General features: G+C 34.4%; 102 protein-coding genes and 2 tRNA genes (1 of these 104 only partly in view). 52 read left to right on the top strand and 52 right to left on the bottom strand.

Annotated elements, in window-relative coordinates; translation table 11 throughout:
* Nucleotides 1-734, top strand: the end of a protein-coding gene (locus GIY83_RS18655; RefSeq protein ID WP_208682838.1) for an alpha,alpha-trehalase. The gene continues 1,132 nt to the left of window position 1, outside the view; only the last 734 of its 1,866 coding nucleotides appear in the window; the start codon falls outside the window, past its left edge; its stop codon occupies nt 732-734.
* A 168-nt stretch (nt 735-902) separates the two neighbouring features.
* Here GIY83_RS18655 and GIY83_RS18650 read toward each other — a convergent pair whose 3' ends face one another.
* Entirely contained in the window at nt 903-1,877 is a 975-nt protein-coding gene (locus GIY83_RS18650; RefSeq protein WP_194615197.1) for a polyprenyl synthetase family protein, read from the bottom strand.
* 268 nt (nt 1,878-2,145) lie between these two features.
* Between GIY83_RS18650 and GIY83_RS18645 the strand changes: the two genes are divergently transcribed.
* The 5 genes from GIY83_RS18645 to GIY83_RS18625 all read left to right on the top strand — a co-directional run bounded on the left by GIY83_RS18645 (nt 2,146) and on the right by GIY83_RS18625 (nt 9,064).
* The gene (locus GIY83_RS18645) at nt 2,146-2,667 is read left to right on the top strand and encodes a YceI family protein (RefSeq protein WP_194615198.1); all 522 of its coding nucleotides are present in this window, start codon (nt 2,146-2,148) and stop codon (nt 2,665-2,667) included.
* A gap of 107 nt (nt 2,668-2,774) precedes the next feature.
* A complete protein-coding gene (locus GIY83_RS18640; RefSeq protein WP_194615199.1) occupies nt 2,775-3,374 on the top strand; it encodes a TetR/AcrR family transcriptional regulator in 600 nt (199 codons plus the stop codon).
* A gap of 10 nt (nt 3,375-3,384) precedes the next feature.
* A complete protein-coding gene (locus GIY83_RS18635) occupies nt 3,385-4,719 on the top strand; it encodes a TolC family protein (protein ID WP_194615200.1) in 1,335 nt (444 codons plus the stop codon).
* A gap of 9 nt (nt 4,720-4,728) precedes the next feature.
* Nucleotides 4,729-5,796 carry an efflux RND transporter periplasmic adaptor subunit gene (locus tag GIY83_RS18630; RefSeq protein WP_194615201.1) on the top strand — a complete coding sequence of 356 codons (1,068 nt, stop codon included), beginning with the start codon at nt 4,729-4,731 and terminating at the stop codon, nt 5,794-5,796.
* Nucleotides 5,797-5,887: 91 nt separating this feature from the next.
* Nucleotides 5,888-9,064: an efflux RND transporter permease subunit gene (locus GIY83_RS18625; RefSeq protein ID WP_194615202.1), complete on the top strand. Its 3,177-nt coding sequence runs from the start codon at nt 5,888-5,890 to the stop codon at nt 9,062-9,064.
* 119 nt (nt 9,065-9,183) lie between these two features.
* Here GIY83_RS18625 and GIY83_RS18620 read toward each other — a convergent pair whose 3' ends face one another.
* From GIY83_RS18620 to GIY83_RS18600, 5 genes are all read right to left on the bottom strand, one after another.
* Nucleotides 9,184-9,621: a retropepsin-like aspartic protease gene (locus tag GIY83_RS18620; protein WP_194615203.1), complete on the bottom strand. Its 438-nt coding sequence runs from the start codon at nt 9,619-9,621 to the stop codon at nt 9,184-9,186.
* Complete coding sequence (locus tag GIY83_RS18615; RefSeq protein ID WP_194615204.1) at nt 9,573-12,224, bottom strand: CHAT domain-containing protein; 2,652 nt, start codon at nt 12,222-12,224, stop codon at nt 9,573-9,575. Before GIY83_RS18615 ends, GIY83_RS18620 begins: the two co-directional genes overlap by 49 nt.
* 215 nt (nt 12,225-12,439) lie before the next feature.
* Nucleotides 12,440-14,392 carry a PKD domain-containing protein gene (locus GIY83_RS18610; protein ID WP_208682836.1) on the bottom strand — a complete coding sequence of 651 codons (1,953 nt, stop codon included), beginning with the start codon at nt 14,390-14,392 and terminating at the stop codon, nt 12,440-12,442.
* A 186-nt stretch (nt 14,393-14,578) separates the two neighbouring features.
* Complete coding sequence (locus GIY83_RS18605) at nt 14,579-15,568, bottom strand: hypothetical protein (RefSeq protein ID WP_208682833.1); 990 nt, start codon at nt 15,566-15,568, stop codon at nt 14,579-14,581.
* A gap of 186 nt (nt 15,569-15,754) precedes the next feature.
* Entirely contained in the window at nt 15,755-16,060 is a 306-nt protein-coding gene (locus GIY83_RS18600; RefSeq protein ID WP_194615207.1) for a hypothetical protein, read from the bottom strand.
* Nucleotides 16,061-16,230: 170 nt separating this feature from the next.
* Here GIY83_RS18600 and GIY83_RS18595 point away from each other — a divergent pair, with 170 nt between their 5' ends.
* The 5 genes from GIY83_RS18595 (at nt 16,231) to GIY83_RS18575 (ending at nt 20,750) form a co-directional block, all read left to right on the top strand.
* Complete coding sequence (locus tag GIY83_RS18595) at nt 16,231-16,815, top strand: RNA polymerase sigma factor (protein WP_194615208.1); 585 nt, start codon at nt 16,231-16,233, stop codon at nt 16,813-16,815.
* 2 nt (nt 16,816-16,817) lie between these two features.
* The gene (locus GIY83_RS18590) at nt 16,818-17,540 is read left to right on the top strand and encodes a CDC27 family protein (RefSeq protein ID WP_194615209.1); all 723 of its coding nucleotides are present in this window, start codon (nt 16,818-16,820) and stop codon (nt 17,538-17,540) included.
* Between the two features lie 208 nt (nt 17,541-17,748).
* Nucleotides 17,749-18,528, top strand: coding sequence for a TatD family hydrolase (locus GIY83_RS18585; protein WP_208682831.1), 780 nt, complete (start codon nt 17,749-17,751; stop codon nt 18,526-18,528).
* Between the two features lie 64 nt (nt 18,529-18,592).
* Entirely contained in the window at nt 18,593-19,729 is a 1,137-nt protein-coding gene (locus tag GIY83_RS18580; RefSeq protein ID WP_194615211.1) for a 1-acyl-sn-glycerol-3-phosphate acyltransferase, read from the top strand.
* Nucleotides 19,719-20,750, top strand: coding sequence for an asparaginase (locus GIY83_RS18575; RefSeq protein ID WP_194615212.1), 1,032 nt, complete (start codon nt 19,719-19,721; stop codon nt 20,748-20,750). Before GIY83_RS18580 ends, GIY83_RS18575 begins: the two co-directional genes overlap by 11 nt.
* 589 nt (nt 20,751-21,339) lie before the next feature.
* On the opposite strand, the gene GIY83_RS18570 is transcribed toward GIY83_RS18575, so the two are convergent.
* Nucleotides 21,340-22,575 (bottom strand): MFS transporter, encoded by a 1,236-nt coding sequence (locus GIY83_RS18570; protein ID WP_194615213.1) that lies wholly within the window; start codon nt 22,573-22,575, stop codon nt 21,340-21,342.
* Between the two features lie 91 nt (nt 22,576-22,666).
* Between GIY83_RS18570 and GIY83_RS18565 the strand changes: the two genes are divergently transcribed.
* Both GIY83_RS18565 and GIY83_RS18560 read left to right on the top strand, forming a co-directional pair.
* Nucleotides 22,667-23,539 carry a LysR substrate-binding domain-containing protein gene (locus GIY83_RS18565; RefSeq protein ID WP_194615214.1) on the top strand — a complete coding sequence of 291 codons (873 nt, stop codon included), beginning with the start codon at nt 22,667-22,669 and terminating at the stop codon, nt 23,537-23,539.
* Between the two features lie 197 nt (nt 23,540-23,736).
* A tRNA-Ser gene (locus tag GIY83_RS18560) sits at nt 23,737-23,823 on the top strand.
* A 40-nt stretch (nt 23,824-23,863) separates the two neighbouring features.
* Here GIY83_RS18560 and GIY83_RS18555 read toward each other — a convergent pair.
* The gene (locus tag GIY83_RS18555; protein ID WP_229029133.1) at nt 23,864-25,408 is read right to left on the bottom strand and encodes an ATP-binding protein; all 1,545 of its coding nucleotides are present in this window, start codon (nt 25,406-25,408) and stop codon (nt 23,864-23,866) included.
* Between the two features lie 356 nt (nt 25,409-25,764).
* Between GIY83_RS18555 and GIY83_RS18550 the strand changes: the two genes are divergently transcribed.
* Complete coding sequence (locus GIY83_RS18550) at nt 25,765-27,255, top strand: serine hydrolase (protein WP_208682830.1); 1,491 nt, start codon at nt 25,765-25,767, stop codon at nt 27,253-27,255.
* A 128-nt stretch (nt 27,256-27,383) separates the two neighbouring features.
* Nucleotides 27,384-27,530: a MarR family transcriptional regulator gene (locus GIY83_RS18545; RefSeq protein ID WP_194615216.1), complete on the top strand. Its 147-nt coding sequence runs from the start codon at nt 27,384-27,386 to the stop codon at nt 27,528-27,530.
* A 70-nt stretch (nt 27,531-27,600) separates the two neighbouring features.
* On the opposite strand, the gene GIY83_RS18540 is transcribed toward GIY83_RS18545, so the two are convergent.
* From GIY83_RS18540 to GIY83_RS18530, 3 genes are all read right to left on the bottom strand, one after another.
* Entirely contained in the window at nt 27,601-28,107 is a 507-nt protein-coding gene (locus tag GIY83_RS18540; protein ID WP_208682828.1) for an N-acetyltransferase, read from the bottom strand.
* Between the two features lie 80 nt (nt 28,108-28,187).
* Nucleotides 28,188-29,147, bottom strand: a complete 960-nt coding sequence (locus tag GIY83_RS18535; RefSeq protein ID WP_208682826.1) for a nitrilase family protein — start codon at nt 29,145-29,147, stop codon at nt 28,188-28,190.
* 69 nt (nt 29,148-29,216) lie between these two features.
* A complete protein-coding gene (locus tag GIY83_RS18530) occupies nt 29,217-30,041 on the bottom strand; it encodes a helix-turn-helix domain-containing protein (RefSeq protein WP_208682823.1) in 825 nt (274 codons plus the stop codon).
* A 164-nt stretch (nt 30,042-30,205) separates the two neighbouring features.
* On the opposite strand from GIY83_RS18530, the gene GIY83_RS18525 reads away from it, so the two are divergent.
* From GIY83_RS18525 to GIY83_RS18500, 6 genes are all read left to right on the top strand, one after another.
* Complete coding sequence (locus tag GIY83_RS18525; RefSeq protein ID WP_194615220.1) at nt 30,206-30,568, top strand: S-adenosylmethionine decarboxylase family protein; 363 nt, start codon at nt 30,206-30,208, stop codon at nt 30,566-30,568.
* Nucleotides 30,569-30,571: 3 nt separating this feature from the next.
* Nucleotides 30,572-31,801 (top strand): DUF4178 domain-containing protein, encoded by a 1,230-nt coding sequence (locus GIY83_RS18520; protein ID WP_208682821.1) that lies wholly within the window; start codon nt 30,572-30,574, stop codon nt 31,799-31,801.
* A 196-nt stretch (nt 31,802-31,997) separates the two neighbouring features.
* On the top strand, nt 31,998-32,213 hold the full coding sequence (locus GIY83_RS18515; protein ID WP_065451555.1) for a DUF350 domain-containing protein: 216 nt from the start codon (nt 31,998-32,000) through the stop codon (nt 32,211-32,213).
* Nucleotides 32,206-33,726: a polyamine aminopropyltransferase gene (locus GIY83_RS18510; RefSeq protein ID WP_208682819.1), complete on the top strand. Its 1,521-nt coding sequence runs from the start codon at nt 32,206-32,208 to the stop codon at nt 33,724-33,726. Before GIY83_RS18515 ends, GIY83_RS18510 begins: the two co-directional genes overlap by 8 nt.
* Entirely contained in the window at nt 33,701-35,329 is a 1,629-nt protein-coding gene (locus tag GIY83_RS18505) for an NAD(P)/FAD-dependent oxidoreductase (protein WP_194615223.1), read from the top strand. Before GIY83_RS18510 ends, GIY83_RS18505 begins: the two co-directional genes overlap by 26 nt.
* Nucleotides 35,307-36,344 (top strand): hypothetical protein, encoded by a 1,038-nt coding sequence (locus tag GIY83_RS18500; RefSeq protein ID WP_208682817.1) that lies wholly within the window; start codon nt 35,307-35,309, stop codon nt 36,342-36,344. Before GIY83_RS18505 ends, GIY83_RS18500 begins: the two co-directional genes overlap by 23 nt.
* 246 nt (nt 36,345-36,590) lie before the next feature.
* Here GIY83_RS18500 and GIY83_RS18495 read toward each other — a convergent pair whose 3' ends face one another.
* The 3 genes from GIY83_RS18495 to GIY83_RS18485 form a co-directional block, all read right to left on the bottom strand.
* The gene (locus tag GIY83_RS18495) at nt 36,591-37,352 is read right to left on the bottom strand and encodes an SGNH/GDSL hydrolase family protein (RefSeq protein WP_208682815.1); all 762 of its coding nucleotides are present in this window, start codon (nt 37,350-37,352) and stop codon (nt 36,591-36,593) included.
* Nucleotides 37,353-37,418: 66 nt separating this feature from the next.
* Nucleotides 37,419-38,201: a DUF3050 domain-containing protein gene (locus GIY83_RS18490; RefSeq protein WP_208682814.1), complete on the bottom strand. Its 783-nt coding sequence runs from the start codon at nt 38,199-38,201 to the stop codon at nt 37,419-37,421.
* Between the two features lie 87 nt (nt 38,202-38,288).
* On the bottom strand, nt 38,289-39,467 hold the full coding sequence (locus tag GIY83_RS18485) for an acyl-CoA dehydrogenase family protein (RefSeq protein ID WP_208682811.1): 1,179 nt from the start codon (nt 39,465-39,467) through the stop codon (nt 38,289-38,291).
* A 168-nt stretch (nt 39,468-39,635) separates the two neighbouring features.
* Here GIY83_RS18485 and GIY83_RS18480 point away from each other — a divergent pair, with 168 nt between their 5' ends.
* Nucleotides 39,636-41,387, top strand: coding sequence for a helix-turn-helix domain-containing protein (locus GIY83_RS18480; RefSeq protein WP_194615228.1), 1,752 nt, complete (start codon nt 39,636-39,638; stop codon nt 41,385-41,387).
* A 167-nt stretch (nt 41,388-41,554) separates the two neighbouring features.
* Here the strand turns inward: GIY83_RS18480 and GIY83_RS18475 are convergent, their stop codons facing one another.
* The 5 genes from GIY83_RS18475 to GIY83_RS18455 all read right to left on the bottom strand — a co-directional run bounded on the left by GIY83_RS18475 (nt 41,555) and on the right by GIY83_RS18455 (nt 42,778).
* On the bottom strand, nt 41,555-41,737 hold the full coding sequence (locus tag GIY83_RS18475) for an rSAM-modified peptide (protein WP_194615229.1): 183 nt from the start codon (nt 41,735-41,737) through the stop codon (nt 41,555-41,557).
* Between the two features lie 124 nt (nt 41,738-41,861).
* The gene (locus tag GIY83_RS18470) at nt 41,862-41,990 is read right to left on the bottom strand and encodes an rSAM-modified peptide (protein ID WP_194615230.1); all 129 of its coding nucleotides are present in this window, start codon (nt 41,988-41,990) and stop codon (nt 41,862-41,864) included.
* A gap of 91 nt (nt 41,991-42,081) precedes the next feature.
* Nucleotides 42,082-42,219, bottom strand: a complete 138-nt coding sequence (locus GIY83_RS18465; protein ID WP_229029132.1) for an rSAM-modified peptide — start codon at nt 42,217-42,219, stop codon at nt 42,082-42,084.
* A gap of 110 nt (nt 42,220-42,329) precedes the next feature.
* Nucleotides 42,330-42,473 (bottom strand): rSAM-modified peptide, encoded by a 144-nt coding sequence (locus GIY83_RS18460; RefSeq protein WP_208682807.1) that lies wholly within the window; start codon nt 42,471-42,473, stop codon nt 42,330-42,332.
* 170 nt (nt 42,474-42,643) lie between these two features.
* Complete coding sequence (locus GIY83_RS18455; RefSeq protein WP_194615234.1) at nt 42,644-42,778, bottom strand: rSAM-modified peptide; 135 nt, start codon at nt 42,776-42,778, stop codon at nt 42,644-42,646.
* A 260-nt stretch (nt 42,779-43,038) separates the two neighbouring features.
* On the opposite strand from GIY83_RS18455, the gene GIY83_RS18450 reads away from it, so the two are divergent.
* The 8 genes from GIY83_RS18450 to GIY83_RS18415 all read left to right on the top strand — a co-directional run bounded on the left by GIY83_RS18450 (nt 43,039) and on the right by GIY83_RS18415 (nt 50,019).
* The gene (locus GIY83_RS18450; protein ID WP_208682804.1) at nt 43,039-44,601 is read left to right on the top strand and encodes a vitamin K epoxide reductase family protein; all 1,563 of its coding nucleotides are present in this window, start codon (nt 43,039-43,041) and stop codon (nt 44,599-44,601) included.
* A 92-nt stretch (nt 44,602-44,693) separates the two neighbouring features.
* Entirely contained in the window at nt 44,694-44,873 is a 180-nt protein-coding gene (locus tag GIY83_RS18445; protein ID WP_208682802.1) for a hypothetical protein, read from the top strand.
* A gap of 44 nt (nt 44,874-44,917) precedes the next feature.
* Nucleotides 44,918-45,160 (top strand): hypothetical protein, encoded by a 243-nt coding sequence (locus tag GIY83_RS18440; protein WP_208682800.1) that lies wholly within the window; start codon nt 44,918-44,920, stop codon nt 45,158-45,160.
* 72 nt (nt 45,161-45,232) lie between these two features.
* Nucleotides 45,233-45,445, top strand: coding sequence for a hypothetical protein (locus GIY83_RS18435; RefSeq protein ID WP_208682798.1), 213 nt, complete (start codon nt 45,233-45,235; stop codon nt 45,443-45,445).
* Between the two features lie 58 nt (nt 45,446-45,503).
* Entirely contained in the window at nt 45,504-45,695 is a 192-nt protein-coding gene (locus GIY83_RS18430; RefSeq protein WP_208682796.1) for a hypothetical protein, read from the top strand.
* Nucleotides 45,696-46,066: 371 nt separating this feature from the next.
* Nucleotides 46,067-46,255 carry a hypothetical protein gene (locus GIY83_RS18425; protein WP_208682794.1) on the top strand — a complete coding sequence of 63 codons (189 nt, stop codon included), beginning with the start codon at nt 46,067-46,069 and terminating at the stop codon, nt 46,253-46,255.
* Between the two features lie 276 nt (nt 46,256-46,531).
* The gene (locus GIY83_RS18420) at nt 46,532-48,724 is read left to right on the top strand and encodes a peptidase domain-containing ABC transporter (RefSeq protein ID WP_208682792.1); all 2,193 of its coding nucleotides are present in this window, start codon (nt 46,532-46,534) and stop codon (nt 48,722-48,724) included.
* A gap of 2 nt (nt 48,725-48,726) precedes the next feature.
* Nucleotides 48,727-50,019: an HlyD family secretion protein gene (locus GIY83_RS18415; RefSeq protein WP_194615240.1), complete on the top strand. Its 1,293-nt coding sequence runs from the start codon at nt 48,727-48,729 to the stop codon at nt 50,017-50,019.
* Here GIY83_RS18415 and GIY83_RS18410 read toward each other — a convergent pair.
* From GIY83_RS18410 to GIY83_RS18400, 3 genes are all read right to left on the bottom strand, one after another.
* Nucleotides 50,016-50,729, bottom strand: coding sequence for a tRNA1(Val) (adenine(37)-N6)-methyltransferase (locus tag GIY83_RS18410; protein WP_208682790.1), 714 nt, complete (start codon nt 50,727-50,729; stop codon nt 50,016-50,018). The two genes, GIY83_RS18415 and GIY83_RS18410, sit on opposite strands and share 4 nt — an antisense overlap.
* Before the next feature lie 61 nt (nt 50,730-50,790).
* Entirely contained in the window at nt 50,791-51,315 is a 525-nt protein-coding gene (gene rimM, locus GIY83_RS18405) for a ribosome maturation factor RimM (RefSeq protein WP_065451539.1), read from the bottom strand.
* Between the two features lie 15 nt (nt 51,316-51,330).
* Nucleotides 51,331-51,897: a 30S ribosomal protein S16 gene (locus GIY83_RS18400; protein ID WP_194615243.1), complete on the bottom strand. Its 567-nt coding sequence runs from the start codon at nt 51,895-51,897 to the stop codon at nt 51,331-51,333.
* A 198-nt stretch (nt 51,898-52,095) separates the two neighbouring features.
* On the opposite strand from GIY83_RS18400, the gene GIY83_RS18395 reads away from it, so the two are divergent.
* Together GIY83_RS18395 and GIY83_RS18390 are read left to right on the top strand one after the other, a co-directional pair.
* Nucleotides 52,096-52,578, top strand: a complete 483-nt coding sequence (locus tag GIY83_RS18395) for a DUF6252 family protein (RefSeq protein ID WP_208682788.1) — start codon at nt 52,096-52,098, stop codon at nt 52,576-52,578.
* 141 nt (nt 52,579-52,719) lie between these two features.
* Nucleotides 52,720-53,079, top strand: coding sequence for an RNA-binding protein (locus GIY83_RS18390; protein ID WP_026982652.1), 360 nt, complete (start codon nt 52,720-52,722; stop codon nt 53,077-53,079).
* A 113-nt stretch (nt 53,080-53,192) separates the two neighbouring features.
* On the opposite strand, the gene leuB is transcribed toward GIY83_RS18390, so the two are convergent.
* From leuB to GIY83_RS18355, 7 genes are all read right to left on the bottom strand, one after another.
* Nucleotides 53,193-54,254, bottom strand: a complete 1,062-nt coding sequence (gene leuB, locus GIY83_RS18385) for a 3-isopropylmalate dehydrogenase (protein WP_194615245.1) — start codon at nt 54,252-54,254, stop codon at nt 53,193-53,195.
* A 116-nt stretch (nt 54,255-54,370) separates the two neighbouring features.
* A complete protein-coding gene (locus GIY83_RS18380; protein WP_194615246.1) occupies nt 54,371-55,894 on the bottom strand; it encodes an alpha-isopropylmalate synthase regulatory domain-containing protein in 1,524 nt (507 codons plus the stop codon).
* Nucleotides 55,895-55,936: 42 nt separating this feature from the next.
* Nucleotides 55,937-56,728, bottom strand: a complete 792-nt coding sequence (locus GIY83_RS18375) for a methyltransferase domain-containing protein (RefSeq protein ID WP_194615247.1) — start codon at nt 56,726-56,728, stop codon at nt 55,937-55,939.
* Between the two features lie 135 nt (nt 56,729-56,863).
* On the bottom strand, nt 56,864-57,460 hold the full coding sequence (leuD, locus tag GIY83_RS18370; RefSeq protein WP_194615248.1) for a 3-isopropylmalate dehydratase small subunit: 597 nt from the start codon (nt 57,458-57,460) through the stop codon (nt 56,864-56,866).
* 110 nt (nt 57,461-57,570) lie between these two features.
* Complete coding sequence (gene leuC / locus GIY83_RS18365; RefSeq protein WP_194615249.1) at nt 57,571-58,965, bottom strand: 3-isopropylmalate dehydratase large subunit; 1,395 nt, start codon at nt 58,963-58,965, stop codon at nt 57,571-57,573.
* 594 nt (nt 58,966-59,559) lie between these two features.
* Nucleotides 59,560-60,933, bottom strand: coding sequence for a PKD domain-containing protein (locus GIY83_RS18360; RefSeq protein ID WP_208682786.1), 1,374 nt, complete (start codon nt 60,931-60,933; stop codon nt 59,560-59,562).
* Between the two features lie 4 nt (nt 60,934-60,937).
* Entirely contained in the window at nt 60,938-61,099 is a 162-nt protein-coding gene (locus GIY83_RS18355) for a hypothetical protein (RefSeq protein WP_208682784.1), read from the bottom strand.
* A gap of 69 nt (nt 61,100-61,168) precedes the next feature.
* On the opposite strand from GIY83_RS18355, the gene dnaE reads away from it, so the two are divergent.
* Both dnaE and GIY83_RS18345 read left to right on the top strand, forming a co-directional pair.
* The gene (dnaE, locus tag GIY83_RS18350) at nt 61,169-65,710 is read left to right on the top strand and encodes a DNA polymerase III subunit alpha (protein ID WP_208682782.1); all 4,542 of its coding nucleotides are present in this window, start codon (nt 61,169-61,171) and stop codon (nt 65,708-65,710) included.
* Between the two features lie 178 nt (nt 65,711-65,888).
* Nucleotides 65,889-66,818 (top strand): outer membrane beta-barrel protein, encoded by a 930-nt coding sequence (locus tag GIY83_RS18345; protein ID WP_208682780.1) that lies wholly within the window; start codon nt 65,889-65,891, stop codon nt 66,816-66,818.
* Between the two features lie 375 nt (nt 66,819-67,193).
* Here GIY83_RS18345 and GIY83_RS18340 read toward each other — a convergent pair whose 3' ends face one another.
* The 4 genes from GIY83_RS18340 to GIY83_RS18325 form a co-directional block, all read right to left on the bottom strand.
* The gene (locus GIY83_RS18340) at nt 67,194-68,189 is read right to left on the bottom strand and encodes a Gfo/Idh/MocA family protein (protein WP_208682778.1); all 996 of its coding nucleotides are present in this window, start codon (nt 68,187-68,189) and stop codon (nt 67,194-67,196) included.
* Between the two features lie 348 nt (nt 68,190-68,537).
* Nucleotides 68,538-70,646 carry a prolyl oligopeptidase family protein gene (locus GIY83_RS18335; RefSeq protein WP_208682776.1) on the bottom strand — a complete coding sequence of 703 codons (2,109 nt, stop codon included), beginning with the start codon at nt 70,644-70,646 and terminating at the stop codon, nt 68,538-68,540.
* A 417-nt stretch (nt 70,647-71,063) separates the two neighbouring features.
* Nucleotides 71,064-73,271: a TonB-dependent receptor gene (locus GIY83_RS18330; protein WP_208682767.1), complete on the bottom strand. Its 2,208-nt coding sequence runs from the start codon at nt 73,269-73,271 to the stop codon at nt 71,064-71,066.
* A gap of 163 nt (nt 73,272-73,434) precedes the next feature.
* Nucleotides 73,435-73,788, bottom strand: a complete 354-nt coding sequence (locus tag GIY83_RS18325) for a hypothetical protein (protein ID WP_194615255.1) — start codon at nt 73,786-73,788, stop codon at nt 73,435-73,437.
* 191 nt (nt 73,789-73,979) lie between these two features.
* On the opposite strand from GIY83_RS18325, the gene GIY83_RS18320 reads away from it, so the two are divergent.
* The gene (locus GIY83_RS18320; protein WP_370514213.1) at nt 73,980-74,717 is read left to right on the top strand and encodes a porin family protein; all 738 of its coding nucleotides are present in this window, start codon (nt 73,980-73,982) and stop codon (nt 74,715-74,717) included.
* Here GIY83_RS18320 and GIY83_RS18315 read toward each other — a convergent pair.
* Nucleotides 74,712-75,317: a hypothetical protein gene (locus tag GIY83_RS18315; protein WP_228520354.1), complete on the bottom strand. Its 606-nt coding sequence runs from the start codon at nt 75,315-75,317 to the stop codon at nt 74,712-74,714. The two genes, GIY83_RS18320 and GIY83_RS18315, sit on opposite strands and share 6 nt — an antisense overlap.
* A 363-nt stretch (nt 75,318-75,680) precedes the next feature.
* On the opposite strand from GIY83_RS18315, the gene GIY83_RS18310 reads away from it, so the two are divergent.
* The 5 genes from GIY83_RS18310 to GIY83_RS18290 all read left to right on the top strand — a co-directional run bounded on the left by GIY83_RS18310 (nt 75,681) and on the right by GIY83_RS18290 (nt 80,955).
* The gene (locus GIY83_RS18310) at nt 75,681-78,152 is read left to right on the top strand and encodes a bifunctional UDP-N-acetylmuramoyl-tripeptide:D-alanyl-D-alanine ligase/alanine racemase (RefSeq protein ID WP_208682765.1); all 2,472 of its coding nucleotides are present in this window, start codon (nt 75,681-75,683) and stop codon (nt 78,150-78,152) included.
* A gap of 67 nt (nt 78,153-78,219) precedes the next feature.
* Nucleotides 78,220-78,603 (top strand): large conductance mechanosensitive channel protein MscL, encoded by a 384-nt coding sequence (mscL, locus tag GIY83_RS18305; RefSeq protein WP_208682763.1) that lies wholly within the window; start codon nt 78,220-78,222, stop codon nt 78,601-78,603.
* 172 nt (nt 78,604-78,775) lie between these two features.
* Complete coding sequence (locus GIY83_RS18300; protein WP_055097402.1) at nt 78,776-79,765, top strand: aspartate-semialdehyde dehydrogenase; 990 nt, start codon at nt 78,776-78,778, stop codon at nt 79,763-79,765.
* 137 nt (nt 79,766-79,902) lie between these two features.
* Nucleotides 79,903-80,304 (top strand): immunity 22 family protein, encoded by a 402-nt coding sequence (locus GIY83_RS18295; protein WP_194615257.1) that lies wholly within the window; start codon nt 79,903-79,905, stop codon nt 80,302-80,304.
* A 150-nt stretch (nt 80,305-80,454) separates the two neighbouring features.
* Nucleotides 80,455-80,955, top strand: a complete 501-nt coding sequence (locus GIY83_RS18290; protein WP_194615258.1) for an SMI1/KNR4 family protein — start codon at nt 80,455-80,457, stop codon at nt 80,953-80,955.
* An 81-nt stretch (nt 80,956-81,036) separates the two neighbouring features.
* On the opposite strand, the gene GIY83_RS18285 is transcribed toward GIY83_RS18290, so the two are convergent.
* The 4 genes from GIY83_RS18285 to GIY83_RS18270 all read right to left on the bottom strand — a co-directional run bounded on the left by GIY83_RS18285 (nt 81,037) and on the right by GIY83_RS18270 (nt 83,592).
* Complete coding sequence (locus GIY83_RS18285; RefSeq protein ID WP_026982672.1) at nt 81,037-81,354, bottom strand: 2Fe-2S iron-sulfur cluster-binding protein; 318 nt, start codon at nt 81,352-81,354, stop codon at nt 81,037-81,039.
* Nucleotides 81,355-81,414: 60 nt separating this feature from the next.
* Nucleotides 81,415-81,897 carry a hypothetical protein gene (locus GIY83_RS18280; protein ID WP_194615259.1) on the bottom strand — a complete coding sequence of 161 codons (483 nt, stop codon included), beginning with the start codon at nt 81,895-81,897 and terminating at the stop codon, nt 81,415-81,417.
* A gap of 217 nt (nt 81,898-82,114) precedes the next feature.
* Nucleotides 82,115-82,354 (bottom strand): NifU family protein, encoded by a 240-nt coding sequence (locus GIY83_RS18275; RefSeq protein ID WP_055097397.1) that lies wholly within the window; start codon nt 82,352-82,354, stop codon nt 82,115-82,117.
* 107 nt (nt 82,355-82,461) lie between these two features.
* Entirely contained in the window at nt 82,462-83,592 is a 1,131-nt protein-coding gene (locus tag GIY83_RS18270; protein WP_194615260.1) for an Mrp/NBP35 family ATP-binding protein, read from the bottom strand.
* Nucleotides 83,593-84,002: 410 nt separating this feature from the next.
* Here GIY83_RS18270 and GIY83_RS18265 point away from each other — a divergent pair, with 410 nt between their 5' ends.
* Nucleotides 84,003-85,622, top strand: coding sequence for a murein L,D-transpeptidase (locus tag GIY83_RS18265; protein ID WP_194615261.1), 1,620 nt, complete (start codon nt 84,003-84,005; stop codon nt 85,620-85,622).
* 98 nt (nt 85,623-85,720) lie between these two features.
* Here GIY83_RS18265 and GIY83_RS18260 read toward each other — a convergent pair whose 3' ends face one another.
* The 3 genes from GIY83_RS18260 to GIY83_RS18250 all read right to left on the bottom strand — a co-directional run bounded on the left by GIY83_RS18260 (nt 85,721) and on the right by GIY83_RS18250 (nt 90,381).
* Entirely contained in the window at nt 85,721-88,150 is a 2,430-nt protein-coding gene (locus GIY83_RS18260; RefSeq protein ID WP_208682760.1) for an ABC transporter permease, read from the bottom strand.
* Nucleotides 88,151-88,299: 149 nt separating this feature from the next.
* Nucleotides 88,300-89,007: an ABC transporter ATP-binding protein gene (locus GIY83_RS18255; RefSeq protein WP_194615263.1), complete on the bottom strand. Its 708-nt coding sequence runs from the start codon at nt 89,005-89,007 to the stop codon at nt 88,300-88,302.
* A gap of 129 nt (nt 89,008-89,136) precedes the next feature.
* Nucleotides 89,137-90,381 carry an efflux RND transporter periplasmic adaptor subunit gene (locus GIY83_RS18250; protein ID WP_208687224.1) on the bottom strand — a complete coding sequence of 415 codons (1,245 nt, stop codon included), beginning with the start codon at nt 90,379-90,381 and terminating at the stop codon, nt 89,137-89,139.
* Between the two features lie 157 nt (nt 90,382-90,538).
* Here GIY83_RS18250 and GIY83_RS18245 point away from each other — a divergent pair, with 157 nt between their 5' ends.
* Nucleotides 90,539-91,882, top strand: coding sequence for a sigma-54 dependent transcriptional regulator (locus GIY83_RS18245; RefSeq protein ID WP_194615264.1), 1,344 nt, complete (start codon nt 90,539-90,541; stop codon nt 91,880-91,882).
* Nucleotides 91,883-92,032: 150 nt separating this feature from the next.
* On the top strand, nt 92,033-93,358 hold the full coding sequence (locus GIY83_RS18240; RefSeq protein WP_194615265.1) for a PAS domain-containing sensor histidine kinase: 1,326 nt from the start codon (nt 92,033-92,035) through the stop codon (nt 93,356-93,358).
* A 209-nt stretch (nt 93,359-93,567) separates the two neighbouring features.
* Here GIY83_RS18240 and GIY83_RS18235 read toward each other — a convergent pair whose 3' ends face one another.
* The 5 genes from GIY83_RS18235 to GIY83_RS18215 form a co-directional block, all read right to left on the bottom strand.
* Nucleotides 93,568-93,897: an MGMT family protein gene (locus tag GIY83_RS18235; RefSeq protein WP_194615266.1), complete on the bottom strand. Its 330-nt coding sequence runs from the start codon at nt 93,895-93,897 to the stop codon at nt 93,568-93,570.
* A 167-nt stretch (nt 93,898-94,064) separates the two neighbouring features.
* Nucleotides 94,065-94,700 carry a LysE family transporter gene (locus GIY83_RS18230; protein ID WP_194615267.1) on the bottom strand — a complete coding sequence of 212 codons (636 nt, stop codon included), beginning with the start codon at nt 94,698-94,700 and terminating at the stop codon, nt 94,065-94,067.
* A 42-nt stretch (nt 94,701-94,742) separates the two neighbouring features.
* Nucleotides 94,743-95,420, bottom strand: a complete 678-nt coding sequence (gene trmB / locus GIY83_RS18225; RefSeq protein ID WP_026982683.1) for a tRNA (guanosine(46)-N7)-methyltransferase TrmB — start codon at nt 95,418-95,420, stop codon at nt 94,743-94,745.
* A gap of 144 nt (nt 95,421-95,564) precedes the next feature.
* Nucleotides 95,565-96,947 carry an ammonium transporter gene (locus GIY83_RS18220; protein WP_194615268.1) on the bottom strand — a complete coding sequence of 461 codons (1,383 nt, stop codon included), beginning with the start codon at nt 96,945-96,947 and terminating at the stop codon, nt 95,565-95,567.
* Nucleotides 96,948-97,209: 262 nt separating this feature from the next.
* The gene (locus GIY83_RS18215; RefSeq protein WP_194615269.1) at nt 97,210-97,701 is read right to left on the bottom strand and encodes a nuclear transport factor 2 family protein; all 492 of its coding nucleotides are present in this window, start codon (nt 97,699-97,701) and stop codon (nt 97,210-97,212) included.
* A 454-nt stretch (nt 97,702-98,155) separates the two neighbouring features.
* Between GIY83_RS18215 and GIY83_RS18210 the strand changes: the two genes are divergently transcribed.
* Complete coding sequence (locus GIY83_RS18210) at nt 98,156-98,815, top strand: hypothetical protein (RefSeq protein WP_208682758.1); 660 nt, start codon at nt 98,156-98,158, stop codon at nt 98,813-98,815.
* 347 nt (nt 98,816-99,162) lie between these two features.
* Here GIY83_RS18210 and wrbA read toward each other — a convergent pair whose 3' ends face one another.
* The gene (wrbA, locus tag GIY83_RS18205; protein WP_208682756.1) at nt 99,163-100,323 is read right to left on the bottom strand and encodes an NAD(P)H:quinone oxidoreductase; all 1,161 of its coding nucleotides are present in this window, start codon (nt 100,321-100,323) and stop codon (nt 99,163-99,165) included.
* A 1,133-nt stretch (nt 100,324-101,456) separates the two neighbouring features.
* Here wrbA and GIY83_RS18200 point away from each other — a divergent pair.
* Nucleotides 101,457-102,116, top strand: coding sequence for an oxidoreductase (locus GIY83_RS18200; protein WP_229029131.1), 660 nt, complete (start codon nt 101,457-101,459; stop codon nt 102,114-102,116).
* A 54-nt stretch (nt 102,117-102,170) separates the two neighbouring features.
* On the opposite strand, the gene GIY83_RS18195 is transcribed toward GIY83_RS18200, so the two are convergent.
* Nucleotides 102,171-102,485, bottom strand: a complete 315-nt coding sequence (locus GIY83_RS18195) for an HPF/RaiA family ribosome-associated protein (protein ID WP_194615273.1) — start codon at nt 102,483-102,485, stop codon at nt 102,171-102,173.
* A gap of 307 nt (nt 102,486-102,792) precedes the next feature.
* Nucleotides 102,793-105,255: an AsmA-like C-terminal region-containing protein gene (locus GIY83_RS18190; RefSeq protein WP_208682754.1), complete on the bottom strand. Its 2,463-nt coding sequence runs from the start codon at nt 105,253-105,255 to the stop codon at nt 102,793-102,795.
* A gap of 243 nt (nt 105,256-105,498) precedes the next feature.
* Between GIY83_RS18190 and trxA the strand changes: the two genes are divergently transcribed.
* Complete coding sequence (gene trxA / locus GIY83_RS18185) at nt 105,499-105,816, top strand: thioredoxin (RefSeq protein ID WP_041516662.1); 318 nt, start codon at nt 105,499-105,501, stop codon at nt 105,814-105,816.
* A gap of 345 nt (nt 105,817-106,161) precedes the next feature.
* Here the strand turns inward: trxA and GIY83_RS18180 are convergent, their stop codons facing one another.
* Both GIY83_RS18180 and GIY83_RS18175 read right to left on the bottom strand, forming a co-directional pair.
* Nucleotides 106,162-108,243 (bottom strand): ATP-binding protein, encoded by a 2,082-nt coding sequence (locus GIY83_RS18180; RefSeq protein ID WP_208682752.1) that lies wholly within the window; start codon nt 108,241-108,243, stop codon nt 106,162-106,164.
* The gene (locus GIY83_RS18175) at nt 108,243-108,947 is read right to left on the bottom strand and encodes a LytTR family DNA-binding domain-containing protein (protein WP_208682750.1); all 705 of its coding nucleotides are present in this window, start codon (nt 108,945-108,947) and stop codon (nt 108,243-108,245) included. The genes GIY83_RS18180 and GIY83_RS18175 overlap by 1 nt, the downstream gene beginning before the upstream one ends.
* Before the next feature lie 204 nt (nt 108,948-109,151).
* Between GIY83_RS18175 and GIY83_RS18170 the strand changes: the two genes are divergently transcribed.
* The 6 genes from GIY83_RS18170 to GIY83_RS18145 all read left to right on the top strand — a co-directional run bounded on the left by GIY83_RS18170 (nt 109,152) and on the right by GIY83_RS18145 (nt 114,786).
* Nucleotides 109,152-109,697, top strand: a complete 546-nt coding sequence (locus GIY83_RS18170; RefSeq protein ID WP_208682748.1) for a hypothetical protein — start codon at nt 109,152-109,154, stop codon at nt 109,695-109,697.
* Between the two features lie 59 nt (nt 109,698-109,756).
* Entirely contained in the window at nt 109,757-110,350 is a 594-nt protein-coding gene (locus GIY83_RS18165; RefSeq protein ID WP_208682746.1) for a DUF4082 domain-containing protein, read from the top strand.
* A gap of 127 nt (nt 110,351-110,477) precedes the next feature.
* On the top strand, nt 110,478-110,951 hold the full coding sequence (locus GIY83_RS18160) for an SgcJ/EcaC family oxidoreductase (RefSeq protein WP_194615279.1): 474 nt from the start codon (nt 110,478-110,480) through the stop codon (nt 110,949-110,951).
* 175 nt (nt 110,952-111,126) lie between these two features.
* Nucleotides 111,127-113,703 carry a M1 family aminopeptidase gene (locus GIY83_RS18155; protein WP_208682744.1) on the top strand — a complete coding sequence of 859 codons (2,577 nt, stop codon included), beginning with the start codon at nt 111,127-111,129 and terminating at the stop codon, nt 113,701-113,703.
* On the top strand, nt 113,700-114,626 hold the full coding sequence (locus tag GIY83_RS18150; protein ID WP_194615281.1) for a DUF58 domain-containing protein: 927 nt from the start codon (nt 113,700-113,702) through the stop codon (nt 114,624-114,626). The genes GIY83_RS18155 and GIY83_RS18150 overlap by 4 nt, the downstream gene beginning before the upstream one ends.
* An 86-nt stretch (nt 114,627-114,712) precedes the next feature.
* Nucleotides 114,713-114,786: transfer RNA gene (locus tag GIY83_RS18145), tRNA-Asp, on the top strand.
* Nucleotides 114,787-115,040: 254 nt separating this feature from the next.
* On the opposite strand, the gene GIY83_RS18140 is transcribed toward GIY83_RS18145, so the two are convergent.
* The coding region (locus GIY83_RS18140) for a transposase (RefSeq protein WP_229029130.1) at nt 115,041-115,343 on the bottom strand (303 nt) is incomplete at its 5' end.

Here is a 115,343-nt window from a genome sequence, read left to right as displayed (position 1 = left end):
CAGTAGCGATCAATAGTTTGTTGTATAAGTATGAAACTGATATTGCTTTTTTGATTAAAAAGTACTTTAAAAATGAGTTTCAGTATTTTGAAGACAAATCTTTTTCAAGTGAATATTGGCTCTCAAAAGCTGCTTCGAGAAAACAAAAAATCAATCAATTGTGCTGGAATCCCGAAAACGGAGTTTATCTGGATTACAATTTTGTAAACGAAGAACAGCATTTTTTTGAGGCCGCTCCAACATTTTACCCGCTTTGGGCAAAAATTAGTACTCCGGAACAAGCTGAGATTTTGGTAAAAAAGACATTGCCAAGGTTTAAAATGAAAGGCGGAATTGCCGGAAGCACCAAAGAATCTATTGCCGGCGTAGACGAAAATGCACCAATTCGCCAATGGGATTATCCGTTTGGCTGGGCGCCGCATCAAATGCTTTTATGGGAAGGTTTACTTAATTATAATTTCAACGAAGAAGCACAGGAAATGGTCTATCGCTGGCTTTGGCTGATTACCAGAAACGCGGTGGATTATAACGGAACTATTCCTGAGAAATTTGATTTATCGATAAGCTCGCACAAAATCTTTGCAGAATATGGAAACGTAGGAACCGAATTTGATTTTATAACCGAAGAAGGTTTCGGTTGGATGAACGCCTCATACCAATACGGATTGACTATTTTAGAAGGTAATCTAAAACAAAAATTATCCAATTTGGTAGATCCGGATGAACTTTTTTAATGTCTAAAAATGAGAAACCCTACAGATTTTTAAAACCTCTCGGGTTTACTTTGCGCAAAAAAAGCCACAGATTAAAAGATTTTCACAGATTAATCCTTGAAATCCTTTTAATCGGTGGCTTAAATTTTAGCTTACAGACTTTACTGAAAACTGAGACTGAGACTAAAATTAAACCTTTCTTCCCATTAAATTCTCGCCAAAAGTTCTAAGAATATTTTTCTTCTCGGCGTTAATATCCATTTTTTCTAAAGTTTCAAAAGCTTTAAAAGTATACATTTCTATGGCGTCCTGAGTAGCTTTTGAAGCACCCGATTCATTAAAAATGATTTTTGCAGTGGCTATTTTCTCCGTATTATCATCTAATTGTAAACTGAATAATTTTTCTAATTCTAATGCTTTTTCAGCTGATGAAAATTCTCGTGCTTTTAGATATAAATAAGTTTTTTTATTCACCATAATATCACCACCTACTTGTTTCCCGAAAGTTTCCGGATCTCCAAAAGCATCCAGATAATCATCCTGAAGCTGGAAAGCCAAGCCTAAATTCAATCCGAAATCATAAATAAAATCAGCTTCTTTTTCAGTAGTTTTGGCTACAATAGCACCCATTTTCATGGCTGCGGCAACTAAAACAGCTGTTTTATATTCGATCATTTTCAGGTATTGCGGAATCGTAACATCGTTTCTTTTTTCGAAATCAACATCCCATTGTTGTCCTTCGCAAACTTCAAGTGCTGTTTTGCTAAATAATTTTGCTAAGTCTCTAAAAACAGTTGGTTCGTATTGTTCGAAATACTGATAAGCAAGAATCAGCATCGCATCTCCGGAAAGAATTCCGGTATTCAGATCCCATTTTTCATGTACCGTTTCCTGTCCTCTTCGCAAAGGCGCATCATCCATAATATCATCATGAACCAGTGAGAAATTATGAAAAACTTCAACCGCCATTGCTGCCGGAAGTGCTACTTTATAATCAGTATCAAAAACTTCCGAAGCCATTAAGGTAAGTACAGGGCGCATGCGTTTTCCGCCAAGACCTAAAATATATTCGATGGGTTCATAAAGGTTTTTGGGCTCTTTATTAATACTTTGTTTTTGGAGATAATTGATAAAAAAATCCTGGTATTGGCTAATATCGTGCATAAAATATAATCTGAATTGCGAGCTCCAAAGATACGATTCATAATGAATTATTTCTTTCTTAAAGTTTTAAATGACAGTTTCCATTGCGAAATGACCCCAAAGCCGTTAATTCTTAAGGAGTTAAAATTATTTTTGAAAAAACTTGGAAACTTTTTTGGTGTTTAGAGTTTCCTGTCTATATTTGCACTTTCAATTGGAAACTCTAAACACTGTAAAAGTTTCCGTTGGGAATTTTAATGATTTATAAATTCACTAAAATCAAATATTTATGAAAACAACATGGACCTTAGATTCTAGCCAATCAGATGTTTTAATCAAAATGAGACATTCGATAATTGCTTACATGGGAGGAACGACTAATAAATTTGATGGTTATGTGAACATCGAAGACAATGAAATTGAAGATGCATCGGTTGAGTTTTCTTTAGATATCAATAACAAAAAGGATAGCTTTCAACAAATCGATACCTATTTACAACTTCAGGATTTTTTTGATGTAAATGAGCATCCTATCATTAGTTTTAAATCGACTTCTTTTCAAAAAGTAAATAATAACATCAATTTCTTTAAAGGAGATTTAACCATAAAAGATGTAACCAGAGTAGTGGAGCTTGATGCTGAGTTTATTGGCGTTAACACTTACAATGGCGAGAAAAAAGTTGCTTTTGAAATTAAAGGAGATATCAAACGTCAGGATTTTGGTTTAGATTATAATTCGTTCAATCATAATGGAGGTTTAGCTTTAGGTAAAGACATTAAACTGATTGCAAATTTAGAATTCAGTATATAAATCTTACAGAATGAATAAATTAATGTAAAATTATTACAAATATTACGGAAACTATTTTTCTGATTTTAGTTTCCTAATTATATTTGTGATACAATTTGAAAATTAAGATGAAAGAGAAAATTATATCAAAAGCAAGTGAATTATTTTTAAAACTTGGTTTTAAGAGTGTTACGATGGACGATATTGCAGGCGAAATGTGTATTTCGAAAAAAACGATTTACAAATATTTTTGTAACAAAGAAGTTCTGATCGAAGAAAGCACCTCGACAGTTCATCAACAAGTACATGAAGTTATTGATACTATCGTTGCGAAAAATTATAACGCCATTCATGAGAATTTTGAAATTAGAGAGATGTTTCGTGACATGTTTAAAAATGCGACCGATACTTCTCCTCTTTATCAGTTAAAAAAGCATTATCCTGAAATCTATCAAAATATAATGACACATGAAATCGATCAGTGTAATCATTATTTCAGGGATAATATCTTAAAAGGAATAAGCGAAGGTTTATACAGACCGGATTTGAATATCGATTTGTATGTAAAATTTTATTACACCTTAATTTTTCATATAAATGCCACTACAGTTTCAGAAAGAGAAGCACAAAAAATAGAATTAGAAGCATTAGAATACCATACAAGAGCTATGGCAACTGAAAAAGGAATACTGGAATTAGAAAAACAACTTAAAAAAATTACTATTTAATCATCAATCTATGAAACGAATAATTCTTATATTTTTGTGTTCAATTGGCTTGTCTGCCAACGCACAAGTCAAAACACTAACCCTGAAAGAGGCTGTTGTATACGCGCTTGAAAACAAAGCCGATGCAAAAAAAGCAAAATTACAGGTTGAAAATAGTGAGTACAAAATTCAGGAAGTACGATCAAGAGCGTTACCGCAAATTTCTGCCAACGGAAATTTAACATACAATCCGGTAATTCAGACTACAGTAATTGATGGTGCGGGATTTGGTGCACCGGGAACCACAATTCAGGCAGCATTTGGTCAAAAATGGACTTCAACTGCAGGACTTTCTTTAACTCAGACAATATTTGATCAATCTGTTTTTACAGGATTAAGAGCTGCAAGATCTACCCGTGAGTTTTATCAAATAAACGATCAGTTAACAGAAGAGCAGGTAATAGAAAGAGTAGCTAATAACTATTATTCTGTTTACGTACAACGCGAAAGATTGGTTTTATTAGATAGCAGTTATGTTAATACTACTAAGGTTCGTGACATTGTAAAAGGACAATTTGATAACGGTTTGGCTAAAAAAATTGACTTAGATCGTATCGTAGTAAAAATGTCGAACATTGATACAGAACGTCAGCAAGTAAAAAATCAAATTACATTACAGGAAAATGCTTTGAAGTTTTATATGGGAATGCCTATTGAAGCTCAAATCGAGATTCCAAAAGAAGAATTTGAAGTTGTTCCTGCTGCATTAACAGAAGTGCCAAATGTTGAAAACAGAACAGAATATTTGCTTTTGAAAAAACAAGAAGAGCTTTTGGTGTACAATAAAAAAGCTGTTGAAGCAGGATATTACCCAACACTTTCTTTAACTGCCGGTTACAATTATATTGGACAGGGACCTGAAATGCCTTGGTTTGCAAAACCTAAGGACGGCGTTTACTGGTCAGATTTCTCTGCAATTGGATTGAATTTACATGTACCAATTTTTACAGGATTCGGAACTCGTGCAAAAGTAAGACAAGCTGATGTGGAAATCAGATCGCTTCAGGAAGATATGAAAGATACCAAACTTTCGCTTGATTTAGATTACAGAAACGCAATGGCTCAAATTGATAATAATCTTGTGACTATCAATAATCAAAAAGAAAATATGCGTTTGGCACTTGAGATCTTAAGCAACACAAAAAACAATTACCTTCAGGGATTGGCATCATTAACAGATTTGCTAGATGCTGAAAATGCATCACTTGAAGCTCAAAATAATTATACCAGAGCAGTATTGAATTACAAAATTGCCGAAGTAGCACTAATCAAATCAAAAGGCGAACTTAAAACTCTTATTAAATAACTAAACAAAATGAAGAAAACTATTTTAACAATCGTAATCATAATCGCAGCGCTGGGTGTGATTGGATATGTCTTAAATAATAATAAGAAAGAGAATAAAGAAAAAACAGATATCGTAGCAGAAAAAAATGCTGCAGTTTCAGTAAAAGTAGCTCCTGTAAAAACAGAAGAAGTTTCATTAGACTTTGTGGCTAACGGAAATTTTCAACCCATTCAGCAATTGACTTTCTCTGCGGAAAAATCAGGAAAAGTAATTAGCGTTTTGGCTAAAGAAGGAGATTATGTAAGAGTAGGTCAAACTTTATTGACAATGAGAGGTGATGTAATTAATGTAAGTGCGCAACAAGCTCAGGCTGTTTACCAAAATGCAAAATCCGATTACAGCCGTTACGAAAATGCTTTTAAAACAGGTGGTGTTACAAAACAACAATTAGATCAGGCAAAATTAGCTTTAACAAATGCTGAGTCTAACTTAAAACAAGCTAACATTAATGTTGGAGATACTAAAGTAAAAGCTCCAATAAACGGATTCATCAACAAAAAATACATTGAGCCGGGATCTATCTTAACAGGAATGCCTGCAACTGCTTTGTTTGATATTGTAAATGTTTCTAAATTAAAATTAGTAGTTACAGTAAACGAAAATCAGGTTGCAAGCTTAAAAGTTGGAAACCAAATTAATGTAACAGCAAGTGTTTATCCTGACAAAACTTTCTCTGGAAAAATCACTTTTATTGCTGCAAAAGCAGATGAGTCTTTAAATTTTCCGGTTGAAATCGAAATTACAAATAACATAAACAACGACCTTAAAGCAGGTATGTACGGAACTGCAAACTTTGCATCAAACCAGCAAAAACAACACCTTATGGTTGTACCAAGAAATGCTTTCGTAGGAAGTGTGAGCAGCAACGAGATTTTTGTAGTTGAAAAAGGTATTGCAAGATTAAGAAAAGTAACTGCAGGAAGAATTTTAGGAGATCAGGTGGAAATTATCAAAGGATTATCTGACGGAGAAACTGTAATTGTTACAGGTCAAATTAACTTACAAGACGGTAATACTGTAGAAATTATTAAATAATTATTTGGCTATAAGCCTTAAGCTATAGGCTATAAGCTGTTTCAAAGCTTAAAGCCTACGGCCTACAGCCTAAAGCGTAAAGAAAAAATATATGAAATTAGCCGAAATATCCATAAAACGTCCGTCGTTGGTAATTGTACTGTTTACAATTCTGACTCTTGGTGGATTGTTCAGCTACAGCCAATTAGGCTACGAGCTGATCCCGAAATTTGAACAAAACGTTATTACAATTTCTACTATTTATCCTGGAGCTTCTCCAAGTGAGGTAGAAAATACCGTGACCAAGAAAATTGAGGATGCGATTGCCTCCTTAGAGAATGTTAAGAAAATTGACTCAAAGTCATACGAGAGTTTGTCTATTGTTTCGATTACACTGACATCAAACGCAAAAGTCGATTTTTCTTTGAATGATGCGCAGCGTAAAATTAACGCCATTATTAGTGATTTACCGGATGATGTAAAAACGCCGGCACTAACCAAGTTCTCGCTGAGTGATTTACCAATTATGACATTGGGTGCCAACGGAAAAATGGATGAAGCAGCATTTTATGACTTAATTGACAAAAAAATTGCTCCTATTTTATCTCGTGTACAAGGTGTTGCCCAGGTAAATATCATTGGTGGTTCAGAGCGTGAAATTCAGGTAAATCTTGATGCTGTAAAAATGCAGGGTTACGGATTGTCTGTTCCGCAGGTACAACAAACTATTTTGACTTCGAACTTAGATTTCCCAACAGGAAACATCCAGACTCGTGATCAAAAAATATTAATTCGTTTAGCGGGTAAATATAAAAGTGTTGGAGAATTAAGAAACTTAGTGGTTTCTTCTCAAAACGGAATTCAGGTTCGTTTAAGTGATATTGCCGATGTTCAGGATACTCAAAAAATTGCTGAAAAAATATCACGTGTAGATCAAAAAAGTGCGATCGTTTTACAAATCGTAAAACAATCTGATGCGAATGCGGTGGCGGTAAGTGAGCAATTATTAAAAACGATTGCCATTCTTGAAAAAGATTATAAAGTAAACCAGCTAAAATTAGAAGTTGCAAAAGACAGTACTGTTTTTACTCTAGAAGCTGCAGACTCTGTAGTACACGATTTATTAATTGCGGTAGTTCTGGTAGCTTTCGTAATGTTGTTCTTCCTGCACAGTATTAGAAACTCGCTGATCGTAATGGTTTCTATTCCGGCATCGTTGATTGCAACCTTTATTGGTATTTATTTAATGGGATACACCCTAAACTTAATGAGTTTATTAGGATTATCTCTTGTGGTTGGTATTCTGGTCGATGATGCGATTGTGGTATTAGAAAATATCTACAGGCACATGGAAATGGGTAAAAGCCGAATTCGTGCTTCGTACGATGGTACTGCCGAAATTGGTGGAACTGTAACTTCAATTACATTAGTAATTGTGGTAGTATTTTTACCAATCGCGATGAGTTCAGGATTGGTATCTAATATCATTACACAATTTTGTGTTACCGTAATTATATCAACTTTACTATCACTTTTAGCTTCGTTTACAATTATCCCTTGGTTATCATCTCGTTATGGTAAATTAGAGCATATTGAAGGAAAGAATTTATTTGGAAGAATTATTCTTGGTTTCGAAAGTTATTTAACACGTTTCACTAACTGGGTTTCTGAATTATTGACCTGGTGTTTAGATCATTATTATAAAACTCTTGCTGTTGTATTGATCTTGTTCTTTGGATCTACAATAGGATTAATGGGAGGTGGATTCATTGGAGGAGAGTTTTTCGCATCATCTGATAGTGGGGAGTTCTTAGTTCAGATCGAAATGCCAAAAGATGCTTCGTTAGAACAAACGAACTTCATGACTCAAAAAGCTGAGGCTTACTTAAAAGCACAAGAATACGTTCATAGCCAAATTACAACTGTAGGACAAACTTCAGAAGGTTTTGGAGCATCGCAAGCTACGGCATACAAAGCAGAGATCGACGTAAAAATGATCGAACAAAAAGATCGTACGGATGATGCGAATGTTTACGCTGCAAAAATCAAACGTAAGCTTGAAAAAGTATTGGTTGGAGCAAAAGTAAAAACAGTTCCTGTAGGTATCTTAGGTACTGCCGAAGATGCAACATTAGGATTAATTGTAACAGGTCCGTCTACAGAAAGTGCTATGGCATTTGCAAAATTAGCCGAAGCTGAATTACGTACTATTCCTGGAACAACAGAGATTAAATTAACTGTTGAGGACGGAAACCCTGAGATCAACGTAAAAGTAGACCGTGATAAAATGGCTGCTTTAGGATTAACACTTCAAACAGTTGGTTTAACCATGCAAACTGCATTTAGCGGTAATACAGATGGTAAATACAGAGCTGGAGAATACGAATACGATATCAACATTCGATACAATGCATTCGACAGAAAAAGTATTACTGATGTAAGTAATTTGATATTTATTAATGCAGCAGGACAACAAATTAAATTGTCTCAATTTGCAGATATTACAGAAGGTTCAGGACCTAGCCAGTTAGAGCGTAGAGATAAATCAGCTTCTGTAACCGTAAAAGGACAAAACGTTGGGGTACCATCGGGAACAATTGTTACACAATGGCAGGCAAAATTAGATAAGCTTAAAAAACCAGCCGGAGTAAACTATATCTGGGGAGGTGACCAGGAGAACCAATCTGAAGGATTTGGTACTTTAGGAATCGCTTTATTAGCCGCAATTATTTTGGTTTACTTAGTAATGGTGAGTTTGTACGACAGTTTCGTTCACCCGTTTGTGGTATTGTTTGCTATCCCGCTTTCCTTTATCGGAGCGATGTTAGCCCTGGCATTAACAAACAACTCATTAAATATCTTTACGATTTTAGGTATCATCATGTTGATTGGTCTGGTGTGTAAGAATGCGATCATGCTTGTCGATTACACCAACCAAAGAAGAGCAGCAGGAGAATCAATCAGAACGGCATTAATTCAGGCGAATCACGCTCGTTTACGTCCGATCCTGATGACAACAATTGCGATGGTATTTGGTATGTTCCCAATTGCATTAGCATCTGGAGCAGGAGCTGAATGGAAAAACGGATTGGCCTGGGTAATTATCGGAGGATTAATTTCTTCTTTATTCTTAACCCTGATTGTAGTTCCTGTTATTTATAACATCATGGAGAAAATTATTCATAAATTCTCTAAAGGAGAAAAAATCGATTATGAAGCTGAAATGGTTGCTGATTATGAGCACACAGAATTAAGTGAAGACGGTTTTAATCCTAAACATACCCATTAATTGATTTAATTTTAGACTGAAAAATCCCAAATTCCGAAAGGAGTTTGGGATTTTTTTTATGGATTATATTATAACGTCAGATTGAAATTGGGAATTTGGATTTTCTCTATTGGAATTTCTTATTTCAAATACAAATAATGATTATAATAATCTATAATTGCCTTTCCTTCCAATAAGACATCAGCGCCAATAATGCCGTGAACCGGTTTTGCTTTGTAGGCTTCTAAAGCTTCGTTTACATGCGATAGGTCAAAAATGACAAGGTTGAAATCCTGATTTTTCCAGCTTCCCAATTGTAAATTATTGTTTGATGAAATCTGTGTTTTCATACCAGTTCCTCCAGCTCCTGAAGCTTTGGTTTTCGATTTTTTTGCATTCAGTTCAAAACGTTCGATACTTTCAAATCCTACGCAGGAATTCGAAGCTCCGGTATCTAAAATGAAATTTCCTGAAACCCCATTGATTTTGGCTTTTATTAAAAGATGTTGCGTTTTGGTAACTTTGAATTTTATTTTTTTGTATTTCTCTTTTTTGAGAACCTCGTGAAGATTTTCCATTTTCGATAATGATTGAAAACCAAAAATAAACCAATTACTGTCAATAAACTAATGATGTAAAAGATATAATTTGTCGATTTTTCTTCTTCTGAAATAGAACCATAATACACAAAAGAACTCCAGTAATAAGGCGATTTCTTTGCATTTGGCATTGACTTATCCTGTAAAAAAGCAAGTTTTGCATTCGTATTGGCCTCAAAATACAGAACATCTTTTTTAATGTTTTTATAAAAATCAGCCATAAAAACCGATGTGGTATAATCGTTCACCTTCCATAAAGAGAACAGTAGATTTTTTGCCCCTGCAAACTGAAAACCTCTTGCCACGCTCATTGCGCCTTCGGCTTTGTAGAGTTTACCAATTCCGGTTTCGCAGGCACTTAAAACAACCAGATCCGGATCGATGTTGAGGCTATACAATTCAGAATATAAGATTTCCTGATCATAGAATTTGATGCTTGCCGGAGTTTCAACATCGCCCGAAGAAGCATGTGTGCTTAAATGCAAAATCGAATATTGATTGGCATTATTTTTAAAATTAGAAAAACTCGCTTCTGTATTTTCCAGATATTTTCCTTTAAAATTACTTTGTATAGATTCCAGTTCTTTTTTCGAATAGCTCAATTCAAAAGCCGTTTTTTCGAAAATGGGAAAGATTCCTAAAACTGTTTTAGATTTTGAAACCGGTTTTGAATTCAGATAATTACTAGCCGAATTATTATAAGCAATCCTAAAATCATTCAGTAAATAATGCATTTTAGCAAAATTCGTTGTTGATGATTCTTGCGTAATTAAAGCTTCGAAAGGAAGGAAATTTAAAACTCCGTCAGGAACAATAATTAGGTTTTTATAGATTGTATTCTGAGGTATTTTCAACATATCATAAGCTATTTTTCCGTAATGATTATATCCGGAAATATCATTTGTGATAGCACTTGCATTGCTAAAATAATCGATAAATTGTACAATTTTCGGAATTGCAGTATCGGTAATATTAATATGATTGAGATTAATTCGGTTGTTTTGTAAAATAAAAAAATACAATCTGTCATATCCCATTAAGTAATAAACCATTATGGCTTTGTCATTTTCTAATTTTGAAAACAATGTTTTTAAATCGGATTTTTTGGCAAGATATTCAGGATTTTGAGATTGTAATTTTTTCAGCCAGATCATCAATTCGCTTTGCTTTTTAATGAATTGATTGATCTTCGAAATATTTGCTGAATTTCCTTTTTGTTGTTCTTTTAAAATGGCATTATTAAGATTTTGGAATTCTTGTAAAAGCTGTTTTTCTTCTGTCGAAGCATTTTTAATATTCGATCTGTAGCTTTTTAATATTCCAGATTTCGTTTTTTCGGCCAATTGAAAAGCTTCTTCCAGATATTGAATTTTATTTTCTTTTTTAAATAATTGATCATAAATCGAAATACATTTTTCAGCGCGATTTCGGGATCGTAATTGCATCAGAATCTTTGAGTTTTCGTAAACCAAACTATTCATTAATAAATCTTCGATATAAAAAGAAAGTTCAAAAGCTCTTAATGCTTTTTTAGGCTCATTTATTTTTAAAATTTCTGCCTGCAAATCGAGTGCATCAACTAAAACCGTTTCCGAATACAATTGATCTTGATTTGGGAGAGTATTCTTTGAATTATAACTAGGAATTAAAACTTTAAAAACGGTCGTAATTTCCTTTGTGCTTTCAGTATATTTTTGTTCATCAAAAAGCAGTAAGGCTTTTTCATAATACAATTTTGCCAATTTTCTGGGTTGTGGATTTGTAGTTTGTAAAAATAGTTTCTCAGCCTTTTCGATGTAAGAATTAGCAATTTCAAATCGTTGCCATTGGCGATTCATTGAAGCTAAATTTCGATAAGAATTGGATAAAGTTTCCAATTGATCTTTTTCGTTTTTGAGACATTGTATGGAAGATTCAAATGCTTTTTCGGCATTGTGAGGTGCGTTTTTAATCCATATGATTTGCTTTGAACCTAGCCAATAACTATTCCCTAAATTATTCAATAAAATCCCTTTCTGAGAATTCGATAATTTTTCTGTTTTTAAAATATTTTCTAATAATTCGATTGCCAAAGAAATTTTACCGGAACTCTGATACACATTCGATAAATTCAGAATTGCTGCAAACTTTTGCTTTTGAGCGTCAGGATAGTTTTTAGAAGTATTTACAATAAAAAAGTATTGTTTGATTATATTTTCGGCGCTATCGTAATCGCCCAAAACAGTATATAAATTGCCCAGAGGTTTCAGACAAAATTCGATGATGTCGTAATCGGTAAGTTTGTTTTTTTGATAAATCTGCCACGCTTTCTCATAACTCGCAATCGCTTTTTCGGTTTCCCCGAATTGGTTTTCATAGTAGGCTTTATTGCAATTTAAAACTACAATGGCAAGAAGTTCATCTTTGGTTTTTGGTTTAGTGTTTTTCCAAAAATTAGTTTCAAGAGTAGATAAATTTTGTAACGCTTTCGCGGAAGGATTCGCCACAAAAACATCAATTGCATTGTATATTTTATCTTCCTGATTCTGTCCAAATAGAATCAGCGTTGCAAAAAATAAGATATAGCAATATAGTTTTTTCATAGATGTTTTTATTTCGCAAAGACTCGCAAAGATTTTGTGCAGAGATTCACTAAGATTTTTTTACCACAAATTCCGCAAATTTTCACAAATTATAAAGATTAGAAATTAAAAGCATCAAGTAAACACAATCCTAATTTGCGGAATTTGTGGTGAACTTTTTTTAATAACTTCGCGTACCTCTGCGCAAAATCTCTGTGCATCTCTGCGTAATGACTCTAAAACTTCCAGATTCCGTAAAATTGAAAGTAGTTGAAATTCTGTTCAAAATTCATCACGTATCGCGCGCCTAAACTCGGTCCGATTCTCGCGAAACCTAATGTTAAATCAAATAAAAGCCCGGTTTTTAAATTGACAAAGGAGTTTTTGACCGAACTTGATTCGGTTCTTGTGTCCATTAAAAACTGATCGGTTCCACCTTCAAAACTTTCAATTTTTTTGTTTATAGTTTGTTCAGACGAAACATCAAAATTAGCCTGAACTCCGGCGCCAACGCCAATATAATTATTAATATTATATCTGATCAAAACCGGTATTTCCCAGTTTACACTTTTATTTTCTGTAGTTGTGGTGGTGCGTTGAAATTGCTTTACGCCATTTGGGTTTACCACATTTTGATCGACAACTGTTGCACCACTTTCGTATTTATTGATGGCATTGAGCCATTCGGCCTGCCAGTAAAAGCGATACGATTTAAAAGGCGAAATGGTGGCACCCACAAAATAACTGGTCGATTTTTCGAGATCAGGATATACATTATAACCCGCTTTTGCACCAATCGAAATTCCGGGTAGGAATCGGGTAGTGGCATAATTGGTAATTATAGGCTCATTTTTATCGAAGATAATTGCGGTACGGCTTCGGGTTTTTACTTTATGAAAATCCTCGGCAAATTTCATCGAGTATTTTACAAAACCTTTTGTACTGTCTTTTTCGTGTACATTTTTTTGTTCGCTGCCGGGTAAATAAATGTTTTTGAAAGTAAAAAAGATTTGATTTTTCTTGATAATAGTATCCAGACAACTTACGGTAGGAACTTCATCTTTTGGGCAAATCGGGCATTTAGGATACATATCTTCGACCTTAAATGTTTTCTTGTCGAACATATCCGGAACATCGGTTTCAAGACGGATCATTCTTGCGGGACCTTCGCCATTATTCTGGAAACGGGTTTTAAAATTTACTCGTTTAAAACGCACCAGCCTGTAATTCATAAAACTTCCGTTAGATCCCATTTTGTTAGGATCGTGAGAAGTTACAATTTCCATTTCTAGGTTTTTTATCTTGTGGTTTTTATAACTTCTGTTGGGTACAAAAATACCACGCATAGTAACCGTTGCGCTGGTGTCTTTGATCATTTCGGGAGTGGTTTTAAACGTATAAAACACATTTCGGGTTTCTCCCGGATTGGCATCATCAAATTCTAAAACCGAAACGTTATGATAGGTTTTATTGGCGTCTAATAACGATGCGTCAAGATCTTCTTCGGTAGTGGTGTTTCTATATTTTTTGGTTTTGAAACTATTTTCGGCGGAAGCCAGATAATTATTAGAATCATCAAGATCATTGACAGCAGCAATCGTTTTTTCTTTTATTTCACGCTCGTTGGCATAGGTTCGAAAGTCTGTTAATTCGAAATTATTGCTTTTAAATTGTTTCTCGTTATAGAACAAATAAAGCTTTCCGCTCGATACATAATTCTCCAGATTTTGATAACCTACTACGACTACCATTTCCTGCTTCGGAATGGGGTCGCAATTTTTTAAGATTGTAAATCCGTTTTGGTCTGCGATTGAAACAATGTCTTTATAATTAGTGTCGGTAATATCGTTTATGGCGACTTTTTTAGGTCGTGTTGCCGGAGGTTTTCCGTTGTCGTAATTGTTGGTTACGGCAAGCCTTGTAGTATAGGTTCCTTTGTTTTTATAGACATGTTTGGGTTCGGCTTCTTTGCTGTAGTGTCCGTCGCCCAATTCCCATAAATAGGAGTAACTTGGTTTTGGTGCGCCGGCAATAGGTATTAGTGGCGGCGTTTCGGGTTTGTAGGTAACGGCATTTCCATTTTGGATAAAAACAATATTCGCTCTACGGGTTATGGTGTCTTTTACTTTGGTTTGTCCTATTGAGAGAATAGAAAATAGAATAAAGAAAATAGACGATAGTGGTTTCATAACTTGAGGTTTTTTAGCCCTGATAGGAGTGGAAATCCTTTTGTTTTTTTCTTTAGAAAAACAAAAGATTGCAACGGATAGCAGGATTAGCTTCTAAAAATGATCAGAATTGAATTTGAAAACTGGATTAAATGTAAAAAAAAGTGATGAGCAAATCACCACTTTTTCTTAAAAGTATTTTGTAAGTTACTGAATAGCATTGATTGCAGCTACAAGTTGCGCTTCGGTACCAACATTTGTTTCGGCCAAAGTAAAGGTGTAAACATCGTTTGCAGCAACGGTTACCGCTTTGATCGCATAACGCCATTGGCCATTATCTTCGGTTACAAAAATCACATGACATTTTAAACCAATCGGAATTTGTCCGTAATGTTCGCTAAACAATCCTGCGGTGGTGTAAGTATCCAATTTGGCCAATGCATTGTTTCCTTCGCCATCGTATGACAGGTAAACGGCGCTATTGTTGTTGTCATAACCAGTAGGAGCAGCCACAAGAAGGGTAGTTTTAGGTCTTGGGTCGCTGTAAAAACGGTCAACGTTTGTCCATCCAAAGTTGCCAAAAGTTACATAATAATTAGCTCCTTCGCCTTGTACACCGCCTTTTCCTCCAGTTCCGTCAGCATTTGGTTTTGGTTGTTCCCAGGCTAATTCTCCTTTTTCATCGATTTTACCGGCCCATAATGTCATTGCATTGTCAATTCCATCTGTTAAAGCTGCTGGTACGATTAAATTCATGTAGCAGGAAGTTTTAAGCTCAACTCCGCCCTGAGTAGCTTTGATAAAGAATTCTCCGCCTGAAATCAGTAAGTTTTTCTTTCCGTCAGGCATAACTCCCATTGTAGGTTTATTGGTCACGAGCATAGTTCCTTTGTCAAAAAGTTCGATGTATTCGATGTCTACAGCTCCGGTTACGGCAACTCCGTTTTTAGTGAGGCAATCTCCGTTGATGTTTAATTTTACCCCTTTTGCAGATGTTATGGTTACTACACCAGTTCCTGCTGTAATGGTAAATTTTTGTTTATTTGCTGAAACTCCTTTTTCGCTAATGCTTTTAAAAGCTGCTGCTGTTGGAGGCAAAATAAGAAAGTCTGTGTTATTGTCATCGCCATTGTCGCAACTCACGAAAGTGATTAACAATAAAAATAAAACTCCTAATTTTTTAAAGTTTGTGTTCATGATTTCTAGTTTTTATAAATCTGTCCTGATTGTTTCAGGTGGTTCCCAGATTTTGGTTGTTAATTATATTCTTATATCAATTTGGGTTTGATATTATTACCCTTGGTTTTAAAAAATATCTTCAATTTATATTCTGATATTATATCAACTGGCTAATAAAATTGTTACCCCTGTTTTTATTTTGTTTTAATTTTCTTTTGAAAGGCATTTATCTTCAAATAAATTTCCGTCTTCATCTACGGCAACCAGTATGTTTTTTTTCCGCGAAAGCGTAATACTTAAATAAATCCAGACAATTGACCAAAGCCCAAAGGTGATACAGGTAAGAAACAAATGAAGAGAATGTCTGACTGCTTTTTTTTCTTTGGATAAAACCACGTAAGGCAGTTTCTCGTTATGTTCTGTGATTACAAAACCATTTCGGGTTTTGGCCGAAATCATTTGGTTAAACTGGTCTATGTTTTTTTCGGTTACAAATTGATAGGTTTCCATTTCTCTTAGTTTTAAATTGATTTTAGAAAAGATTTTGGCTACTAATTGCGCAAATGAGTAAGTGCTAGACTCTTTTGCTACGATATATCAGTTAGATATGTTAATTGTTACCCTATATTGTGAAATTTATTTACAATTGTTTTTTAAATTAGCTACAAAAAGTTTTTTTTATGGGAAAAAGTAAAATTCATCCTGATCAAATGTATATTGAGGGACTTGCCGCAAATGACTCGGCAATCATTCAGACGATTTACAAAAAGTTTGTTCCAAAAGTGGTGATGTTCATTATGAACAATTCCGGAGATAAGGAACATGCTCAGGATGTAGTTCAGGAAATTATGATTTTGCTTTTTAATCAGGCCAAAGCCAATACACTACAGCTCACTTGCCCGTTTGATGCTTACTTTTTCTTACTGTGTAAAAGAAAATGGCTTAACGAACTCAAAAAAACATCGAACAAAGGGGTAACAATTAATGAAGATGCGGTATCTATGAATGAATCTGCAATAGAATTAATTACTCACACAGAAGAATTTGATGAAAAACAGCAGCTTTTTGATGCCATGTTTCTAAAACTGGGAGATAAATGCCAGGAGTTATTAAAACTGAGCTTTACCACTAAAACAATGGAAGAAGTTGCCGAGAAGCTTAACGTTACTTACGGTTACGTTCGTAAAAAGAAATCGTTATGTGTGGGCCTGTTAACGCAGTGGATTCAGGAAGCCAAAAATTTTAAATCGTTAAAAAATAATTAGTCATGAACGAAGAACGCTATATATTATTTGATCAATATCTTCAGGGAGAAATGACGGTTGAGGAAAAAGATAATTTTGAAAAACAATTATCTGAGGATCATGAATTGTCTTCGGAATTTGAAACATTCAAGGAAGTACAATTACGCCTTAAAAACAAATTTGAGTTTGAAGAAGAAAGAGAAGCGTTTAAAGCAAATCTGACCACAATTTCGGATAAACATTTTAATACCAGTAAACCAAAAGTGGTGGTAATGCGACCTTGGTATTTAGCCGCCGCGGCATCTGTTATTATTTTGTTCGGACTCTTCTTTTTTGATTATAACAATCCGTCTTTTGCCGATTATGATAATCCCGAAACGGCTTCGTTTGTAGAAAGAGGAGATACAAACGCAGCATTAATAGGAGCGCAAACCGCTTTTAACGATGGGAAATATGCAACAGCAATTCCCCTTTTTGAAGAAATTTTAAAGGAAAATAAAACACCCGAAATTCAATATTTTTATGGTGTTGCTTTACTGGAAGAAAGTAAATACCCAAAAGCCGAAAGTGTTTTTAATGAATTGAGATCAGGAACATCTGCCTATAAAGATAAAGCAACATGGAGTTTTGCCTTGTCTAAATTGAAACAAAAAAAATATACAGAGTGTAAAGAAATCCTTGAAACCATTTCGCAGGATTACGAAAATTATGACGATGTAGAGAAACTTCTCGACGAGTTGAATTAGGAAAAGGAATTCACAAAATACACAAAGAATACACGAATATTCGCAAAGAGATAAAATACTTTGCGGATTTTTTTGTGACACAACAAGAAAAAAATCCGCACCCATCCGCGCTTTCACAAAGTGAATCCGTGTCATCCGTGTGCCATCACATTCCAATTGGGAAAGTTTTTAATATTGTCGTAATTTTGAACCTTTAAAAACTAAACACTTGAATTCAATACCCATAATTACCGATACGCACACCCACTTATATTCTGAAGAATTTGATCAGGATCGCGACGAAATGATGCAAAGAGCGATAAATGCCGGAGTAACACGCTTTTTTATTCCTGCTATCGATGCCGCTGCAACACAATCTATGTATGATCTGGAACAAAATTATCCCGATCATGTATTCCTGATGATGGGTTTGCATCCCACTTACGTGAAAGATAATTACGAAGATGAGTTAAAGCACGTAGAAACCGAACTGGCAAAACGAAAATTTTATGCCGTTGGAGAGATCGGAATCGATTTGTATTGGGATAAAACACATTTGAAAGAACAACAAATTGCTTTTAAGAGACAAATTCAGTTAGCCAAACAATATAAATTACCGATAGTAATTCATTGCCGTGAAGCTTTTGATGAAATTTTTGAAGTATTGGAACAAGAGAAATCAGATGATTTATTTGGGATTTTTCATTGTTTTTCAGGAACACACGAACAGGCACTTCAGGCGATATCTTACAATATGAAGTTGGGAATTGGAGGAGTAGTGACATTTAAAAACGGAAAAATCGATCAGTTTTTAAACCAAATCGATTTGAAACATATCGTTTTAGAAACAGATTCCCCTTATTTAGCACCAATTCCCTATCGCGGAAAACGCAATGAAAGCAGTTATTTAGTAAATGTTATTTCTAAATTGGCAGATCTGTATGATGTTTCTGAAGAGGAAATTGCACAACGAACAACACAAAATTCTGTAAACGTTTTTGGGATTTAATTTATACCTTACAATAGTTTAATTTTTTTTTTGTTCTTTTGCCCACTTAAAACCAATATAAATAATGCAGAGATTTGATGCCATTCGACCGTTTTATGATTCTGAAATAAATGAAGCCCTTCATGGTGTTGCCAATCATCCGATGATGAAAGCCATGATGAACTTTACTTTTCCGGAAGTAGAAGATCAGGTTTGGAAAGAGCAATTGAAGAAAACACATTCGATACGTGATTTCCAATGCAACTTTATTTATAATACTGTACAAAAAGTTCTGGAGAAAAGCTCTGAAGGACTTACAACTTCAGGTTTTGAGAAACTGGAAAAAAATACTTCTTATTTATTTGTTTCTAATCATAGAGACATTCTTTTAGATACAACTTTATTAAACGTTTGCCTTTTCGAACATGGCTTGGTCATGACAGCATCGGCAATTGGAGATAATCTAGTTAAAAAAGCATTCCTGAGCACTTTGGCAAAACTTAACAGAAACTTTCTGGTTTTAAGAGGTTTAACGCCTAGAGAAATGCTACAAAGCTCAAAATTGCTGTCTGAATATATTGGTCAGTTATTGCTTCGCGAAAATCGTTCAGTATGGATTGCTCAAAGAGAAGGCCGTACGAAAGACGGAAATGACGAAACCAATCCGGGAGTTCTTAAAATGATCGGAATGGGTTCTGATGAAGCCAATTTGATGGATTATTTTAAGAAATTAAAGATTGTTCCGGTTTCAATTTCATATGAATACGATCCTACAGATGTTCTGAAAATGCCACAATTAATGGCAGAAGCAAACAACGAAGTTTATATTAAAGAAAAAAATGAGGACTTCATGACCATTTTAAGTGGAATCATGGGAACCAAAAAAAGAATACACATTTCTGTTGGAGATGTTCTTGATACTGAAATTGACCAAATTGTGGCTGAAAACGACAACGCTAACAAACAAATTCAGGCTTTGGCACAAGTTATTGATGATTCGGTTTTAAAGAATTACCAATTATGGCCAACAAATTTTATTGCTTACGACATTTTAAACGGAACGAATAAATTCTCACATTTATACAAAGACAGCGAAAAATCACTTTTTGAGCGTCGTTTAGAAATGCGTATCGGAAGCGATAATCCAGTTACAAGACAAGGATTTTTATCTATGTATGCCAATCCAGTAGTCAATAAATTAAAATACCAGGATGTCATTTAAAGCTAAAATATTGCTAATTTATACCGGTGGGACGATCGGTATGAGCAAAGATTTTGAGACAGGCGCGCTCAAAGCGTTCAATTTTGGAAAATTATTGCAAAAAATCCCTGAAATCAAACAATTAGATTGTGAGATTGAAACCGTTTCATTCGAAGATCCTATAGATTCATCGAACATGAATCCGGGGGAATGGACAAAAATTGCTGAAATTATAGAAGAAAACTACATTGTTTATGATGGTTTTGTAGTGCTTCATGGTTCAGATACAATGTCATATTCGGCTTCAGCATTGAGTTTTATGCTTGAAAACTTAGCAAAACCAGTGGTGTTTACAGGATCTCAATTGCCAATAGGAGATTTGCGTACCGATGCTAAAGAAAACCTGATTACAGCGATTCAGATTGCTTCGTTACAGGAAAACGGAAAACCGGTAATCACCGAAGTTTGTTTGTATTTTGAATATAAATTGTACCGAGGTAACCGAACTTCAAAAGTAAATGCCGAACATTTTAAAGCGTTTACAGCGCCAAATTATCCTGAATTGGTAGAATCTGGCGTACATCTTAAACTCAACAGACATTTATTTCTTCCTATAAAAGAAGACGCAAATTTAATTGTCCATAAGAATTTAGACAATCATGTTGCCATTATAAAAATGTTTCCCGGAATGAGCGAAGTCGTTTTGTCTTCGATTCTGGCCATTAAAGATTTAAAAGGAATCGTTCTTGAAACTTACGGATCAGGAAATGCTCCAACCGAAGATTGGTTTTTAAATTTAATTCAGAAAGCCATTCAATCCGGTTTGCACATCGTCAACGTAACACAATGTTCCGGCGGAAGCGTCAATATGGGACAATACGAAACCAGTACAGCATTAAAATCTCTTGGCGTTATCTCCGGAAAAGACATTACTACAGAAGCCGCAATTACAAAACTAATGTATTTGTTAGGTCACAATATCCCTCAGGCTGAATTTAAAACCATTTTCGAAACAGCTTTGAGAGGGGAAATTTCGTTATAAATAGAAAAATTCCAATATTTTAAAATTCCAAATTCCAAAACGCGAGAATTAAATCTCAAGATTGGAATTTGGATTTTTTTTTAGTAATTGGAGTTTCCTTTTTTCGTTATAAAATTTTCACCATATAAGTGATATAAGTTTATTTAAATTAATTGAAACTGATGAGGTTTGTCATTGCAAATTTCAGAATAAAACCGAACTTTTTTTCAGGAGCTAATCCCGCTATCCGTTTCAATCTTTTGTGTCCACCGCGGCGGACACAAAAGGATTTCCACTTCTATCGTGGCTAGGGCAATCGTTTTTATAACAATATTTTAGTCAATTTTGTCATTTCGAGGCACGAGAAATCACACTAGAAACTCGACAAAGCTTACACAACGAAACCCGACAGGTTTAAAAAACCTGCCGGGTCTACTATTCGTAACCACCTTTGTCAAAGTTTCTAAGAATTGGAATTTGGAATTTTTTCCTCTAGAATTTCCCTTTCCAAGTTTGTATACAATTGGAATTTAACCCAGACTTATAATTTCTTAGATGATTCAGTCAATACTTTCCCTTGGAATTTGGAATTTAAAAAATTTGGAATTTATTAATTTTTATAAGGAACTTGACAAGTCTCTAAATCATCTTCATCAGAAGTATGTCTTTTATAATACACATAAACAATTACCGAAAGGACACAAATAATTCCCTGAATCGCAACCGTATTTCGGGTTCCTATAATGTGTGAGACGTATCCAATAATCAAACTTCCCACAGGAATCATTCCCTGATAGGCCATCAAATAATAACTAATACTTCTGGAACGCATGTTTACAGCGCTTTGTGTCTGAATGTAAATGTTTATAGATGAGGTTTGTGCCATCATGCCTACACCGCTCAGTGCCATGCAAATAAGTGCAACAGTTAAACTATTCGAATAAGCAAGTATAATGATGCTAAAGCCTAATAGCAAGCTCGCAGCGATCATTATTTTGCCCATATTATCTGCTTTTTTAAGATTGGCCAGATAAATGGCGGATAGAATAGATCCAATTCCGGCCGCACTTTCGAACCAACTGAAGGTTTGAGCATTTCCGCTAAAAATATCTTTGGCAAAAACCGGCATTAAAGTATTAAAAGAAATCACAAACAAACTACTGCACATTAACATCAAAAGCATTCTGGCCATTTCAGTTTCTTTTCTAACGTAATCCAATCCTTCAATAAAATCGTCATACATTTTCATTTTATCGGTTGCTTTAATATGCGGTGTGATTTTCATCATCAGTAACGAAATCAAAACAGGTATATAGCTCAGGAAGTTTCCAATAAAACAAATATCTTCTCCGTAATTGTGCAGAATAATTCCGGCTAATGCAGGTCCGGCAATTCGGGCAAAATTATTTAATGTAGAGTTTAGGGCAACGGCGTTTGGCAAATCTTCTTTATTATCTACAATATCAATCATCATGGTTTGTCTGCAAGTCATGTCGAAGGAATTGATGATTCCCTGAATTAGACTTAGGGCCAGAATAAAGTTGATGTTGTATATTTTTAAGTAAATCATTAATGCCAAAACTCCTGCCTGAAGCATTGCCAAAGATTGTAATAAGATCATGGCACGATGTTTATCGTAACGCCCGATAATACTTCCGGCCAAAGGTGCCAGAAATAAAGACGGAATCATGCTCAAAAAAGTCGCTAATCCTAATAAGAAAACAGAACCTGTAACGCTGTAAACCATCCAACTTACGGCTGTTTTTTGAAGCCAGGTGCCAATTACCGAAACTGATTGTCCATAAAAGAATAACTTGAAGTTTTTTGATTTTAACGCTTTAAACATGATGCCTGATATTTTTTTACAAAGTTCGGAATTAGTATTTCATTAGAAAAATTAATAATTTTACTGATAATGAGTATTAAAACTTATCGATATGGAAATTTATCAATTAGAATATTTTATTAAAACTGCTGAAGTATTGCATTTTACAAAAGCGGCTGAGTTGTGTTTTGTGACACAATCAGGATTATCTCAACAAATAAAAAAGTTAGAAGAAGAACTCGGGATGCCTTTATTTGTAAGGATTGGAAAAAAAGTACAGCTTACAGAGGCTGGTTCTGTTTTCCTGATTCATGCCAAGCAAGTCATCGAAAATGTACAAAGTGGCAAACAGGCGATCGATGATTTGAACCAAATGATTGGCGGAGAATTACGAATTGGCGTTACCTATATCTTTGGACTTTTGGTTTTGCCAATCGTTAACTTATTTGCAAAAACATATCCTAATTTAAAAATCGTGGTAGAATATGGTTCAACTGAACCTTTAGAAACTAAATTACTAAATAACGAGTTAGATTTGGTTTTGGTCATTTCGTCCAAAGAAATAAAAGAGACCATTCAGAAAATCCCATTATTTACTTCGAATCTGGTAATGGCGGTAGCAAAAACACATCCTTTAGCATCTTTAGATAAAATTTCCTTCAAAAAAATAGGGGAATATCCGCTTGTTTTACCCGTAAGAGGATTTAGTTCAAGAGAATTTCTCGATGAATTGTTTTTTAAAAATAATATGAAACCCAAAGTTTCGATCGAATTAAATGCAGTTCATGCCCTTTTGCAATTGGTAGAAGAGAGCGACTGGGTTACAATTGTGACTGAGAAAGCCCTAAAAGGCTGGGATAATCTAAAAGCAATAGCGATTACAGGAGTTCCCACACAAAGAGAATCGTTTATGTTAACGATCGAAGGAGCATACCAAAAAAAGGCTGTAAAATTGTTTATGGAAGAATTTAGAAAAAGTATGTAGAAGGATGAGATCTACAATAAGAGAAAAGTTTGCCATAAATTCATTCCAATTTTAAACGGTCCTTTAGGTCAAACAACATAAAAATTAGTGCTAATTCGTGAAATTCGTGGCGAAAAATAAAATTGATAGTTCTTATAAACTAATGTTGATTTTGTTTTTCTAAGTCAGATTTTTTTGTGTTCTTTGCAGACCAATTTAGAGAGGTGTCCGAGTGGTTGAAGGAGCTAGCCTGGAAAGCTAGTATATGGGTAACTGTATCGAGGGTTCGAATCCCTTCCTCTCTGCAAAAAGCCTTTTGTGAATCTCACAAAAGGCTTTTTTTATTTACACCACCGGAATATAAATATCAAATTTAGCTCCGTGATGCAATTTACCGGTTGCCGTAATGATTCCGTTATGGTTTTCCACAATCTTTTTTACTATGGCGAGACCAATTCCTGTTCCTTTATAATCGGTTTTGTTGTTTAGCTGCTGAAACATCTCGAAAACCCTGCTTTCGAACTGAGGTTCAAATCCAATACCATTGTCGCTTACAATAATGTGGCAATAATCAGCTGATGATTTATTTTTCTTCGTTTTTGGTTTCGTGTAAACACTTTCTATCGTAATGTGAGGTGCTTTTTCCTTGGTCGAAAATTTCAGCGAATTGCTAACTAAATTGCATATTAACTGGTGAAACTGAGAAGGAATTATATGAGCCTTACAGTTTCCGGAGATTTCGATAACGGCTTTTTTTGTTATAATTTCTTTTTGTAAATCTTCAAGAACGCTATTGATAATCTCATTCAAATTGACATTTTCAAATTTCTTTTCGGTTACACTTGTTCGCGAATATGTTAGCAGATCGTTTATAAGCGCTCGCATATGAAGCGCAGAAACTTCGATACGATCGAAATAAAATTTTCCTTTCTCTGTCAAATTTTGATGTTCATCTGTCATAATTCGGTTCGAAAAAACCTGTATTTTACGCAAAGGTTCCTGCAAATGATGGCTTGAAATATAAGTGAAAGCTTCAAGTTCGTTGTTTGCCAGGATTAATTCGGCAGCACTTTTTTCTTTTGCATTGTTCTGGAAAGTAAGTTCTGTATTGGCAATAAGAAGTTCTGCAGCGCGCTTTTCTTTCTCTTTATTCCGATATGCCAGTTCTTGATTGGCAATAACCAGTTCTGCAGCACGCTTTTCTTTTTCTTTATTCTGAAAGGTTAATTCTTTATTAGCAATAACAAGTTCAGCAGCACGATCTTCTTTTTCCTGGTTTTGATAGGCAAGTTCTGTATTTGCAATAACCAATTCGGAAGCACGCTTTTCTTTTTCTTTATTTTGAAATAAAAGCTCAGAATTGGCAATACTTAATTCATCTGCCCGTTTTTGTTTCTCTTTGTTTTGAAAAGCCAGTTCAGTATTGGCAATAACAAGTTCGGCAGCGCGATCTTCCTTTTCCTGATTTTGATATGCCAGTTCTGCATTCGCAATAAGAAGTTCTGCAGCGCGTTTTTCTTTTTCCCTGTTCTGATATGCCAGTTCAGTATTGGCAATAACCAATTCTGCGGCACGTTTTTCTTTTTCTTTATTCTGGAAGGTTAATTCTTTGTTGGCAATAACAAGTTCAGCAGCACGATCCTCTTTTTCCTGGTTTTGATAGGCAAGTTCTGAGTTTGCGATAACCAGTTCGGCCGCACGTTTTTCTTTTTCTTTGTTTTGAAAAGCAAGCTCTTTATTGGCAATAATCAACTCTGCAGCACGTTCTTTTCGTTCCTCTATTTGTTGGGCGAGTCTTTTATTAACAAGCACTAATTCTTCGTGATGATTGGTTTTATTCCGTTCTGGAAAAGCAATCATGTCAGACGGAATATTTTTTTTTTCACTCATATTTTCTCGTGCATTTATCCAAATGTAATCGAACTGAATTTAATGTTCTTGTTTTTAAATGTGATAACTGAATATATAAGAGATAATTAACGTTATCAATCAAAACATATACTTTTTATTTTAGGTTTTTTCTTATTTTTTTAATCCTGAACTGAAAAAAGAGATTTTATTAATAAAGAAAAATGCCTTTGTATTCGCTCAGGTTTAAAAATAATTCAAAAATGATGTAGCATTTTCATTCTACGTTCGTCTTGATTTAAAATGCTTCCATTATCTGCTTTACACAATTGGCCTAAAAAGTAAAGAAGATTTAAGAAGCAGTCAATCATCAATCAAATATTAAATCAATCACAATCATGAAAATCAAATTTTCTAAATCTCTGGGAATATTTTTTTTAACGAGTTTAATTGCGCTTAGTGCTAATTCTCAAAACCAGCAACATACGGATAGTATCGATCTTTTTCTAAAAGACAAAATGGAAAAACTTCATATACCAGGTCTTCAAATTGCTGTTGTTCAACACGGAAAAATAGTAAAGCGTAAAAGTTATGGAGTTGCCAATATTGAAAATTCGGTTAACGTAACAGATCAAAGTATGTTCTCTATAAATTCCTGCACAAAAGCATTTGTAGGAGTTGCTGTTATGCAGCTTCAGGAAGAGGGAAAACTAAACATCAATGATCCTATTTCTAAATATTTAAAGGATTTGCCTGTTGCATGGAAAGATTTGACAATTAAACAACTGTTTGCTAACCTGTCAGGACTTCCGAACATTATCGATGAGAGAGAGAATTTATTAGCAGATACTGAAAATGGATCTTGGGAAAAGGTTAAAACATTACCAATGGAATTTAAAACTGGAGACCATTTTAGTTATAATCAGACCGGATATGTGATCATTGGCAAGATTATCAATAAACTAAGCGGTATGCATTTTACTAAATTTATTGAAGATCGCCAGTTTAAAGTAGCTGGAATGAAACAAACACGTTTTGGAGATTCAAATGATATTATTCCACATTCAGCTGGCGCTTATACCACTCAGGATGTTGTAAACGGACGTTGGGTTACTTCTAATGAAATAAGAAGCAGTTATGCTAAGTTTCCGGAGTTTTTTAGAACTTGCACTGGAATAATTGCTACATCTGGCGAAATAGCACAATGGATTATAGCGTTGCAAAATCAGGAATTATTAAGACAAAAATCAAGTTTAGATGTGCTTTGGCAGCCAGCGCTTCGAAACAATGGTCGTGTAGGCGGATTTAACAAACTGGTAAACGGATATGCAGTAGGCTGGCCAACAGTTACGAGAGAAGAACATCCAGCCCTTGGACCTATTGGAGGAATGAGATCAGCATTTTTTGTTTATCCAAAAGACGATCTTTCTATAGTTGTCCTGACGAATCTTCAGGGTGCAAATCCTGAATGGTTTATAGATGAAATAGCAGGTTATTATATTCCTGAAATGAAGGAATCAAATGGTTTTGGATTATCACCTTCAGTAAAAAAAATAAGAAAGGAATTAATAACCCAGAACCAAAGAAATTTATTAAAAATCGTAGAAAATTTAAAAATGAATAATGCTGGTTTTGCACTAAGCGAAAATGAATTAAATGATTTTGGGTACAGATTATTAGGAGAAAACAAGCCAAATGAGGCTTTGAAAATTTTCAAACTCAATACAGATCTTTACCCGAAAAGCGAAAACACTTACGATAGTTATGCAGAAACACTGGCGGGTTTAGGAAATAAAAAAGAAGCGATAAAAAATTATAAAAAAGCATTCGAATTAAATCCAAAAAATACAAATGCCCAGGAGCAAGCAAAGAAACTGGCAAGTTTGTAAAATTATTTTTTGCAAAGGGATTTTGCTTTTGAGAAAGATTTTTTTTTGAAGGAAAATGCCTGTTATTTTTGTATTTTAAATGAAAAAGATAAGGAGTTAGGGAAATCAAAAATCAGGTGTTAGACGCTATGAAAAAAGCGCAACAGCCTTTAAATGCAGGCAAAGTAGTTGAGTTAACTAAACTGGATCGTAAAGAAGTAGATAAAGCAATGAAAATATTGAAGGACGAAGGCTTGATAGTCTCTCCTAAACGTTGCTTTTGGGAAGCAAAATAATTTTAAAAAAAAATATTAGTAAGAGACAGACCTAACCGGTTTTTAAAACCTGTTAGGTCTAAATCTAAATTTAAAGTTTAATCTCGAACAAACTAAAAGAACCTTCTTTATAATGTTCCGGTAATTCGCTTGTCCATTCGATTGTGCTGATTCCTTTGTATTCGAAACCGCAGCTTGTGTAATATTTGTTTATTCTGTCATTGCCGCTATGCGTGTCAAGTCTAATATAATCTTTACCGTTTTCTTTGGCATATGTTTTCACCCATTCGATGATTTTTTTCACATACGATTGCCCTCTGAATTTTGGGTTTGTGGCAATACGATGTAGATAAACTGCCGGATCTTGTGCAGCTTCTTTCCAGATAATTAAATCATTAAAAGTAAGCACAAACGTACAGGCAACTTCATTTCCTTCTTTGATTATAAAATGACGATTTTCCGCAATTTCTTTTTCGATTAATGCCCTTTCAAAACCTCTCCAGCTTTTGTTATTAACTTTTTTTTGATAAGATGTAGCGGCATTGTAAATATCGAAAACAGCATCGATATCTGCATTTGTAGTTTTAAAAAATTCCATTATTAGGACTGTATTCTGTAGATTAATGAATCCTGCAAAGGTAGATTTTCATGGGCATAATGCCAGTAAAATTCTTAGTTTTAACTTTTTTCATCAGCTTTTAACCAAACCACATTTTGTTCAGATTCATGATTTTGCCCAATAATATTGCGGTATAATTCTGGTCTTCTCGCTTTTATATAACGGTTTCCTCCCGCCTTAATGTTTTTTTCTGGAGTTATTATAGCCGTTGCAAAAGAGTCATCAAAAGAACGACATTCAGCAATTATATCTCCAAACGGATCAATAATCATCGAGCATCCATTTTTAAGCTGATCATCATCCATACCAATTGGGTTCGAAAAAACGGCATAAATGGCATTGTCGTAAGCTCTTGCCGGCAACCATTTCATGAGCCAGTCTCTTCCTTTGATTCCGTCGAATTCTAATCGTAAAGAGGTTGGGTCAGATTCGCGGTTTTCCCAAAGCTGAGGTGCGACGAAACCGGCACCAGGTCGGGTAGAAGGCGTACACATTGTTACGTGCGGCATGAAGATAATGTCGGCACCCAAAAGTTTTGTGGCACGCACGTTTTCGATAATATTATTGTCGTAACAAATAAGGATTCCGCATTTCCAGCCCTTAATTTCAAAAATACAATAACGATCTCCAGGCGTTAAATACGGATTTATAAACGGATGCAGTTTTCTGTATTTGGCAACCAGACCATTTTTGTCGACACAAACATAAGCTTTGAAAAGATTGTCATTCTCATTTTTTTCAAAAAGTCCTGCCAGAATTACAATGTTATTCTTTTTAGCAATTTCAGTAAGTTTTAAGATGCTTTCTCCAGTTGGGATAATTTCGGCTAAATTCAGCATTTGTTCTCTTGATAAATGTCTCGCAAAGGTATATCCGGTGATCGAACATTCGTGAAACGAAATGACATCGCAACCTTCATTTGCCGCTTTTGCAGAAAGTTTTTCGATTACCGATAAATTATAGTTTTTGTCGCCGCTTTTATTTTCGAACTGAGCCGTGGCTATTTTTAGATTTTTCATATTGTACGCTATTAATGAGGGTCAAAAGTAGCGTTAAGAGAACTCTATAAATTGTATAAAACCGACATTTTAAAGTAGGAATGCAGGCGAAGTTTTGATGAGGTTATTGGTTAATTTTCCTGTACTAACTAAATATTCCTTAGGAGTTATTCCGGTATGTTTTCTGAATTCTTTTATCAAATGAGATTGATCTGCAAATCCGGCATCGTAACAAATTGTGGTTAGATTGGTTTCATCAGATTTGTATTTTAGTAGCTTTAAGAAATAATGTAGCCGTATAACGCTTCCAAATTTTTTCGGGTTTAACCCAATGCATTCTTTGAACTTTCTTTCCAAATGTCTTTCAGTATAACCCGTATAATCCACCAATTGTTTTAGAGTGAAATCGCCTTTATGGGCCACAATAAAATTCAACGAATTATTGATGATAAACTGATTTGAAACTGGTTTTGTCGCAATTAAACTGCTAAAAAATTCATTTAAAAGTCCAACTCTTTCCTGATTATTTTGTTCTGATAATTTTTCCTGAAGTAGAGCAATTTTTTGACCAAACACATCTTCAACAGGAATAATAGCATCCTGAAATTCATTGGCCGGAATGCCTAATAATTGATGTATTCCGTTGGGTTGAAAAACTACAATTATTAAAGAGATTTCATTATCAGAATAAATATCTTTAAAGCCATCGAGTTGTCCGTATATAAAAGATGCGGGCAAATAATTCTTTACTTCATAATTATCAAGACCCGAAATAAGTTTGCTTTTTAAAGAGAATACAAGACCAGTATTGCCATCAGAAAACAAACGAAGTTTCTGTATAGCGGTTACTTCGTTATCTAAAAAAAGATAATGCTTTATATATGGCGCTAATTCTTTTGGCGGTGAAACTTGCATTGTTTAAATCTTAAAAAGCCGACTTTTACAAAATTAAGGATAATTTCCGGACTATGATTTTTCTACACTTTTTTTGGATTAGAAAATGGATTGAATTAGAAAAAGGCTTCTTGTTAAAATTATCTAAAAATATTATATATTTGATGCTGTATATAAATATTTTAATGGATTTACCCCCTTATTCACCGGGCTTACATAAACTGGTTACTTTACATGTCGCTGAAACTCATAAACTAACAGATAGTCAGGGGTTTGTTGCGATTACCAATTCAATTTTAGAGCAATATAATCTTGAGAAAGTAGGCGTTATTGTTCATGATTTTGATAATGATAGCTTCACAATTTCGTTTTGCCTGAAAGAATCCCATATTTGTATACACACCTGGCCAGAATACAATCAGCTTACTTTAGATGTTTATTTGTGCAATTACCAACAGGATAATTCGCAAAAAGTAAGGGACGTTATGACCCACTATATTGCTTATTTTGAAGGAACAATTATAAAAGATTTTGAAATTAACCGTTAATTTATGAGAGTTCCTTGTTACAATTGTGATACTGTTACCGAATTAGAAGTTGGTTTTGAAGTAGTAAATTTTGTCTGCCCCAATTGTCATAGCTTGTATTGGGCAGATAGTGAGGGCCAGCTTCGTTTAAGATCTAAATTTAAGCCTGAGGTAAACTATTTTAATTTTAAAATTGGTGATAAAGGTTTTCTAAAAGGGTCTGAATATAGGGTTACCGGTGCGATAACCAAAAAGATCAACGGTGGTTATCATTGGAGAGAATATATCTTAAAAAATGATGCCGGCGATTTCGTTTACCTTTCTGAATCAGACGGGCATTGGATATTTTTGACCGAAATGGAAGAAAAATTTGATGTACGAACACACCCAAAATCGATAACGTATAATAGCAGTTCATTTCATCTTTATGAATATTCTGATACTGAAATAGACAACGCACAAGGATATTTTGATTTTGAATTACCCACTAAAAGAGTTCATTTGACAGAATATATTCAGCCGCCTCTGATGATTTCTATCGAAAAAAGGAATGGTGTCGAAACCGCTTTTCTTGGAGAATATATTAGTAAAAAAGAAATTAAAAAAGGATTCCCAAATGTTGATTTACCATACCAATCTGGTGTAAATATTGTCCAGCCTTATTATTTTGATGTAAATAATACGGCTATCATTTTTTGCATTTTTCTTTTAATGATCATTACAACAAACTGGTACATTTATAAAGATCAGGCAGAACAGGTTGTTTTTGACAAAGCGATTGCGTTTACTGATTTTAACGATCGGGAACTGACAAGTGGATCATTTGTTTTAAAAGGAGGTTCGGCTCCGGTGACTGTTCAGGTGTCTACAGATGTTGATAATTCATGGGCCAATGTAGATGTTGCCTTGGTAAATGAAACCACAAATGATGAAATTCATGCCAATAAAGATATTGAGTATTATCACGGCTACGAAGATGGCGAAAGCTGGACAGAAGGAAACTGGTCTGAAAAATTTAATATTTGCGGAGTAAAAGCAGGTAAATACCACCTTTTGATCAAACCGCTAAAAGCACCTGAAGATAGTAAAAACACGGCGATGAAAGTGAAAGTGGTATGGAATCAGCCTTCGAGTCGAAATGTATGGATCATTGCCATATTTATGATTGTGGTATATATCGTGATACGATATTTTAAAATTAATTTTGAAAAAACCAGGTGGGAAGATAGCTCTTACTCTCCCTACAGCGAATAACCATTATGAAAAGTATTTTTGATTTTATAAAGAATAATTTAGCCGCACTCGCAATAGGCTTTTTTTGTTTTGCGGCTTATTTGTATTTTGCTTATTCGGGAAACCGAATTTGCGATTGCGAAACAACAGAAAAATATAGCACATCAGGAAGTCGAAGTTCAGTTAACCATTTTTATCATAAATAAATTTCTAAAGTATGGATTTAATACATTATCAGCCCATCGTTAATTCGATCATTTATTCAGTTTTAGGGTTTGTTATTTTAATAGCAGCTTATTTCATCATCGAAAAAATGACTCCCGAAAACACTTGGAAAGAGGTTGTCGAGAAAAATAATATTGCTGTTGCTATTGTTTTGGCAGCATTTATCATTGGTATTTCAATGATTATTAGTGCCGCAATTCATGGGTAAAAAGTTTCTTAGGTTTGAGTTTTTATTGCTGTTTGCTGTATTTGTTATTGCGACCTGCGGGCTTATTTACGAGCTTGTTGCGGGTACTTTGGCCAGTTATTTATTAGGCGATTCGGTCAAACAATTTTCGTTTATTATTGGCGTATACCTGTTTTCAATGGGTATTGGCTCATTTTTTTCTAAGTTTTTCCATAAAAATCTACTCAATACTTTTGTCGAAATCGAGATATTGGTAGGCTTAATTGGCGGCCTGAGTTCGGTAGTTTTATTTTTATTGTTCGAAAGTGTCGAGTACTTTCAGTTCATTTTGTATTTACTGGTCTTTATAACAGGATTTCTGGTTGGGTTAGAAATTCCGCTTTTAATGAATATCCTGAAAGACAAAGTCGAGTTCAGAGATTTGGTTTCTAATGTTTTTACCTTCGATTATATTGGCGCTTTATTGGCATCGATATTGTTCCCGTTGATTCTGGTTCCTAAATTAGGGATCATGGGAACCTCATTATTCTTTGGGATGATCAATGTAAGTATTGCTATTGCTTTGTGTTTTCTTTTGAAGAAAGAATTAAAGAACAGTTACTTCTTAAAAGCAAAAGCCATTTTCTCATTTATAATTTTATTAGGCGTTTTTCTTTTCTCTGATGTTATCTTATCTTATTCAGAAGGAAAGCTTTACGGAGAAAATATCATTTATACGAACTCAACTCCTTATCAGAGAATCGTTTTAACGCATAATAAGAGCGATTACAGGCTTTATTTAAACAACAACCTACAATTCAGCTCTGCAGATGAATATCGATACCACGAAGCTCTGGTTCATCCTGCAATGTCAATTGCCAAAAACGTGAAGCATGTTTTAGTTTTGGGCGGAGGTGATGGTCTCGCAGTGCGTGAAATTTTAAAATACAAAGACGTTGAAAAAGTCACCTTGGTTGATCTTGATCATGGAATGACAAAATTGTTTCAAACCAATAAAGTGCTAACGGATTTCAATAAAGGTTCGCTTAACAACCCGAAAGTTACCGTTATCAATACCGATGCTTATATTTGGGCAAAAAACTGTAAAGAAAAATTCGATGTTGCGATTATCGATTTTCCGGATCCGTCCAATTATAGTTTAGGAAAGTTATATTCTTTGAATTTTTACCAAACGATAAAAACGATTCTGCAACCTGATGCAGCAGTGGTTATACAAACTACTTCACCTTATTTTGCGCCAAAATCATTTTGGTGTATCAACAAAACCGTCATGCAGGTTTTTCCTCAGGTCGAAGCGTATCACGCCTATGTTCCTTCGTTTGGAGAATGGGGATATACCATTGCCATTAATGGTTTTGGAACTACTTTTAACAATGTAAACAGAAAGGCTGACGGATTAAAATTCTACAATTATCAATTTGACAGATTCAATTATTTTACCAATGATATGATCTCAAATGAAATTGAAATCAATCGATTAGACAACCAAATTTTAGTACGCTATTTTGATGAAGAATGGGGAAAATTACAGTAAATCAAGGCGCAGTTTTGTAAAAGGAATTGGAGCTTCTTTATTGTTAATTCCGTTTCTGCAATTTTGTTCCGATAAAATTATTCAACTGTTGCTTCGTTTGTCCGGAACCAATCATCTTTTGGGGCACAGGCTTTGGATAAAAGATTTCCCGGAACCAACATCTCAAATTCATATTCCGTATTTAATTGTTGGAGGAGGAATTTCAGGATTAAGTGCTGCCAGACAATTTCATAAAAAGGGAATTTCTGATTTTCTATTGGTTGAATTAGAGGGACATTTGGGTGGAAATTCATCAAATGGGGAAAACCGATATTCTAAGTTTCCACTGGGCGCGCATTATCTGCCGTTGCCTAATTTTAAGGACAAAGAATTATTACAATTTCTTGAAGAAGAAAAAATCATACAGGGTTACGATTCAAAAGGACTTCCTGTTTTTGATGAACTACAATTGTCTTTTGCTCCCGATGAACGATTATTTTATAAAAATAACTGGCAGGAAGGAGTTGTCCCGAAAGAAGGAAATTCTAAAAATCAGGATCTGGAGTTTCAGCGCTTTTTTAAATTAATGGATGCTTTTCGGGAAGGAAAGGGAAACGACGGAAAGTATTTATTTGATATTCCGCTTGGTCTTTCTTCAGAAGATGCTGCAACCAGAAGTCTGGATAAAATCACGATGAAAGAATGGTTTGAAACCAACAATTTCACAGCCGAACCTTTATTCAATTATATCGATTATTGCTGCAAAGACGATTTCGGATTGGGTATACATTATGTTTCGGCCTGGGCTGGTATTCAATATTTTGCGGGAAGAAAGCAAGATGCCACTTCAGATAAAAAAGACAGCGTTTTAACCTGGCCGGAAGGAAACGCCAGATTAGCTTCTCATCTCAAAAAATATACCGATCAAAAAACGCTGAAAAACCATTTGGTTTATGAGGTAAAAGTCAAAAATAATAAAGTGGTTGCCAAAGCCTTTGATGATGTCAAAAAGGTTTCGGTAGAAATTATTGCTGATAAAGTAATCATGGCAACACCTCAATTTGTAAATCAGTATTTGATAAAGGACCGAAAAGAATTCACAAAAGAATTTCATTATACACCCTGGCTTTTGGCAAGCTTAACCGTGACTGATTTAGCCGATAATTTTAGTTTTCCGCTTTCGTGGGATAATGTTATTTATGATGCAAAAGGTTTAGGATATGTCTATGATCAGCATCAGTCTTTAAATCAGGTTCAGCCCAAAAAGGTGATTACGTATTATTATAGTTTCTCTTCTGCTGATTTAAAAAAATCACGAAAAGAACTCTACAAAAAGAATAAGGAATATTGGAAACAATTCGTTTTTGATGACCTGAAAATTGCGCATCCCGATATTGAAGAATGTACAGAACAAATGGAAGTTTTTTTATTAGGTCACGGAATGGTAAGTCCTGCGCCTGGATTTATTTTTGGCAAAGCCAAAAAAGAAGCTTCAGGAAATATTGAGAATAAAATCTATTTTGCCCACACGGATTTATCGGGAATATCCATTTTTGAAGAAGCTTTTCATCACGGAATTAATGTAGTAAACCAAATTTTAGATGAAACAGCCCTGGATTCATAAAGCCAAAACCGATTTGACATTCATCATTGGTCCATCATTTTTTGTATTGGCCATTATATTTTTGTTGCAGGATTATATTACTGAAATAGAGAATAAATACTCGTTTTATACCTGGCTTTTCCTTATTGTTTTTATTGATGTGGCGCACGTTTATGCCACTTTGTTCAAAACCTATTTTGTAGCCGATGAATTCAAAAAGAACAAAAAGAGATTGTTGCTTTTGCCCACCATTTGTTTCGCTATTGGGATTATTCTTTTTTCTTTTGGAAGTTTGGTCTTTTGGTCATTTCTGGCGTATGTGGCTGTTTTTCATTTCATCAGGCAGCAATATGGCTTTATGCGATTGTATGCGAGAAACGAAGAAAAAACCAGACTGTCGGTTTGCATCGATAATTTGGCAATTTATGCTTCAACTGGATATCCCATGTTGTATTGGTTTTTTTCGTCTGAAAGAAAATTCAACTGGTTTGTTGAAAATGAGTTTTTTCGTTTTGAGAATACCTTTTTGCTAGAGATCTTGTTTTGGATTTATATTTCAATTTTACTGATTTATGTAAGTTATAGCATTTACAAAAGCATAAATAATAAGTTTTTTAATATTCCTAAAAATGCCATTATCCTGGGAACGGCGTTATCATGGTTTTTTGGGATTGTGTATTTTAATGATGATCTTATTTTTACGTTACTAAATGTAGTCTCTCACGGAATCCCGTACATGGCATTGGTTTATTTTAGGGAAATCGAAAATAAATCAACTAAGAGTTTGGGCGTTTTTAGTTATTTAAAAAGCTATAATGCAATCTTTATTTATATTCTGATTTTAATGGGAATTGCTTTTACCGAAGAATTTTTATGGGAAATTTTAGTCTGGAATGGAAACTTCTCCCTAACAACTTTTGATTTTTCTGGCTGGCAATTTTTGATTGTTCCGTTATTGAGTGTACCACAATTTACACATTATTTGCTCGATGGATTTATCTGGAAATCTAATAAAAGTCAAACTAAAATTTCTTGAGAAAGAATAAAAAAATGAACACGAATTTCACAAATTGACACTAATTTTAATAGTTAACGTAGTTTGTGAAATTCGTGTTTACTTTTTCATACGCTACTGAAATCCAGCTAAAATTTCTTAAAAAACTAAAATATCTCGTTTAGCCCCGATAGCAGCGATATCCTTTTATGGCGGGGTTCGCCATAAAAGATATAGCTAATAGCCGGACAATTGGTGTTTTGGAAATTGATTTTATGCTTCTAAAAACTAATCCTGCAAAATCATTTTTGCTTGAGGAATCATACGATCTACAAACAATTTATAGGTCGTTTCTGAAGGATGTAAGCCATCTGAAGCTATTAAGTTGCTGTTGCTTTGGCGTGTAATGTTGGTTATAGAAATAAAACTCACTCCTTTGCTTATACAGGTATTTTCTGCAAAAGTATTGTATTGGTCAATTTCATTCGAAATTTGTGCTCGTTTTGAGCTACTGTAACCCGAGGCAAATGGCGTATAAGCATAATCAGGAATCGAAACTACAATTACGTTTTTCTTAGCACCTTTTGCCAGTTGTATGGCTTTGCTTAGTAAATGTGGAAATTCTTTTTGATAGACAGAAAAGTCCATTTGCTGATATTGATTGTTGACACCAATTAAGAGTGTAACCAAATCATAATCTGCATCGAGATTTTCGTTATTTACTGCCGAGATTAGGTTTGCAGTGGTCCAGCCTGTTCTGGCAATTACTTTTAATGAAAAATCGGTTTGAGGATAAATTGTTTTCAAACTTGATTTTAACTGTTCAGGAAAACGACAAGTTTGGCAAACACTTTGGCCAATGGTATAACTATCGCCTAAAGCCAGGTATTTTACAGTACCTGAAATAGGTGTAGTTGGGATTTCTGTTTTGGGTGGAGTAACAGGCACGGGGGGAATAACTGCCGTTTTTGAAGCGGAATCGTCAGAACTACAGCTTAAAAGGAATATAGAAAGGATAACAATAACTATTTGTTTGAAATGTGATTTCATAATTTGTTTAATTAGATTCAGGATCATTTTAAACAAATAGTTACGTTATATAACTTGTTTTGGTTTTTAAACCATTTCGGTTTTCATCACGATTTCTTCTTCGATGGCATTCCAAAGTCCAATTCGTTTTTCTAATGCCAGGATCGAAATTTCTTCCACTTCTTTCCATTTTTGGGCATCATCTTCGCATAAATCAGAGATCATTTGCATCGCCATTGGGCCATGTTCATCGGCATCCAGTTCTATATGTCTTTCGAAATAATAAAGTAATTTACTTAAATCAATATCCGGAAGGTTTTGTTGAAAGTTTTTCAGGATTGCGGTAAACATACTTGGGATTAAATCTTCTCTTCCAAAAGTAAATGCTGCGGCAATTTCATGCGGTTTTCCTTCTTCGATCACTCTAAAAGTAAAGTCCAAAAAGGCTTTTGTGTCCGGATGTAAAGCGCTTTGTTTGATGGCAACAAAAATGTTATGCAATGAATTTACTTCGGATAAAAAGGTGTTGATTCCGGTTGTATCTGCTCCACAATCTTCCATTGCTTCAATATACATTTCATAATGACTTTGTCTTCTTCCGTCGATGCTTAAATCAGTTTCTTCGGCAAGAACAATTTCGTTGATTAAGTATCTTGTTTCAGGATTTTTTGTAGCAAACCAAGGTGTTGTAGTGCAGGTAAGTTTGGCTTGTAATGCTTTTAATAATGACATAAAATCCCAAACAGCAAAAACGTGGCTTTCTAAAAAACTATGCAAGTCATCGATGCTTTGAATTTTATTGTATAAAGAATGTTGTAAAAGTTGATCTTTTTGAGGTTGAATGCTATTGTGGATAGTTTCAATATTCATTTTCGTAAATTTTTTGCAAAGATAAAAAGCTTCCCGGTTAGAAGAAGCTTTTTATATTGTTTTTGTATATATTTTAATAGTTGTTTACTATTTAAAAGCTGGAATTCCAGTTACATCCATTCCGGTAATCAACAAATGTATGTCATGAGTTCCTTCATAAGTAATCACACTTTCGAGGTTCATCATGTGGCGCATAATCGAATATTCGCCCGTAATTCCCATCCCGCCCAGCATTTGTCTGGCTTCGCGGGCAATGTGAATTGCCATGTCGACATTGTTACGTTTTGCCATCGAGATTTGAGCCGTTGTTGCTTTTCCTTCGTTTCTTAAAACACCTAAACGCCAGGTTAGTAATTGTGCTTTTGTGATTTCGGTAATCATTTCTGCCAGTTTTTTCTGTTGTAATTGTGTTCCTCCAATTGGTTTTCCAAACTGAATTCTTTCTTTGGCATATCTTAAAGCTGTATCGTAACAATCCATTGCGGCACCAATTGCACCCCAGGCAATTCCGTATCGTGCTGAATCTAAACAGCCAAGCGGAGCGCCCAGACCGGATTTATTAGGTAAAAGATTTTCTTTAGGAACTTTTACATTATCAAAAATCAATTCTCCGGTTGATGATGCACGAAGCGACCATTTATTATGTGTTTCAGGAGTTGTAAAACCTTCCATGCCGCGTTCTACAATCAATCCATGAATTCTTCCAGATTCGTCTTTTGCCCAAACAACAGCAATATCTGCAAAAGGCGCATTCGAAATCCACATTTTGGCACCATTTAAAAGGTAATGGTCTCCCTTGTCTTTAAAATTGGTAATCATACTTCCGGGATCAGAACCGTGATCTGGCTCTGTTAGTCCAAAACAACCCATGAATTCTCCTGTAGCCAGTTTTGGTAAATATTTCATACGTTGTTCTTCGTTTCCGTATTTCCAGATAGGATACATTACTAAGGAAGACTGAACAGATGAGGTTGATCTTACGCCAGAATCGCCACGTTCGATTTCCTGCATAATTAGACCGTATGAAATTTGGTCTAATCCTGCGCCGCCGTATTCAACTGGAATATAAGGCCCAAAACCACCAATTTCTCCAAGTCCTTTAATAATCTGTTTAGGAAATTCTGCTTTTTGAGCATATTCTTCTATAATAGGAGAAACTTCTCTTTTGACCCATGAACGAGCTGATTCGCGAACTAATTTATGTTCGTCTGTTAGTAAATCGTCTAGGTTATAGTAATCGGGAGCTTGAAATAAATCTGGTTTCATTTGTGATAGTTTTTACAAAAACAAATTTACGTAATAAAAATATAACAAAAGCATGTTAAATTGTTATATTTTTACAAGACTTAAAGAAGAAAATTAGTATAAACCTTAATTAATTTTAGTTTATTGAAAATTTATAAGCTATTTTTGAGATTCCAAAAAACAAATTTAATGAGGCTGATCATCTCTTTTTTACTTTTTTTTGTTCTGAATACGGCAGTTTCTCAACAGAAAAAGGCTTTGACAGAACAAGAGTACTTAGTATTGCAAAATAAAATTAGGCTAACTGCAAATGCCAATGTAGATAGTGCTATTGTATTTGCTAATCAAATGGTGAAATCCAACAACAATAAACATTTGGCTTTTGCAAATGGAGCGTTGTCTTATTTAATTCAGTTAAAAGGAAATTCAGCAAAATCTAAAGAAAAATATCAGCTTGCATTAAAGTTCTTAAACAAAATGCCTGATGACCGGGATAAAAAACAACTGCGATCCATTTTATACAATTATAATGGTTTATCAGAATGGAAAAGAGGAAATTTTAGTGGAGCAATAGAGAGTTATCAGCAAGGTATTAAGCTTTCTATAGAAATTGGAGATATTATTCAAATTGTAAAATTTAAAAATAATATTGCCTCCATAAATGTAGCTGTGGGTAATTATCGTTTGGCTATCAAAGACTTAAGAGAACTTAATGATTTTGTCGATAAAAATGAAAGAGTTTACACCAAAGAGCAATTTTTAAATAATAAAAGCAATATCAATCTTATTTTGGCCGGTTCATATGAAGTTTATTATATGAAAGATGCCAAGAAAAAGATCTTGCTGGATTCTGCCGAATATTTTTACAAAAAAACAGTTAGTTATTCTCAGAATTTTCCTGATAATAAAATTGTGGCCAAATTAAGTTTAGGTAATATATATAGTTGGCAAAAAGATTATGCCAATGCTGAAAAAACCTACTACGATATTGTTTTTTTAGCGCATCAAAATAATATGCCAGAAATATTATGTACAGCAAATTATAATTTAGGAGATCTTTATTACACAACAAAAAAATACGATAAGGCTTTAGTCTTTTTTAAAAAATCAGATTCTATAGCGAATCATACTAAAACGAATCAGGTAGATTATCTGAAGTCAAATTATTATCAGGCCAAAATTTATAACATTCTTAAAGAACCTGAGCTTGCTTACAAACATTCGAAAATTTATTTGGATAATTACGAAAAGTCAGAGTCAAAATTAAATGACGAAATCCTGGAAGTAAATTATAAACTTGGTGTTGGAGATTTGACCAATGAAATGGTTACCATTCAGGAAAAATATAAATATGATGTTTTTCTCAATAAAGCATTGAAAGTTTTTTATGTTATTTTATTTGTCACTATCGTTTTTTTATTAATTAAAAACATAAGAGATAAAAATAAGGCCCATAAAAAGATGAATGACTTAATCGAGGAGTTTAAAGCTAATTTGGAAAAGAAAGCAAATACTCCTGAACAACAAGAAGTAGAAGAAGTTTTCGAGCAGGAAGAGATTTTACTCAAGAAAGAAAATGCCAATTTGAGTATCGATGAAGCGAAAGAAAATAAAATTGTCGAAAAATTACTCGCTCTCGAAAGCAAACATGAATACCTCAATGCCGATTTTACTTTGCCATATGTAGCAAAGAAAATAAAAACAAATACAACCTATTTATCTTATGTAGTAAATAAACGTTTTGGTAAATCTTTTGGAGAATATTCGAACGAACTTAAGATTAATTATGTAATCAACGAAATGATTACCAATCATATGTATCGTAAATATTCGACCCAGGCCATTGCAGAAAGTGTTGGATTTAAAAATGCAGTTTCATTTGCCAAATCATTTCGCAAAAGAACTGGAGTATCTCCAGCTCAATTTGCGAATAATATTTAATAAGTCATAGATAATATTTTGACTAATTCTATGATAGTTGCTTTTACATCCTTATTTGATGTATTGGCAGAATTGTATGCTTAGTAAAGCTATTTATTGATTTTTGAGAATTATTATTTTTTAAAATCTTTAAATTAAGAGTTTCAATTTAATTTTCTAAAGTTTTACTAAAGTGTATTTCCTTTTCCGTCTCCTTTTGAAGGGTCGATATATTGAGTTTGGGTTGTGTTTCCCTTTCCATCTCCTTTTGAAGGATCAATAGACTCGTCGCCTCCGTGAACAGTTTTTTGTTGTTTTTTAGATAATTTTTCTGTTTGAAAATCACTGATGTTTAATTTTTGAGTTTTCATAATTAGTTTCTTTATTAATTAAATTATTGATCTGAAAAATTGCAGTTGGTACAATTTTTTTGAACTATTTTGTTATAATGATCTTAGATTGAGATCTTGGATTTTGATATTTATTTAGTTACTACTACATTGCGCCCTTTCCATCTCCTTTTGATGGATCAATGTAACCGTCGCCTCCTGAAACAGTTTTTTGTTGATTTTTAGATAATTTTTCTGTTTGGAAATCGCTGATATTTAATTTTGTATTTTTCATTTTTAAGTTTTTTGAGTTAATTTTTTTATGGATAGTTATAGTTGATATAAAGTTTTTTGGATTGTTTTATATCCAAAATCTTATTGATGAATTAGAGTTTATTATTTATACATTCTACTGTATTTCCTTTTCCGTCTCCTTTAGATGGATCAATATCACCTCCTGAAACAGTTTTTTGTTGATTTTTAGATAATTTTTCTGTTTGGAAATCGCTGATATTTAATTTCATATTTTTCATTTTTAAGTTTTTTGAGTTAATTTTTTTATGGATAGTTATAGTTGATATAAAGTTTTTTGGATGGTTTTGTATCCAAAATTTTATTGATGTATTAGAGTTTATTATTTAATAGATTCTACGGTATTTCCTTTTCCGTCTCCTTTAGATGGATCAATCGGATCGTCACCGCCTGAAACAGTTTTTTGTTGTTTTTTAGATAATTTTTCGGTCTCGAAATCGCTAATATTTAATTTTAGATTTGCCATTTTTTTATATTTAATGATTAAATTATTATGGGGAGAAAATCTCTCTTAAAAAGAGAAGAACTTATTGTTATTTTAGGTGATACTTTTTTAATTCTTCGCTAAAATTCCGCGTATTTTTTGTAGGAAAAAAACCTTTGCTTTAAGACTTGAATTTTGCGACTGAAATATTTTTACAATCTTGTATTTCCCTTTCCGTCTCCTTTGGATGGATCGATATAATCATCTCCTCCATGAATAGTTTTTTGTTGATTTTTAGATAATTTTTCTGTTTGAAAATCTATCAATTTTAGTGCTTGATTTGTCATGTCGTTGAGTATTAGGGTTTATGATTTATCAAAACTAGACAAAAAGGAAAACGCTTAGTCGAGATTCGAGTTTTGAGGCTTTTGGTTGAAATATAATCATTGTAAGTTATTGTTATTCAGTAATTTGAATGATTTATTCAGACTGCTATAATTTATAAATTGTATGTAGTATAATTGATAAAATGTATGCCTTGAAGAGTTTTTTATGAATAAAAACAGCAATATTTGTACTGTAATTATGATTTTAAAGATTCGAAAAGATGTTAAAACTTGTCCAAAAATTTCTACAAATAAATAGATACTCGGAAATTAAAAATGAGTTTAAAGATTTGTTTCTTTCTCATCCAAATTATCCTAGTTTATTTGCTATAACAGATTCTCTGGATTTGCTATCTGTAGAGAATGCTGCGGTAAGAGTTTCGAAAGAACAAATAGTTGATTTGCCATCTAATTTTTTGGCCTATTTTAAGGAGGAACTTATACTGGTAGAAAAAGCTAAAAACTTTGTTCGTATCAATACGATAAAAAAAGGAAGTTTAAAAATGCCTTACGAGAAATTCCTTTTAGATTGGAATGGAGTGATCGTTGCAATAGAACCGAATAATGTTATTGCCAGAGAAAATCTAAAAGTTGAATTCAGCTGGTTAAAATTTACTTTGCCGCTTTTGCTTTTAGTTGGGTTATCTTTTTTCTACAATACCTATAATTTGTTTAGTATTGTTTTTTTAGTAACATCAATTCTGGGGTTTGCAGTAAGTGTTTTTATAGTTCAGGAAAAATTAGGTTTTAAAAACGGTATTATTTCAAGATTTTGTAACCTTAGTTCAAACTCTTCTTGTAATTCTGTCATTAATAATAAGGAAGGAAATAATAAATGGATTGGTTTTTCAGATCTGCCACTTATTTTCTTTGCTTCAAGTTTAATCGCTGTTTTAGTTAAGCCACTTGAATCAGCAGTTTTTATTGGTTTTTTAAGCTTATTGGCAATTCCGGTAATTGTTTCCTCTATTTGGATTCAAAAGTTTGAAATTCAAAAATGGTGTGTAATGTGCCTGGCTGTTTCGGCTATAATTTTTGTACAAAGTGCGATATGGTTTGCGTCAGATTTGTTTACATTAAGTTTTAGTTTCGAGGAAATTTTTCCTTTTGTATTTTCTGTTGTTCTTCTTGTCCCAATTTGGTCAGTTTTAAAAACAACTATAAAAAACATTCTGGGTAATGAAAATTCTCTAAAAGAGATGAAAAAATTCAAAAGAAATTATTCGTTATTAAATTTCTTGTCTAAAAAAGTGCCTCAAACAAATGGTTTTGAAGACTTAAGAGGATTAAATTTTGGAAACCGAAATGCAGCAGTAAAACTTTCGATTATTATAAGCCCAAGCTGCGATCATTGTCATAAAACATTTCAGGAAGCATTTGATTTAGTGTTAAGATTTCCGGATAAGATATTTTTAAATGTGCTATTCAATATTAACCCTGAAAATGCCGAAAATCCATATAAGCCAGTTGTAGAAAGACTTTTGGCTATCAATAGAGCAACTCCTGGAAAAACGGTTGAAGCAATATCAGATTGGCATATTAAAAAAATTGGACTTAAAAAATGGCTTAAAAAATGGCATGTTGACTCTGTGAGCATCATGATCAACCAGGAAATACAAAAGCAATATGAATGGTGTTCTAAAAATAATTTTAATTATACACCAGTTAAAATTGTAAATGACAGAGTATTTCCAGGTGAATATGAATTAAGCGAATTAAAATATTTCTTAAATGATTTTGTTGAGGAGTCTAATAGTGAGGTTCTTGAAAAGAAAATAGCTTAATGTTCCTAAAACAATCTTAAGTAATAGACAGAAGCTTCAAATGTCGATAAATGATTGAAGTAGTAAACGGAAAACATTAAAACCTAAGTATCATGTTAAAAAACATTTTGAATCTTGAAGGCGCAGTAGAATTAAGCGAAAATGAACAAAAAATGATAGCTGGGGGTAATGCTCCGGTTTGCAATCCAGGTTCGTTCGCAAAAAGATGTAATGAATTTGGAACAGTACCTTATTACTGGGATTGTGTGCCTGACGGAACAAAGGCTTGCTAATTACAGTATCATTTAAGTACTAAACAGAAACAAAAAACATAGTTATGATAAAAAATATTTTAAACCTTGAAGGAGCTCATTTTCTAACTACAAATGAGCAAAAAAGCATACAAGGGGGAACACCAGTTCAACCAGCCAATTGTTCTTGCTTTTGTTTTTCAGGACCTACCAAAGTAGAAGCCTATTGTAATGCCTATTGTCCAGACGGATCACTTCCGGGAATCAATGTAGGAAGTCCATCAACGTGTACTTCTCCAATGCCTCCGCCAAAACCGGGATTAGAGTAGGTGAGTAAAATAAGTCTACTTTGATTTTAGAAGAAGATATCATTCAAAAAAACAAAACAAAAAAACATAGTCATGATAAAAAACATTTTAAACCTTGAAGGAGCTTATTCTCTAAGCGAAAATGAGCAAAAAAGTATCAATGGAGGAAGTATTCCGCCAGATGGTGAGTGCGGAGAGTTTGTTGTGTTTTATGCTACGCAGGAACAATGTTTAGCTTATCCGCGTAACTTAAGACCAGCATATATAGGAAATAATCAATGTTCTATATTAATGGCTCCGTGTTAATAGTTGACTGAGTCGTTACAATAAAATATAATTGGAGTTTCAACATCAATATTTTATAATGTTAAAGAATATTTTGAATTTAGAAAGCGCACAGCATATAAGCAAGAGTGAGCAGAAAACAATAAAAGGAGGAATTCCTGAATGTTGGGTTCACGCGATCGAAGCTGGGTGCGTTTTAATACCAGTAGGCGGAAGTTGTCCTGTGAATACATCAGCAGGTATATGCGAAACAAGTCGCCTTTGTTGTTAATTTTTAACCATTTTAAGAGAAATACAGTATAGCCTTTTTTAGAATTTAGTCATGTTTTTTTTAATTTGTAGGCGCTCGATCGTGGAACATTGAGCAATTTCCCCACATTGATGATTGGTGTTGGGATTCTTTAGGAAAATTGGTCACTGAGTTGATTTTTATTTGGTTAGGGTTAACCAGTGCCATCTCCTACAGAAATTGTATTTCTAATAAATATGGTTTTTAAATACCCTAACAGAGAAGATATCTATCTTCTCTGTTTTTTTTTCATAGAATATAATGGTAATAAAATATTATGATAGTTTTTTAGCAGACAGAGGCTTCAACTGTCTTAAAATGATTGGAGTACTAACAAAATCAAAAAACAAATTATGAAAAAATTGAAAGATTTAATTGGGGTTGAAGTTTTAAGTGCTACTGAAAAGAAAAGTATTAATGGAGCAGGCCCGGGAATTGAGGCTTGTTATTGTCCTGATGGCACTTTTGCCGGTATTATACATCCGGGAGAAGGTGAGGTTTGCTCGTCAGTTATTGAAGAAAGTTGTTTATTGGACCACTAATTTTTTTTTAGTTTTAAATAAAAAGGAACCGCCTCATGATTTTATTTTGGCGGTTTCTTTTATACAGATCGTAACGGTACTTTGAATGATAGAGAATGATCGAATAAATTGATTTAGAGATTAAATAGAAACAACTTGTTTTAAATGTAATCACTTTAAAATAAGTTGTTTAAAATGTTTGAAAAAAAGAGAAATAATTAATTTAATAGTAAATATCATATTTTTGTTAAATAAAGAAATTTAATCTTAAATTGCTCTGAAATAAATGAATATAAGTTGAAAAAATTCACCAATTATAAGCAGGCCGATTATAAGGATTGCGGACCAACATGTTTAAAGATAGTAGCTAAACATTACGGAAAAACAATCAACATTCAGGAGTTGAGGGACATTAGCGAAACAACTCGTGAAGGTAGTAATTTGCTTTTTTTAAGCGATGCCGCAGAGAAAATTGGTTTTAGGACTTTAGGTGTAAAATTAAATCTGGAAAGATTGCAAGAGGCTCCATTGCCTTGTATTTTGCATTGGAATAAAAACCATTATGTTGTGCTTTATAAAATCAAAAGAGGAGTCTATTATATCTCAGATCCGGCTTTTGGTTTAATCGAATATAACAAGCAGGATTTTATTAAATTCTGGATAGGCAACAATGCAGATGAATTTACTCAGGAAGGCGTTGCTTTATTGATGGAAGCCGCTCCAAAGTTTTTTCAGTCTGAATTTGATAAAGAAGAAAATAAAGGTTTAGGTTTTAGACTGTTGTCGCAATATGTGTTGCGATACAAATCTTTTTTGACCCAATTGAGTATAGGATTATTGGCCAGCAGTATGCTGCAGCTAATTTTCCCGTTTTTAACCCAAAGTATTGTCGATGTAGGGATACAAAATCAAAACATACATTTTATTTATTTGATTCTTTTTGCGCAATTATTTCTTTTTGCAGGAAAGACAGGATTAGAGCTTATCAGGAGTTGGATATTATTGCATCTTTCTACCCGTATCAATATTTCGCTTATATCAGATTTCTTTATTAAATTAATGAATCTCCCTATTTCGTTTTTTGATGTGCGAATGACCGGAGATATTATGCAGCGTATTAATGATCATCGAAGAATCGAAAAAATTCTTACCACGTCATCATTAAATGTTTTGTTTTCTGTAATTAATATGTTCGTGCTCGGAGGAGTGTTGGCTTATTTTAACCTTCAGATATTCTTTGTGTTTTTTGTTGGAAGTATTCTCTACTTTGGATGGATCACTTTGTTTTTAAAACGAAGAGAAGTTCTCGATTACAAACGTTTTGCCGAGGTTTCGAACGAGCAAAACAAAGTAATGGAACTTATTAACGGAATGCAGGAAATTAAACTGCATAATGCCGAAAAACAAAAACGCTGGGGTTGGGAGTATATTCAGGCCAGACTTTTCAGGGTTTCGATAAAAGGATTGGTTTTAGAACAAACACAAACCATTGGTTCGTCTGTCATCAATGAGCTAAAAAATATTTTCATCATATTTCTTTCTGCAAAACTGGTAATTGATGGTTCTATAACGTTGGGGATGATGCTGGCGATAAGTTCGATTGTAGGAAGTTTAAATGGTCCTATTACACAGCTTATAGAATTTGTGAGAGAACTTCAGGATGCTAAAATTTCATTGGCCAGATTGTCTGAAATTCACGAGAAAGAAGATGAAACGCAACAAGAAGTTCATCAGACAAGTGATGTGCCATTTGACTCTGATATCGAGATAAAGAATCTTTCGTACCGTTATCTGGGATCAGATATCCCGGTTTTAGATGATTTAACGCTAAAAATTCCTGCTAATAAAGTAACCGCAATAGTAGGCGTTAGCGGAAGCGGAAAAACAACATTAATGAAACTGCTTCTTAAATTTTATGAACCTGAAAAAGGAGAAATTACTATAGGCAATACACAGTTTAAAAATATTTCGCAAAAAGCATGGCGATCCAATATTGGCGCAGTAATGCAGGAAGGTTTTATTTTTAGTGACACTATCGCCAATAATATTGCTTTTGGTGTCGATAAAGTCGATAAAGAGCGCTTGGTTTATGCAGCAGATGTGGCCAATATAAAAGAATATATCAGCGGTTTACCTCTTGGTTATAATACTAAAATTGGAGCCGAAGGAACCGGAATGAGTACAGGACAGAAACAGCGTATGCAAATAGCAAGGGCAGTTTATAAAAATCCTGAAATATTGTTTTTTGATGAAGCAACATCGGCCTTAGATGCTAATAATGAGAAAGAAATTATGCGAAAACTGGATGTTTTCTTTAAAGATAAAACGGTTGTTGTTATTGCACACCGACTGAGTACAGTGATGAATGCAGATCAAATCGTGGTTTTGGATAAAGGAAAAATTATAGAGATTGGCAATCATTCTGCTTTGGTAGAACAAAAAGGAAATTATTTTGAACTGGTTAAAAATCAATTACAATTAGGAAATTAATAATGGCAGAAGATACTACATTCGAATTAAGAAGTGAGGAAGTTCAGGACATCCTTACCAGAGTACCCCACTGGATGATACGTTGGGGGACCGTATTGATATTTGTAATTATTTTTATGCTATTTTTTGTGTCCTGGTTTATCAAATACCCGGATGTTGTAAATACCGAAATTGTTATTACGACCAATATTCCGCCAGAGAAAATAGTTTCGAAATCTTCAGGACGTATCGAGGCTATTTTGGTAAAAAATAAATCGCTAGTTTCAAAAAACAGTACACTCGCGATTATCGAAAACACAGCCAATTACAAAGATGTTTTTTTATTGAAAAAAATAGTTGATGAGTATAATATCAACAACCCCCAAAAAGCTTTTCCTTTTGCTTTGCTAAAAAATGCACAATTAGGGGAAATCGAAAGTGCTTTTGCTGTTTTTCAAAAAGATTATCAGGCAGAAGAATTAAATAAAGATTTGCAGCCTTTTCAGGTCGAAAACAGAGCACAGGTTTCAGAGAAAGTTCAGATCAAAGAAAGATTAGAAATTCTGCAACAGCAAAAGGTAATTAACGAAAGTGAATTACAGCTTCAGAAAAACGAAGTTGCCCGTTTTGAAACCCTCTTCAATAAAGGAATTATTTCGGCTCAGGAAATGGAGGCTAAAAAGTTAGGTTATCTTCAGGCACAGAAGAATTATAAAGGGCTTTTAACGTCTATTTCTCAGTTGAAGTCCTCTTTGATTGATAATTCAAAATTAAGTCAGAATTCGCAAATAAGCGGCACTAAGGAAGAAGTTACATTGGGTAGGAATATGGCGCAATCATTTTATCAGCTTAAAAAAGTAATAAAAGATTGGGAATTGGCTTATGCTTTAAAATCGTCTGTTAGCGGAGTGGTTACATTTTTGCAGGTTTGGACAGAAAATCAAACCATAAATGTTGGTGATAATGTGTTTTCTATTATTCCGGATACAAAAAATGGTTTTGTTGGGAAGGTTAAAGCGCCGGCTTTAAATTCCGGAAAGATAAAAGTGGGGCAAACGGTAAATATTCGCTTAGCGAATTTTCCGGACAGGGAATTTGGTGTGCTAAAAGGAAAGATCCAGAATATTTCTCTGGTTCCGGACAAAGATGGAAATTTATTACTGGATGTCGCTCTTCCAAACGGACTGCAGACTTCTTATAAAAAACAAATCGTTTTTCAGCAGGAAATGAAAGGAAGTGCCGAAATTGTAACTGAGGATCTGCGACTAATCGAGAGAATTTTGTATCAGTTCAAAAGTATTTTCGAACAGGTTTAAAACTTCAGGTAAAACTCTTTCGTCAATTCGATATATTCCGAAGTATAAACATGCCTCTCGATTTCGATTGTTAATTCGTCGATTTCGATTTCGTCAGTTTCATTTCGGCTAAAAGCCAATAAACTACGCTTTACGCTTGAGGTTGGTGTTCCTTTTACTCGCGTAATTTTGGTGGGATATAATTCTGATGCTTTTGCTAAAGCGATAAATTTTGCTTCTTCTCTATAAGGAAGAATTATTGCAAATATTCCGTTTTCGGATAAAAGCAAATCGGCAGCTTCAACCAGTTCTTCAAAAGGCATTGCATCCTGAAAGCGTGCTAAATCCCGTTGTTCATTTTCGGTTTTATAATCTTCGGCATAAAAAGGCGGATTTGAAACAATCAGATCATATTCGTCTTCCGGTTCTTCGATAAATTCATCTAAACCTGCATGAAAACAAAATAAGCGATCACCCCAGGGAGAATTTTCAAAATTATCAACTGCCTGTTCGTATGCATCTTCGTCAATTTCAAGAGCATCAATTTGTTCTGCATGAGATCGCTGAGCAAGCATCAAAGCAATAATACCAGTTCCTGCACCAATATCTAGTACACTAAAAGGATTATGATGAATTGGAGCCCAAGATCCTAATAAAACACCGTCTGTGCCGATTTTCATGGCAGTTTTATCTTGTTCTACAGAAAATTGCTTGAAAGTGAATTTAGACATTGCTGAAAAATTTAAAATAAAGATATCTAAGAAAAGTAAGCAACTGAAAACTGAGGACTTTTTACAAGTACATCTCCACCAATCCTTCCGGAAGGTTCATGATAACTTTTTTGTTTTCACGATCAATTTTTACAAGGAAATGATCGATCATTGGAATCAGCATTTCTACTTCGCCATTTAAAACTTCAAAAAGAGGTTGTGCGGTAGAATCATTTACGGCAACGATTTTGCCAAAAACACCCAGGCGTTGGTCTTCGATTTCAAAACCGATAACTTCGTGGAAATAAAATTTGTTACCACTAAGTTTTGGTAACATATTTAAAGGAAGATAAATAGCATTGCCCATAATGGCATCTGCATCTTCTTCGGTATTCATATCTTCAAAACGAATTCTTAGAAAATCGTTTTTGTGCAATGAACTTTTTTCAATAAAAAAAGGAACCAGGTGTTTATTGCATTCAATAAACACTGATTCCAGATTTTCGTATAACTCAGGTTCGTCCGTGTCTAAATAAGCCAGAACTTCACCTTTGAAACTAAATTTTTTAGCGATTTTACCTAAATAAAAACAATCTTCTTTACGCATTCTCGCTAAATATAATTATGCTTCAGTTGTTTCGTTATTTTCTTCAGCAGCAGGAGCTTCTTCAGTAGATGCTTCAACTTCAGCAACTTCTTCTTCAACTGCAGGAGTTGCAGCAGCGATAGCATCAGCTTCAGCTTGAGCTGCAGCAGCTAAACGTTTAGCGTTAACTTCTTGTTCTGCTTTAAAAGCTTTAGCTTTAGCATCAGCTTGCGCTTTTGTTAAACCTTCTTTTTTAGCATCAACTTTTCCAGCTTTAGCATCTAACCAAGCAGATAATTTAGCATCAGCTTGCTCTTGAGTTAAAGCACCTTTACGAATACCTCCATCAAGGTGGTGTTTCAATAAAGCACCTTTGTAAGAAAGAATTGCTCTTGCAGTATCAGTTGGTTGTGCACCATTGTGTAACCATTTAACTGCACTATCAAGGTTTAAGTCGATAGTTGCTGGGTTAGTGTTTGGATTGTAAGTACCGATTTTCTCTAAGTATTTACCATCTCTCTTTGAGCGTGCATCTGCAGCTACAACCCAGTAAAAAGGTTTTCCTTTTTTACCGTGTCTTTGTAATCTAATTTTTACTGACATAATCTTATGATTAAATTTTGAGGTACTCGACCTCTGTTAATTAAGGGCGCAAAGATATAATTTTTTTATGAATTATTGGTTTCAAACTTTATTAAATATATTTGATGCAGATTTTTGCTGTTTTTTTAAGCTGTTTCAGGGTTTAAATTTTCATTTTTCGACTCAAATAAGGTACTTTTGCCTCAAATTCATGACTTTATGAAAAAATATATCTACTTGTTATTTAGTGTTTTTGTGTTTGCAGCTTGTACTGAAGATGTGAAATTTAATACTCCTGCTTTTCAGGGATTAAAAGATAACGTTTTCTGGAGAGCTCAAAATTATACAGCTTATACCGAATTAAACACAACTTTAGTTATCGAAGGAGGTTTAGGAGCTGAAAAAGTAATTCTTAGAATGCCATCTCCAATTCCTCAAACATATATTTTGGGTGTTAATGATCAAGTTACGGCTTCCTATTCTGATGTTTTTGCCAGTACAGTGCCTAAATTGACTACAGGTACAAATCTGGGTAATGGCCAGATTGTGATTACAGAATTTGATGTTAAAAACAGCACTATTTCAGGTACATTTCGGTTTACGGCAGTAAATGAGAATGCGGGAGATGGAGAAAAACCTGAGATCCATTTTACCGAAGGTGTTTTTTATAAAATTCCTTACATGTCGAAGATAAACTACTAAAAATTAAGTTTTTCATTTGCAATTGTTTGGTTTTATTGATTTCTATTTTTTTAAATCAAAATAAAAACATAAATAAACTAATATATAGTAGATTACAGAAAAATAAGACTACATTTGCTACATTATTATAAATAAGTACATATGAACATTTTTGTTGGAAGCCTTCCATTCAGTATTGAGGAAGCAGATTTAAGAGAGTCTTTCGAGGCTTACGGAGCAGTAGATTCAGTTAAAATCATTACTGATAAATTTACAGGAAGAAGCAAAGGTTTTGGTTTCGTAGAGATGCCAAACGATGCAGAAGCTCAAAAAGCAATTGATGAATTGAACGGAGCTACTGTTCAAGGTCGTGCAATTGTGGTTAATAAATCTGAACCGAAACCAGAAGGCGAAAGAAGAAGCTTCAACAATAACAGTCGTGGTGGAGATTCACGCGGTGGTTATGGTGGAGGAAACAGCCGTGGTGGAAATGACCGTGGTGGTAACAGAGGAGGATATTAATATTTTTTTCTAAATATATAAAAGGGATCAACGAAAGTTGATCCCTTTTTTTTGTTTAAAAATTGTTTCAAGTTTCAATAACAACGTGAAACTTGAAACCTGAAACAAAACAACTATAAATTCGCCACAAGCCAGTCTCCAACTTCGCTGGTTTTGTATGCTTTAGAACCTTTTACAGCCAGATCTTCAGTAACAATTGCTTTTTCTAATGATTTGTTTACAACCGCTCTGATGGCTTCGGCTTCGTCTTTTAGTCCAAAAGCATCTTCGAACATCATTGCTGCAGATAAAATAGTCGCTAACGGATTTGCGATATTCAATCCTGTTGCCTGAGGATAAGATCCGTGAATTGGTTCGTATAGTGAAGTATGTTCTCCAACAGAAGCAGATGGCATTAATCCCATTGAACCTGAAATGACAGAAGCTTCATCAGTTAAGATATCTCCAAACAAGTTTTCAGTAATCAATACATCATAAGAATTTGGCCATTGCACTAAACGCATCGCAACTGCATCAACAAATTCGTAAGAAACGGTAACTTCTGGATAGTCTTTTTCCATTGCCTGAACGGTTTCTCTCCATAAACGAGATGTTTCTAATACGTTTGCTTTATCAACGCAACATAATTTTTTGCTACGTGTCATGGCTAATTCAAAACCTTTTTTAGCCAAACGTTGTACTTCTGCACGTGTATAAACACAATTATCAAAAGCAGTTTCTCCGTCGTCTCTTCTTCCTTTTTCTCCAAAGTAAATTCCTCCGGTTAATTCTCTTAAGAAAACCAAATCAGTTCCTTCGATTCTTTCTCTTTTTAGAGGAGAATTGTCAATCAAAGAAGGAAAGGTAAAAGTAGGACGCACATTAGCAAACAAGCCTAATTTTTTACGCATCAACAATAATCCTTGCTCCGGGCGAACTGGTGCGCTAGGATCGTTATCGTATTTTGGGTGACCAATTGCTCCAAATAAAACAGCATCAGCTTTCATGCAAACTTCATGCGTTTCATCAGGATAAGGAACTCCAACTGCATCAATTGCTGCAGCACCGGTAAGAGCTGGTGTCCATGTTATTTCGTGATTGAATTTTTTTGCAATAGCATCAGATACTTTTACAGCTTCATTTATAACCTCAGGACCAATTCCGTCTCCTGCTAAAAGGGCTATGTTAAATTTCATATTTTATAAGTTATGTTAATTTTTAAGGTTCAAAGTGACAAAGGTTCAAAGTGACAAAGGTTTAGAATTACAAAGAGAAAACCTTTGTTCCTCTGTAGCTCTGAACCTTTGCACCTTTAATTCGTAATTACATTCAGCATTTTTTGAGTTGCAATAATCGCTGCAACTGTTTGATCTGAATCTAATCCTCGGGTTTTAAATTCTTTTCCGTTATTTACCCAGGTGATGATTGTTTCGCATAAAGCGTCAGAACTACTTCCTGGTGGGATTCTCACAGCGTAATCAATCAATTTAGGAAGTGTTAGTTTTTTGCTTTTGTAAATTTTGGATAACGCATTCATAAAAGCATCAAACTGACCGTCACCCTGAGCGCTTTCTTCGATGATTTCATCGTCAATTTTTAAAAGCAAAGTTGTCGATGGGCGCATTCCTTTTGAATGCATTAGTACATAAGATTCAATGGTAATTTTATCTTCGTAAGTATGACTGTCCAAAACATCTGAGATGATGTATGGCAAATCTTCCTTGGTAACGGTTTCTTTTTTATCGCCTAGTTCTATGATACGTTGAGTTACCAATTTCAAATCTTCCTGATTTAATTTTAAACCTAATTCCTGAAGATTTTTTTCGATATTGGCTTTTCCGGAAGTTTTTCCTAAAGCGTATTTTCGTTTTCTCCCGAAACGTTCCGGAAGTAAATCATTAAAATATAAATTGTTTTTATTATCTCCGTCAGCGTGGATTCCAGCAGTTTGTGTAAAAACGTTATCACCAACAATTGGTTTGTTAGCAGGAATTCTATATCCTGTAAAAGTTTCTACAAGCTTACTTACCGTGTACAAAGAAGTTTCCTTGATGTTGATGCTAACTTCTGGTAAATAATCATTTATTACAGCAACAGTGCTTTCCAGCGGAGCATTTCCGGCACGTTCTCCCATTCCGTTTACGGTAACGTGAAGTCCGTTTATGCCAGCTTTTACTGCTTCCATAACATTAGCAATACTTAAATCGTAATCGTTATGGGCGTGAAAATCAAAATGAATCTGCGGATATCTTGCTCTGATTTTTGAGATGAATTCAAAAGTCAAAGACGGAATTAATACACCTAAAGTATCGGGAAGTAAAATTCTTTTAACGGGTTGAGTAGATAAAAAATCCAGAAACTGAAAAACGTATTCCGGTGAATTTCTCATTCCGTTGCTCCAGTCCTCCAGATAAACGTTTGTCTCAATATTGTTTTCTTTTGCTAGAGCAATGATCTCGGCAATTTCAGAAAAGTGCTGTTCAGGTGTTTTTTTTAATTGATGTGTCAGGTGATTCATTGAACCTTTGGTCAGTAAATTTTGCACTTTGGCACCTGCTTTTTTCATCCATTCGATCGAAACACCTCCATCTACAAAAGAAAGAACTTCGATACGATTACTATATCCTTTCTCGGCAGCCCAGGATGTAATGCCTTTTACAGCTTGAAATTCTCCTTCGCTGACACGAGCCGAAGCAATTTCGATTCTATCAATATTTAATTCCTCCAACAACAATTGTGCAATGGTTAGTTTTTCTGCAGCAGAAAAAGATACTCCAGAGGTTTGTTCACCATCACGAAGTGTCGTATCCATTATTTCAATTTTTCTTTTTTCCATATTGATTTTCTATATTTCTTTAAAAGTGAATTATAGTTATTTTTATATTTTTCCTCTTACTTCGTTTAGCTTCATCGTCATCGAAATTGCTGAATTTTCGATCCAGTTATTGTATTCTTCGATTGCCTTCAATCTTAATTCATCCTCTAAATAACCTTCTTCGACCATCTGACTGGAACCGGCAACTTTGGACCAAATTCCAACTTTCGATTTAAAATCAGAATCTTCCTGATGATAAGCTTCATCTGAATTTATTTTCTCGATAGAATGAAAACCTGCTTCTTGTAATAATTGAGGTAAATCTTCGCCTATCTTATTATTCATTCCGGCATCTGCCCGCCATTTCAAAAAAGTTTTATAAAACTCCTGCATGCTTTCCGGTGGCGACGGATTCCAGATTAAATTGGTGTGATCATAATCCAGAATTGATATTTGACCATTTGGCTTCAATAATGATTTCATTTTTATTAAAGCTTCTTTCGGATTGCTTAACCATTGCAATGTTCTGGCTGAAACAATAAGGTCAAATTTTATATCTGGGTTGTAATCAAATAAATCAACAGCAATTAATTCTAAATTAGAAACTGACTGATAAGATTCCTTACCGCTTTTTATAAAATTTTCCGTATTATCAATTCCAATAACTTTTCCGTTAGAGCCAATATCATTTGCGATGTCCTTAGAAATGGAGCCTGTTCCGCAGCCAATATCCAAAATGGTTATTCCGGGTTTTAAAATCTCAATCAGATTTCGATAATCTTTAGCTAAACTTCTGTTGTCGAATATTTTTGTTGCATTTTGTCCGTCTCTTTCAATATGTTTATTTCCTTTCATTTACAATAGGATTATTTTTTTAAACTTATTTCTTTGTCGGATTATTTCTGAAATATTCTTTCAGTCGATTTCATTTAGAAAGACCCGACAAGCTTTGAAACCTGTCGGGTCTAATAGACTGAATGAGATTTCTTTTTAGTAAGGAAGTTTATCGGCGAAAGCCACAATATCTTCTTTAATATTTTGCAAATAATCAATGTCATCAAAGCCATTAATCATATTGTTCTTTTTGTATCCGTTAATCGCAAAAGATTCTGATTGACCTGTTGCCAATAAAGTAATCGTTTGGTTTGGTAAGTTGATTTCTAATTGTGTATTAGGATCAGTTTCGATTGCTTTGAAGATTGTATCAGCAAATTCAGGGCTTACCTGAACCGGTAAAACACCAATATTCAAACAGTTTCCTTTGAAGATATCTGCAAAGAAACTTGAAACTACAGCTCTAAAACCGTAATCGTAAACTGCCCACGCAGCGTGTTCTCTTGAAGATCCTGAACCGAAGTTTTTTCCTCCAACAAGGATTTTTCCGCTATAAGTTGAATCGTTTAAAACGAAATCAGCTTTTGGAGAATCATCTCCGTTATATCTCCAGTCTCTAAAAAGATTGTCTCCAAAACCTTCACGCTTTGTAGCTTTCAGGAAACGAGCCGGGATGATTTGATCTGTATCTACGTTCTCAATTGGCAGCGGCACTGCACTGCTGGTAAGTATGTTAAATTTATCGTATGCCATTTTTTCTTTTGCTTTAGGCTGTAGGCTTTAAGTTTTGGGCTTTTTCCTACAGTGTGTATTATGTATTGTGTTTTTTGCTTAAAGCCTATTGCTTAAAGCTTACAGTGGAATTAAAATAACTCCCTTGGGTCTGTTAGTTTTCCGGTAACAGCAGCAGCGGCAGCCATAATTGGACTCGCTAATAATGTTCTTGAACCAGGACCCTGGCGTCCTTCAAAGTTTCTGTTTGAAGTACTCACTGCATATTTTCCAGCAGGAACTTTGTCATCGTTCATGGCCAAACATGCTGAACATCCCGGCTGACGTAATACAAAACCAGCTTCGGTCAAAATATCTAAAATACCTTCTTCTTTAATCTGAGCTTCAACAACATGAGAACCCGGAACTAACCAAGCGGTAACATTATCTGCTTTTTTTCTTCCTTTTACAATTTCGGCGAAAGCCCTAAAATCTTCAATACGACCGTTTGTACAGCTTCCTAAGAAAACATAATCAATTGGTTTTCCAATCATAACGTCATCTTCCTGAAAGCCCATGTAGGCTAAAGATTTTTTATAAGTTTCCTCACCACCTTCAACCTGGTTGGCGTTCGGAATATGTTTTGAGATACCAATTCCCATTCCGGGGTTAGTACCATAAGTAATCATTGGTTCAATATCTGAAGCTTTGATGTTTAATTCGGCATCAAAAACAGCATCAGCATCCGTTTTTAAAGTTTTCCAGTATTCTACAGCTTTAGTCCATGCTTCGCCTTTTGGAGCGTATAATCTACCTTCAAGGAAATCAAAAGTAGTTTGGTCAGGAGCGATCATACCACCACGAGCACCCATTTCGATACTTAGGTTACAAACCGTCATACGGCCTTCCATAGTCATGTTTTCGAAAACATCTCCGGCGTATTCAACAAAATAACCTGTTCCTCCGGAAGTAGTCAATTGAGCAATAATATAAAGTGCAACGTCTTTTGGACCAACACCTTTGCTTAACTGACCATTTACGTTAATACGCATTTTCTTTGGTTTAGGCTGCATGATACATTGAGTAGACAAAACCATTTCCACCTCAGAAGTTCCGATACCAAAAGCGATAGCTCCAAAAGCACCGTGAGTAGAGGTGTGAGAATCTCCACAAACAATAGTAGCACCTGGCAAAGTAATTCCGTTTTCAGGACCAACTACGTGTACAATTCCGTTTTTAATGTGACCTAATCCCCAGTGCGAAATTCCGTATTCGGCAGCATTATCTTCAAGAGCTTTAAGCTGATTGGCAGATAAAGCATCTTCAACTGGTAAATGTTGGTTTATGGTTGGTGTATTGTGATCTGCAGTTGCAAAAGTACGTTCCGGGTATAAAACCTTTACGCCTCTGGCTTTTAATCCTAAAAAAGCAACAGGACTCGTAACCTCATGAATGAAATGACGGTCAATAAAAAACACATCTGGTCCATCTTCAATTTTGCGCACTACATGTGAATCCCATACTTTGTCAAATAATGTCTTACTCATTTTTATTTTTTTTAATTGTAATTTCTAATCACAGCAATTTCCTGCTCATTATAATAGGAAAACAAAATTAGAAAAAGATATAAGGTCGTCAATTTCAATATTTCATTATATACGATACCCAAACTGAAATACAAATTAGTATTCGCTTTTTTGTTATTGGATTTGATTGTAGAATGAATATAAATTGGTTTTGCTTTTCCTTTTTTGGTTAATTTTGATTTGATTGCTTTAATTTTAATAGTTGGCAAATTTATCTCAAAATCATTACAGAATGTATGTTTTAATTGAAAAAAATGTAACAAAATGAATTAAAATAGTAATAATTGTTAGGTTTGGTTTATTTTTTGAATCTTTATTTTTGCGTGTTCTAATGGCTTTAAGTGCCATTTTTTGAAGTTTTTTAATCTTCTAAAATCTACCAAAATACTACGACATCCAAGAGGTGTATTTTTATAATATTTTATATTTTTGAAATAGGAAATGACTTAATATGGGAATTTCTTATGAAGTTCTTTTTATTTAAGAACATAAAAAAGAGGATAAAATAATTGTTTAGATTATCTTATCCTCTTGAATTATAAAATAAAGTATAATTTATATTTTCTTAAAGTTTAGATTAGAATCTATTGCTCCAAGTACTGCTTTGTTTACTGAATAGTTTTGATAAGATGATCCGTATGCAGCGGCAAAATAAATTAAATCTCCTTTTTTTACAAAACCGGCATTACCGGATCCGCTATATGTAATAGATTTGATTAATTTACCACTGTTGTCATATTTTTCTAGCTTATAGGAGCTTGATGCAATAAAGCCATTCTCAACTTCTATTAGGCCTTGTATAGAACTTCTGCTGTCGCTAAAAGTAAGAATATTTATGTCTTCACCTTGCGCTGTTGTGATTCTTAATTCATTATGACTGTATAATGCTAAGTTTCCATTAGATAATTTTCTTGCTATAAAAGAGCCTGCTAAGTTGCTCCAGCTTTGTCCAAGATCCTTTAAATAGCCAGTTTCAAATGTTTTTTGGCTTGTTACTTCAAGATTTTCATTAAGAAATAATAATATTGGTTTGTAATTTGTAAATGCATCTGTTGGTGAGGATTCATATTTGCCTCCAAAAGCAACATATGTATTTCCTGTTTTAATTAAGCTTCCAATAAAAGCATTTTTAATGGCGTTTTCATATGTTTTTCTACTAACAAACTGACCATTACTATTTCTGATTTCTATTGATGGATTACTGTTATAAGATCCATAAAAATAGTGTTGATCATTATTTTGTAATGAGCCATAGGTTACTTTGTTGTAACTGTCTTGTTTTATTAAACTCCAATCAGCGTTTAATTCTACTTCTCTGGATGCAATGTAATTAAGAGACTCAACCATTGTTACAATTTTATTACCATTGTTTAGAAAAGTGGTTTTTGCGTTTCCTGAATTAACAACCTTTTCAGCGATAACTTTTAAAGTGAAAGTTTTAGTCGCTTCATCGTATTCTAAGTGTCTGTAATAATGAGGACTTGAAGTTAATACTGATCTAATAGCTTCTGTATAGAATATTTTATTGTCATGAATACCTATTTCAATAGGATAGGTGTCAGAACCTCCAGGATTTTGGTTTTCAACTAAAAAAGAATTTTCTTCTTCTACCGTTACTTTAACAGAAGTACTGGCAACGTTGCCATTTACATCTTTAATAGTTAAAGTAACATTATATTCTCCATGTCGAGGATAATAAAGTTTAGGTTCTTTTTCGGTAGAAATTATATTGTTTCCAAAATTGAAAGAGTAGGAGGCAATTCCAGCTTTAGATGTGGATGTGTTTGTTATTTTGATGTCATCACCTATGCTAACTTTTGTTGCTGATAAAGTAAATGATGCTACAAGTTGATTGTCATCTGAGCTATCACTACTGCAAGAATTAAGGAGATTTAGTAAAATAAATGTAAAAAAGTAGATTTTTTTCATAAAATTAAATTTGTTTTTGATTTTGAGTGCCAAAGATATCTTTTTTAATAAGAAAAACTGTCATTTTTTTTACAACTATGTTTTGTGATTCTTTATTTCTCAAAGCAGAAAAAAAGCGTAAATTTGAACTTCCTCCATATTTATTTCGTGGATTTCTATTGGTCATTGAATCAGTGATTTATGATGTGATAATTTTAGAATTTGGAATTTTTTAATTTGCTTTTTTAAAAAACCTATGTATTTAATATTCGATACCGAAACAACCGGATTACCAAAACGCTGGGATGCTCCTATAACCGATTCCGATAACTGGCCTCGCTGTATTCAGATCGCGTGGCAGCTACATGACGAAATGGGACAATTGATCGAACATCAGGATTACCTGGTAAAACCTGACGGATTTAATATTCCGTATGATGCAGAACGTATTCACGGAATTTCGACTGAATTGGCTGAAGCCGATGGAATTACTTTGGCTGAAGTTTTGGAGAAATTCAATATCGCTTTAAGCAAAACTAAATTTATCGTTGGTCAGAATTTAGGTTTCGACGTTAATATTATGGGAGCTGAGTTTCATAGAATGGGCGTAGATTCTCCTATGAGTTCAATGCCGGTTTTGGATACTTGTACCGAGGTTACGGCTTCATTACTAAAACTTCCCGGAGGTCGTGGAGGAAGGTTTAAATTACCAACCTTAACAGAATTACACGAATATCTTTTTAATAAACCTTTCGCGGAAGCTCACAACGCAACTGCCGACGTTGAGGCAACTACGCGTTGTTTCTTAGAGTTAATTAGAAGAGAAGTTTTTACCAAAGAAGAACTGGATGTTCCGAAGGATTACTTCAAGGAATTTCAAAGTAGAAATCCACAGGAATTTCCTTTAATTGGTTTAAAACATATCAACTTAAAAGCAGCTTCTGATAAAATTAGAGAGCAGCTAAAAGCTTTAGAATCGGTTGGAAAAGAACCTACTGTTTCACATTCTGACAGAGAAGATTTTAAAGAAGCAAAATATGCGCATTTACACAATCATACCCAATTTTCGGTTTTACAATCGACTATAGGAATTGGGAATATTGTAGCGGCTACAGCTAAAAACGGAATGCCGGCCGTTGCGATGACCGATACCGGAAACATGATGGGAGCTTTCCATTTTGTAAGCGCTGTTATGAACCACAACAAAGCAGCATCCGGAAAAAATAAAGCTTTGGTAGAAGCTGGTGAAGAACCAACAGAAACAGAGATCAAACCAATCGTAGGTTGTGAATTTAATGTCTGCGACAATCACCTTGATAAAAGCAAAAAAGACAATGGAAATCAGATTGTATTATTAGCCAAAAATAAAAGAGGGTATCACAATCTGGCCAAAATGTCGTCGATTGCTTTTACTGACGGATTTTATTATGTTCCTAGAATTGATCGAAAAATTGTCGAACAATACAAAGAAGATATCATGGTTTTATCCGGGAATTTATACGGAGAGATCCAGAGTAAAATCCTGAACGTTGGTGAAAATCAGGCCGAAGAAGCTTTGATTTGGTGGAAAGAACAATTTGGCGATGACTTTTATCTGGAGGTAATGCGCCACAATCAGGAAGATGAAAATCGTGTGAATAAAACCCTGATTGAGTTTTCGCAAAAGCACAATGTTAAATTAATTGCGACTAATAATACTTATTATTTAAATAAAGAAGATGCCAATGCGCACGACATTTTGTTGTGTGTAAAAGATGGTGAAAAACAAGCTACGCCAATTGGTCGTGGTCGAGGATATCGTTACGGATTGCCTAATCAGGAATATTATTATAAGTCGCAGGAAGAGATGAAAAAACTCTTCGCTGATTTGCCGGACGCGATTATCAACATTCAGGAAATTGTCGATAAGGTCGAGATTTATTCACTTTATCGCGACGTTTTGCTTCCTAAATTTGACATTCCTCAGGAGTTTGTAGTTCCTGAAGACGAAGCTGATGGCGGAGTGCGAGGTGAAAATAAATACCTGCGTCACCTGACAATGGTAGGTGCGAAAAAACGATATGGTGAAATTACGGAATCGATTCAGGAACGTTTGGATTTTGAGTTATTGACCATTTCCAACTCAGGATATCCGGGTTACTTTTTGATTGTACAGGATTTCATTGCCGAAGCCAGAAATATGGACGTTTCGGTAGGACCAGGTCGTGGATCTGCAGCTGGTTCTGCCGTTGCTTATTGTTTAGGAATTACCAATATTGACCCTATTAAGTACGATTTGCTTTTTGAGCGTTTCCTGAATCCGGATCGTGTATCCATGCCCGATATTGATATTGACTTTGATGACGAGGGTCGTGGTCGTGTAATGGAATATGTAATCAATAAATACGGTAAAAATCAGGTTGCGCAAATTATTACTTATGGTAAAATGGCAACCAAATCAGCGATTCGTGATACAGCTCGTGTACTGGATTTGCCTTTGTTTGAAGCCGATAGAATTGCAAAACTGATTCCGGCAATGATGCCGTCTAAATGGAATTTGGCGCGTTTTATTTCTGAAAACGAGGATGAGGTTAAAAAAGCCCTTCGTTCTGATGAATTTGACAATGTAAAAGAATTAATCGCCATTGCCAACGAAGATGATTTGGCTGGTGAAACCATTCAGCAGGCAAAAATCCTGGAAGGATCGATGCGAAATACCGGAATTCACGCCTGTGGAGTAATCATTACGCCATCGGATATTACGAATTTCGTTCCTGTTACTACAGCAAAAGATTCTGATTTATATGTAACCCAGTTTGATAACTCGGTTGCAGAAAGTGCAGGACTGCTTAAGATGGACTTCCTGGGTCTGAAGACTCTTACCTTAATAAAAGATACCGTTAAACTGGTAAAATACAGAAATGGAATTGATCTGGATCCGGATACATTCCCAATTGATGATGTTGAGACTTATGCACTTTTCCAGAGGGGAGAAACAGTTGGAATTTTCCAATACGAGTCACCCGGAATGCAGAAATACATGAAAGATCTGAAACCAACGGTTTTTGGAGATTTAATTGCCATGAATGCCTTGTATCGTCCGGGACCTTTGGAGTATATTCCATCTTTCGTTCGAAGAAAAAATGGCGAAGAGGAAATCAAATACGATTTAGATGCCTGTGAGGAATATTTAGGAGAGACTTACGGAATTACCGTTTATCAGGAGCAGGTAATGCTTTTGTCACAATCGCTGGCTGACTTTACAAAAGGTGAGGCCGACGTTTTGCGTAAAGCGATGGGTAAGAAACAAAAAGATGTACTGGATAAAATGAAGCCTAAGTTCGTTGAGCAAGCGGCAAAAAAAGGTCACGATGCAAAAGTTTTAGAGAAAATCTGGAAAGACTGGGAAGCCTTTGCGAGTTATGCCTTCAACAAATCGCACTCGACTTGTTATGCCTGGATTGCGTATCAAACAGCATATTTAAAAGCGCACTATCCGGCAGAATACATGGCGGCGGTACTTTCGAATAATATGAATGATATCAAACAAGTATCATTTTTTATGGAAGAATGCAAGCGAATGGGATTACAGGTTTTAGGACCAGATGTAAATGAGTCCTTCTATAAGTTTACTGTAAACGATGAATATGCAGTACGTTTTGGGATGGGTGCTATTAAAGGAGTAGGTTCCGGAGCTGTGGCAACCATTGTAGAAAGTAGAAAAGACGGTAAATACAAATCGATTTTTGATTTAGCTAAACGTATCGATTTACGTGCAGCCAATAAAAAAGCAATCGAAAACCTGGCTTTGGCAGGTGGTTTTGATTCGTTTGAAGGAACAACAAGAGCGCAATATTTTCATGATGATGGAGACGGAATTACTTTTTATGAAAAAGCAATTCGTTACGGATCTAAATTTCAGGAAAACGAAAATTCATCGCAGGTAAGTTTGTTTGGCGAAACCAGTGAAGTTCAGATTGATGAGCCTGTTGTGCCGCCATGTGAAGACTGGAGTACGATGGAAAAATTGGCAAAAGAGAAGGAAGTAGTCGGGATTTATATTTCAGGACATCCTTTGGATGATTTCAGATTCGAGATGAAATACTTCTGTAATTCCCGATTAGAGTCCCTGAAAAGCATGAATGAATATGTAGGTAAAAATCTAAATTTTGCCGGAATCATTAATAATGTGCAGCACCGTGTGGCAAAAAACGGAAAAGGCTGGGCGGTATTTAATTTAGAAGGATATGATGAGAGTTATGAGTTTAAGATTTTTGGTGAAGAATACTTAAAATTCCGCCATTTCCTGATTCAGAACAATTTTGCTTTCATTAAAATATTAATAAAAGACGGTTGGGTCAATCATGATACGGGTAAAAAATCAGATCCAAGAATGCAATTTGTTGAAATTAGACAATTGCAGGATATCCTGGAAGCTTTTGCTAAAAAGCTGATTTTGTTATTGAATATAAAAGATTTGCACGCTGAATTTATTCATAATTTAAGTCAATTATTTAGTGCAAATAAAGGCGATAATTCTGTGACTTTTGAAATTATGGAGTTAGAAAAGATAAAGCGTTTGGTCGAAGTAGAAACTCCAACAGATTTTGAGGAAACTGAAGATGCTGTTTTTGTAGACGAAAACGCCGAAGATGCAGAGGTACAATTAGAGGAAACGAAGATTCAGGAAGTAAATGAGGTAGAAGAAATAAAAGTCGTAACCAAGCTTGCCATGCCTAGTCGAAGAGTAAAAGTTAAGATTTCTACTGAGTTATTGATAGAATTAGAGAAAATGCAGGTAAATTTTAAGCTAAACTAAATTTTAACAGTTAAAATTTGAGGGAATGCATTTTTTTTAAGTTAAAAATATGCATGCATAATACTTTTTTAGTATTATTGCTTAAAATTACAACGTTTTCGTGCCAAGTCTAACAACGCAAACTATAAGAATATGTTAAAATAATCTATGTTTGTATAAATTAATTAAAATCAGAATTATGAAAAAGAACCTATTTTTACTAGGATTATTAGTTTGCTCTATGGCCACAATGGCGCAAACAGAAAAAGCAGATAAACCAGAAAGTTGGTATTTTAAATTAGGAGGATCTTATTTTATTCAGACTGCTGCTACTGAATTTCCAACTGTAGGAGGGAATCTTCCATTGGATAGAACTTTTGTAGGAGGAAAATTAGTTTCTGAAGAAAGTGTTACAGGTTCTTTTGGTGAAGGTTTTAGAACAGGAATAATAGCTGGATATAGATTTAATGCTCGTTTAGGAGTTGAGTTGGGAGTTAATTACTATACTAGTAAAGATAAAACAATGGCACAAACCAGATCAGATGTGCCTATTACGCCAGCTGGTGTATATGCTTTTAAATCAGTAGGTCAGATTACTGCTTTTGATTTAGCGCCTGCATTGGTTTTATTTTTAGGAGAGCACAAAGGTTTTGAGCCATATACTAAAGTAGGTGTTTTAGTTCCTATTCATGGGGATTTAGAAATCACTTCTGATGCATATGCTCCAATTGCTTTTAATCCAACTACAGGAGCTCCGGTTGCTTTTGGAAATGTTCATAGTGTTGATAAAGTAAAGCCTAATCCGACAGTTGGGTTTGTTGCTGCTTTAGGAACATCTTATAAATTAGGAAAAAATATTTCGGTTTTTGGTGAATTGGAATATCGCAACTTTACTGTACACGGAAAAACTAAAGAAACTACAGAGTTTAATGTTAATGGAAATGATGCTCTAGCTTCTAGAAGCACTTCTCAAATACATACAAATTACAGAGATAGATTAGACGTTAATTCTAATAATGCTTTAACAAATCCGAATGGTGTTGATAAAACAAAACCAATGGATGAGTTAAGTTCTTACGTTGGAATTTCAGGTTTGGGTTTGACTTTAGGACTTAAATATAGCCTATAGTTTCAAGAAATTATATGGTATAAAAAAGAGGATATTCTAAACGAATATCCTCTTTTTTTATTTTTGTCATTTCAATTTGTAAATGAATTCAATTTTAATCCCGCTATTCGTTTCAAACGAAGTTCACTGAACTCCGAAATAAAATAAAAATTAAGTGAAGTAATCTTTTGTGGCTCCCGATAGCTATCGGGACCGGCATAAAAGGATTTCCACTTCTATCGGGGTACTCGTTTTTATAACAATATTTTCGTATAGTTTGTCAATTTCGACCGAAGGGAGAAATCACACAAGTTAATCGACAAAGATTGGAGGCATTCTTCGCGGAGTTTCTGGTGTGATTTCTCCCTTCGGTTGAAATGACAAGATTATGTTGAATTAAGAATTCGAACTCCTAAACTCTTTCAAAACTTCATCAATAACCCAGGTTGTTCTTGCGGCCGAAGTTCCTTTTGATGGATTGATGCCTTCATTACCCAGAATTTCAGCCACTACAGTTTCAACAAGAGGCTGCTGAATATGTAATGGGTTTTCGATGGTAACACTTTCTTTTTTACCATTTGCATATTGAATATGTATTGGATCATTTCCAAATGTAGAGAAAGAGATTTTACCTTTATCACCTACAATATCAGTATTGTCATAACGCTCAAAGCTGGCAAAATTCCATAAACCTGTTCCGTGAATTCCATTTTCGAATAAAAAAGACATCGAAACCGAATCTTCGGCCGGATATGCTTTAAGCTGAGAACTGGCATGCCCGCGAACGGATTGAATTGGTCCCAAAACAAAATCCAGAAAATCTAAAGTATGACAAGCCAAATCAACAAAGATGCCGCCACCGGAAATGTGTGGCAAAACCGTCCATGGTAAATTGATTTCGTCATCGTATCTTTCTTCAAACGGATGATATAAAACGCAATTTACATGTCGTACCGTTCCTATTTTATTTTGATCAATTAGTTCTTTTATTTTTAAAAATCGAGGTAAACTTCTTCTGTAATATGCAACAAATAAAGGAACGTTATGTTCTTTACAAACGCTGATCATTTCGTTGCATTCTTCAAATGTCAAAGCCATTGGTTTTTCTACATAAACCGGTTTTCCGGCTTTGGCGCACAAAATAGTATATTCTTTATGAGAGGATGGAGGAGTAGCGATATAAACAGCATCAACTTCAGGATCATTTATTAAATCAGCAGCGTTCGAATACCATTTGGGAACATTATGACGTTTGGCATAATCTTCTGCAAGAGCTGCATCTCTTCGCATTACAGCAACCAATGCCGAGTTAGGCGCTTTCTGAAATGCCGGACCACTTTTTACTTCGGTTACATTACCACAACCTATAATTCCCCATTTTACAATTTTCATTTTTCTGTTTTTTTTAGTTAATTCAAATTTAAAAAAGGTTTGCTACGTATTACCCCAATTTTCACGAATTATTTTTTCACGCAGATTTAAAAGATCTAAGCATATGCACACAGATCTTTTAAATCTGCGTGAAACAAATATTAAAGCAAGCTTAAAAAAAAGCCACGAATTCACGAATTATTATCTCGCAGATTTGGCAGATTTAGGAGATTTTTCACACACAGAATCTGCTAAATCTGCAAGATCTGCGAGAGTAAAGATTAAGCAAAATTTTTAAATAAAAAAAAGCCACGAACTCACAAAAATAATTCGTGAATTCGTGGCTAATAAAATTAAAAGATTAAAGTTTTATTTTTTAGGTAAAGCTTTAAAACCCATATTGTAAAGCGTGAACGCCTGAATGTCTACATTTTCCTGAATCGTAGCTGCAACAGATTTTCCTGCTCCGTGACCCGCTTTTACATCAATACGAATTAAAACCGGATTAGGACCTGTTTGTTTTTCCTGCAATTCAGCAGCAAATTTAAAACTATGTGCAGGAACTACACGGTCATCGTGATCTCCAGTTGTAACCATAGTTGCAGGATATTGAACACCTTTTTTTACATTTTGTACAGGAGAATATCCTTTAAGGTATTCGAACATTTCTTTGTTATCCTGAGATGTTCCGTAATCGTAAGCCCAACCTGCACCAGCGGTAAAAGTATGGTAACGTAACATATCCATTACACCAACTGCCGGCAACGCCACTTTCATTAAATCAGGACGTTGTGTCATTGTTGCTCCAACTAATAAACCTCCATTAGAACCTCCGCGAATCGCTAAGAAATCTGATGAAGTATATTTCTGGGCGATTAAATACTCACCTGCAGCAATAAAATCGTCAAATACATTTTGCTTTTGCAATTTAGTTCCGGCATCATGCCATTTTTTACCGTATTCACCACCACCTCTTAAATTGGCAACAGCATAAACTCCTCCGTTTTCTAACCAAACGGCATTTGCAATGCTGAAACTTGGTGTTAAACTAATGTTGAATCCACCGTAACCGTAAAGAATTGTTGGATTTTTACCGTCTAACTTTGTCCCTTTTTTATAAGTGATAATCATCGGGATTTTTGTTCCGTCTTTTGAAGTATAGAATACTTGCTTAGATTCGTAATCTTCACTTTTAAAATCCACTACAGGTTTTTGATATACTTCAGATTTACCAGATTTTGGCTCTAATGAATAAATTGTTCCTGGAGTTGTGTAATTAGTAAAGCTGTAATACAACGTTTTTTCGTCTTTTTTACCTCCAAAACCACCTGCAGTTCCTATAGCAGGAAGTTTGATTTCGCGAACTAATTTTCCGTTATAATCATATTGTTGTACAAATGAAACAGCATCTTTCGTGTAATTAGCGAAGAAAAATCCACCGCCAGTTGAAGGTGATAGAATATTTTGAGTTTCTTTGATAAAATCTTTCCAGTTTTCAGGTTCTGGATTGCTTACATCAACAGTAACAACACGTGTATTTGGCGCATTTAAGTCGGTTTCGATAAACAATTTAGTTCCTTCATTCTCGATAATCTGATTGCTGCTGTTAAAATTGTCTACAATCGTTACAATCGGACTATTGGCTTTTGTTAAGTCTTTGATGTATAATTCGTTTCCGTAAGTAGAATTAGCAGCAGAGATTACCAAATATTTGTTATCTTCAGTAACATAACCACCTACATATCTTCTTTTTTGATCTGCACCAAAAATAACTTTGTCTTCTTTTTGAGAAGTTCCAAGCTTGTGGTAATACAATTTATGCTGATCTGTTTTTGCAGATAATTCACTTCCTTTTGGTTTGTCATAACTAGAGTAATAAAACCCTTCGTTTCCGTGCCATGCAACACCACTAAATTTTACGTCTACCAAAGTATCTTCGATAGCTTTTTTAGACAAAGCATCGATAATGATTACTTTTCTCCAGTCACTTCCGCCTTCAGAAATAGCGTAAGCAGCTTTATTTCCGTCTTTAGAAAAATTTAAACCGCCAAGAGAAGTTGTTCCGTCTTTAGAAAAAGTATTCGGATCTAAGAAAACTTCTTCTTTACCGTCTTTCCCTTTTCTGTAAATAACCGATTGATTCTGAAGTCCGTTATTTTTTGAATAATAAGTAAATTTTCCTTCTACAAATGGAGCGCTGATTTTCTCATAATTCCAAAGTTTTTCCATTCGTTTTTTAAGTTCTTCACGAAACGGAATTTTATCTAAATAGCCATAAGTAACCTCATTTTGAGCTTTTACCCAGGCACCAGTTTCAGCTGATTTGTCATCTTCAAGCCAACGATAAGGATCGTTTACTTTTGTATCAAAATAGACGTCAACTGTTTCGCCTTTTTTGGTTTCAGGATATTGAATTTTATTTTGTGCAAATGAAATTCCTGCAGTTGTGATTGCCATTATAAGAAATGTTTTTTTCATAGTTTATGTTTAACAGTTGTCACAAAAATAGCGTTTTTTGTTAGATCAAGAGGATAATTAACCGCAAAGTGCGCTAAGATTTTATCTCGCGGTATGTTTATAAAACACAAAGTTCGCAAAGGCAGAATCAATACAAAGCTTTGTGAACTTTGTGTTTTTACAAGATCAAGCATGTATAAGAAACCTTGCGTTCTTTGCGATAAAAATTAATTTGTTTTTAGGTTAAAATGAGAAATCAATACAAAGCTTTGCGGGCTTTGTGTTTTTAAAAGATCAAGCATATATAAAAACTTTGCGTGCCTTGTGGTAAAATTGTAAATAACGCAAAGCTTAATTAAATAAACCACGTAAGAAATACATGTTCAACCAAAAACAAAATAAACAGGCATCATACTTACATGGTTTAATTTAAAAAAATTAAATGTTGAAGTTAACTCCCAAAACGATGTTTCTTCCAATATTTGGAATTCCGTCTGTTTTTAATCTTGACAAGTGAGCAATATATTTTTTATCGAATAAATTGTTTCCGTTCAGGTTCACATCAAATGCGTGTTTGCCTAGTTTTACTGTTCCGCCAAAACCTAAATTTACCAGCGTATATCCGTCTGAAGCTGTTTCAAAACCACTCACATTTTTTTGAGCAAAAGTTGATGAAACGTTCAAAGATGCATATCCTTCTTCGAACCAGTTATTAATTTTAAATTCAGTTCTTAAAGTATTGTTCCAGTTGTTTGCAGGAATCAAAGGCAAATAATCGTTGTTTGCTTTTTTACCCGTTACGGTTTCAAAACTCGTTTCAAAATGCAACCAATCTAATGGATGAGGGTGAAAATGTAAACCAACTTCACCACCATATAATTTTGCATTGTCCTGAACATAAGCAAAAACATCATTGTCATCACGAACTTCTCCGGTTGGCGAAGTGAAGATGTAATTGTTTACGTGATTGTAAAATCCGTTAATAAAAAACTCAAAATGCGTGTTTTTGTATTCTAAATTCAAATCAGTCTGAACGTTTTGTTCTGTTTTCAAATCAGCATTTCCAATTTCGTATCGGTTAGTTCCTTCATGAACCCCGTTTGAAGTTAATTCTGCTAAATTTGGAGCTCTAAATCCTGTTGCCACATTCAGTCGAAGTGTCAAAGGTTCTGCCAATTTTGTTTTATATCCTAAAGAAGCATTAAAACTGTCAAACGATCGGTCCAGAGGTAAAAAGTAACCTTCTTCGCCTTCGTTTCCGTGTGCTATAGAAGTAATGTTTCGGTTATCAAAACGTAATCCTGCTTGTATAACACTATTGTCCCATTCGTAGTTTGCCGTTCCAAAAACACCAAAATCATTCGTAGTAGCGTCGGGAATCAGGTATTCTTCTCCTGAATTCTTGTTTGTTTGGTGCATTCCCTGAACGCCCAAAATCGTTTCAATTTTACCTAGTTTAGGAAAATGGTATTTGGCATTGTAGTTAAAAGTGTTCAGTTTCATATGAAGCGATGCTTCGTTACTGTCTTCAAACTCACTACGGTCATTGGCAATATAGCCTAAATCAACATCTAATTTAGAATTCTCAAAAAAGATCACGTTGTTTAAACTCAACAAATGATTGAAGATTCCTTGTCTCGGAAACTCTGTATTTTTGCTGGTAGATTGTTCTCCAATTCCATTATCCGGCATTCCAAGATCCAGTTTGTTGTAATTGTATCTTAGAACGCTTGAAAAACTAGAGTTACTGTAGCCAATTCCGGTTTTAAAATCGGTTTCGTTATAACGAGTGTTGGTTACGCGTTCACCATCGGCAATTTTGTAATCAGAATGTGTGTTGAAACTTCCGCGAACCAAAAACTTCCAGTTATCAGTAGATGTTTTTAATCCAATAGAAGAATTGCTTCCTTGTGTATTTGTGAAGTACTTTTGACTAAAATTGGCCTTGAATGTATTTGCATCAGCAAATTTTTCAGGATTAAAATACAAAACACCTCCCAAAGCATCAGAACCATATAATAAAGATGCTGGTCCTTTGATCACTTCGACACTTTCGATTCCGGCATCGTTTAAACCTAAACCATGTTCGTCTCCAAATTGTTGGTTTTCGATACGAACACCTTGGGAATAAACTAAAACGCGATTTCCGCTCAATCCGCGAATTACCGGTTTCCCAATAGATGTTCCCGTAGAAATCTGAGAAACTCCGGGAATTGTTGCTAAACCTTCTATTAAAGTCGAAGTTCCCTTTTGCTGCAAAGTTTTAATGCTTTCATGTTCTACTTTCATTACGTTTTGCGATTGCAATTTGTTGAAAGGTGTTGAAACCACCACTTCATCCATTTCAAAAATAGATTCTGTAAGCGTTATATCGATAGTGTTTTCTTTTAATAATTTAGAGATTGATTTACTTTGAGCAGTGAATCCAACAATAGTAAAAGTAAGTCGGAAACTTCCGTTTGGAAGATTCTTAAATTCATATTTCCCGTTTTGATCCGTCGTCGTTCCTTTGTGCAATTCCGGCGCATAAACAGACACGTTTGATAATGGTTGGTTTTCAAGATTAGTTACCGTTCCTGAAACCGAATTTTGAGCAGAAAGAATGCCCGAAAACCCTAAAATAAGGGTTAATATTATTTTTTTCATTGAAAATGATGCTATAGTTAATTGGAATGTATCTTTTAAAAACAAAAAACTAAAAAGAATAGTAAAATTTGCCGATCCTGAACATTTCAGAATGGGGAAATCGACTAATTTTTTTTGAATTAGATTTAAAAAAGAATTTGATTTTATTTCGACTATTTCGAAACTAAGAGACTAGAGCAGAGGGCGGACCGCGTAATAAATACGGATTTTCTGAAAGTGAAAATATTTTTTCTGAAAGAGAGAAAAAATAAGGGATTTCGTAATTGAAAGTATGAAATTCAAAAGCAAATTGTTCAGGTACAATATAACTTCCAAAAACAAAATGGCACACAAAACAAACATCGTAATCATGATGCTGATGCGTTATTTCGCCATTTGGGTCATTATAGTTATGATGACACTGTTTCTCTGAAAGTTGCTTTACAATATGCTCATAACTGTGTATCGACTGAAACAATATTGAGAACAATACTGTCAGAGCCAAAGAAACACTTAATATGAGCTGCTTTCTTTTCATTCGTGACAAAGGTATAAAAGATCAAAGTAAAATCGATTTATTTTTTGAATTCTGTTCGTGATTTGATGAAAAAAGTGCAACGAATGATTTTATTCTTCATCAAAAAGAGAATAATTGCGATCTAATTGCATCCTGAACTAGCATTATATTATATTTGTAAGTAAAATAAATCTACTCTAAAAAACGTTTACTTGAAAAACTCTTTAAAACCAAAATACGATATGCGATTACTTTTTAGTTGTTTGTTTTTAATATCGTTTTTCAATTCTTTTGCGCAAGACGACGTCAAGCCAGAGATAAAACCCATCGTAAAAATCGATTCCTTATATCGTGAAGATCAGTTTTATTTTTCGGTTACTTATAATCTTTTGGTTCAGGCACCGTCCGGTTTAAAACAGGATAAGTTTTCGGCAGGACTTTCTGCGGGTTTTTTGCGTGATATGCCTATTAATAAAACAAGAACTATAGCAATTGCAGCAGGTTTAGGTTTAAGTTACCAGAATTTTTTTCAGAACCTGACGATTTCAAAAAGTCAGGAAGGAGCGCAAATTTATGGAGTAAATGGCTATGGCGAATTTGTTTCGAACAGATATAAGCAGTATTCAGTTGATGTGCCAATTGAGTTTAGATGGAGAAGTTCAACCTATGAAAGTTACAAATTCTGGAGGATTTACAGCGGATTAAAAATGAGTTATGTTTTCTCTGATAAATCGATTTTGAAAGACGGAGAAACAACTTATAAAATCTCTAATAATAAAGATGTCAATCAATTTCAATACGGCGTTTACATTTCAGCGGGTTATAATACCTGGAACGTGTATTGCTATTATGGATTGAATAGTTTGTTTGATAAATCTGTAAAAACTGTTTCCGGAGAAAGTATCGAAATGAAAGCCATGAATATTGGCCTGATTTTCTACATTTTATAACCACAAATATAAAAACAGCAACTGCGGAACGATTCCTATACATGTTCCAATCAATAATTCGTTGGGCGAATGTGCTTCCATTTCTAAACGAGAAGAGGCTACAACCCCCGTCATTAAAATTAAAAAAGCAGCCCAATACGGATTTTGCATCTGCAGATGCATATTTAATCCGATAGCAAAAATTGTAAATCCGCTAATAGCCATCATATGCAAACTCGCTTTTATTTTAAACATAGAAAAAACTAAAGCCAAAATTGTACTAAACAAAGCACCCAGAAAAAAGAAATGCAACTCCGGGTAACGCGTGATCACAATGCTTCTTTTTACCAATAAAATATATAAAAAACACTGCAGGACAAGCGGAATTTTGCGCTGTGAAGTTTCATGAACCATGACTGATTTTACATGCCCCGTTGAGCGCAATAATAAGAAAAACAATACCGGTACTAAAATCGTAATGATCAGAATCTGAAATAGAACATAATATTTTTCCTGATTGGTAAAAGCGTCATTTTTGCAAAAAAGGTAAAATAAGGTGGCATACATCGAGATAAAAATCGGATGTAATATATACGAAAATAAAGGAAGGATTTTTTTCAAAACGTTGTATTTAGTGACGTTAAACAAATATAAAGAAATAATGTTTTTTGCGATGAATTTCACAAACTTTTAAGGTTTTTAATTTGCTGTAATTTTTTGTCAAGACCCGAGCGACAGCGAACAGGTAAAGCAATTTCACGAAATAGCACGATTTTTTTTATTATAATTCTTAGCAAAGCTTCATTAATCTGTGAGAATCTTTTAATCAGTGGCAAAAAAACAACCACAAAGAATTAGTGAAAATTGGTGTAATTCGTGGCAAACCTTTTTTAAATCAGTGGCAAAAAAAATACCACAAAGAATTAGTGAAATTGGTGCAATTCATGGCAAACCTTTTTTTAAATTTGACAAAAAGAATTTTCAATGAGCATAAACTTAAAAAGCCTTATCCCGATTCTTAATGCCGAATGGATTGGCTCAGAAACTGATATATTTATTAATCATATTTCAATCGATAGCCGTTCCTTACAAAACGGATCTGAAACTTTGTTTATTGCCTTATCAGGTGTTAATAATGATGCTCATTTGTATATTAAGGAGCTAATTACACAAGGTGTTCAAAACTTTGTAGTGCAGTATATTCCAGAAAATTGTGCTGGAAAAGCTAATTTTCTAGTCGTTAAAAATACCCTGAAAGCGCTACAGGAATTTGCCGCATATTATCGTAATCTTTTCGATTTTCCTATTATCGGATTAACCGGAAGTAACGGTAAAACGATAGTAAAAGAATGGCTTAATTTTCTGCTAAGCCCTGATTTTAATATTATCAGAAGCCCAAAAAGCTACAATTCTCAAGTAGGAGTTCCGTTGTCTGTAATAGCGATCAATGAAAAACATAATTTAGGGATTTTCGAAGCCGGAATTTCTACGGTTAACGAAATGGTTAATCTGGAGAAAATTATCAAACCCACAATTGGCGTGCTTACAAATATAGGAAGTGCACACGACGAGGGTTTTTTGAATTTAGTACAAAAGATTGACGAAAAATTAATTTTATTTAAAGACTGTCCGGTAATAATCTATCAAAAGAGCGAAATTGTAGATTCTTGTTTGTCCCAGTTTGTGGCCGAATATATGATGCACCCAAGAACTCTTTTTTCGTGGAGTTTTACAGATATTTCTGCAGATGTGTTTATTCTGAAAAAAGAAAATAAAAGCGATTCAACACATATTAAGTACCAATATAAAGAAGAAGTTTTCAGCTTAGAAATTCCGTTTAGTGATACAGCTTCTGTAGAAAATGCCATTTCCTGTTTGGTAGTTTTATTGTATTTAAAATACGATTCAGAGACGATTCAAAATAGATTTGAGCGTTTGTATCCTGTGCATATGCGTCTGGAAGTTAAAAACGGAATCAATAATTGCAGTATAATTGATGATAGTTACAGCTCAGATTTTGAGTCGCTTACTATTGCCCTTGATTTTTTAGAAAGCCAAAAGAAAAAGAATGCTTCAAAAACGATTATATTATCTGATATTGTTCAGAGCGGATTTTCTAACGAAGAATTGTATACTAAAGTAGGGCAGTTAGTGGCAGATAATAAAATTAATAGAGTAATAGGAATTGGAACTACAATTTCGGCTTTTAAGTCTGAATTTTCTAATGTGATTACTTTTCAGAACACAGCCGAATTTATTGCTCAGATCGAAAACCTGAATTTCGAAAATGAAACTATTTTAGTAAAAGGTGCTAGATCATTTAAGTTCGAAGAAATTGTGTCGCTGCTGGAAGAGAAAACGCATGAAACAGTTCTCGAAATAAATCTGAATTCTATAAGTTATAACCTGAATTATTTTAAATCAAAATTAGCCAATAACGTAAAGTTAATGGTAATGGTAAAAGCTTTTGGTTATGGCAACGGAGGATTGGAAATCGCCAAATTGCTTGAACATCATAAAGTTGATTATTTAGGTGTGGCTTTCGCCGATGAAGGAATCTCACTTAAAAATGGCGGAATAAAACTGCCTATTATGGTTTTGAATCCTGAATCGACCAGTTTTCCTTCGATTATTCAGTACAATCTTGAGCCTGAAATTTATAGTGTAAAAGGTTTGAAAGCCTTTTTGAAAATTGCCCGCGAAAAGAATTTAAAAGATTTTCCTATTCATATCAAATTAGATACAGGAATGCATCGTTTGGGTTTTGAAGAAAATACACTCGACGAATTAATTCAGACCTTAAAAGGAAATTCGACCGTAAAAGTAAAAAGTGTGTTGTCTCATTTGGCCACAAGTGATGAATTGCAACATTATGATTTTGTGATTTCTCAGATTAATTTATTTGAAAAACTATCGTCGAGATTAATTTCAGAATTAGATATAAATCCAATTCGCCATATTCTAAACACATCCGGAATCAGCAATTTCCCGAGCGCACAATACAATATGGTACGTTTAGGAATTGGTTTGTACGGTGTTTCAAACGATCCCGCTGAGCAAAAATATCTGGAAAATGTTGGAACATTAAAATCGATTATCTCTCAGGTTCGTACCATTCCTGCTGGCGATAGCGTAGGTTACGGTCGTCGTTTTATGGCCGAAAAAGAAACTAAAATTGCCACAATACCAATAGGTTATGCTGACGGGATTTCTCGTTTATGGGGAAACCAGGTTGGTTATGTTGTTATTAAAAATCAAAAAGCATCTATTGTAGGGAATGTTTGTATGGATATGCTAATGGTCGATGTAAGTCATATCGATTGTAAAGAAGGAGATTCGGTTATTATTTTTGGCGAAAGTCCAACAGTTATGGAAATGGGGGCGGCGCTAAAAACCATTCCGTATGAGATCATGACAAGCATTTCGCAACGCGTAAAAAGAGTATTTTTTAGATAGATTTTGAAACTTTGCAGAAAATTCCGTATTTTCGATATGAATTAATTTATAAACTAAAAGAACAATTATGGGGATGTTTTCAGAATTTAAGGAATTTGCAATGAAAGGCAACGTAGTCGATTTGGCTGTCGGTGTTATAATTGGAGCTGCTTTTGGCAAAATTGTGAGCTCATTAATTGAAAATGTAATTACGCCATTAATACTAAAACCGGCATTAGATGCAGCGCATTTGTCTACTATAGAAGAGCTAACGGCTTTTGGAGGTGTGAAATACGGTTTGTTTCTTTCGGCAGTAATTAACTTTCTAATTGTTGCTTTTGTTTTATTCTTAATTATTAAAGGAATAAACCATGCAAAAAAGAAAGAAGTTCCGCCACCGGCTGCACCAGCAGGACCAACACAGGAAGAATTGCTTATTCAGATTAGAGATTTGTTAAGAAACAAACAATAATATAATATACCGCTACACTAAGTCTAACTTAACCGCTTCTTGATTGAGGCGGTTTTTTTGCTTTTGTTTGTTTTGTAACATTTTGTTATTTTTTGTGAACCACCTTGTTTTGATTTTTATTATGTATACTTTTGCATAGTAAATTAGATTAATTCATACTAAAAATATAAAAATGAGAATAGCCGTTGTAGGTGCCACTGGTATGGTTGGCGAAATAATGCTTAAAGTTTTAGCAGAAAGAAATTTTCCTGTTACAGAATTAATTCCTGTTGCCTCTGAGAAGTCAATAGGAAAAGAAATTGAATATAAAGGTCAAAAATATAAAGTTGTAGGATTACAAACCGCTGTTGATTTAAAAGCTGATATTGCTGTTTTCTCTGCTGGAGGAGATACTTCATTAGAGTGGGCGCCAAAATTTGCTGCTGCTGGAACAACGGTTATTGATAACTCATCTGCATGGAGAATGGATCCGACAAAAAAATTAATCGTTCCGGAAATCAATGCTGATACTTTAACCAAAGAAGATAAAATTATTGCAAATCCAAACTGCTCTACTATTCAAATGGTATTGACTTTGGCTCCGTTACACAGAAAATACAACATCAAAAGAATCATTGTATCTACTTATCAATCGATCACCGGAACGGGTGTAAAAGCGGTAAGACAGTTAGAAAACGAGTACGCAGGAATTCAGGGAGAAATGGCTTATAAATATCCAATTCACAGAAATGCAATTCCACATTGCGATAGTTTCGAAGAAAACGGATACACTAAAGAAGAAATGAAATTAGTTCGTGAGACTCAAAAAATTCTTGGTGATAATACGATCAGAGTTACTGCAACTGCAGTTCGTGTACCAGTTGTGGGTGGACATAGTGAAGCGGTAAACGTTGAGTTTACAAATGATTTTGATGTAAACGAAGTTCGCGAAATTTTACACCATACAGATGGAGTAGTGGTACAGGATAATTTAGACACATTTACATACCCAATGCCATTATACGCCGAAGGTAAAAATGATGTTTTTGTAGGTAGAATTCGTCGTGACGAAAGCCAGCCAAATACATTAAACATGTGGATTGTTGCTGATAACTTGAGAAAAGGTGCTGCAACAAACACGATTCAAATTGCTGAGTATTTAATTCAGGCAGGTTTGGTATAAGCTAGAGATTAAAGAAAATTGTTATAAAGGAAAGACCGCGATTGCAGCAATGTAATTGCGGTTTTTTTTATTCAGTAAGTTTTAAAGATTGTAATTAAGAAGCAATACTTTTGTTTCAATCGTAAATTAGAAAAACTATGAGAACAGAGATTAGTCATTTTTGGTTGGGTAAATTCAAATTAGAAGAAGAATATTTTGATTTTGTGGGTGAAGATGAGGCATATTATGAAGATGATGATTACGAAGAGAAATACATATCTGAGTTTGCAAAATCTCAGGACGAGCATTTTTTAGATCATGATTTTATCGAAAGCGGATTTGAAAATGAAGCGATTTCTTTTGAAGAAAAATTTTTAAAATATTCTTATGCTAAGCAATGGATTGTTGAGGCAAAAGAAAGATTGATGAACTTAAATCAAAATTTAGAAGAGATAAATACCCTTGTATTTATTTCGAAAAATCAAATCAAAAACCCAGTTTCTATAATGAATTCTAAATTTGATTTATTATATATAGGAGAAATTGAATACAATATTTGAGTCACATCGACATCGTTTTATAATTATGTTATGTGTTTTATTTACAGTGAAACGACTTTTATACATTTTCAAAATATATGTTTCTATGTGTTAAAATAAAAGATAAAGATTGATGAAAAACGTATCTTAGCTATTATAAATACAAATAAAATGAACTTCGACAATTATAAAGTAATCCCGAATTACAAAACCCATAAAACCGACTTATTTCTTGCTGAAAACGAAGATATTCTGGCTTGCGAAAAGACTTTAAATATTGCTTTTGATGAAGATTACAAAGAGTATGTTTTGAATTACGGAAGCGGAATTCTTGGCGGAACCTACGTGCGTATCTATCTTCCTGAAACCATTGTACTAACGATGGATGAATGGAAAAACCGCATCACTGAATATTGGTTTTGGGATGAAGGAAAGGATGTTTTGACGAAAGACGAAGTTTTACATTCAATTAGAATTGGAGATACGTATGACGGAGATGAAGTTATTCTTTATAAAGGAGAATATTTCGTTTTGCCAAGACATAGCGAAATGATTTATAAAACAGGCAATACACTCGAAGAAACGATAGCCTGGTTGTGTTCGTCAGGAATATTGACCGAAGCATTTCCTGAAAGAGAATTTGAGCCTTTTGAACCAGGTGAACTTGCATAGGTTTCAAATAAAAAATTCCAAATCCCCAAGAGCAATTGCTAGTTGGAATTTGGAATTTTCAAAAAATTGTAATTTATTTTTTTAGTATTCAGGAGCTAATTCTAATTCTAATCCTTCTAACTCGGTAGTAATTGGAATCTGACAACCCAAACGGCTATTTGATTTAACGTAAAATGCTTCCGACAGCATGGCTTCTTCTTCATCTCCCATTTCAGGTAATGCAACATCATTAAGAACATAACACTGGCAAGAAGCACACATGGCCATTCCGCCGCAGGTTCCTTCAACAGGTAGTTCGTATGCTTTGCACAACTCCATTATATTCATTGCCATATCAGTTGGAGCTTGTAACTCGTGTATAACTCCTTCTCGATCTTTAATCTTTATTAATACATCCATTTTAATTATTTGGAATTTTACTGGTTAGGATTTTATAACGTGAAAAAATCCTTAATTACGTTAACTATTTTTTAAACTAAATGCGTATTCTTTTTTGCTTCCTTCTTTAGGGCGCATTTTCACGCCAAGGATGTTTCCATTTTTTTCTAGTATAGTAACAAAAGCAATTACAGAATAATAATCTTTATCTGATTGAAAGATCAGAGTGCCTTCGTAAGTAGAATTCATTACTCCTTGTTTGTCTGTTGTTACAGATACTTTTCTAGGATGTGCAAACTGTGCTGCACTGTAAGTTGCTTTGTTTGCAAATTTAGCCTTGCCATTACAGAAATCATATAAGAAATCATAATTGCCAATTCTTAGGCTGCCTTCCTCGTCACTTGCGTTAGTCGAAAATATAATCTGACCTGAGTATTTAAAGTCTGACCATTCTTCTGATTCGTTCAGCCAGGCTTTGTCAACAATTAGTGTTTGAGTAGTTTGCTGTGCATAATTCACAGAAACAAAAAATAATAATAAAAATAGAGCGTAATAATTCTTCATAAATTTAAGATTTTGGGGTTATGTGACAAATTTAAGTTAAATATGTAACAATTCCTTAACAAAAACTCTTAAATCTTTACGTTATTTTTTGCTGAATCCGCAATAAACGACTCTCTGGGCTATGTTTTTTTATCAATTCACAAAGCAAAACGCTCAAAGGGGTATTATTCTTGTTAATTTTTTAAATCAAAAAAGTGGAAGAAAATACGGTTTTTTATTACATTATATTTACCACAGTTTCTATTTGTGGAGCATATTTTTTTATTGTTGTTTCAACTCCTGCTTTTAGCGTCATTTGGTTTACACTACAGCTAATACATGCTCCTTCAAGACGAACTTTGACATGTTTGTCATCATCTATCGAAATTAGCGTAATGTCTCCTCCGTCAGAATTTAAAAAAGGCCTGATTTCGTCTAGAGCTAATAATACGTTGTTTGTTAATTCTTCTGTTGTCATAATATTAATGTGTCAATTAGAGAATTCGAGAATTAGATAATGCTTAAAGAAAATTTTAAATTATCTCAAGAGCATTATCTAATTGCCTCATTATCTCATTATCTAATTTATTTTTTAACTGCTGAACAACCTGCCATAGTTGTAATTTTAATGGCTTCTGTTGCAGGTAAAGTATCATTTCTGTTTACTACTTCCTGTACCACGTTTCTGGTGATTTCTTCAAAAACAGTTTCTATAACTGATGCTGTTTGCATTGCTGCAGGACGACCAAAATCTCCGGCTTCACGAATAGATTGTACAATTGGCACTTCGCCTAAAAACGGAACATCTAAATCTTCGGCAAGGTTTTTTGCCCCTTCTTGTCCAAAAATATAATATTTATTATCAGGCAATTCTTCAGGTGTAAAGTATGCCATATTTTCGATAATTCCCAAAACAGGAACATTGATGTTGTCCTGCATAAACATAGCAACTCCTTTTTTAGCATCGGCAAGAGCCACAGCCTGAGGAGTACTTACTACAACGGCACCAGTAATTGGTAATGATTGCATGATCGAAAGATGAATATCTCCCGTTCCCGGAGGTAAGTCGATTAACATAAAATCTAAATCGCCCCAATCTGCATCAAAAATCATTTGGTTCAGCGCTTTTGCAGCCATTGGACCTCTCCAGATTACGGCCTGACTTGGAGCTGTAAAGAAACCGATAGAAAGTATTTTGATATCATAACTTTCAACAGGTTTCATTTTTGATTTTCCGTCAACGTTAATCGAAATTGGTTTTTCGTTTTCAACATCAAACATAATTGGCATCGATGGCCCGTAAATATCTGCGTCAAGAATTCCAACATTAAAACCCATTTTAGCAAGCGTTACAGCAAGGTTTGCAGTAACAGTTGATTTTCCAACACCACCTTTACCAGAAGCAACGGCAATAATATTTTTGATTCCCGGAATAGCCTTTCCTTTTATTTCGTTAGGATTTTCCTTTGCTTCAACCTTAATGTTTACTTTGATTTTTGCTTCAGGAGATACCAATTCAAGAATTGTTTTTTTGATATCATCTTCGGCTCTTTTTTTAATGTGCATTGCAGGTGTGTGTAAAAGTAAATCTACCACAACTTCATCACCAAAAGTAATGACATTGGTAACAGCACCACTTTCAACCATATTTTTTCCTTCTCCCGCTATAGTGATTGTCTCTAGAGCTTTAAGAATTTCTTTTCTATCTAATTTCATTTTAATCTACTGTTTTCTATTGAAAGAAACCAATTTATGAATTGTGTTTATTTAAACTGATTTCAGACTACAAAGATAACAGATTATGTTCGGATTCAAACCCTTTTAAATTGTATTTATTGATATAGAGATTAGTCAAAATGATTCTGACGCTTTGTATTTGATTTCTTACAATACAATTAAAAAGAAAATTTCATCTAAGATGGCGTGTTAAGAATTCTTTTTTAGGTGAAAAACGTAAGATTTTTAAAATGAAAATGACTAAAATATCAATAATCTTAGCTATATTTGAGTACCCAAATTTATGATTCTCAACGTTTGAAAAGTATGTGAAAACTTGTTTTTGGATAAACTATGGGGTTTCGGTATTTTTTAAATAGGATTTCCTTTCTAATTTAAATCTAAGAAATATGCGAAACTTTACTTCTTTAATTGTACTTACTGCCGCTAGTTTTTTTATGTCTCCTTTCGAATCTTCTGCCAAAGAGACCAGCGTGAAAAATAAAAAGACGGAATTTGAAAATGTTTTTGCATTCAGCAAATATGTTTCAAAAGTTACTGTTGATGCTGAATCAATTAATCAGTTTTATAAAAAATATCCCAAATTAAAAAAATACCAAAATGATGTTCTGGATCTTTATAAAAAGAAAGAATATCATCTGATCTGGTACGATGATAAAAGTGTTAGCGAATTTGGAGCACTATTGTATCATAAAGTTCAACTGTTAAACGATCAGGGAATAAAGGCGACTATGCCGTATATGGACTTGGTAGATGACGTTTTTAATGAAAATGTTACTGCTGATTTACCTCAAATCGATACAGAACTTTTATTATCGAATATGTATGTGTTTTATGCCAGTAATGTTTATTCGGGTGTTGATCCTGCAACTTTAAAGAAAATCGGATGGTTTTTGCCTGCCAAAACGATTTCGTATGTAAAGATTTTAGATTCGCTAATGGTTGATCCGGACAGACTAAATAAAGACGAAAACCTTTTATACGGCCAATATTATAAGTTAAAGTCAATGCTGAAAAAATATCGAACCATTGAAAAAAATAATCTATGGACAAATATTGATATCGATGCAGCTAATTACAAAGACCTGAAACCGTTTGATAGTGGTGTTGCAGTAAAACAAATAAGACAGCGTTTGTTTGTGATAGGAGATTTGGCACAAGATTCTAAAAGTCAGGTTTATGACGAAGAGATGATGGCAGGTGTTTTAAAATATAAAAAAAGATACGGACTTAAACTCAACTATGCTCTTACCAAAGAACATATCGACCAAATGAATGAACCTATTGGTAACCGCATTAAAACGATAATGCTAAACATGGAACGTTGTCGATGGATACCAACGCAATTGGCACAGGCAAGTGAATATGTAATGGTTAATATTCCGTCGTTTAAACTGGTTTATGTTAAAAATGGTAAGTACGAATTAGTGTCTGATGTTTTTGTTGGAACAAGAATGACCGAAACCGTAATTTTTAGCGGTAATATGGACAGGATTGTTTTTAGTCCGTATTGGTATGTGCCACAGAGTATTATTAAAAATGAATTAAAGCTAAAAATGGCAGAAGATAAAAACTATCTGGCCGATCATGATATGGAATGGAATGGAGGGAATGTGAGACAAAAACCAGGGCCTAAAAACTCTCTGGGACTGGTGAAATTTATGTTTCCAAACCCAAATGATATTTATTTGCATGACACGCCGGCCAAAAGTTTATTTGAGTTCGAAAAACGTATTTTTAGCCATGGATGCATCAATGTAAAAGAAGCAAAAGGTTTGGCTCTTGCAATCTTAAAAGATGATCCGGACTGGCCTGTTGATAAAATAGATCAGGCGATGAGTGGCGAAAAGGAAACGACTTGCAAGCTTAAAACTAAAATCCCTATATATATAGGTTATTTTACTGCCTGGGTAAGCGATGACGGAGAAATTGGCTTTTATCCTGACGTATACGACAGAGATCCTCAATTGGATAAATTATTGTATTCGGACTCTGTAGCTGCAAAATAAAGATATCTATTCAGGTTTTATATTTTAATATTTAATCAAAGAAACCCGCCAAATTGCTAAAATCTGGCGGGTTTCTTTAAAAAAAATGGTCTACAAGCTTATTCGTATTTTAAATATTTCAGGATATCTATTCTAGTAACCTGATAGGCTTTTGTTAAAACAATAATCAAAGTTAATACCAATAGAGAAATCAACGCAACACTAAAAGGAGCAACCGAAATATTGACTCTAAAGGCAAAATCCTCGAGCCATTTTTGAAGCAAAATGTAAGCGGGTATAATACCAATTACAAATCCCATTAAGCAAAAAACAACATATTGTTTTGAAAGTTCTTTTAGCAAAGCATCAGTTTCTGCACCCAATGTTTTTCTAATCGCAATTTCTTTTAATCTTCTCTCCATAGAAAAAGAAGCCAGAGCAAATAATCCAAAAACGGCAATGATGATTACAACAAGGTTTAAAATGAAAAATAAATTCTTTTGTTTTACTTGTTCCTGATAGGTTTTGGCAAAATCTTTATTTACAAACTCATAGGAAAACGGAAAATCCTGATTGATATTTTTTTCCCAATAAGATTTTAGTTTGGCTAAAGTCTCGGTCAAATTATCAGGAGAAACTTTTACATAAATATTGTCAAAGTTGTTCCATTTTAATGTTTTAAGATTAATAAAAACCATTGGTGGAACTTCATCTTGTAATCCAGTTATATTAAAATCTTTAACAACACCCACTATTTTAAATTTTAAGTTTCCTTTTTCATTTCCCCAACCGGAACTTATTATGGTATTTATAGGATTTTTGAGCCCTAATTTTTTTACCATCGTTTCGTTTATTAACCAGTTGCTTACAGTGTCTGAGGCATATTGTGGAGATAAATCACGGCCTTTAACAATCTTGATTTTCATCATATCAAGAAAACCAAAATCCATCTCTATATTTCGGGGTTGTACAAAAATACCATTGTACGTAAGTCCTGAACTTGATTTGCTACTGTTTCCAAAAGATCCTGCAAAAGTAGAAGCGTCTATAACCCCCGACATTTTTAGGATTTCTTGTTTGGTAACATGATACTTTTCATTTTTTTTAGCATAATCCTGATAATTAAACGGAATCCTGATAATCTGATTTCCGCTAAAACCAAGGTCTTTATTCATCATATAATTTACCTGTGAGTTTACAATTAAAGCGCCTATGATAAAAAATGCCGCAATACCAAACTGAAAAATCAACATCGAATTTCGAATCCAGATTCCGCTTTTACTTCTGGAGAAATTGCCTTTTAAAACTTTTAAGGTTTCAAAATTTGAGATATAAATGGCGGGAAATATACCTGCAAGAAGGATCACTAATCCAAATATAAAAATAAGCTGCAGATAAAATTCACTGCCATTCATAGTTAGGGATTTCTGTAAAAAGTTGTTGTAATAAGGTAGTGAAAGTTCTACTATTGCTAAGGCAAAAAGAATAGCCAAAGTCACAATTATGGCTGTTTCAAATATAAACTGAAGTGTAATTTGCTTTTTGGTAGCGCCTACAATTTTACGAACCCCAACTTCCTTAGCACGTTTTATGGCAGAGGCTGTTGCCAGATTGATGTAGTTTACTAAAGATAAGGTTAGAATCAAAATAGACAAACCAACCATAATATACAGCAATTGCAAATTCCCTTTTCCTTCAGGGAAATTTTTTCCTTGTGAAGATTTTGTGCTATGCAGGCGAGCTTCGTCTAATCGATCCAAAATAACGCTTATTTCACCATTTTCTTTTACATATTGTTCAGGAGTCTGACCATTTGCTTTTGCATCTTTTAGAGTTCTATTGACATAGTTTACGTTTTGCATTTTCTTTAAAAGAGTATTTACATCAGTCCCTTTTTTAGCTTTAATTAATAAACCATAACTAAAATTTCCCCACTGATCCACATCACTTTCACGCACTACTCCTCCAAACACAAAATTAGGTTCAACAGAAGAAGGTCGTATAACTTTGTAAACTGATTTTACAATATAATCTTTGTTATTATAATTAAGTGTTTGACCTATTGGATCTTCACTTTTGAAAATTTGTTTGGCTGTTTCTTCAGAAATAGCAACACTGTTGTTTTCTTTTAGAATATTTGTTTTGGCACCTTTTACAATTGGAAAAAGGAAAATATCAAAAAAACCATTGTCTGCTACGGTTATTTTTTTATCAAATATTTTTTGGCCTTTATATTTTACCAAACCATCACTATACCAGGAGTAAAAGAAGCTGATTTGTTCAATTTCGGGGATGGTTTCCTTACAGGTTTTTCCAAATGGTATCGTGCTTGAAGACCATGTATCTCCAGTTGAGCCAATTTTATTTAAAACCTGATACACATTTTCTTTCTCGGGATTCCATTGATCGTAGGCGTTTTCGTTGTTCCAATATAAAATGGCAAAAATTACACCGGCAATTCCAATGCTTAATCCCATGACATTTAAAAACGAAAACAGTTTGTTTTGCTTTAAATGATATATAAATATTTTAAACCAGTTAAAAATCATGATAGTTTTTTTATAGTTATTACAGTTGCTTTTTAATGTAACCTAACAGGCTTTTAAACCTGTTAGATTTTTATATCATTGCCAATATTTTGCAAACAAATCCCACCAGGATTAAGATTGCGGTTACAATAAATTTGATCATTTTATATTTATTTAGCGTCCATAAAAACATCAACATTTCTCTGATTTAATTTTTCAGAAAATATAACACCATCTTTCATATGAATCGTTCTTTGCGAGAATGAAGCATCATAATCAGAGTGTGTAACCATCAAAATAGTGGCACCTTTAGCATGCAGATCCGTTAAAAGTTCCATTACTTCATTACCATTTTTACTATCCAGATTACCGGTTGGCTCATCGGCCAGAATAATTTTAGGATCGTTTACCAAAGCTCTTGCAACAGCAACCCTTTGTTGTTGACCTCCGGAAAGTTGTTGCGGATAATGTTTTAATCGGTGCGAAATATTCAGTTTCTCAGCAATCGCTTCGATTTTTTGTTTTCTTTCTGAGGCTTTTACGTTATTATAAAGCAAAGGCAATTCGATATTATCATAAACTGAAAGTTCATCTATAAGGTTGAAGTTTTGAAAAATAAAACCAATATTTTCTTTACGAACAATAGCTCTTCCTTTCTCTTTTAAACCCACCATTTCCTGATCTAATAACTTATAATTTCCGCCATCTGCACTGTCCAAAAGTCCAATTATATTGAGTAAAGTCGATTTTCCGCAACCAGAAGGCCCCATGATAGTAAGGAAATCTCCTTTTTTAATTTCTAAAGTAATGCCGCTTAAAGCTGAAGTTTCTACTTCTTCGGTTCTAAAAACTTTGGTTAAATTTTGAATTGTTATCATAGTTTTGAAATTTTAGATGTTATTGATTGTTTTTTGATTGATGAATTTTGATTGATGATTGAAACTTTACTAATTATTAATTATGAATTGTAAACTGAGACCGAGACTGCGACTGAAACCTGAAAACCGTTACTGAGAACTAATCGATAATTCCTCGATATCTTTATAATCCGTATAAGATGAGGTAATCACAGATTCTCCTTCTTTTAAACCTTCCAGTACTTCATAATATGGAGGGTTTTCTCTTCCTAGTTTTATATTTCTTCTAACCGCTTTATTTCCTTTTACTACAAAGATCCATTTTCCTGCGGTTTCCTGATTAAAGCTTCCTTTCTGGATGACAAGAGTTTTATTTTTCTCTGATAAAATTAGCTTCACGCCAAAACTAAGTCCGTCTTGTAATGCAATAACATCTTTAGAGGTGAAAGCCAGTTCTACTATAAAATGTCCGCCTTTTACTTCCGGTATTACTTTAGTTACTAAAACTTCAAGGTTTTTTCCTTTAAATTCTACCTGACCTTTCAAACCTTCGCGTATTTTTTCAAGATAAAATTCATCTACATCGGCAGTCAATTTATAACCTTGTTTAGAATCTATTTTTCCGATGCTTTCGCCAGCCTGAAATGTTTTTCCTAAAACGGGTTGAAACGAAGTCAATCGACCGGACTCAGGAGCGATAATCAGGAAATTCTTTTTATTGTTTCTTAAAATATCCAAACTTTTTTCCATGGTTTGAATTGAATGATTGATTTGCGAAATCTGAATTTGATTCGTTTGTTTTTCTTTTTGAATACTTTGCTGAATCGTTCTTTTTCGTTCTTCCTGAAAACGTAAACTTTCCTTAAAAGTATTCCAGTCATTTTTAGAGATTACCTCTTTTTCATATAATCGGGCATTCATGTCATATAATCGTTTGGCATCATTATAATCGTGTTCGATTAAAACCAAATCTTTATTTAGGTTTAATTCCTGATTTCTAATGTTTAGCTTTCCGGTATTCAAATTGTTGATTTGTTCAATAATTGCTGTTTCCTGAGTCAGGTAATTCAATTCGGTATTTGGGTTGTACAAACGTGCCAACGATTGCCCTTTGGTAACCATAGCACCATTTTCGACAAAAATCTCTTTTACAGATCCTCCTTCTGTAACATTTACAAGCATCACATTCAAAGGTTCTACCTTGGCCTGAAAAACAACAAAATCTTCAAAAAAAGCTTTTTCAACTTTCTGGATACTTAATTCTTCTGCTTTTACATTTAAACTTCTTTTAGTGTTAAACGAAAAAAAGACGATTGCTGCCAAAACTAAAAAAACTCCAATTGCTATTGTCAGATATCTAAATTTTCTATTTTTACGAGGAATTACTTTGTCCATTTCTTTAATAATTTGCTGATTACCAATAGGTAAATACTGTGCCATAAAAATTATTATTTGTAAAGTATTGATTTTAAAGAAGCTTTAAAAACCATTTAAAAAAGAAGTGTTCGATAATGAACAGTTGACCGTTCGTTATCGAACAAAAAAAGACATCATGCGAAAAAAACAAGCCCAAATATTAATCGTCGACGATCAGGAAGAAATTCTTTTTTCGGCAAAAATGATTCTCAAAAAACATTTTGAAACCATTTTTACAGAAAATAGTCCAAAAAAAATCATCTCTATTTTAAGTGAAAATGAAATAAATGTGGTTTTATTAGACATGAATTATAGAATTGGTTTCGAAGATGGGCGGGAAGGGATTCATTGGCTCAAAGAAATTAAAACACTTTCGCCACAAACTGTCGTGATTTTGATGACCGCTTTTGGTAAAATTGATACTGCAGTTGAAGGAATAAAAATTGGTGCTTTTGATTATGTTCTAAAACCGTGGAATAACGAAAAACTGCTGGAAATAATTGATAAGGCTGTTGCCGAAAGCCGACAGAACAGCAAAAAAGTGGTAGAAGAAAAGCCCGCGAAAAACTATTTTGTTGGAAGTTCGCTTAAAATAAAACAGGCCTATTCTATTGCCGAAAGAGTTGCCAGAACAGATGCTAATGTTTTGATTCTGGGCGAAAACGGAACCGGGAAATATGTTTTTGCAGAGTTTATTCACCTGAATTCAGAACGAAAACCACAGCCATTTGTACATGTTGATTTAGGATCTTTGAGTGATAATTTATTCGAAAGTGAACTTTTTGGTTATGCAAAAGGCGCTTTTACAGATGCTAAAACCGATACGGCAGGAAGATTTGAAATAGCTTCCGGCGGAACTATTTTTCTGGATGAAATAGGTAATATTCCGTTGCATTTACAATCGAAACTATTACACGTTTTGCAAACCAAAACCGTTACCCGTTTAGGAGAAAGTAAGGCAAGGCCTTTGAATGTTCGAGTAATTGCGGCCACAAACAGTGATATAAAAGCTGAGGTTAAAAACAAAACGTTCCGCGAAGATTTGCTGTATCGCATCAATACAATGGAAATTCATTTGCCTTCGTTACGCGAACGAAAAGATGATATTGTACCAATGGCGCATTTTATCCTGGATAAGATTGCCGAAAAATACAATCAGGAAAACTGGCATTTTGAAGAGAATGTAGCACCCTATTTAGAAAAATATCCGTGGAAAGGAAACATTCGTGAACTGGAAAACAAAATAGAACGCGCTTTGATTTTGGCCGATAACAATACCATTTCTGTAATGAATCTCGATATTTTAGATTTCGAAGAAATTCAGGAAAACGATGAGAATCCGTTATCCGAAATGGAAAAAAGTGCCATCGAAAAAGCGCTTTTCAAATACAACGGAAACATCAGTAAAACAGCTGAAGAACTGGGTTTGTCAAGAGCCGCGTTGTATAGAAGAATCGAGAAATATGACTTGAAAAATTAATTTTACCGCAAAGCACGCAAGGTATTTTTTGGGTTTATTTGTAATTGGTTTTATTAAGTTCACAAAGCTGTTTCTAGCGAACTTTGCGTAAACCTTTGCGAACCTTGCGGTTAAATCTTCAGCTACATATACCAATAAAAAATTAAAATAATGAAAAACTGGAAGTTCTATAATGCTTTGTTTATAAGGGTTCTCTTTATTATGATTCCCTTTTTCTTTTGCGTTTTCCTGATTAATAAAACGCTTTATTACAATGCAATTTTGATTGGGTTTTTTATAATCTTACTGTTGTTTGAGATGTATTTTTATATCAAAAAACATTCTTTGTTTTATGATAAAATATTGCTTTCGATTTTGCAGAAAGATTTTTCGACCAATTTTCCGGAAGAGTATAAGGAGCAGAAATTTAATAACTTATATCTTTTATATAATACTTTAAAATACCAGCAGCAAGAGCAGACTTCAAAAGAATTGGTTTATCAGTCGATTTTGAATAATATAGATACAGCGACTTTAATTCTTGAAAAAGAAAACGATGACTGGAATGTTTTTTTAATGAACGATTGTTTTTCCGGTTTATTTAAAGTGCCAAAAGTAAGTCATTGGAAATACCTTAAAAATTATTTGCCATCACTTTGCAATGAAATTGAGCAAACAGAATTTTCAGAATTAAAATCGGCAATTTCGATTAAGATAGAAGAACAGGATTTGCAGACTTTTATGCTGCAAACGTCCTATACAAAAACGTACGAAAAAGAATATTTCATTATTTTATTGGATAGTATTCAACGCGTTATTGAGAAAAAGGAAAAAGAAGCCTGGATTAATCTGATGAAAATCATCTCGCATGAATTGATGAATTCCTTAACTCCAATTCGGGCGCTTTCGCAGAATTTACTTCAGATTGTCGATCAGGAAAAACTCGAAGAAGATGATTTTGACGATATCAAAAGCAGTATTTCGACGATTATCAATCGAAGTGACCATTTGCAGGTATTTGTCGAAAATTACCGAAAACTCGCCATGCTTCCGACTCCAACAAAACAAATGACCCCAATAAATTTACTTTTAGAGGATTGCATGCGCATCATGGGGCCAATTTTGAAAGCGGAGAATATCGAATTGGTCAACGAAATTAGCAGCCCAAGATCTATTTTGATCGATAAAAGTCAGATTGAACAAGTGATTATTAATCTCATTACGAATAGTGTTTATGCCCTAAAAGAAAAGACAGAAAAGAAAATGTTCTTGTCCAGTTATACGGAGAATAATCGCTTTTTTATCACCATTTCAGACAACGGAAAAGGAATCGACCAAGAGATTCGGGAAAAAGTATTTCTACCGTTTTTCACCACCAGAAAAGATGGCGCCGGAATTGGTTTAACACTTTCTAAAAACATCATCGAAGCGCACGGCGGTTACTTAAGTTACCAAACCGATGAGGATAAAACAAGTTTTGTGATTTGTTTGATTTAGATTTTTTTGAACCATATAAGTGATATAAGTTCATATTAAGCAATTATGCATAAAGATCTCGGAAAGTTCGCGAAGCTGTTTGTATTAATCTCGCAAAGTCGCAGAGTTGCAAAGAAAAACTTAAAAAATAGAACTTAGCGGCTTTACGACTTAGCGCGATTAAATGACAAAGTAAATCAAGACAATACTTTTAAATGAACTTATATCACTTATATGTTGGAAATCTCAGGCGTCCAAAAGTGTTTCTCGAAATCTATAATTTGATTATTTACGACTTCAATTCCTTCGCTTTCCAGTAGTTGCTGCATTAAATTAGTTCCATCAAAATGATGTTTTCCGGTTAAGAGACCTTTTCGGTTTACAACTCGGTGAGCCGGAATGTCTTCCATGTTATGGCAGGCATTCATTGCCCAGCCTACCATTCGTGCAGAACGAGCGGTTCCCAATGCTTTCGCAATAGCGCCATAAGAAGTTACTTTCCCGTACGGAATTTGTCTGGCGATCGCATAGACCCTTTCAAAAAAATTATCTTCAGCCATACGTTTAAATTATTTTTACCATTAAGATATTAAGGTTCATAAAGTCAAAGCTTAACTTTTATTGAAAAATAATTAAGAAAGTGAAGTTTTACAAGTAGTGCTTAATTTTCTTAATCTCTTAATGGTTCAATTTTATAAAACCTAAATTTTAATCTTTGAGAATACTTTTACCCGAAATAGTAATTCAGAATATTAAAAAGTGTTGCAAGGGCAATTAGACCTGTGATGCTTCCTATAATCGTATTCATGTTTCGCATCAGGTAATCGGTTTTCTTTTCGATTCTTCCAAAGAAACCAATGTAGCTGTACAAAGCCGCAAACGAACCCAAAACAGATCCGAATACAAAAGTAAAAATAATGTTGTTTTCGAATGCAAAAAGTTGATAAGAAGCCAGCGTAACACTCACCACAACATAATATGGAATAGGGAAGAAGTTCAAACCAGACAATAGCATTCCCAGAAAGAAACGGCTTTTTTTGCTGCTCTTTTTAATCTTCGATTTCTTGGCTTTTGGCTCTTTTGCAATAAACAAAAAGTAAATCGTAAGAATAGAAAAAATAGCAAATCCAACCTCACGCAATAATGTTACTACATCAGGACGATTGTCGATTACCTGCGCAAATAAAACGGCTAAAGAAACCTGAAAAAAGATCACTAAAACTGCGCCGGCAACAAACCATAAAGCGTTCTTTTTTCCCTCTTTCATGTTCACTTTCGCGGCCGTCATATTGATTAATCCTGGCGGAATAATCCCAATGAAAGCGGCAATAAAACCTGAAAGTAATGGGGTAAGTAATGCCATTCAGTTATTTAATGGGTTGGTAAAAACGTTCTTAAAATTAAATTAGTCTTTAATTTTAAAGCGAATATACGTAATTGCCTTGTTAATTTCTAAATATTGTTTCTCGTAAAAAGTCTGAAAAGCAGTAACTTCCTCAGGACTTCCTTCGTTTGTATAAACATTATGGTTCGCGTATAAAACCTCATGTCCCTCACCGTGAAGCAATCCAAGAGTATAACCGTGCATGAATTCACTATCGGTTTTAAGGTTGACAACACCGTCTTTTTTAAGGATTTTTTTATACAATTTCAAAAACTCAGAGTTGGTCATTCTGTGTTTTGTTCTTTTGTACTTGATTTGCGGATCCGGAAAAGTAATCCAGATTTCATCCACTTCATTTTCGTTAAAAATATGGTCGATCAATTCGATTTGAGTACGAATAAAAGCAACATTATGAAGTCCGGTTTCTACAGCAGTTTTTGCACCTCTCCAGAAACGCGCTCCTTTGATATCGATTCCGATAAAATTTTTGTCAGGATATCTTTCTGCTAATCCAACAGAATATTCTCCTTTTCCACATCCTAATTCTAAAACTAATGGATTATCATTTTTAAAGAAATCAGAGTTCCATTTCCCTTTCAGAGGCATTAAATCGCCTACAACTTCTTCTCTGGTTGGTTGAAAAACGTTTTGAAACGTTTCGTTTTCTCTGAATCTTTTTAGTTTATTTTTACTTCCCACTTTTACAAAAATTTTCAGCAAAATTAAGGAATATAAACGAATGAAAATAGCGCAAATATGTATTAAAGTTTTTTAGCCACGAATTGGACGAATTGGCACTAATTTTTTTGCCTCTCCCGATAGCTATCGGGAGAGGCAAAAAAATTACCCGTAATGCGCCTCAGTAATAGGTTTTAATTTAGGATCAAGTGTTTCGTCGTGTTGCGATAAATCCAATCCAATATGTTCGTTTTCTTCAGAAACACGTAATGGAATTATAAAGTTGGTTACTTTAAACAAGAAATAAGCACCGAAGAAAGTAAAGATCGAAACCAAAACCAACGCCATCATATGGTGACCAAAAACATTCCAGCCTCCGTGAAGTAAACTTGCATCTTCGCCGTGAGCAAAAATGGCGGTTAGAATCATTCCCATAATTCCGCCAACACCATGACAGGCAAAAACGTCAAGCGTATCATCAAACCTTTTTGAGAAACGACAATTTACAACCGAGTTAGAAACCAAAGCCGTGATGAAGCCAAAAAACATACTTTCAGGAACCGAAACAAATCCTGCAGCAGGAGTTATGGCAACTAAACCGACAACAGCCCCAATACAAGCGCCAAGAGCCGAAACTTTTCTTCCGTTCATGCGGTCAAAGAAAACCCAGGTTAACATCGCAGCGGCAGATGAAGTTGTGGTTGTGGCAAAAGCCATTGCAGCAGTTCCATTAGCAGCAAGAGCAGAACCCGCGTTGAACCCAAACCATCCAAACCATAACATTCCCGTTCCTAATAATACAAACGGAATATTGGTTGGTATATGATCACTATTTTTTCTTTTACCTAAAACCAGAACCCCTGCCAAAGCAGCAAATCCTGAACTCATATGCACTACTGTTCCTCCGGCGAAATCTTTCACACCAAAATAACTTCCTAAAACACCCGTAGGATACCAAACCGAATGGCACAAAGGCGCATAAATAAAAATGGTAAACAAACTGATGAATAGTAAATACGATATAAAACGAACGCGTTCTGCAAACGAACCCGTAATAATGGCCGGAGCAATAATCGCAAATTTCATTTGAAACAAAGCAAACAACATAAACGGAATCGTATTGGCCAATTGTTTATGAGGCAAAACGCCCACATAATCCATAAAAGCAAAAGTCGTTGGATTACCAAAGAAACTATAAAAATGTTCTCCCGAACCAAAACCTATAGGATCGCCAAAAGCAAGACTAAAGCCCACTACAACCCATAAAAGCGTTACAACGCCCAAACAAATAAAACTTTGCAACATGGTCGAAATCACATTTTTTCTGCCTACCATTCCTCCGTAGAAAAAAGATAATCCCGGCGTCATGATCAAAACCAGACAACAAGAGGTCAACATCCAGGCAACATCGGCAGGAACAATATTGTCCGTGGTGCCAAATTCAGATAATACGTAACTATTTTCAGTAACAGTTGGCCAAAATGCGCCAGTAATACAAACTATACTTATAATAATAAAGGAAATGATCCAGCGTTTTTCTATTTTCATTTTTCAAATACTTTATTGAGCCCTATTTTTTTTGGGGTCAAAGTTAAAAAAAAATAAAGATTTTGATTTTCAGGGCTAATAAAATAGAGGGCGATCTTTTATTTTAGTCAATTTTGTAAAATTCGATCCATTTTTTTGAGAGTATCTTATTTTGCACTTCTAATTTACGGATAAAATTGCCAATTGTATTATAATTAATTTGATATACGGCGCTATAAAGCACTAGAAAAGTTAGGATTATAATAAGAAAGTTCGAAATTGTTTATTTTTTCTGAAGCTTCGTGATCAACACGTCTTCGATTGGCGCTTTTATCTTAGTCACCGCATCCACTTCGTCGTTAGGGATTGTCATCGATAACACATAATGCTGAATCTTCCATTCTTTCCCCACTTTAACCAAAACGCCCGAACCGCGACAAATTTTCATCTGCGTATTCAGCAATTCATCAAACCAGGCAATTTTTCCTGATTTATCAAAAAAGATATGACGTTCCAGGACGGTAAAATTCCAGGTTGTTCCTTTATCAAAAAATGGTTTTGCCCAAACTTTAAAGTCCTTTTTAGTCCAGTTTTCGGTAGCATCGGTTCCAATAAAAATTCCGTCTTCAGCAATTAAATCAAAGTACGCGTCAAATTTCACATCACCAGCAGCCTTATGCCATGCATCGATAGTTTGATTGACTTTGTCTTTCTCAGAAGTTTGTGCATTTGCAAAAGTCGCAACGAATAATAAAAGTAGAATTGATTTTTTCATGGTGTATGTTGTATTTGGATTTAAAGTTAGTAAAAATTTTTTCAGAGGTACAAAGTTACATAGGTTCAAAGGAACAGAGTTTTTTGTTGGGCGAATTTAATCTCGCAATCCCGATAGCTATCGGGATCAGAGTCGCAAAGTTTTTATTTTAAAGCCACAGATTAAAAAGATTCAAATTGATTTAGTTTCGCTCAGATGATAACAGATTAAATTTACAAATCTTCAGCTACCATCTGCTTAAATCTTTTAAATCTGCGTGAAACAAAAATGTTGCGCCTTCGCGAAATTCTCAACGCTGAAATTAAAAAACTTAAAACAAATCCCACCAAGTCAAAGAAAAACCAAAAACTTTGCGACTCTGCGCCTTTGCGAGATTAAATGAAAAAGCAATACAAATCTTATATTACTTATATGGTGAAATCTTACTATATTTGAGAGCTTAAAAATCTACATCATGAATCCAAAAATACTTATCACTTCAATATTTGTTACTTCTCTGATTTTTACCTCTTGCAAGAAAGAACTGGAACCACAGGAAAATACACCAACATCTGAATTGGTCAAACTAGGACTGGCAAAAGACACCACAAAAACACAGCAATCGGTAGTTCAAAATCCGGCGGCGAATCCTAATACCGTAATGGGGGCAACGCAAGGAATAAATCCCGCACACGGACAACCCGGACATCGTTGCGATATTGCCGTTGGCGCACCTTTAAATTCAGCTCCAACACAGCAAGTACAAACAACAAATACGCAAACTGCACAGCCGGTACAAGTAAACGCAGGCCAACAACAAGTAGTAACTACAACTGCAACTCCGGTAAAAGTAGCGAAAGGAATGAACCCGCCACACGGACAACCCGGCCACAGATGTGATATTCCGGTTGGATCGCCTCTAAATTCTCCTGTAGCAAAACAACCTGCTGCGAATACTGCCCAAAGCGGAACCACATCGCAAAACTTTACCGTTACGCCACCACCTGCAAACAATGCAGTTCCGGCCTTATTAAGCACCGAAGAAACAGCAGTAGCAGACGGAATGAATCCTGCACACGGAAAACCCGGACATCGCTGCGATATCGCCGTTGGAGCTCCGTTGCCAAAATCATGATATTTACGTCAATAATAATCTGGGCGTGTCACCAATAAAAAAAGGGGCCAACTTTGCAAATCGCTTAGTCGGCCCCTTTTCTTATTGCTGTCGGGCTTTCACTGCTACTGCGGTAGCTTACTCTATCCCTCACGCGAAACAGTTTTCAGTCTCAGTTTTCAGTGTATTCTTGTCATCAGAGCGAAGTCGAAATGTCATTTTAATATAATATACGTTCCAATTTTCCGTAGAGACGCACAGCAGTGTGTCTAACATTTTTAAACACAATCCCTTTGCGATCTCAAAGCAAAAGCATAATTCACAAAACTTTGTGACCTTTGCGTAATCCTTTGCGGTAAAATTTTCCTTTATTCAATTTCAAAAATCGCCTGAATTTCTACCGCCGAATTAATCGGTAACGAAGCCGCACCAATAGTTGCTCTGGCATGTTTTCCTTTTTCGCCAAAAACCAAAGCCGTCAAATTCGAAGCCGAATTCATAAGTCCTGCATGTTGCGTATATTCCGGAGTCGTATTAAAATATCCTGTTAGCTGCACACATTGTTTTACTTTGTTCAAATCGCCTCCGCAAGCTTCTTTCAAAACCGCAATGACATTCAGCATCGTTTGGTACGTTGCTTCCTTCGCCTGATCTTCTGTAACCGTTGCGCCAACTTTACCCGGATTTAAAATCTTTCCCTCTTTCAACGCCACCTGATTAATGTATACTTTATGATCTGAGATCGTAAACGGAACATAATTTCCAACCGGTTTAGGCGCTTCAGGAAGTACAATATTATTGTCTTTTAAAGTTTTGTTGATGTCGCTTTTAGTTTCAGCCGAAGTGGTTTTTACAGATTTTATATTTTCCGTATTTTTCAATCCCGAAGCCACTCTTGCCAAATCCTTTCCTTGTTCTTTAGCCAAATTCAATTCGCTTTGCGACGGACGAGTTCCCGTTGATCCTGCTAATGAAGTAGCGCCAAAAGGCGTATTTCCCTGCGGAACAGTTTTATCTAAAGTAGCCGTTCCCCTAATTCCCGTTGGTACAATCACCATTCCGTGTGAGGCAAGGATATTCCAGAAAGATAAAATCGCAGCTTCTTTTCCTGCCCCAGATCCTGCCGACATGAATACAGTTGCCGGTTTTCCTTCTAAAGTTCTAGATGTCCAAAGCGGGATACTCTGGCTGAAAAAGTAATTCATATCAGCACTAATATTCGCAAAATGAACCGGACTTCCAAAAGCGATTCCGTCATAATTGGCCAATTCTTCAATTGTAGCAACAGGTAATTTCTCTACTTCAGCATTTAGTTTCTCTTTTGTATTTATCGAAGGAACACGTTTTAAAGTCGCTTTTGTATTTGGATATTCCTGAATTCCTTCGGCAATTGCTTTTGCCATTTTGTACGTTCCGCCGTTTTGAGAATAAATCAAAACCAACACATTGGTTTCAGATGATTTTGTTTGTGCATGGGCACCAAAACCTATAAATATGGCTATTAATAATACAAGTAATTGCTTTTTCATGAGGGTAATTTTAAATAATTTGTAATGGATAATCTCAATTAAGAAGCCTGTTTTATTTTAAAAATCAAGTTCCTTTTTTGGGATTGCAAAATTACTTCTTACAATACCAAAAAGCGTTATTATTATGTTAATCGTGTTTTTCTTTGCATTGTTTATTGTCGATCTGCTAGAAGATTACGAGTGTTTGAAACTTTTAAAATGGGCTGAAGGCCCTAAGAGCAGGAGCGTAGTGCAACGCACTACGAATTAAATCAAAGCAAAAAATTGCCCTGAAAGGGCCAAAGCAAATAGACAATATAGATTCAAATAAAATAGGTATTTTTCAGAAAACATCTTCTAAAATAAGAGAAACTATTCCCTTTAAATTAGGCTTTTGCCCTTACAGGGTTTAAAACAACAATAGGTTTTCATTCATAGTGCTTCGCACCATGCTATTGCTAAGGCTCTTTCAGAGCAAAAGGTTTCGAACAATTAGAAATTAGAAAATAAAAGCTGCAACCCGAACGATAGTGAAAAGGCGAAGCAAATCTGGGTGAAAAATATTTAAACACATAGAAGATAGAATCAAAAATGAACAAAAGAGATTTAAATTGGCGCAGAGCTATGTGTGTTTAAAAAGAAGAGAGAAACGTTGTATGTTTATAGCTCCAGCGGAGCGACATATTTATAGAAAATTAAAAACAACACCCAACAGAACCCCATCGGGGTAATATATTGAATCACGCTAAAAAGTATATGCCGCTCCGCTGGAGCTTTAAATTAAAAATTATACGTTTGTTTTCCGCCACGAAATCACGAATTATTGTTCTTATAAAAATTCGTGAATTCGTGGCGATTTTTTTTATCATTAACTATGCTTAAATGATGCGTCCGCGTATAAAAATATTAAAAAAATAAAATCTGCAGAATCTGCGAAATCTGCGTGAAAAATATTTAAACACATAGAAACATAGGATCAAAAATGAACAAAATAGACTTAAATACAAATCAAGATTTGACACATAGCTATGTGCATTTAAACAAATGAAATGTCTTTTTTTAAAGCTTGCAAAATCTATGTATCTATGTGTTTAAAAAACTCAATCTAAAAAGTTAACTATTAATTTTCTAACTTCGAGGAAACAAATCGCCTTATGATGAAAAAAGCAATTGTATACGGAGCAAGCGGGTTAGTAGGATCTTATATTCTCGAAACGTTGTTGAATAATGCCAATTACAAGCAAGTAATAATCGTAGTCAGAAAAGATCTAAACATTCAGCATCCAAAACTAAAAACAATAATAGGAGATTTCAATTCCTTGCCCGAAGTGGTAAAAGACATTGCAGTGGATGAAGTTTTTATAGCACTCGGAACCACGCAAAAGAAAACACATGATAAAAAACTATACTATCAAATCGATCATGATTATCCGGTATTAGCAGCTAAACTAGCCAAAGAGAACGGAGCGAAAGCCGTATTCCTGGTTTCGGCTATTGGAGCAAATGCAAAGTCGTCAATATTTTATACCAAAATGAAAGGTGAAACCGAACAGGATATTATCAATCTGAATTTAGATCACACCTATATCTTTCGTCCTTCGATGATTTTAGGAGATAGAAAAGAAAGCCGGCCGTTGGAAAAAGTATTCATTGGGATATTCAAATTCATAAATCCTTTGTTTATGGGAGAAATGAGTAAATATAAAGGAATAGAAGCAGCCGATATCGCCAAAGCAATGGTCAATAGTGCAGGAGAACTCAACGAGAAAGTCAAAATATTGCATTGGGAAGAAATGACCAGTTTGCTGAAATAAAAAATGGCATTATCCTGATTAGAGATAATGCCATTTGCATTTGATATATATAAATTAAAACGATTTCTGTTTTTCGAAAGTCGTAGTAAGTGATTTTTTTGCTTTGGCAAGAGCACCGCTAAACGCTTTTTCAAGTGTATCCGAGTGATCTGTTACGGTTAAGGGTTGTAAATTGGCTACACGAACTTCAATCACGCATTTTTTATCGTTTAAGCTGAATTTTTCTCCGTTTTCATCTCCAAAATGTACTTCAATGCGGGTTATTTTTTCTTCAAAACGGGCTAAACCTTTTTCTAATTCTTCAGAAAAATAAGTTGCTAATCTTTCGTGTCCTTCGATGTTCTTGTCGGTATTGATTTGAATTTTCATATCGGTTTATTTTTAATGATTATTCTCAAAGCTATCTTTTTTAGAATGAAAAGCCAAGTGAGTTAATAAAACATTATGAAAAAATGTTGGAAAATTTCAAGGCCTTTTTTTGTCAGATTTGACGATTAATGCTTATTTTAGGAATAGTGTCAATATATATTTAAACTTCAAGTTTCAAAAACTCTTCGACTTCGCTCAGAGTGACAAATCCTTGTCGAGTTTCTTGTGTGATTGCTTCGTTCCTCGCAATGACAAGATTGTGTTAACTAGCGGGCGTTTTATATAAGATTGTGTGACAATAAGTAATTTACTTCTCCTTCTTCCCCCATTTAATTTTCATTTTTCCTTCGTCGTCCAGCGCAATTAAGTGCAGGACAATTCCGCGGTCGCGGACGGCGTCGCGTTCTGATTTGGTGGCGAGTTTGATGTCGTTTTTGGAGTTTCGGAGTGGGATGGTGAGGGCGAGATTGGTGCCTCGGCCAAAGGAATAAATACCTTCGGCATCGAGGTTTAAGACGCTGGAACTAATGGTGAAATTATTGACATCGATTTGCTCTCCGCGCAATTTAAGTTTGCCGGATAAATCGCTAAACGTGATATTCTCAACATCGCGGAACGGAAAGGCAAACTTGCCAATTTTTACGATAGGCGCGAAGTTTAACAAAGCGCCCTGATTGACATTGAACGCCAGATTGCCGTGCATAGAATTGGTGATCAGCTCGCCATTGCTGTTGATGAATCCGGTAACATTGGCCTGACTGCTGAGTTTTCCTTTGATATTATTAGGACTAAAAGAGGTAACGCCAAAGTTGTTGAATGACTTTAAAAAACTTGCAATATCAACCCTGTTTACCTGCGCGTTGGAGCTAAAAGCAAAGTTTTTTCCGCTTGGTTTTACTTCGCTGTTAAACGTGATGCTTCCGCCGGAAGTTTGCAGCGATCCGTTTTTAATAACCAATTTCGAATCGATCATCTGTACGGTTGCGGTGGTTTTGGTTGCGGTCAATTTATTGTAATTAATTTTATCGGCTTTGATGTCGATTACTACGGAACATTTGTCGATTACGGTTTTTAAATGATTCGAAATCGAAGGTCTTTTGGTGGTTTTGGCAACGGCTTTTGTTTTCTGGGAAGTAGCCAAAACACCCAGGAATTGTTTGATATCAATATTAGGGCAATAGATTTTCCAGTTTACAATCATTTTTTCGGGAGCGTCATAATAAAGGTTCAGGAAATTGTCAATTTTTCCTTCGATGAAAATCGTATTCTTATTGTGTTTATAGGTAATTTGTTTAATTAGTAAGGCTTTCTCAGTAAAATCAAGATGTATGTTGGTTTTTACGGCGTGAACATTCTTTGGGATATAATGAAACGAGGCGTCATCGACATCGACTTTACCAATAAAACGTGGTTTGGTGATGTACAAATCGACAATATCAAACTGAAATTTCAGATTGGCTTTTGCATGGCCGGCCGAAAACTGAATCCATTTGTCGTTGCTGATTTGGTTGAGTCTTTCGACATCAAAATCTGAACTTACGTTTCCGGTTGCAACTGGTTTTTCGAGATTATTAATGGCCAATTGCGGAATCGTAAGCGGAATATTCTCGTATTCGCCCGCAAATCTCGTCAGGATAATTGCCGAATTGGCGTCGTTGTAACCGTCTTTTGGTTTGAAATTATTGGTAAATATTCCTTTAAAATTACATTTTTTGATTAATCCGTCGGGAATACTCAATTCGTTGTCTTTTATAATGGCCTGAACGACAATTTTTGGATCTCCTTCGGCATTAAAATCCCCTTTGATGTCGCAATTGACATCGATAGGTTTACTTAAATTAAAGCGGTTAAGCTTCGAACTTATATTGGCTGATAATACATTTGAAGCATTTTGCCATAAAATAGTAGTGCCAATATTGATTCCGAAAAGGGCATTTCCTTTGGCCAAATTAAAAAAGGCAATAATATCAAAACCGTCTGTGCCAATCTTTAGATTTTTGGTTACGACGTCAATTCGTTCCTTTTGTGAAGAATACGCAACATTAAAAGTTCCTTTGAGTTCTTTTTCTTTGGCAAAACTGCCGTGTACGGTATTAAATGCTAAACTCTTTATTTGTGTGTCCAGAAAAACATCGGTTTGCCAATTGTCGCCGTCGTAATCTACTTTTGTCTTTAAACTCGAAACATCAAAATCAAATAATTTATGGCCAAGGCGATTGTCCAGAATAAAATGAACATCGTTGAGGTCAATCTGGTCAATGGTAGTTTCCCGATCTGATTTGTTTTCGGGCGATTTTTTCTTTTTGGGTTTAAAGATATCAGCGTTCGAATAACCGTCTTCGGCTTTATAGACATAAATATTGGCGTCGTTGATGAGGATTTTATGAATGTTGATTTCGTTTTGCAGTAAACTCCAAACGTTCAAACGCGCTTCGATTTCGGTCGCCTTTAGTAAAGTATGTTTGTGCGTTGCCCATTGATTGTCTTTGAGTTCGACATCTTTTAGGGCTAAAGTAAAATTGGGAAAACCGGTTAGAAACTTATAATGAAAATCGCCAATATGGAATTTTCCGTTGATGTTTTCATTGATTTTGGTATTGATCTTGGCAATGATTTCGGTTTTATTTTGATTAAAATAAATTGACAATCCACCACAAGCAAGTAATAACAACGCAATAAGTCCTAATACGAAAAAGCCAAAGCGTTTTGCATATTTTTTAAATCGAACCGATTGAAAGAAGTTTTTTATGTGGTGTAAATTTGCTGTCATCTCGAAGAATTTTCCGGATTACTAAAGATAAGGTAAAAAATCGAGCTTATTTTAAAAAGATGTGCTGCAATACATGTAAGTTATAACTTATTTTATAAAAACATGGGAATCGTATAATAAATGACAATGCATTTATAATTAAAACTAATTTAAGAATGGTGGTTCATTTGTATTTAATTTTTAAATTTGTACTCTAGTTTGAAACGAAACAATTCAGACAATAATTTTAAAAGAAAAGAAATTATGGCATTAGCAATAACAGATGCTACTTTTGATGAAGTAGTTTTGAAATCAGATAAACCAGTAATGGTAGATTTTTGGGCAGCATGGTGCGGTCCTTGTAGAATGGTTGGTCCAATCATTGACCAAATCAGCGAAGAATACGCAGGTAAGGTAGTTGTTGGTAAAGTGGATGTAGATGCTAACCAGGAATTCGCTGCAAAATATGGTGTGCGTAACATACCTACCGTTTTGGTTTTTCATAACGGTGAAGTAGTAGGAAAACAAGTAGGAGTTGCTCCGAAACAAACCTACGCAGATAGTTTAGACGCTTTGTTGTAATCGTAAGATTATGATTTATATAAAAGAGGTTTGGCGAAAGTCAAGCCTTTTTTATTTGCTTGATTTTAAAGGTTTTTTTGCCACAGATTAACACAGATTAAAAAGGATTTTTTTTGCCACTAATTTCACGAATTAGCACTAATTACTTTGAGCTTAAGATTCAATTTCACAAATTAAAAATGTGGTTTGTTTTTACCGCAAATTTCCGCGAATTATTTATTTTGATATTGCTCAAAAAAGTTAGCCACAGATTAAAAGATTTTCACAGATTATAAAATCATTTTAATCCTTTTAATCTGTGGCAAAAAAAACGCACTGAATTTTAATTCGTGCTAATTCGTGAAATTAGTGGCAAACTTTTATCGTAAAGGTAGTTCCTGAATCTTGCTGAGAATTGACTTCGATTTTGCAATTGATGGCTGTAGCCAAATCACGAATCAAGTGCAATCCTAAACCTGATTTGATGCCTATTACTTCTGAATCGTGGTATAAGGCTTTGAATTGTTCCTGAGTTCCGCCTGGACCATTGTCTGAAATGGAGAGATGTTGAACTTCGTTTTCCTGGTAGGCTTTCCAGATTATTTTTCCGTTTGGGGTTTTGTCGAGGGCTTTTATGGCGTTTCCGGTAAGATTTCGGATGATGGTTTTAAGGTAGTTTTCATCGGTGTTTAGCATGATATTTTCAGGATCTTCAAATGAAATCTGGATATTCTCTATGCCTGAAAAATGCTTTTGTGTTTCTTCGAATAAAACCGCTATCGGGATTTCTTTAAAATGAGGTTTGAAGTTTTCCATTTGGCCTTTGCTCCATAATAGAATATCTTCCATAGAGGATAATAAATTCTCGGCTCCGGTGATAACTTTGGTTTGCATTCGTGCAGCCATTTCTTCATCAATCAATTCGGGGTTTTCTTTTTGAAGATGTAAAAAGTGAATTAAATTCGAAACCGGACTTCGTAAATCATGGTTCAAAATACTAAAGAACCGCGCTTTTATTTTGTTGGCTTCGTCGAGTTCCTGATTCAAAAGCTGTAATTTCTGATTGGTTTTCTTTCGGTTTTGGTTTTGTTTGAACAATAATAATCCAATAATACCAACGAGAATTAATCCCGAAATTAAAAATATGCGTTGCTTTTTGGCTTCGTCAATCTGAATATTTTTAAGCGTGTTTTGAGTCGAAAGATTCTTGATTTCCTGTCCCTTGGTTTTGTTTTGGTAACGGGCTTCGGCATTGGCAATATTTTGCTTCGCTGATTCCTGCATCATTTCGTCATTCGACTTGCTGTAGATTTCGTTATAATAAAAAGCTTCTTTCCAGAGTCCTAATGCGGCATAACTTTGAGATAGTTTTTTATTGATATTTACAAAGGATTCCTTATCGTAGGTCAAAGCATTTTTCGACGCTTTTTTTAAGGTTTCGATGGCCTTTTTATAGTCTCCTTTTTCATATAAAATTCTTCCCATTACGGCGTTGGCTTCCATAATAATATCCTGATCGTTGGATTTTTTTCCTAATAAAACTGCTTTTTTAGCATAACCAAATGCAGTATTTATTTGGCCTGCATTGGCGTAATATTCAGATACGCTTCTATTGGCAAAACTTAAATTAAGAAATAAAGAATCTTTTTTAGACGGAAAAGTATAAGCTAAGTTGTAATATTTTTGAATGCTGTCAAGGTTTTTTAAAGGAACAAAACATTGCAGATAATAGTTGCAGGAAAAAGCGCTGATATAAGGCGAAGTTTTGATGTAAGGCTGGGCATAATTAAGGTATTCAATGGCCTTATTAAATTGTTTCATTTTGGTATAAGCCGCCGCAATCTGGCTATACGAAACGCCAATGGTTTCATCATTTGCTACTGTTTTTTTTAGTAGTTTTTTATAGTTAATGGCTTGTAGTTGATAACTAATAAAAGTTTCATATTGAGCATTATCAAGATAATATTCGCCAAGACTTCCGTATAGTACAGATTTTGTATACGTGCTTTTTGTGGTGTCAAGAACTTGTTTGATGTAGGCTATTAATGCTTTTCTTTTCGCAGTTTCATTTAGTGCATAATAGGCATAGCTAAGACGCATCAAAGTCGAAGTTTCGTTTTTAAGATGTCTGGCTTTTTGCGCAAATTTTAAGGCAAGCTCATAATTAACAGACGCTTCTCTGGTCTGATTATTATTGAATTCATAAGCGTTTCCTTTTAAGAAATAAAACCTTGATTTATAAGCAAGCTGATCTTTCGAAAGTTCAATTCCTTTTTGGGCGGCGATGATGAGTTTAGGATAATCTTCGGCATCCAAAACTTCATTGGTATATTTTAGCCAGGCTTTTAGTTTTTCTGGTTGGGTTTTATACTTTGCCAAAATAGGTTCCTGCTGTGCAAAAACAGTCAAGTTGATGAATAGCAAAAACAAGAACCACATTTTTTTCATTAGAAGAGGTTTAGGTTTTCCTTATAACTTCTTCCCACAGGAATAGCTATGTTGTTGTTCAGAATAATTTCGGTTGAATTTATCTTTTGAATAAATTGTTTCTGAACCGCAAAACTTCGATGAATCCTGATGAAAGACTGAAAATGATCTTCTTTCAACAAATTACCAATACTCGATAAAACGCAATGTCTTTTTTTATCGGTTATAACAAGTGTATAATCTTTTAGTGCTTCGAGATATAAAATCTCATGCAGTTTGACTTTCGTTTGTTCGTGACCTTCTTTAATATAAATGGTATCGCCGCCAATACTGGCTTCAAAAAGAGATGCTTTGAGTTTGATTTCCATAAATTCTTCGATACGGCTTACGGTTTGTGCAAATCGATCCAGTTTCAATGGTTTTACGATAAAATCTAATGTTTCAATCTCAAAACTTTCTACGGCATGTTCAGGATGTGCGGTTATAAAAATACAAACTGGAATTTCTAATGCTTTTTTTCTAAACTCAATTCCGTTCAAGCCTGGCATATCGATATCCAGAAATAAGATGTCGACTTTTTCTTTTTCGATAAACGGAAGCGCGTCTTCAGCCGATTCAAAAACACCCAGAATATCCAGAACAGGAAATTTTTTGGCAAATGATAATACCGTAAGTCTGTCTATTTCGTCATCATCGATAATAATACAAGTGTATTTTTTGGTCATTTATCTTGAATTTATGTCGTCTGTCTATTTAAAATGTTGTTCGTCTATTAGTGGTTTTTCGGCCCATTTTAATCCTGCAAATTTGTCTTGTAATTCAATCATCAGATAAAAAGAAACACTCTTTTACAGTCATTTGATTATTGCAAAAATAATGTTATTGAATTAAATACGAATCATTTAGCCAAATTTAAAACCAAAATTATTATGAAATTTTCAAAAACCATTTTTACTATTTTATTAGTTGCCATTTCTACCATTTCATGCAGCAGCGATGACGGAACCGACGGAGTAAACGGAACCGACGGACAAGCCGGGGAAAAAGGTGCAACCGGAACAGCAAATGTTATCTATAGTGCGTGGCTAACAGCGCCAACGGCAGTTGCAGAGACAATAGATGGAACTTCAGGAATGTCTACATCGATTAATGCACCACAACTATCAGAAGATATTCTGGCAAAAGGAACCGTATTGGTTTATGTATCTTTTGGTTCAGGTACTTACACATTGCCTTACACGTCGACAGCGGGCGGATTTGTGAATACAATTACTGCTATTTCTACAGCAAAGAAAATCAAACTATTCAGATTCAGACATGACGCAGGAGGAACGGTAAATCTTCCAACATCGCTTAGCTGGCGTTATATTTTGATTCCGGGTGGCGTTGCGGCTGCAACATCAAAAACTGCAAAACCGGATTATGCTAAAATGAGTTACCAAGAAGTGTGCGCTCATTTTAATATTCAACTATAATTTAAAAAGAATACAAAATAATTTATTGAACGAAAGAAGAACCAAATAACTATATTATTATGAAAACTTTAAAAACCATTTTTACGATTTTATCCGTTGCATTATTAACCATTTCCTGCAGCAGCGATGATGATAAAGAAGATACCGTTAAGTATAACGAAGAAAATCCTCTTGATGCTTATATGGCCGGTTCAGGATTTAGCCAGAAAGCAGTCGATGTAAAAAACTCAGGAATTTACGAATACGGTTTCAGTTTTAAACCTACAGTAACGGGTAAAATAAATGCTTTGGTGGTAAAAATTCCAGATGTAAATGCTGCTTTAAGAATCACTTTATGGGATGCGGCGACCAAAACGGTTATAAAATCTGAAACGATAAATGTACCAACCGCAAATGTTACCGTAGAAAAAACAATCACTCCAATTGCGCTTACAAAAGATAAAGAATACTTTTTTACCGTAAACAGCGACGATTGGATCAACAGAACAAAAACTGACGGATCTGCTGCGACGTATCCTATTACGGCAGGAAATATCATAATTACAGGATATGCATATATTTCAAGTACGGCTGCAGAAACTATTTTTCCAACCAATGCGCGCAATACGTATTATGCAGGAGATATAACTTTTAAATTTCAGCAAACTCAATAATTTTATTTTTGGATAGTTAGAATTAGTATGTTTGGAAAAGGTCTGGCAATAGTCAGACTTTTTTTTAGAAATTAACGTAAATTTGATAACCTTTTTTTAGATAATTAGTCACTTTAAATAATTGAATATGAAAGCAATATATTTATTAATTGTAATGTTGAGCACTACAATTGTTTTAGCTCAGAACAAAGATGAAGTACTTAAAAAAATTATTCAGCAACAGGAATTAGACTGGAATAAAAATGATATGAAATCCTTTTCTCAGGCTTTTAGTGAAGATGCTGTTTTAATTAATTTTCTAGGAATGTACTGGAAAGGAAAAGAGGAAATAATGACTCAGTTTTCTCATATTAACGAATGTTGTATAAAACCAACATCGATAAAATTGGAATGGATAGATGTTAAATTTTTATCTGAAAATGCGGCTTATGCACATATAAAAGAAACTTTAACGGCAAAAGAAGATTATGTTGTTCCAGGAGGAGTGGTTAAAAAAGGAACTGTAAACAGTAAATTTATTACGGCAGTTTTCGAAAAACAGAATGCTATATGGAAAATTACTACTATGCAGGTAACTCAGGTAAATGCTCAGCCAAGATAATTTTGAAATAACACATTTAAAAAGCTTGCCACTCCCGATAGCTATCGGGATAAATGATTTACACAGATTAAAAAAAATCATTTTAATCTGTGGCAAAAAGAATTTTAATTCGTGTTAATTCGTGAAATTCTTGGCAAACTTTTTTTATTTTTACAGATCTAACATTCTTTTAAAAATGAAAATTTTCTACAGCTTTCTTTGTGTTCTTGCATTTACTACAATTGGTTTTTCTCAATCGAAACAAAATGAAAATCTTCTTTTAGAAAATGGTGTTTCAGAGCAATTGGCTATTTTTCGAAAAAAACAGGTTTCAGATATTCGATATGATTTGGAATTCGAAATTCCGAATCAAAAAGCGGAAGATATCAAATCAGATTTGAAGCTGTATGTGACTTTATCTGATTTAAGTCAGCCTTTGTATTTAGATTTTAAAGAGAAAACATCCAACATAAAATCAATTCAGGTTAATGACAAAACTATTGCCATTGTTCATGAGAAAGGGCACATTGTTATTGCTGCTAAAGACTTGATTTTAGGAAAAAACACAGTTGCGATTTCGTTTATAGCAGGAAATTTGTCTTTAAACAGAAATGATGATTTTCTTTATACCTTATTAGTTCCGGATCGCGCGAGCACTTTATTCCCATGTTTAGATCAGCCCGATATAAAAGCAACTTATAAATTGAGTTTAACGGTTCCTAAAGACTGGACCGTTTTGGCTGGAGCCGATGTAAAAGAGGAAGTAGAAAAAGGAAATTTTACAAGTTATACTTTTGGTGAATCAGATAAAATGAGCACCTATTTATTTTCGTTTGTTGCAGGGAAATTCAAAACGGTAACGCAGCAACCGGGAAATAGAGAAATGACGATGTTGTATCGCGAAAATAATGCAGAGAAATTCAGGGTAAGTGTAGATACTATTTTTAGATTACACCAACAATCCGTAGACTTTTTAGAAAAATATACCAATTATAAGTTTCCTTTTCAAAAGCTGGATTTTGCTTCGATTCCCGTTTTTCAATATGGCGGGATGGAACATGTTGGGGTGATTCAGTACCGGGAATCGACCTTGTTTTTGGATAATAGTTCAACCGACAGCGAGAAATTAGATCGCGCTAAACTGATTGCACATGAAACCTCGCATATGTGGTTTGGGGATTTAGTTACTATGAAATGGTTTGATGATGTCTGGATGAAAGAGGTGTTTGCCAATTTTATGGCAGACAAAATCATGAACCCGATTTTCCCGAAAGTCAATCATAATTTACAGTTTCTAACAGCGCATTATCCTAATGCTTACGCGGAAGATCGTTCGTTGGGCACGCATCCTATAAAACAACATTTAGCGAATTTAAAAGACGCAGGTTCGCTTTATGGAGCCATTATTTACAACAAAGCACCTATTATGATGCGCCAGTTAGAAGCTTCGATGGGGGCGGCAGCTTTTCAGAAAGGAATCGAAAAATACATTAAAAAATACGCTAATGATAATGCTGACTGGAATAATCTGGTCGAAATTCTGGATGCCGAAACACCACTTGACATGAAAAAGTGGAGTGAAGTTTGGGTGAATAAATATGGAAGAGCGATTTTTAATAATCAGATAAAATACGATGCTCAAAACCGAATTTCATCGTTTGAAATTTGGCAAGAGGCAGAAGGCAAATCGGATAATGTGTGGCCTCAGATTTTTGATATTGGTTTGGTATATTCTGATAAGGTAAAAGTACTTAGTGTTACTATAAAAGACAGGAATTTATCACTGAAAGAAGCGATTGGACTTGAAAAACCGCTTAGTATCATTTACAATTATAATGGTTTTGGTTACGGCGTTTTTCCGCTTAATGGTAATAATTTAGAATCTGTTTTGACTTTGAAAGATGAGGTAGCAAGAGCGTCAACGTATATCAATATTTATGAAAATACCTTAACGGGAAATGTTGCTCCAAGCAAAGCTTTTGATTGTTTTATAAAAGGAATCCAGCAGGAAGAAAACGAATTGGTTCTGAAGGTAATTACCAATCAGACAAGTAATGTGTTTTGGAAATTTCTAACTCAAAAACAACAAAACAAAGCGCAGAAACAATTGGAAGATGTTTTGTACAAACGTTTACAAGCCAATTTATCAAGCAACATCAAAAAGACTTTATTTAATTTATTCAGTTCGATTGCGTATTCCAATTCGGCGAAAGCCAAATTATATTCGTTATGGAATAAAGAAAAAGTGATTCAAAGCTTGAAATTAAACGAAGACGATTATACCAATATGGCCATGAATCTGGCTATATTTAAACATGCTAAAGCCGATGAAATTCTGAATAAAGCCAGAACAACGATCACAAATCCGGACAAACAAAAGCGATTTGAGTTTTTGCTGCCATCTTTATCAAAAGACGAGTCGGTTCGTGATGCTTTTGTAAAATCATTAAAAGACGATGAAAATAGGGAGAAAGAATCCTGGGTTGCTGTAGGTTTGGCAAATATCAATCATCCGTTGCGTAAGGAAAGTGCTCAAAAATATATCAGGTTTTCATTAGATTTGGTGGAGGAAATTCAGCGTACGGGAGATATTTTCTTCCCGAAAGACTGGCTGAATAATACGATTGGGAAATATTCATCGAAATATGCTTTTGATGAAGTGCAGCGATTCTTAAAAGAAAACCCTAATTTTAGTCCGATATTAAAACGAAAGCTGTTGCAGGCGACAGACGGTTTATACCGCGCACAAAATATTAAAAAAGAAACCGAATGAAAATCGAATCGGAAATAGAGAAAGTATCCAGTTTTCAGCATCTCGAAATGCTGGCAAATCAGGTTGTAGAAGGTTTTATATCCGGAATGCACAAGAGTCCGTTTCATGGGTTTTCGGCGGAATTTGCGGAACATAAAGTGTATAATGCCGGAGAAAGTACCAAACACATCGACTGGAAATTATTCGCTAAAACAGATCGCTTGTATACGAAACGTTTTGAGGAAGAAACCAATTTACGATGCCACCTTATTGTCGACAATTCGTCATCGATGCATTATCCGGAACTTAAATCAGGTCAGCCTTTTTATGAAAAGAAGATTGGTTTTGCGGTTTTAGCATCGGCAGTTTTAATGAATATCTTGAAGAAACAACGCGATGCTGTGGGTTTAAGCGTTTTCTCAGACAGTTACGAATATTACGCTCCTGAAAAAGGAAGTGATCGCCATCATAGAATGCTGCTCAATAAACTAGAGCAATTATTAGAACAGCCAAAAGTCAAAAAAACAACCGACACTATTACGTATCTGCATCAAATTGCCGAGAAAATGCATCGCCGTTCTATGATTATTATATTTACGGATATGTTCCAGTCTGAAGATGATGAGAAGCTGTTTAACGCTTTGCAACATCTTAAACACAACAAACACAAAGTAGTTTTGTTTCATGTGGTAGACAATGAAACAGAGCTAAAATTTGACTTTGACAATACACCACGAAAGTTTATTGACTTAGAATCGGGCGAAGAAGTATCGATTTTTGCTGATAACGTAAAAGCAGAGTATGAAAAAAGGGCAGAGGAGTACTTTAAAAAACTATCATTGACTTGTGCAAAGAACCAAATTAAGTACGTTCCGGTGAATGTTGGCGATAATTTTGAAAAAATATTGACTACATATTTAGTTGAAAAACAAAACTTTGGCTGATAATTTAAAAATATATTTAATTTTTTTTAGCAAAACGCTTGCAGAAATGAAATTCTGTACTATCTTTGCAACCGCAATAACGCAGAGGTTTGGTAGTTCAGTTGGTTAGAATACATGCCTGTCACGCATGGGGTCGCGGGTTCGAGTCCCGTCCAGACCGCAATATTGGGAAAAGCCTTTCTTAACGGAAAGGCTTTTTTGCCCAAATACGGTATCTAAGATTAGTTGTGTTGTTTTGCTACGACTTTGTAACTCGTAGCTGGTTTAGTAGTTAGACCAATGAAAAGCTTTCCACTTTTGTGGATGGCTTTTTTGATTTAGGACACTTTTGATTTAACGGATCAATACGTAAACCGGATCAAACGCAAAGTTTGGGGATTAGGCAAAAAGAGGATCAAACGCAAAGTTTGGGGATTAGGCAAAAAGATTAGATAATCTGAATAAGAAGAAATCTACTTTACGCACACCTCTAAATTGACTTCTGAACGCTTTTACTTTAGCATTGAATGATTCAGCAGAAGCATTAGTACTTCTATTATCAAAATAGTTTAAGATTGATTGGTAATTAACCGTTATAGTATTTAAAAGAATATTAAAATTTTTAAACCCTGAGTCCTCTACATTCCTGTACCAATGTGCCAGTTTGGTCATCGCAATATGTTTATTGTTATGATTGTTGTAAATACCTCGTAGTTGTTGGGTTAAACTGTAGGCTTT

Source organism: Flavobacterium sp. SLB02, assembly GCF_009664855.1.
Classification (GTDB): domain Bacteria; phylum Bacteroidota; class Bacteroidia; order Flavobacteriales; family Flavobacteriaceae; genus Flavobacterium.
The sequence above is the reverse complement of the archived record's forward strand: the minus strand, read 5'-3'. Positions and strand labels throughout refer to the sequence as shown.

Bases quoted from the DNA above. Each gene is read 5' to 3' on its own strand.
- GIY83_RS18650 (WP_194615197.1), bottom strand. From the start codon at position 1,877: ATGCACGATATTAGCCAATACCAGGATTTTTTTATCAATTATCTCCAA.
- GIY83_RS18645 (WP_194615198.1), top strand. From the start codon at position 2,146: ATGAAAACAACATGGACCTTAGATTCTAGCCAATCAGATGTTTTAATC.
- GIY83_RS18640 (WP_194615199.1), top strand. From the start codon at position 2,775: ATGAAAGAGAAAATTATATCAAAAGCAAGTGAATTATTTTTAAAACTT.
- GIY83_RS18635 (WP_194615200.1), top strand. From the start codon at position 3,385: ATGAAACGAATAATTCTTATATTTTTGTGTTCAATTGGCTTGTCTGCC.
- GIY83_RS18630 (WP_194615201.1), top strand. From the start codon at position 4,729: ATGAAGAAAACTATTTTAACAATCGTAATCATAATCGCAGCGCTGGGT.
- GIY83_RS18625 (WP_194615202.1), top strand. From the start codon at position 5,888: ATGAAATTAGCCGAAATATCCATAAAACGTCCGTCGTTGGTAATTGTA.
- GIY83_RS18620 (WP_194615203.1), bottom strand. From the start codon at position 9,621: ATGGAAAATCTTCACGAGGTTCTCAAAAAAGAGAAATACAAAAAAATA.
- GIY83_RS18615 (WP_194615204.1), bottom strand. From the start codon at position 12,224: ATGAAAAAACTATATTGCTATATCTTATTTTTTGCAACGCTGATTCTA.
- GIY83_RS18610 (WP_208682836.1), bottom strand. From the start codon at position 14,392: ATGAAACCACTATCGTCTATTTTCTTTATTCTATTTTCTATTCTCTCA.
- GIY83_RS18605 (WP_208682833.1), bottom strand. From the start codon at position 15,568: ATGAACACAAACTTTAAAAAATTAGGAGTTTTATTTTTATTGTTAATC.
- GIY83_RS18600 (WP_194615207.1), bottom strand. From the start codon at position 16,060: ATGGAAACCTATCAATTTGTAACCGAAAAAAACATAGACCAGTTTAAC.
- GIY83_RS18595 (WP_194615208.1), top strand. From the start codon at position 16,231: ATGGGAAAAAGTAAAATTCATCCTGATCAAATGTATATTGAGGGACTT.
- GIY83_RS18590 (WP_194615209.1), top strand. From the start codon at position 16,818: ATGAACGAAGAACGCTATATATTATTTGATCAATATCTTCAGGGAGAA.
- GIY83_RS18580 (WP_194615211.1), top strand. From the start codon at position 18,593: ATGCAGAGATTTGATGCCATTCGACCGTTTTATGATTCTGAAATAAAT.
- GIY83_RS18575 (WP_194615212.1), top strand. From the start codon at position 19,719: ATGTCATTTAAAGCTAAAATATTGCTAATTTATACCGGTGGGACGATC.
- GIY83_RS18570 (WP_194615213.1), bottom strand. From the start codon at position 22,575: ATGTTTAAAGCGTTAAAATCAAAAAACTTCAAGTTATTCTTTTATGGA.
- GIY83_RS18565 (WP_194615214.1), top strand. From the start codon at position 22,667: ATGGAAATTTATCAATTAGAATATTTTATTAAAACTGCTGAAGTATTG.
- GIY83_RS18555 (WP_229029133.1), bottom strand. From the start codon at position 25,408: ATGAGTGAAAAAAAAAATATTCCGTCTGACATGATTGCTTTTCCAGAA.
- GIY83_RS18550 (WP_208682830.1), top strand. From the start codon at position 25,765: ATGAAAATCAAATTTTCTAAATCTCTGGGAATATTTTTTTTAACGAGT.
- GIY83_RS18545 (WP_194615216.1), top strand. From the start codon at position 27,384: ATGAAAAAAGCGCAACAGCCTTTAAATGCAGGCAAAGTAGTTGAGTTA.
- GIY83_RS18540 (WP_208682828.1), bottom strand. From the start codon at position 28,107: ATGGAATTTTTTAAAACTACAAATGCAGATATCGATGCTGTTTTCGAT.
- GIY83_RS18535 (WP_208682826.1), bottom strand. From the start codon at position 29,147: ATGAAAAATCTAAAAATAGCCACGGCTCAGTTCGAAAATAAAAGCGGC.
- GIY83_RS18530 (WP_208682823.1), bottom strand. From the start codon at position 30,041: ATGCAAGTTTCACCGCCAAAAGAATTAGCGCCATATATAAAGCATTAT.
- GIY83_RS18525 (WP_194615220.1), top strand. From the start codon at position 30,206: ATGGATTTACCCCCTTATTCACCGGGCTTACATAAACTGGTTACTTTA.
- GIY83_RS18520 (WP_208682821.1), top strand. From the start codon at position 30,572: ATGAGAGTTCCTTGTTACAATTGTGATACTGTTACCGAATTAGAAGTT.
- GIY83_RS18515 (WP_065451555.1), top strand. From the start codon at position 31,998: ATGGATTTAATACATTATCAGCCCATCGTTAATTCGATCATTTATTCA.
- GIY83_RS18510 (WP_208682819.1), top strand. From the start codon at position 32,206: ATGGGTAAAAAGTTTCTTAGGTTTGAGTTTTTATTGCTGTTTGCTGTA.
- GIY83_RS18505 (WP_194615223.1), top strand. From the start codon at position 33,701: ATGAAGAATGGGGAAAATTACAGTAAATCAAGGCGCAGTTTTGTAAAA.
- GIY83_RS18500 (WP_208682817.1), top strand. From the start codon at position 35,307: ATGAAACAGCCCTGGATTCATAAAGCCAAAACCGATTTGACATTCATC.
- GIY83_RS18495 (WP_208682815.1), bottom strand. From the start codon at position 37,352: ATGAAATCACATTTCAAACAAATAGTTATTGTTATCCTTTCTATATTC.
- GIY83_RS18490 (WP_208682814.1), bottom strand. From the start codon at position 38,201: ATGAATATTGAAACTATCCACAATAGCATTCAACCTCAAAAAGATCAA.
- GIY83_RS18485 (WP_208682811.1), bottom strand. From the start codon at position 39,467: ATGAAACCAGATTTATTTCAAGCTCCCGATTACTATAACCTAGACGAT.
- GIY83_RS18480 (WP_194615228.1), top strand. From the start codon at position 39,636: ATGAGGCTGATCATCTCTTTTTTACTTTTTTTTGTTCTGAATACGGCA.
- GIY83_RS18475 (WP_194615229.1), bottom strand. From the start codon at position 41,737: ATGAAAACTCAAAAATTAAACATCAGTGATTTTCAAACAGAAAAATTA.
- GIY83_RS18470 (WP_194615230.1), bottom strand. From the start codon at position 41,990: ATGAAAAATACAAAATTAAATATCAGCGATTTCCAAACAGAAAAATTA.
- GIY83_RS18465 (WP_229029132.1), bottom strand. From the start codon at position 42,219: ATGAAATTAAATATCAGCGATTTCCAAACAGAAAAATTATCTAAAAAT.
- GIY83_RS18460 (WP_208682807.1), bottom strand. From the start codon at position 42,473: ATGGCAAATCTAAAATTAAATATTAGCGATTTCGAGACCGAAAAATTA.
- GIY83_RS18455 (WP_194615234.1), bottom strand. From the start codon at position 42,778: ATGACAAATCAAGCACTAAAATTGATAGATTTTCAAACAGAAAAATTA.
- GIY83_RS18450 (WP_208682804.1), top strand. From the start codon at position 43,039: ATGTTAAAACTTGTCCAAAAATTTCTACAAATAAATAGATACTCGGAA.
- GIY83_RS18445 (WP_208682802.1), top strand. From the start codon at position 44,694: ATGTTAAAAAACATTTTGAATCTTGAAGGCGCAGTAGAATTAAGCGAA.
- GIY83_RS18440 (WP_208682800.1), top strand. From the start codon at position 44,918: ATGATAAAAAATATTTTAAACCTTGAAGGAGCTCATTTTCTAACTACA.
- GIY83_RS18435 (WP_208682798.1), top strand. From the start codon at position 45,233: ATGATAAAAAACATTTTAAACCTTGAAGGAGCTTATTCTCTAAGCGAA.
- GIY83_RS18430 (WP_208682796.1), top strand. From the start codon at position 45,504: ATGTTAAAGAATATTTTGAATTTAGAAAGCGCACAGCATATAAGCAAG.
- GIY83_RS18425 (WP_208682794.1), top strand. From the start codon at position 46,067: ATGAAAAAATTGAAAGATTTAATTGGGGTTGAAGTTTTAAGTGCTACT.
- GIY83_RS18415 (WP_194615240.1), top strand. From the start codon at position 48,727: ATGGCAGAAGATACTACATTCGAATTAAGAAGTGAGGAAGTTCAGGAC.
- GIY83_RS18410 (WP_208682790.1), bottom strand. From the start codon at position 50,729: ATGTCTAAATTCACTTTCAAGCAATTTTCTGTAGAACAAGATAAAACT.
- rimM (WP_065451539.1), bottom strand. From the start codon at position 51,315: ATGCGTAAAGAAGATTGTTTTTATTTAGGTAAAATCGCTAAAAAATTT.
- GIY83_RS18400 (WP_194615243.1), bottom strand. From the start codon at position 51,897: ATGTCAGTAAAAATTAGATTACAAAGACACGGTAAAAAAGGAAAACCT.
- GIY83_RS18395 (WP_208682788.1), top strand. From the start codon at position 52,096: ATGAAAAAATATATCTACTTGTTATTTAGTGTTTTTGTGTTTGCAGCT.
- GIY83_RS18390 (WP_026982652.1), top strand. From the start codon at position 52,720: ATGAACATTTTTGTTGGAAGCCTTCCATTCAGTATTGAGGAAGCAGAT.
- leuB (WP_194615245.1), bottom strand. From the start codon at position 54,254: ATGAAATTTAACATAGCCCTTTTAGCAGGAGACGGAATTGGTCCTGAG.
- GIY83_RS18380 (WP_194615246.1), bottom strand. From the start codon at position 55,894: ATGGAAAAAAGAAAAATTGAAATAATGGATACGACACTTCGTGATGGT.
- GIY83_RS18375 (WP_194615247.1), bottom strand. From the start codon at position 56,728: ATGAAAGGAAATAAACATATTGAAAGAGACGGACAAAATGCAACAAAA.
- leuD (WP_194615248.1), bottom strand. From the start codon at position 57,460: ATGGCATACGATAAATTTAACATACTTACCAGCAGTGCAGTGCCGCTG.
- leuC (WP_194615249.1), bottom strand. From the start codon at position 58,965: ATGAGTAAGACATTATTTGACAAAGTATGGGATTCACATGTAGTGCGC.
- GIY83_RS18360 (WP_208682786.1), bottom strand. From the start codon at position 60,933: ATGAAAAAAATCTACTTTTTTACATTTATTTTACTAAATCTCCTTAAT.
- GIY83_RS18355 (WP_208682784.1), bottom strand. From the start codon at position 61,099: ATGACCAATAGAAATCCACGAAATAAATATGGAGGAAGTTCAAATTTA.
- dnaE (WP_208682782.1), top strand. From the start codon at position 61,169: ATGTATTTAATATTCGATACCGAAACAACCGGATTACCAAAACGCTGG.
- GIY83_RS18345 (WP_208682780.1), top strand. From the start codon at position 65,889: ATGAAAAAGAACCTATTTTTACTAGGATTATTAGTTTGCTCTATGGCC.
- GIY83_RS18340 (WP_208682778.1), bottom strand. From the start codon at position 68,189: ATGAAAATTGTAAAATGGGGAATTATAGGTTGTGGTAATGTAACCGAA.
- GIY83_RS18335 (WP_208682776.1), bottom strand. From the start codon at position 70,646: ATGAAAAAAACATTTCTTATAATGGCAATCACAACTGCAGGAATTTCA.
- GIY83_RS18330 (WP_208682767.1), bottom strand. From the start codon at position 73,271: ATGAAAAAAATAATATTAACCCTTATTTTAGGGTTTTCGGGCATTCTT.
- GIY83_RS18325 (WP_194615255.1), bottom strand. From the start codon at position 73,788: ATGAAAAGAAAGCAGCTCATATTAAGTGTTTCTTTGGCTCTGACAGTA.
- GIY83_RS18310 (WP_208682765.1), top strand. From the start codon at position 75,681: ATGAGCATAAACTTAAAAAGCCTTATCCCGATTCTTAATGCCGAATGG.
- mscL (WP_208682763.1), top strand. From the start codon at position 78,220: ATGGGGATGTTTTCAGAATTTAAGGAATTTGCAATGAAAGGCAACGTA.
- GIY83_RS18300 (WP_055097402.1), top strand. From the start codon at position 78,776: ATGAGAATAGCCGTTGTAGGTGCCACTGGTATGGTTGGCGAAATAATG.
- GIY83_RS18295 (WP_194615257.1), top strand. From the start codon at position 79,903: ATGAGAACAGAGATTAGTCATTTTTGGTTGGGTAAATTCAAATTAGAA.
- GIY83_RS18290 (WP_194615258.1), top strand. From the start codon at position 80,455: ATGAACTTCGACAATTATAAAGTAATCCCGAATTACAAAACCCATAAA.
- GIY83_RS18285 (WP_026982672.1), bottom strand. From the start codon at position 81,354: ATGGATGTATTAATAAAGATTAAAGATCGAGAAGGAGTTATACACGAG.
- GIY83_RS18280 (WP_194615259.1), bottom strand. From the start codon at position 81,897: ATGAAGAATTATTACGCTCTATTTTTATTATTATTTTTTGTTTCTGTG.
- GIY83_RS18275 (WP_055097397.1), bottom strand. From the start codon at position 82,354: ATGACAACAGAAGAATTAACAAACAACGTATTATTAGCTCTAGACGAA.
- GIY83_RS18270 (WP_194615260.1), bottom strand. From the start codon at position 83,592: ATGAAATTAGATAGAAAAGAAATTCTTAAAGCTCTAGAGACAATCACT.
- GIY83_RS18265 (WP_194615261.1), top strand. From the start codon at position 84,003: ATGCGAAACTTTACTTCTTTAATTGTACTTACTGCCGCTAGTTTTTTT.
- GIY83_RS18260 (WP_208682760.1), bottom strand. From the start codon at position 88,150: ATGATTTTTAACTGGTTTAAAATATTTATATATCATTTAAAGCAAAAC.
- GIY83_RS18255 (WP_194615263.1), bottom strand. From the start codon at position 89,007: ATGATAACAATTCAAAATTTAACCAAAGTTTTTAGAACCGAAGAAGTA.
- GIY83_RS18250 (WP_208687224.1), bottom strand. From the start codon at position 90,381: ATGGACAAAGTAATTCCTCGTAAAAATAGAAAATTTAGATATCTGACA.
- GIY83_RS18245 (WP_194615264.1), top strand. From the start codon at position 90,539: ATGCGAAAAAAACAAGCCCAAATATTAATCGTCGACGATCAGGAAGAA.
- GIY83_RS18240 (WP_194615265.1), top strand. From the start codon at position 92,033: ATGAAAAACTGGAAGTTCTATAATGCTTTGTTTATAAGGGTTCTCTTT.
- GIY83_RS18235 (WP_194615266.1), bottom strand. From the start codon at position 93,897: ATGGCTGAAGATAATTTTTTTGAAAGGGTCTATGCGATCGCCAGACAA.
- GIY83_RS18230 (WP_194615267.1), bottom strand. From the start codon at position 94,700: ATGGCATTACTTACCCCATTACTTTCAGGTTTTATTGCCGCTTTCATT.
- GIY83_RS18220 (WP_194615268.1), bottom strand. From the start codon at position 96,947: ATGAAAATAGAAAAACGCTGGATCATTTCCTTTATTATTATAAGTATA.
- GIY83_RS18215 (WP_194615269.1), bottom strand. From the start codon at position 97,701: ATGAAAAAATCAATTCTACTTTTATTATTCGTTGCGACTTTTGCAAAT.
- GIY83_RS18210 (WP_208682758.1), top strand. From the start codon at position 98,156: ATGAATCCAAAAATACTTATCACTTCAATATTTGTTACTTCTCTGATT.
- wrbA (WP_208682756.1), bottom strand. From the start codon at position 100,323: ATGAAAAAGCAATTACTTGTATTATTAATAGCCATATTTATAGGTTTT.
- GIY83_RS18200 (WP_229029131.1), top strand. From the start codon at position 101,457: ATGATGAAAAAAGCAATTGTATACGGAGCAAGCGGGTTAGTAGGATCT.
- GIY83_RS18195 (WP_194615273.1), bottom strand. From the start codon at position 102,485: ATGAAAATTCAAATCAATACCGACAAGAACATCGAAGGACACGAAAGA.
- GIY83_RS18190 (WP_208682754.1), bottom strand. From the start codon at position 105,255: ATGACAGCAAATTTACACCACATAAAAAACTTCTTTCAATCGGTTCGA.
- trxA (WP_041516662.1), top strand. From the start codon at position 105,499: ATGGCATTAGCAATAACAGATGCTACTTTTGATGAAGTAGTTTTGAAA.
- GIY83_RS18180 (WP_208682752.1), bottom strand. From the start codon at position 108,243: ATGAAAAAAATGTGGTTCTTGTTTTTGCTATTCATCAACTTGACTGTT.
- GIY83_RS18175 (WP_208682750.1), bottom strand. From the start codon at position 108,947: ATGACCAAAAAATACACTTGTATTATTATCGATGATGACGAAATAGAC.
- GIY83_RS18170 (WP_208682748.1), top strand. From the start codon at position 109,152: ATGAAATTTTCAAAAACCATTTTTACTATTTTATTAGTTGCCATTTCT.
- GIY83_RS18165 (WP_208682746.1), top strand. From the start codon at position 109,757: ATGAAAACTTTAAAAACCATTTTTACGATTTTATCCGTTGCATTATTA.
- GIY83_RS18160 (WP_194615279.1), top strand. From the start codon at position 110,478: ATGAAAGCAATATATTTATTAATTGTAATGTTGAGCACTACAATTGTT.
- GIY83_RS18155 (WP_208682744.1), top strand. From the start codon at position 111,127: ATGAAAATTTTCTACAGCTTTCTTTGTGTTCTTGCATTTACTACAATT.
- GIY83_RS18150 (WP_194615281.1), top strand. From the start codon at position 113,700: ATGAAAATCGAATCGGAAATAGAGAAAGTATCCAGTTTTCAGCATCTC.